This window comes from Paenibacillus phytorum (assembly GCF_013141715.1).
Lineage (GTDB): Bacteria > Bacillota > Bacilli > Paenibacillales > NBRC-103111 > Paenibacillus_E > Paenibacillus_E phytorum.
The window spans coordinates 1-115,343 of sequence record NZ_WHOA01000164.1 but is presented as its reverse complement, the minus strand read 5'-3'; the positions used below and the strand labels follow the sequence as shown (position 1 = coordinate 115,343).

Here is a 115,343-nt window from a genome sequence, read left to right as displayed (position 1 = left end):
TGGAGAAGTATCTCTGGAAAGCTTGGACGCATGGAAGTTAACAACGGAAGGGTAAACAGGTCATCGATTGTAAGATTAGCGCGAAAAGCGCTTTTCTTACCCCTCATTATAAAAGCGCTTACATATATTGTGAATATGAAAATTAGGAGATGAGCATGCATGAAAATAGAGATCAAATGGATGTTGAAAGCACTTCTAATTCTTTTCGTTGCATGTACGGTGTCATTAGGAGTTACGACAGCTTACGCTTCAAGCTTCAATTCGAATATGCCGGGCTATACACCTATATCCGGAACCTGGTCCATCCAATCAGGCAGCGGAGTTAAGGGAGTAAGCGCAGCGAATACGAATGCTTTTGCCATGTCGACGACTACATCCGGGACTAATTTTGTGTACGAAGCCGATGTGACAGTAGACAGCGCCTCTGCATTCGGCGTAGGTTCCCTTGTCTTCCGAGCCAGCGAAGATGGTACCAAAGGGTACGTGGTCAGCATAGACCCGAATCTCGATCGTGTAAGGCTTTTCGACTATGCTACTGGTTCCGATGTGGGAACACTGTACACAACAACGATTCATACAGGTACTGCTTATCATCTGAAGGTAATGACTGACGGACCGCAAATCAAAGTATATCTAGGCAGCGTGCTGGCGATTTCCGTCAGTGATACGAAGTATTCCACAGGGAACTTGGGCTACCACGTGTATAACGGAACGGCTTATTTCCAGAATGCTTATCAGTATGAAACAACGACGAATGTAACAGGCTGGAATGTGACATCAGGGACATGGACGCCTACGACACAAGGCTGGAGAGGGACGGCTTCCAGCGGGCAAAATGCGTATGCAATCTCATCTACGAGCTCGGATAATTTTACGTATGAGGCGGATGTGCTTATTGAAGACACTTACGCGGTATCCACGCTGCTTTTTCGTACGAATTCCAGTGCAACACAGGGATACGGCCTGCAGATGGACCCGAATCTGGACAGGCTTCGTCTGTTCAATATCAGCGACGATGTAACGCTTGGCACGCAAACAGACACCCTGGATACCGGCAAAGTTTATCATGTGAAGGTGAAAGCTGAAGGCACTGTGCTCAAGGTTTATTTGCAAACCAATTATTTGCAGGCAGATGGCTACGATCCGATTCTGACGGTTACGAATTCAGCCTATTCGTCAGGCTTTGTCGGGCTAAATGTCTTCAACGGCAGCGCCAAATTCCAAAAAATTCTGATCAGTGACGCGAACACGAATTTGGCAGGTTGGACGGCCATCAATGGAAACTGGACTCCGCATTTGGACGGTGTGAAAGCCGTTAGCACAGAGGCGGCGGACGCGTTCCGAATCGCAGCGAACACCGCTTCCGATTTCGTGCTTGAAGGCGACTTGAAAGTGGATGCTGGTACGCCTTTCGCAACAGCAGGGCTTCTTTTCCGTGCGAATGCAAGCGCTACCAGTGGTTATATACTGAACATTGATCCAAATCTGGATCAAATCCGTTTATTTAAAGCGGGTACCGGAACGACGATTGCCACATCCGCGCGTACGATCGATACAGGAAAGATGTACCATGTTGAGATCGTCGCAAGCGGATCATCCATCAAAGTATATGTAGACGGCTATGCAACTCTGGCGATTAATGCGACTGACAGCACCTATTCTACAGGTAAAATTGGACTGAATGCGTACAACGGAACAGCCTATTTTCAGAATGTGCTTGTAACCGATTTAAGCGCATATTCGAATGAAATGTACCGTCCTGGGTATCACTATACGCAGGAAGCAAGCAAGGCGAGCGATCCCAATGGACTCGTCTATTATGCAGGTGAATATCATCTGTTTCATCAGGATGAAGGTCGGTGGGCGCATGCGGTAAGCACCGATCTTACACATTGGAAACGTCTTCCTATCGCGCTTCCCTTTAATGATTTGGGCAATGCCTGGTCAGGTTCAGCGGTCGTGGATACGAACAATGTGACAGGATTGTTTGACGGCGGCTCTGGTCTCGTTGCTTTCTATACGAATTATGACCCCGATAAAGTCGGAGGCAACCAGAAAATCAGTATTGCGTATAGCACTGACAAAGGGAGAACCTGGCAGCAGTATTCAGGAAATCCGATTGTACAGAATCCCGGCGGCGTGAACGGCGGATGGGACTTCCGTGACCCTAAGGTTGTTTGGGACAGCGATCACAATGAATGGGTGATGGTGGTATCTGGCGGGGATAATATCCGTTTCTACACGTCCACCAACCTGCTCACCTGGACATATACAAGTTCATTTGGTTTTGGAGGCTATCTTCATGGAGGTACCTGGGAATGCCCTGACTTTTTCCAGCTCGGGGTAGATGGGGAGGCGACGAACAAGAAATGGGTGCTTTCGATTAGTACAGGTCCAGCGACGCAAACGAACGGTTCCTCGTCTGAATATTTTGTGGGTTCCTTCGACGGGTCGACTTTTACCAGTGACAATCCGGCAAGCACCGTGCTTAGAAGCGAATATGGCAAAGATATGTATGCGGCTATAACCTTCTCAGACATTCCTTCGAATGCGCGCCGAATTGAAATCGGCTGGATGAGCAACTGGAATAATCCATTCAGTAAGCCAAAGTTCCCGTTCCGCGGACAACTGTCGATACCGCGCGAGCTTACACTGGTAACGTATCCGGAGGGTGTGCGGCTTGCACAGAAACCGGTTACTGAGATGAATAATCTTCGCGGCACAGCCACTACATTTAACAACGTTACCATAACACCGACGAGCACGAATTTGTTGTCCGGCTTATCAGGCAACGCTTACGAAATCGATGCTGATTTCCTGATTCCTACATCGGGCGCAGCCTCCGAGTTCGGGCTTAGTCTTAGAGAGCTTGGCAGTCAAAAAACCGTTGTAGGTTATCAGCCGCCTTCTTCCAAAATGTTCGTGGACCGCGTGAATGCGGGCCGTACCGATTTCACAGCCAGTTTTGCTTCGCGAAATGATGTAGTCGTGAGTCCAGTAAGCAATCATGTGAAAATGCACATCTATGTCGATCAATCCTCCGTAGAGGTATTCGGCAATGACGGCAAGGTCGTCTTCTCCGACATTATACTGCCGGATTCGGCCCGTGACGGCTTGAATTTCTATGCGACAGGCGGCAATGTGACAGTAGTCACCATGAATGTGTATCCGCTAGCAAATACATGGCGCGATGAACCGATTAGCGGCACCATTCCGCAAAAAGTTGTGATGGATAAACCCAAGCTGGAGATCGGCGTTGGCTCGACGCAGCAGCTCTACACGACTGTATTGCCGCGTACCGTAACGAACAAGAATTTGACTTGGAACACAAGCAATTCTACAATTGCCACCGTTTCAGCTGTGGATGCACGCAGTGCCAATGTAACTGGCGTCAGTCCTGGACGCGCCGTAATTACAGCAACGACACAGTCCGGCTCGATTGTAGGTACAACCGTCATACAGGTTGGTCCTGCATTCAGCACGAATTTGACAGGATGGACTTCAACCAACCAAGCGCAATGGATTCCGACGGCTGACGGGATTGCAGGTTATTTTGATTTTGACAGCAACTATATGACCACGGTAACAGGCGACAACTTCACTTATGAAGCCGATATGAAGCTGGATGCGTTGGGAGGAGCTGGATCGATCATCTTCCGAGGTGATGCTACAGGCTCGAACGGCTATTACTTTAATGTCGATCCAAGTCTGAAAACACTGCGTTTACTCTACAAGCTGAACGGCAGCTTTACCAGCTCGCAAATCATTGGCAGCGTGCCAATGCTGTTGCAGTCCAGTAAAACTTATCACGTGAAAATTGTGACCAGCGGGACTAACATCAAAATCTACTTTGACGGCGGTTCCATGCCGGTAATAGATGTCAACGATTCGCATTTCAGCAGTGGTATTTTCGGTCTTAATCTGTTTGGAGGCAGAGCCTATTACCAGAATGTGACCTGGGTCGCCAATTAATCAGTAACATGTCCCTTACATTTGCCGCAGCAGGCAGTGGTAAGGGATTTTTTTATAAAAAATTCTAAGCAAAGGAACAGAGTATATTGAAATCATTTGAATCAATCCTTTGTTAAGATACGAATAAGTTTATCTATATCATTGTTCAAAGGAATGGGGAGATTTGGATGAAAATCGGGTTCATAGGCTGCGGAGTGATTTCCGGTGCGCACCTGGAAGGCTTAAAGAAATTAAAAGATGAGAATAAGCTGACCTTTCAGCTGACGGCTGTTTGCGATCTTAAGTTAGAGAGAGTGGAGGCTTTTGCCGCAGAGGTGGAGAGCCAGCTTGGGCTTCGGCCGGATGTATACACAGAGTATCGCCAGATGTTGGAGCAAGGCGGCCTGGATGCGGTATCCGTCTTACTGGATCATGATCTGCATCATACAGTGACTGAGGATTGCTTCTCAGCAGGCATTCACGTGCAAATGCAAAAACCGCTCGCGATTTCACCTTCCTTTGGCCGCAAAATGCTTGCTGATGCTAAGAAGTTCAATAAAGTATTGACGCTTTCTGAACCGAGTGTGCTGGGCGCTGGGAATGTTGCGATGGCGCGCGCAGTAAAAGCTGGCTTAATCGGCGATGTGTATATGATCATGGATTACGCAACGGTCACACTGGGACGCTCGTTTTTTGCTGGAACTGCTTGGCGTCATATGAAAGGCCGCGCGGGCGCAGGCTGGATTAACGATCACGGGGTTCACCGCACTCATTTCTTCACGGAAGTGAATGGGCCTATCCAAGAAGTGTTTTCCTATACGCGAATTTTTGAAAAGGAATTAAACAACGGAGAAACAACCATTCACCCTACCGGAGAAGATACATCTGCCACTGTATTCCGTTTTGAGAATGGAGGTCTGGGTCATTGGATGTGCAGTACAGCAGCTCACGGCGAGAAGACTGACGGGGTATGGATCTACGGGAGCAAAGGATGCCTGCGTCCTGGTCAACACGTAACACTTGAAGACAAATCAATTGTTACCCATTCCGAAATCATCCAGCGTTACGCGCCTGAAGTTGTAGAAAACCCTTTTGCCCACTCTTACATTGAATTGTGGGAAGCGATCGCTGAGCAAAAGCAGCCTATTTCCAGCGCTGAACGTGGTCTCGAAGCATTGGGAGTCGTGTTCGCTGCCTTGGAGTCCGGACATACGGGTCAGCCAGTAAGTGTCCAAGACATCATTCGAGGTGAAAAGCATGCCTATGAAGATACAGTTCTAGCAGAAATGAAAACAGCTCGTTTTTGAATTAAACTGTGATGAGATCCACAATTAGTAAAACTAATGTGAAAACTGCTTGCGAAAACGCAGAGGTGAGATGCCGGCATACTGTTTGAAGCAGTTGGAGAAGTATGGGGCGTACCCAAAACCGACGCGTTCGGCGATTTGTCCAACTGGCAAATCCGTTTTGATCAGCAGCATCTTTGCTTGTTCCAGGCGATACTCGTGCAGATATTCCATCGGAGTACAGTGGTAGATCTCTTTCATGCACCTAACAACGTAGTTCGAGTGATAATGAAGAGCCTCCGCAAGTGATTCATTCGTCACATCAGCCTGATAGTGCTGCCGAAGGTAAGCTTCCGATTTCTCCGCGAGCTTTAAGGCGGGAGAGATGCTGCTTCCACTATACCCTTCCTCTAGTAGACGCAGAAGCTCCATGAACAGCTGCTGCTCGTTCCAAAAGGTCGCCGAGCGATGTTGGTCTGACGATGCGAGCATTTTGCGAAGGTGGCACTCGGCAAGGGTAAACTCAGGCGGTGAGGCATATTGCCGAATCCGAATCGTATAGGGATTTGCCCATGCATGCTGGACCGGGTAGGCTGGGTTTACAGCATTGTCCGTCGCCTGGAGCCAACTCCCTTTAAAGTCGAAGTGATTCCAATAGAAAACAGTCTCCGTCTCGCAGGGCTTCACCGCATAGTGATAACGGTCGGGCAATAGCAGTAGTGTCTGTCCTTCCGTAACCTCCCACTGCCTATCCTCTTCTCCGATGTATAACGTCCCTTTGACAACCCAAAGCAGATCGAAGATGCCGATATTTCGCCGGCTCGGGTGCTGCTCTCCCGGATATAAGGTCGAAAAGCCGGTCGTAATGTAATAGGGCACTGGCGGCAGCTCCATCCAAATGATTCCCGATTCGTTCATTCCCGATACCCTCCGAATGCAGTGTGAAATATTATAAAAAATAGGTTTGTTTTATTCGTATTTCAACCGTATATTCAAGGATAAACTGGATGAGAGCAATAATCAAATGTCATATAAATCATGTACAGTTCTAGGAGGATATTCATATGGGGATATCAATGAGCGAGCGGCAGAGTAGTAGGCGTGTACGCATACAGGACGGGTTTTGGAATAAATTTACAGAGCTGGTGCGAGGGACGGTTATTCCCTATCAATGGGAGGCGCTTAACGACCGAATTCCAGATGCTGAGCCGAGTTATGCGATTCGTAATTTCCGGATTGCGGCCGGGATGGAAGAAGGGGAATTCATGGGGATGGTTTTCCAGGACAGCGATGTGGCGAAATGGATTGAAGCAGTCGGATACTCGCTTGCAAGCCAACCCGACCCCGAGCTGGAGCGAACTGCGGACGATTTGATCGAGCTAATTGCCAAGGCCCAACACGCCAACGGTTATCTGAACACGTATTACTCGATCAAAGAACCGGGCAACGAGTGGACGAATCTTCATGAAGCTCACGAGCTCTACTGTGCTGGCCATATGATGGAGGCAGCGGTCGCGTATTACGAGGCCACTGGAAAACGAAGACTGCTTGATGTCGTGTGCAAATTTGCCGACTATATCGACACCGTATTTGGTCGCGAGCAAGGCAAACTTAGAGGCTATGACGGCCACCAGGAGATAGAGCTGGCGCTAGTGAAGCTGTATCAAGCGACGGGTGAGGAGCGTTATTTGAAGTTGGCGCAATTTTTCATCGATGAGCGCGGCCAGTCGCCGAACTTTCTGATTGAGGAATGCAAGCAAAGAGGTGGGTACAGTCATTGGATGAAGAAGGAGATGCCGATTCCGACTATCGAACAAATGGCCTATAATCAGGCGCATTTGCCAGTTTGTGAACAGGACGTCGCTATAGGCCATTCCGTACGGGCGGTCTATATGTATACGGCGATGGCCGACCTTGCAAGTCTGACTAATGACCGGGAGCTGATCGAAGCGTGCCGTCGATTGTGGGATAACACGACGAAGCGGCAGATGTACATTACAGGAGGCATCGGCTCGACGCATCACGGTGAGGCGTTTACCTTCGACCACGACTTGCCGAACGATACCGTATATGCGGAGACGTGCGCTTCCATCGGTCTAATCTTCTTCGCCCGCCGCATGCTGCTTCTAGAGGCAAAAAGTGAGTACGCCGATGTCCTAGAGCGAGCGCTGTATAACAATGTTTTAGGCAGTATGTCGCAGGACGGTAAGCATTATTTTTATGTCAATCCACTGGAAGTGTGGCCGAAGGCTTCCTTAAATAACCCGGACCGTAGTCACGTGAAGTCAGTGCGGCAGAAGTGGTTCGGCTGCTCCTGCTGCCCACCGAATGTGGCGCGACTTCTCACCTCTTTGAACGATTATATTTATACAATTTCTGCAGAGGATAACAAAGTGTATACGCATCTCTTCATCGGCAGCGAAGCGCTGTTCGAGCTAGCTGCCGGTCAAGTGGCGCTGAAGCAGCAATCACGTCTTCCTTGGGAAGGTTATGTACGGTTTGAATTAACTGCTGTTCCGGATGCTGCATTTACGCTTGCGCTGCGCATTCCGTCATGGTGCTATGGGCAAGCTGTGATGAAAATTAACGGCATGATATCGGAATACGATGTTGAGAATGGATATGCGACCGTAAATAGGCAATGGGCACAGGGAGACATCGTGGAATGGGAGCCGGTGCTTGAGGCGCAGTTAATTACCTCACATCCGGAGATCCGGGCCAATGCGGGTAAAGCTGCTATTGAACGCGGTCCGCTTGTTTATTGTTTGGAGGAAACGGACAACGGCAGCTTGCTTTCGAATTTGTCTCTCGATTGCCAATCGGAGCTGCATTCGTATTACGACACCGAGCTGCTCGGTGGAGCGGTCGTCATTGAAGCGAAAGGTCGCGCCGATGAACGAGCTTCCTGGCAAGAGAATACGGCGTACCGTCCGCTTGCGCAGCAGCAAGTGTCTGAGCCGGTAAAACTTAAAGCCGTACCGTATTACTTGTGGGGCAACCGACAGCCGGGCGAAATGTCGGTGTGGATTCGCGTTTGAATGATCTTCGAAACGTCACGTTTCGTTATAGGTTAGGGGCTGTCCCAAAAGTCATATTTGGTATATTCAGCTCCTGCTTTGTGAATTTCAAAGCCTGAATCCCTACTTCCATTGGATTAATCCAGTGGAAGTAGGGATTTGGCGGCCTAAAAGTCAATTCCATTGGATTATTTCCAATAGAAACACGAATTTCGAGGTCTAAGAGTCAATTCCATTGGAAAAATCCAATGGAATTATAATTTCGAGCTGAGGCTGTCCTCAAGAACGAAAAGGGACGCAAACATCAAGCAAAGTGTTTGCGTCCCTTTTATGTTGTGAAAAACGTTTAGTAGATAATGCAACAAATCATTAATTATTATCACTTGTTATCTGTAAAAAGCTTCGTAATCTATTTGAATTAACGAAAAAAGACCTCTTACTTAAGCAATGTAAGAGTCACCTCTATCGTATTATCAACAAACGATCGCTCTGGACGAGATTTCATTATTACGGTTAGTCCAATTAACGATACGATTAGCGCCTGTGATAAAGCCTTCGCGTTTACACCGATTTCAAGCTCTCCTGATTGAATACCTCGTTCAATGGTTTCTTGAAATATGACCGATAGATACATTTGATGTTCCCTTGTAAGAATTTCAAATTTCTCATCATGAGGCGCAAGTTCGACCATTGTATTGATGCAAAAGCATCCTCGGCTGCGATTTTCAGTATATTCCTCAGCAACCACACCTTCAAAAAAAGCACGAAATGCTTGTTTTACAGATGGATTTTTTTGAAGTTTGGTTCGGACATGAGAAGCACGGGACATCATGTATTTGCGCAGCGCGGCTTCGAACAATTCTTTTTTGTCTCCAAAAGCCGAGTAAATACTAGGCTTCTGAATTCCCATTCTGGAAGTTAAGTCGCTTAATGAGGTAGCCTCATATCCCTTCTCCCAAAATAGTTGCATAGCTGCATCTAATACTTTTTCTTCATCAAATTCGCGGGTTCGTCCCATAATCAATACCTCTCGTTACTATTGATTTTTCCTTAAATGTTCAATAATTCCGATCACATGTAAACACCTTTATTTTAACGTACCGTACAGTATATTAAAATTATATAATTAGCCGTTTATATTGTCAAACGTAAGTTAGTTTATTCTAACTAGGGAAGATCATTTCTGAAGATATAGCTTATTAAATCTATTGTTATCATTGACAATGATCGTTTCTATGCGTTATATTTACCAGGCATTATTAATACCGATCGGTACAATAAATGATCGGTATCAAAATTTAAGGGAGGTAAGGTGTGTACAAAATGGAGGAGGTTAAAGAAAAAGCAGCAGTCAGAACCGCTATAAAGGCGAATTGTTCACTGGGAACGCTTTTCACATCTGATTCAGTTCATAGTTCTTCCATGACTCGCTATGTGACACTATTGTTTGCGATTGCCTGTGGGATGTCTGTTGCCAATATCTACTTCGCACAGCCGATACTCGATAATCTGTCGAGTGAATTCGGTATTGACCATTCAACCATTGGCATTCTCATTACCATTACTCAGATCTTTTATGCAGTAGGACTGTTAATGCTGGTGCCGCTTGGAGATTTACTGAACCAGCGCCGACTGATAATCGGTCAGATGCTATTATCCATGATAGCTTTGGTTATTGTTGGCACTGCATCATCCAGCACGGTACTATTCGCAGGTATGGCTTTAGTGGGACTGCTCTCCGTTGTGACTCAGACTCTTGTGGCGTTCGCGGCGACAATGGCTGCACCTGCCGAACGCGGACGTGTCGTTGGCATGATAACAAGCGGAATTGTGATTGGCATCCTTCTTGCTCGATCCATTTCAGGAATATTAACAGATCTTGCGGGTTGGCGTTCCGTATATCTGGTCTCCGCCGCGTTGATGCTTTTTATGGTTTGTGCGTTATTTAGGGTGTTGCCGAATGTTGAGCGTAAGGGAAAGTCGCTGTCCTATCCCCAGTTGCTTAGGTCGGTGCTTATGTTGCTCGTAAAAGAACGGATATTACGCATCCGCGCTATTTTGGCTCTGCTGATTTTTACTGCTTTCAGCATTTTGTGGACTCCATTAGTACTCCCTCTTAGCGCGCCGCCATTATCTCTTTCACACACTGCGATTGGGGCGTTTGGTCTCGTGGGAGTTGTCGGAGCGTTAGCTGCAGCAAGAGCGGGCAAGCTAGCCGATCGAGGTTACGGACAGAGAACGACGGGCATAGCTTTGATCCTATTATTGATATCATGGTTGCTGATCAGCCGTACTGAACAGTCGTTGTTCGCATTGGTCATTGGAATTGTTCTTCTAGACTTGGCAGTTCAGGCCGTGCATGTCACTAATCAAAGTATGATCTTCTCATTGCATACGGAGGCACGCAGTCGGCTAGCCGCCGGGTACATGGTTTTCTATTCCATAGGAAGTGCTGCCGGTTCCATCGCTTCGACCCATATCTATGCACACTATGGCTGGAACGGAGTATGTTTGCTCGGGGCCTCCGTTAGTGCTTTAGCTCTTCTGTTTTGGGCAATGACCAACCGCGCTACGGCTGCCGCATTAAAATAAAGCTTGCGTCCCTATGAATAATTCGAAAAAAAGATATATCGTAGTAAGATTTTGAATAGGAGAGATTGTCATGGAGATAGGTATTACTTCGTTTGTAGAAACAAAGCCGGATGTTCAGACTGGTGAAGTGATGAGTCACGCACAGCGATTGCGTGAAGTTGTCGAGGAAATTGTCCTTGCTGATCAAGTGGGACTTGATGTGTTTGGCATAGGTGAGCATCATCGGAAGGATTATGCAGCATCTTCACCAGCACTTGTGCTGTCTGCGGCTGTATCACAGACGAAACGGATTCGACTGACCAGTGCAGTGACGGTGCTTTCTTCAGCAGATCCGGTGCGCGTTTTTCAGGATTTTGCTACGCTCGATGGTATTTCCAATGGACGTGCGGAGATTATAGCGGGCCGTGGTTCCTTTATTGAATCTTTTCCACTGTTTGGCTATGACTTGAATGACTATGATGAGCTGTTTAAAGAACATTTGGAATTGCTCCTTAAAATACGGGAGTCTGAAAAAGTAACCTGGAAGGGCGGGCATCGGCCAGCAATTAACAATTTGGGCGTGTATCCACGGCCCGTTCAAAATCCTTTACCGATATGGGTTGGCAGCGGGGGCAGACAGGAGTCTGCTATCCGTGCAGGTCTGTTAGGACTGCCACTGATGCTGGCGATAATTGGCGGGAATCCGATGCAGTTTGAACCGCTCGTGCAGCTTTATAAGAAAGCGGCAGCGCACGCTGGTCATGACGAATCGCGGCTTAAGGTTGGGTCGCACTCGATAGGATTTGTTGGAGAGAATACGGAACGAGCTGCAAATACATTTTTTCCTTCTACCATGGCAGGTATGAATAAATTAGGCAAGGAGCGGGGCTGGGCGCATTATGATCGTTCTAGCTACGATGCCGCGCGCAGCTTTGAAGGAGCTCTGTATGTCGGCGATCCCGAGACTGTTGCTCAGAAGATCATTCACCTTCGTAAAAATGTAGGGGTTACACGCTTTATGCTGTATGTTCCGTTAAGCACAATGCCGCATGCTCAAGTGATGAGAGCCATTGAACTGCTAGGAACGGAGGTAGCGCCCCGTGTTCGGGAGGAAATAACCAAGTGGGAAGCCGAGACGGAAAAAGGATCACAATTCAATTGTGTTTAATTAAACCGCATTTGATTCGAAAGCACATTCAATTTAAGGAGGGATTCGCATGGATTTTGAAAGTCGGGTATTGCCGGAATTAAGGCCTATATTAGCACTATTTCCTGGTTTTCAATTGGAGGAAAATCTAGAGTTGAGCAGGAGCTTGTGTCTATTCCTCCTAGAGAGAAGTCAGAGCACGTAAGTACGACAAGTCGGATGATTCCGGGGGCAGCAGGGGAGATGCTGGTCAAAATCTATGAACCCGTCCAGCGAACCGACGCTAAGCTTCCGGCCATGCTATGGATTCACGGGGGAGGTTATGTGATGGGGCACCCCGATATGGATGACGTTTTGTGCGAGCGGTTTGTGCAGGTGGCTAAATGTGTCGTCGTATCGGTCGATTATCGTCTTGCTCCCGAGCATCCCTATCCAGCTGCTATCGATGACTGTTATGCCGGTTTGACGTGGATGTCGGACGAAGCTGAATCGCTGGGCATCGATTTGGATCGGATCGCGATTGCCGGTGCAAGCGGGGGCGGCGGTCTAACCGCAGCGCTTGCTTTAATGGCTCGCGACAAAGGCGGGCCAGCCCTCATCTTCCAAATGCCGCTGTATCCGATGATCGACGACCGCAATATTACGGCGTCGAGCCATGAAATTACGGCCGATAACGCAACCTGGAACAGGACGAACAATTTGGTGGCATGGAGCATGTACTTGGGCGAGCGTAACGACACTAGCGAGGTGTCCCCATATGCGGTGCCGTCGAAAGCGGAAAGCTTGGCGGGGCTGCCGCCGACCTATACGTGTATAGGGCAGCTTGATCTGTTCCGAGATGAGACGATCGAATATGTGACGCGCCTTGCGCAAGCGGGCCAGTAAAAGCTATGTGGACGCGATTGCGAGAGCACTTAATCCTTAAACAATTTATGGGGTTGTCTCCAAAGGTCAGAAACGACCTGGACGCTTGTTGTTTCCAAGTATTGCTGAGGGACGGAGAACGATTGTGAAGGAGCTTGCCTCGCGACAGCTCCTTTATTTGTTCATTCAAGTAACTGGCAGTAGAGCAGGTTACGATCCAGGTGGACGCGCATGGTATGCACAGCTGAATGCGCTATCTTATGGTTAGCTCCTGCCGTATGAAGAAGGAGACTGAACATTCGTATTTTTACACTACTAATCAGTTCCGCCCTTATATAGGTGTAGAATTTTTTCTTCAGGACTGTCTTCTCTTTTAATCGATTCAGAAAAAGCTATCCTTTTTTTACACCCGCTTTTTGTACACCCGCTTTTTGTACACTCTCATTGCAAAGAAATAGGCTACTAACAAAATCCCGACGCACCACGCAAGAGCGATCCATATATCATTGCCCACCGGTTGATCTGCCAGTAGCGCACGGATGGCGTTCACGATCGAGGTCACAGGCTGGTTTTCGGCAAAGGCGCGAACGATTGACGGCATCGACTCAGTCGGAACAAACGCCGAACTTATAAACGGCAGGAAGATAAGTGGATAGGAAAACGCGCTTGCACCTTCAATCGTTTTTGCGGACAGTCCGGAAATCGCCGCGACCCAAGTTAATGCCAGTGTAAACAACGCGAGTATGCCTGCTACTGCAAGCCATGGCAGTATTCCCGCGGACGAACGAAAACCCATAATCAACGCTACGAGAATGATGACGATCAGCGATATGGCGTTGGACACCAGAGAGGTCAGCACATGCCCCCAAAGTAAGGCGGAACGTGAAATCGGCATGGTGTGAAACCGCTCGAATATGCCCCGCTGCTTATCCATAAACAGGCGGTAAGCCGTATAGGCTATTCCGCTTGCGATCGCCATAAGCAGTATGCCTGGCAATAGGTAATTCACATAGTTATCCGTTCCGGTTTGAATGGCACCGCCTAACACATAGACGAACAGCAGCATCATCGCAATTGGAGTGATGCAGACCGTGATGATGGTGTCCATACTGCGGAAAATATGGCGCATAGAACGTCCAAGCATAACGCTAATATCGGTGAAGAAATGATTCTTTGCCGTCTCCATTTATTTCGCCTCCTTTTTGCCGACGATTGAGAGGAAAATCTCTTCTAATGTCGGTTGCTTTTCGATATACTCCACCTTTGCGGATGGAAACAGCTTTTTTAGATCCGAGAGCGTGCCGCTAGCGATAATCCTACCCTCATGCAAAATGGCAATTCGGTCGGCAAGCTGTTCGGCCTCCTCCAAATACTGCGTGGTTAGGAGTACCGTCGTGCCACCGTCGGCAAGCTCCTTGACAATCTTCCAAACCTCGATGCGCGCCTCGGGATCAAGTCCAGTGGTTGGCTCGTCGAGGAAAATGATCTGCGGTTTTCCCACAAGGCTCAAGGCGATGTCGAGCCTGCGGCGCATACCACCCGAATAAGTAGACGCCCTGCGGTCGGCGGCGTCTGTCAAGCCGAAGCGTTTAAGCAAGTCGTCCGCAACCTGACGCGGATTTTTGAGGTATCGCAGCTTGGCAATCATAATCAGATTTTCCCGTCCGGTCAAAATTTCGTCCACGGCGGCGAATTGCCCGGTCAGACTGATCGCCTGCCGCACATTCTCGGGTTTTGACGCAACATCGAATCCGTTTACGGTAGCAGTTCCGCTGTCTTGTTTGAGCAGCGTGGTGAGGATTTTGACAACTGTTGTCTTGCCTGCCCCGTTGGACCCGAGCAGGGCGAAAATACTGCCCTTTTCCACCTCGAAATCAACGCCCTTTAGGACTTGATGCTGCTTGTAGGACTTTTGCAGTCCAATGACTTGAATCGAATTATTTTGCATAACTTCCCCCTCCTTATCGAACAGTAACTTTGGACAAATCGGCCCCCATGCCTTTAAGCGCAGCATAGGTCAACTTATCCATGACCGCGCCGTCAAAGCAGATGGTTTTGATGCCACGGTAATACTTATTGGTCAACGAAAAGAACGCCTGAAAAGACACATTCTTGAGTGTAGCGCCCCTAAACGAAACTTCGTTTAATGCCGACTTGTCAAACTTAACGCCGACAAAGGTTTGCCCGTCAAAACGCAGCCCGCTCAGATCGGAATCTTTGAAGACCACGCCGTCAAAGATACAACCCTCAAAGATTGTTTTTCTAAGGTCGAGCTTGGTTAGCGTGACGTCGGTCAGTTTTACGCCTGTGAATTTGGCTCCGTCCAGCCCCGAAGTGCTGAAGTTGGTGCGTACAAGGATCGATTTATTAAAGCTCGCATTTGAAAGGTCTAGGGAGGTTAGGCTACAGTCAGTCAGATTCGCGCCGTCAAAATTGGCTTCACGTGCGTCGCTGGCCTTAAACGAACTGCCGGTCAAGTCTGCGCCCGCAAAGTCGGAACCGCGTAACGCGCTAGCATTAAATTGACCTTTATGCGCAGTAACACCCGCAAAGTCGCTCATTGGCAAGTTGCTCGCGCTAAAGTTTGTCACCACCTGCCGTTCCAGCGAGCGGGAGAGGTTGGCGACTTCCAGTATCGTTTGTTCGATGTCGCCGATGCTCTCAATGGTCTTATTAAACGCTGTTTCATCGTCTTTGCCCTCGGCTTTGAGTTCACGATATCGCTCCTGCAAATCGGAGTGCAGGTCCGCCTTTAATTCGGTAACGCTTTTTACCCCATCGTATGGTGTGAAAACGCCGTTCAAATAGTTCGTCAATTTCTGATTCATCATAATCAAATCTCCTTTATAATAAATTTTCTAGTACGCGCTTCGAATACTCCCAATTGCTTTTGTTGCGGGTATAAGAATCCTTGCCCTTTGCGGTAATCCTAAAATACTTGCGCCGTCCGCCCTGAGATTCGTCACCCCAATACCACTCGATATCGCCGTCTGTTTCAAGCCGCCGGACACTGGAGTACATCGTGGCTTCCTTTAATTCATATTCGCCGCCCGAGCGCTCGGCGATCAGTTTGACAATTTCGTACCCGTAGCGGTCAGCTTCGGATAAGAGCCGTAAAATCATCGTATCGGTATGTCCGCGCAGCAGGTCGGATGTAATTTTGTTCTCGCTCATTTCATCACCTCCGTGTTTTTATAATACGACATACTACTGTGTCTGTCAAGGTAGTATTTTAAATAAAATACTTTGTTTGAAAAGAAAAAAATATATTCATAACGATATAACACTTCGACCCCTCAGAAGAGCGTATGCATGAAGAGCCCGCAGACAACGTGGGGCGTTTCGCCTATACGTTTGACCAGATTGCCGGCGATCGGCGCGACAACAGATACGGTTGCGGTCCAAGGCAGCATTCTCAGACCCGCGCCCAATGGGCTATAGCCCTGTATCCAGTACGACCATGAACGATGCGATTGAGGAATGCGATTTCAATATCGGCTGTAAAAAAAATGCAGTCTGGCTTGGTCTCAGAAGGTGGGCAGCTCGGCCCGCCGCTTCAACCACATCAAAGTCCCTGTTGTTATGTTGCGCAAGCGACTGGACAGGGGCTTTTTGTGTTAGCTCTTTCTTCAAACTTTCTTCAGAATTCCTTTATTTTTTTCTTCGCTCATTCTGCAGAATGTTTCGTTACGATAGATGCATCGTAAGATAACGAGAGGAGAGTTCTTTCATGATTAGAGCTATGCAAGAGCAGCTGTTGTTTCTATATAAATTCATAAGTGCGCCGAAGCAGATCGGCAGCGTCGCGCCGAGCTCCGTGTTTCTGGCCAAAAAAATGCTTGAGCCCGTTCAATGGAACCAAGTAAGGAGCGTCGCCGAGCTCGGGGCGGGCACCGGCGCCATTACCAGACATCTGGCACAGGTTCTGCATGATGATGCAAAGGTTTTATTGTTCGAGAAAGACCAACAGCTGCGCAGTCAATTGTCTGCACGGTTTCGGGACTTCGCTTGCTATGCCGACGCTTGCAGCATGCAGCCTGCCTTACGGAGAGAAGGAATCGACGGGCTCAATTGCATCTTGAGCGGCCTTCCGTTTTTTAATTTTCCGCCGGCTTTGCGCGAGCAATTAATGCACCAGATCGAAACGACGCTGAAGCCGGGCGGCTTGTTCATCGCCTTCCAGTATTCGCAGCAGATGCGGAAGCAGCTCAGCCAGCGATTCGAAATCGAGCACGTTCATTTTGTCCCTCTCAACGTCCCGCCCGCTTTCGTATACGTCTGCCGCAAAAGGGGGGGTTCTTGATGGACGCGATAAAAACCGACGCCAACAACTACGTCAAATCGAAGCTTGCCACCTATTTTCCGCTTCTTTGGCTGCTTGCGATTCCGTTTTTGAACGTATTTTACGGTCTGCTGAATAACGGCAGCGGCGATGTTGGCAATCTGATGACCGATTTGGACAATCGGATCCCTTTCGTTCCGGTCTTTATTATTCCTTACTTGATTTGGTATCCGTTCATTTTCGGCATGTTCATCGTCTTCTTCCTGAAGGATAGAGCAGTCTACTACCGCAGCTTGATTGTCTTGTGCGCAGGGCTTATCTCCTGCTACCTTATTTATGCGGCGTATCCAACGACAGTACCCAGACCGCTCATGAATGATGACGGTTGGCTGACCGGGCTTGTAAAATTCGTTTATGCGACCGATAAGCCGTTCAACTGCTTTCCGAGCATTCATGTCCTGACCAGCTACATCGTACTGAAAGCATCGTATCGCTGCAGCTTTGAGCGAATAGCGCGAACGGCGATTTTCATAGCCGCATGGAGCATCATCATCTCCACTTTGTTCGTGAAACAGCATGCGCTTCTGGACGTTGCCGGGGCCGTTTTGCTGACCGAAGCGCTTGTTTTAGCCGTGAAGCTTATCCGTTTTGAAAACCGCAAAACATCAAAGGAAGCTCGCGCGCATGAACTATGAATGGCTTCTGTCGCTCCTTCAGCAATTCGGCTATGAGGCGCTATTTTTTGCGCTATGACTAGGCATCGTCGACTTAACGCCAGGCTACTTGCTCGGTCGGTACGTTGGAACTCCTGTTTTGATGCGGTTGATGCGCAAGAAAAAAATGAAAAATATTTTCTTTTTTCGGAGACGATTTCCCCAAAATGTGGTAGCTTTGCAATAGGCATTAGTTATTTTTTCCCTATCATCTGGCATGTCATGCCTTATGTGGTCGGAGTCCACAACGTTACGTGGGCGATTATCCGCTTTTCGCACAAGGATAAACGCTTACCGGCGTCTTAGACGCTGGCTAAACTAAATACAAACAAACCTGGGACTAGGAGTGATCCAACTTGACAATAAGCGTTCTAGTCGCCGACGACGATCCGGAAATTCGCGACGTCATTCGTATCTACTTGCAAAATGAAGGCTACCGCGTTATTGAATCGGAGGACGGCGTTCAAGCACTCGAACTGCTGCGACGTGAATCAGTCGATTTGATCATTCTGGACGTCATGATGCCGAATATGGATGGGATCAGAACTTGCTTCAAGATTAGAGAGATGACGAAAATTCCGATCATCATGCTCTCCGCCAAAAGCGAGGATATCGACAAAATAACGGGGCTTACGACCGGGGCGGACGATTACGTGGCCAAACCGTTCAATCCGCTGGAGCTGGTCGCAAGAGTCAAGGCGCAGCTGCGCAGGCAAACGTTCACCGGCGCGGCCGATCATCAGGTCAAAGCTTCCGATGACAGCGTAGTGGAGATCGACGACCTGGTCATTAACAAAAACAAGCACCTCGTGACGGTGCGCGGCCGGGAGGCGTCTCTTACGCCGATCGAGTTCTCCATTCTGGAGCTGCTTGCCGGCCATCGCGGACAGGTGTTCAATGTGGAGCAAATTTATAGGAGCGTTTGGAAGGAAGACAAGTTTTTGTCCGACAATACGGTGATGGTCCACGTGCGCAACATTCGCGAGAAGATCGAAGACAATCCGCGCGAACCGCGATTTATCAAAACGGTTTGGGGAGTGGGATATAAAGTTGAATAGAGACTTCTTTTCCCTCTTTAACTGGAAAAAGAGCATCAGGCTGCGCTTGCTCGGATCGCTTCTGTTTAGCCTTATCGTCTCTTTTTTCGGAACTTCCCTCATCAATGACATTTTGACGCAGATTATCGCACCGAAGATTGATGGCGCGGCTTTTTCCTTGGTTGGCGCCTTTTCCTTCCTCTCGTTTTTGTTTTTCTTTTTGCTCATATTTTTCTTCCTAACGCGTCATATCGTTAGGCAAGTGAGAACACTTGCCGACGGCCTCATGGCTATCGCCAAGGGGGATCTCCATTACAGGGTGCCCCTACCGGGCCAAGATGAACTGGGGGAAGTCGCGCAGAACATCAATTACATGGCCGAGCAGCTTCAAAGCATGATGAAGAGAGAACGCCAGATCGAGACATCCAAAATGGAACTGATCACACACGTATCCCATGATTTGCGCACGCCATTGACGAGCATCATCGGTTATTTGAACTTGCTCAAAAATGACGACTACCATGACCTGGACGAGCACAAACGGTACATTCATAACGCCTTTAACAAGACCCAGCAAATGAAAAAGCTGATCGACGATCTGTTCGAGTATACCCGTCTTACCAGCGGCGATGCCAATCCCACCTTCAGGAAGATCGACCTCAACAGCCTCCTGGAGCAAATCATCATCGAGTTCGAGCCGATCGCGCAAGAGCACTCCCTTACGGTCAAGAAGAATTGGGAACAACAGCCCCTATTTGCCCATGTTGATGTTGAAAAGCTGGTGCGGGCGATCGATAACCTGCTCATGAATGCGCTCAAGTTTTCCTTGAAGCCCGGCGAATTTACGGTTCGGCTTGCCGAGCACGGACATTTTATCGAGTTTGCGGTTGAAAATTGGGGAAGCCCGGTTACCAAGGAGCAGGAGAAGCTTTTGTTCGAGCGTTTTTATAAGGCGGAGCCTTCCAGGCGCGATCGAGACGTGCCTTCGGGCGCAGGACTTGGTCTATCGATTGCGAACTATATCGTCGAGCTGCACGGAGGAAGAATCGGTCTGAAGCATGCGAACGGGCATTTCACCTTTTTTATCGAGCTCCCGAAAGCGGCACAAATAACGAAGTACAATGGGAGCGATGAATTTATATGATGGTCGGACTTAGGTGATATTTTATCCCCCACTACTAAACAAATCAGACTGTACTCGTATCGGCAACCTGATTTTCTTACTTTTAGCCGACACCGCACCAATCGCCCTCAATTTTTTCTATCAAGAAGCTCATCATCAGGTCACCCAAGGAAAAATATAAATATTTGGAACTTGTGCAGGGAGGTACGATTTTATTTAGAAGACGAGTGTTAAATACGCCGATCGTAAGATCGTGGAGAAAGTTGCCGAAATTGCCGCCGCATATGATATATTAAAGAAATAAAAAGTGGGGTTTATAGGGTTATTTATTAAATTGTTGTTTGTTTGAGGGAGGCAAGTATGTTTCAGTATATGGATCAACACTACGAGGCAGTTGATTTTAGCGGGCGGGATTTAAGATACGGCGAACTCATTCGCTGCACTTTTAAACGTTGTACATTTACTAGCAGCTCGATGGAGGAAATCACGATAAACCAATGCCGGTTCATAGAATGCAATTTTCGCGGAGCTTCGTTGAATGGTTCGATTCACACGGAATCAGCTTATGAAAACTGTAATTTTGCTGAAGCTAATCTCTTCGTTTCAGAATTTAACCATTGTAAAATGACAGGCTCAGACTTTGCAGGCGCACAATTGGATGGTGTTACCTTGGTTCAAGGGGATTGGTCCTATACAAATTTGAGACAAGCCAGGTTAGCAAAACAGGCTATGCGAGGAGTCCGTTTTTATGGAGCAGATCTTTCTGATGCTAATCTGGAGAAGGCTGATCTAAGAGATTGCGACCTGACAAGTGTGATTTTTGGAAAAGCAAAATTGCAGGGTGCGGACTTGCGTGGCGCTAAAATGGATGGTATCGATTTTAAAACGCTTGTTGTCAAAGGCGCACGGATGGACAGAGAACAAGCTGTTGCTTTTTTGCGTTCACACGGTGCGAAGATTGATTGAATTTCTCGATTTTTCGCTAATGGAGAAAAATAGCTGAAGAAAACCGCCTAATCAGTAGGCGGTTTTTTAGCAGAACCCGCGTGTGCAAGTCCGACTTATCATGCTGAAACCCACAGTTTTTTTTGGAATGTCAAATTATTGCCATTGCTGCCATTAGTCTGTAGAATGTTTAGTAAATATCTGTTTATTTAAATGGCGAAAGTGTGTGATAGCATGGTAACGATAAAGGATATCGCGAATAAAGCGCAAGTTTCAAGTGCCACAGTTTCACGCGTTCTAAATAATGACATGACTTTGCAAGTTGCTGAGGAAACTAGGCAGCGAATTATTGAAGTTGCCAAGCAACTGGACTATAAAAAAACGAAATCACGTGCAAATAAGAACCTTGAAGTAGAAGCTGAAAAAAAACAAATCATCGGATTAGTTATCTGGGGCTCGGAACAGTTGGAGTCCTCAGATCCGTATTTCATGTTTATTCGTCAAGGAATCGGCAAAGAATGTGCAAAGCAAGGTATTACCGTTAACAAGGTGATGTTTATGGATGACTTTGATATGAATATCGCAGAGGAGTTGGATGGCTTAATCGTCATCGGCAAAGTGCATATAGACTTGCTGAGACAATCGACGAAGATACCGCATATTGTTTCGATAGATTATGTGTTAGATGACGAATACGACTCCGTGATGTTCGATCTGCGCAAAGCGACTAGACATGCTATGGATCACCTTTTTCAGCTTGGTCACCAAAAGATCGGCTACATTGGCGGAATCAGTTATATTCGCACGCTAGAGGGCAAAGTTCATAACATTGATGTACGTCAAAAAGAATACGAAGCGATCATGCGGGAAAAAGGATGGTTCGAACCCGCCCACCTGTTTGTGGACGACTGGCGCACAGAGCAGGGTTACCTTTTGATGAAGCAAGCATTAGAATTGGATGATCGGCCAACTGCTTTTTTGATTGGCAGTGATCCAATGGCTATAGCCGCGCTCAAAGCATTGCAGGAATCTGATATTAAAGTGCCGGATGAGATTGCCATCGTAAGCTTCGATGACATTCCCCTAGCTTCGTTCGTTTCCCCTCCTCTTACAACCGTAAGAGTGCTTACGGAAGATATGGGGGTTACGGCTGTTAAGCTGTTGGTTGACCGTTTCAACGGCCGTGATGTTCCTCTCCATGTGACCATTCCAACAAAACTTATCATACGTGAAAGTTGTGGAACAAAAATTGAATAGAAAAGAATCAAGAAGCCGTCTTCTCAGATCTGTAAAGATTTGAGGGATGGCTTTTTTAAATTGAAATTTACTGAATATCGAATAAAAAACGATTGAGAAAGTATCATTTAAATGCTAAAATCAAGTAAACATTTAGTAAATATTTTTATTTTGTGATGGAGGAACCAACATGAAAGATGAAGCTCTAAACAATTGCACGTTACAGGTAGGTCCTTACCATTTTCAATTATCGGGTTGCAACGAGCGGTTTCGCAGCTCGATGACTCGGGCGAACGTTCAGGAGGGTGTAGAACTTATTCACATCAAGTTGGAAGGGGAGAACCTACAACAACCGCCCACGATCGAATTAATTTGGCATCATCCAGGCATAGATATTCAGGCCAGTTGGTACCCTAGCGCATATCGTTCCAAGAGACTTCGTGTGGATTGGGAAGATGGAGTCGTTTCCAAATCAACGTATTCGGCGCCAGTCTTTAGCTTATTTAACATACAGGGCAGCAACCGACTCACTTTCGCTTTCTCTGATGCGCTCAATTCCGTAGCCTTGTCAGCAGGTGTCAATGAGGAGACAGCCACTTTTCGCTGCGGGGTCAAGTTATTTTTTGAACCTAGTGCACCCATGTCTGTTTACGAAGCGACTTTGCGCTTGGACACGAGAGAGATGGCGTATTATGAATGCTTGGATGATGTTCAAAAGTGGTGGGTTTCCCTTCCCGGTTATACGCCTGCTATTGTACCTGAATCAGCTAAACTTCCCATGTATTCAACGTGGTACAGCTTCCATCAGCAACTTACTTCGGAAGGGATCGAGCAAGAGTGTAGGCTAGCCAAACAATTAGGCTGCGAAGCCGTCATTGTTGACGATGGCTGGCAAACGTCCGATAACACGCGTGGTTACGCTTATTGCGGAGACTGGGAAGTATGTGAAGAGAAAATTCCTGATATGAAAGCTCATGTTGAATGTGTACATCAAATGGGTTTGAAATATCTGTTATGGTATTCGGTTCCTTTTGTCGGATTCAGGAGTAAGAATTGGGATCGCTTTAAAGACAAATTGCTAAAGACGATCGATAGCTTGCAAACAGGCGTGCTGGATCCGCGGTATCCTGATGTACGGGAATTCATTATTAACTTGTATGAAACTGCGTTGGTGGAGTGGGATCTTGATGGCTTTAAGCTTGATTTTATAGATAGCTTCGTTGGAACGGAAGAGACGATTTATAAGGAAGACAGCTCGATGGATTACATCTCAATTCCTGAGGCTGTAGACTGCTTAATGAGCAATATCATCGACAGATTAAGACTCATAAAGCCTGATATTATGATCGAATTCCGTCAAAATTACATCGGCCCTTTAATGAGAAAATACGGAAACATGTTTAGGGCAACGGATTGTCCGAATGATGCGATCGAAAATAGAATCAGAACGCTCGATGTCCGGTTAATTAGCGGAGATACAGTTGTTCATTCCGACATGGTGATGTGGCATCCACAAGAACCAGTTGAAAGTTCTGCGCTGCAGATCGTTAACACGCTATTTTCCGTACCGCAGATTTCTGTTTTGCTGGATCGCCTACCGGAAGAGCATCTTCAAATGGTGCGGTATTGGCTATCTTTTTGGAGAGAACATCGCGATGTGTTGTTAGATGGGCGTTTGAAACCCCAGCATCCAGACTTTCTCTATCCATTCGTCATCGCCGATAACGAGCATAAAAAGATTGTTTGCGCCTATGGCGATGTAACTGTCAAACCAGGCGGCAATCGTCCCGAGCTTGTTCTGTTCGTGAACGGAACGTTGAATTCGCGGATTTATGTGGAGATGGAAGAGGATTGGGGAGCCAAATGGGTGGAGGTTCGAGATTGTAAGGGTCAATTGATTTCTAAGGAACGGTTGGAACTGAAAGCTGGCATTCATCGTTTGGATATTCCCGCTTGCGGCGTAGCAGAGGTATACGAGTAGTGCCAAAAATGTATTGAGAGTATGTGATGAAGATAGCCACGATAAAAGATATCGCCAGAAGCGCTAACGTTTCTTCTGCTACGGTTTCAAGGGTGTTAAACAACGATACGACGTTCAGTGTACCTGAAGAGACAAAGCAGCGAATTATGGAGACGGCAGGTAAGTTGAACTATCGCAGAAATGAGCGGAAGCAGAAAACGGAACCAAATGAGTTGCAGCAGTTAAAGTTTGGTTTATTGATCTGGTGTTCCGAGCAAATGGAATATTCGGATCCCTTCTATTTGTCTATCCGGCAAGGCATCGAGAAGGAGTGTGTAAAGCACGGGATTAACATTAGCAGTGTGTTCCGATTTATGGAGGATTCTAACACCAACATTGATGCCCATCATTTGGACGGATTATTCGTGATTGGGAAGGTGCATATCGATATCATCAACAAATCGACTCGTAGTCCAAAAATCGTTTCTATTGATTATGTGCTTAGTGATGAGTATGATTCCGTGATGTTCGATTTGCCCAAAGCGACCAGGCAAGCTTTGGATCATTTACTTCAACTAGGTCATCGAAAGATTGGTTATATTGGCGGAATCAGCTATATCCGAGCATCGGAAGGCAAAATGTTCAATACGGATGCTCGGCAAAAAGAGTTTGAAGTCATTTTGAAAGAACTAGACTTATTCAATCCTAATTATGTGTTTGTCGGTGATTGGCGCGCTGAAGTTGGGTATGAGCTAATGAAACAAGCGCTGGAAGCGGAAGATGTGCCTACCGCCTTCGTGATTGGCAGCGACCCTATGGCGATAGCTGCGCTTAAGGCAGTGAGCGAATCCGATTATAATGTGCCTAACGATATAGCAATCGTCAGTATTGACGATATTCAACTAGCTTCGTTTGTGACTCCTCCATTAACGAGTATCAAAGTTTTTATGGAAGAAATGGGGGAAACAGCCGTTAAATTAATGGTCGACCGCATGAGGGGGCGTGAACTGGCTCTGCATGTAACCATTCCAACGAAACTTATGGTGAGAAAGAGCTGTGGTACGGACACTGCGGACGCAGGATAGAACGAATAAGGTGTGGTAAAGCGAATAGATGAGTCTGTTGCTTTACCATTTTTTCTACATATATTTTTGAATAAAACATATATTTAGTAAATGTAATCGTTTTATATGGAGTAAATTAAAAATATTTTAGTAAAAACTATTGTGTTTTTAGAATAAAATTAGTAAAATAAAAATGTAGAAAGATTCTACAATCAATTTTGCAAAGACAACTTGCATACAACAGAATGCACAGTCACAGAATTGGGATGCAGGAGGAAATCTTAAAAGGACTGTTTTGAAAGCGCAATCATTTTAAAACTAATTCAAATGAAAGAAGGGGTCGTATTTGAAAAAGACATTGCGAGTTATGTTATCTGCGGCGCTAACGATGAGTGTTGTTGCTGGATGCTCCACACAGAAGGTTGATAACAAAGCAACAGAAACACCAAAAGCTACTACGGAAACAAAAGTGGAAACAGCAAAAGCCGCAACGAACGAGTTTGGCTGGGAAGTGCCTAGTAAGCCGATTGAGTTTAGTTACTATTATGCAGATGCGATCAACCCAGACAAGACCAAAAAGAATAGCGATTTGATGCATAAATACTTATTGGAGAAGTTTAACGTCAACATTAATAAAATTACTTTTGACGCGAAGAAAGAAGATAAATTGAACTTGATGCTTGCTTCAGGCGATTATCCCGAAGTGATTGCGAATATGGATGAGGCGACAGTAGCGAAGTGGGTCGCACAAGGAAAAGTGCTTGAAATTGGTCCAACTATCGACAAGGTAGCACCGAACGTAAAGACGCAGTTAGGGGATCTTTATAAAACATACTTAACGAACGGTAAATTGTATGCCCTTCCAGGTTATTGGGGATCACTGCCAATCCCGGATTTCTCAGCACATATTCGTTATGACTACTGGAAAGAACTTGGAACTCCGAAGTTTGAAACGCCAGATCAATACTATGATGTACTGAAGAAAATTCAGGAGAAGCATCCGAAGAATGATAAAGGTGAAAAGACGTACGCGCTATCTGGTTTTGCACCGGTTACGGAAAAGATCGTTCCGACACTGGCTGGTATGTGGGGATTGAAAGACGGGAATAAAATCAGCGCTGACGGCAAGATTACGCATTGGATTAACACGCCTGAAGGTCTTGAGCTTACGCTTTTCATGAATAAGATTTATCGCGATGGCTTGCTCGATCCAGATACATTTATTAACAAGTACGAGAACATGAAAGCTAAAATGTCAACGGATCGTGTTATGGGCTTCATTGGCGCATGGTGGATTGGTTGGAACGCAGGACACGAAGTGTGGCAGAAGAGCGATCCTAACTGGAATGAAGAGAAGCGTTTTATGCAAGTGAGCGCAAAAGCTGCGACTGCTGATAAAGCTTACTTGTCAGGGAAGAATTCGCGAAGCACAGGTATGACGGTGATAACGAATAAAGCCAAAAATCCGGAAGAAATTATGAAATGGTTAAACTTCTCTGTGACAGATACCGGTACAAGATTAATCGGCTGGGGAGTTCCGAATACCGACAAATCGATATGGAACTTCAAAGACGGGAAAGCCAGTTTTGTTGAATCACAGAAACAAGCGATTATCGATTCCAAGTTTGATTACGATGCTGGTGATCTGCTCGGCATGGATTTGTATAATCTGGTTACTAGCCAAGGCATTACAAAGGATGACGGTAAGAGCGCATATTGGTTTGATCAAAACTTCAACGATAATGCGAAATGGAAAAAGATGATGAACGATAATTTGAAAGATACCATTTATGACAACACAGTTGGTGATATCAAAATACCTGCCAACGATCCGCTGGCAATAACCGATAAGCAAGTGAAAGATTTGCTTGAGTCGCAGTGGGCTAAAGCGGTTATGAGCAAGACGGAAGAAGAGAGCCGGAGCAATTACGCAGCCCTGAAAGAAAAGCTGAATTCGGCAGGCTTGGATAAGATCGAGAAATATAAAACCGATGAATACCAAAGAAGATTAAAAGAGTGGAAATAACAATAGCGAAAGGAAGGGTCACTCCTTCCTTTCCTTTGTCCGAATTGTCTCAGTAAATCAAAACAATCGGATATGGAGGTACTTATGGAGAGCACTGTGCATGAACTTAATGATTATAGAACAAGTTCTAAGGCGAAAAAGACAAAGTTTCAATTGATTAAGAGAAGATTTATTAGAGAGCGTCAAATATGGATGCTTTGCATCCCCATTCTCATCTTTATTGCTATCATGCAGTATTTACCTATGTTAGGCGTAATTACAGCCTTCATGAATTACATTCCCGGAACTTCTATTTTCAAGAGTGAGTGGGTAGGCCTACTGCATTTCAAAACGTTCTTTGCATCGCCGGATTTCCCAATGATTATGCGGAATACGCTGGCCATCGGCGGGCTGAATATTTTGTTTGGATTCCCAGCGCCGATTATTCTGGCACTACTGCTAAATGAAGTTCGCAGTAAGTCTTTTCGTAAATTTATCCAATCTACTTCATACCTGCCTTATTTTCTTTCATGGGTTGTTATTGCGAGTATTACTTTTACCTTATTTGGAAATGAAGGGATTTTCAATGAATTTTTGCTGCGTTTCGGATTCAGTGATCAACCTATAGCCTTCCTAGGTGAAGGAGGGAAATATTACTGGGGTATTATCACGGGACTCGGCGTGTGGAAAGCCGTCGGTTGGAACTCCATCATATACCTGTCCGCGATTACGAGTGTTGACCCGGAGCTGTACGATGCAGGAAAAGTAGATGGCCTCGGCAGATTCAAAAGCATATGGCACATTACACTGCCCGCTATTCGTCCCACGATTGTCGTACTGTGGATTCTGAGCTTGGGTAGTATTTTTACGGCAGGCTTAGAAGCCCCTCTCTTGATCGGGAATTCGCAAACCAGAGACTATTCGGAAGTCCTAGATACGTACGTCTTTACTTATGGACTTCAACTCGGAAACTATTCTTTTGCAACCGCCATTGAATTAGTAAAATCAATCATTGCGATTAGTTTAGTATTCGGGGCCAATCGCTTTACGAAAAAAGTGATGGATACGTCACTCTACTAGGAGGAAGCATACATGGTCACTACATTCTCAAAACAATCGCTAGGCGGCAAAATATTCGATGTCTTAAATGTAATGGTTTTATTAATTTTTGGCTTGCTTGTGGTGTATCCCTTTTTAAACTTGCTTGCACTCTCATTTAATGATGGAACCGATGCATTGAAAGGCGGCATCTATTTGTGGCCACGCAAATTATCGTTCAGCGCCTATCAGTTTCTGTTTCAGGATCAGAGACTACTTTCCAGTTTATCGATTTCCATCATGCGGGTAGTTATCGGTACGCTTACCTGTGTGCTTTCAACTGGACTATTGGCTTATATCGTTACGATCAAACATTTCTCTGGAAGAAAGATGATGAAAGTCATCTTTATTATAACGATCTATTTCACCGGCGGTTTAATTCCAACTTATCTGGTTTTTCTTGGCCTCGGATTGACGGATTCGTTCAATGTGTACTGGATTCCTGCAATGTTTAATGCGACTTGGATGCTGTATATGGCTTCATATATGGAAAGTATACCTGACTCCTTATACGAATCGGCTAGAATTGATGGTGCAAGCGAGCTTGGCATATTTGTCCGTATTGCGGTCCCGGTTTCGATTCCTGTATTTGCTTCGATCGCTATATTCAGTTCGGTAAGCCACTGGAACTATTGGCTGGATACGGTCATCTACAATTCAAGCGGGAACTGGGATACGCTGCCTATATACTTGAAACGGCTGCTTTTGGAAGTTGAAGCGTTCGAAGAGTTAAGAAATCCGTTAGCACTCAGCGAAAAGTTGAGAAATTTATCGCCAACTACACTGCGTGCGGCATTAACGATGATTGTTACATTACCGATCTTTTTCGTCTATCCGATCATGCAAAAATATTTTGTCGGTGGGCTTACGCTTGGCGCAGTTAAGGGATAATAATTGTGTTTATTAAAAAAAATGAGAGACTTTGAGCTACGCTCAAAGATCCCTATATTTAGGAGGAAACATACATGTCAAAAATTACTTTCTTAGGTGCGGGAAGCACCATTTTCGCAAAAAATGTTTTAGGAGACTGCATGCTCACGCCATCGCTTCAAGGATTTGAACTGGCGCTGTTTGATATCGACGCGGAGCGTTTGAAGGATTCGGAAAATATGCTCAATAACTTGAAACAGACAATGGGGAGCACGTGTGTCGTTAAAGCCTATTCCGATCGTAAGGAAGCGTTACGCGGAGCCGCTTATGTTGTCAATGCCATTCAGGTGGGTGGATACGATCCATGTACCATTACCGATTTTGAAATCCCAAAAAAATACGGCTTGCGGCAAACGATCGCGGACACAATCGGAATTGGTGGAATTTTCCGCAATCTGCGTACGATTCCGGTTATGCTGGATTTTGCTAAAGATATACAGGAAGTATGTCCGGATGCCTTGTTTTTGAATTATACAAATCCGATGGCTGTGTTGACCAATGTCATGAACACCTATGGCGGTGTCAAGACTGTTGGCTTATGCCACAGCGTTCAAGTATGTGTACCTCATATATTCGAGCATTTAGGAATGGATCACAGCGGCGTGCAGTGGAAAATTGCGGGCATCAATCATATGGCATGGCTTCTTGAAGTCAAGAAGGACGGCGTCGATTTATACCCTGAAATCAAACAACGTGCGCGTGAGAAACAAAAAGAGAAGCATGATGATATGGTTCGATTTGAAATGATGCTTCGTTTCGGGTATTACATTACGGAGTCATCCGAGCACAATGCTGAATACCATCCGTATTTCATCAAGCGGCAGTACCCGGAACTTGTAGACCGATTTAATATTCCTCTTGATGAATATCCTCGCCGCTGCGTAAACCAAATCGAGCGTTGGAAAACGATGCGGGAAGAGATTGTCAGCAATAAAAACTTGACACATAAGAGGACACTTGAATATGCGTCATACATCTTTGAAGCGATGGAAACGAACAATCCATTTAAAATTGGCGGAAACGTCATGAACACAGGATTGATTACCAACCTGCCGAAGGAAGCTTGCGTAGAGGTACCGTGTCTTGTTGATTCCAGTGGCGTGAATCCAACCTATGTGGGGGATCTGCCACCTCAATGCGCTGCGCTTAACAGAACGAACATTAATACACAACTGCTCACGATCGAGGCAGCTATGACTGGGAAGAAAGAACATATTTACCATGCTGCATTACTGGATCCGCACACGGCTGCTGAACTGTCTATTGACGATACCGTTGCGCTGTGCGACGAACTCATTGAAGCACATGGTAATTGGCTTCCCTCGTTCAAGTAAAAAAAGGGGGGGATTACCCCTCTTTTTTTATTTTATATCATGGAACATTATGGGTTTGATTACAAAAATGGTTAATAATTGGAGCTATCTTCGAGCGTAGGAGGGAAGTAATGAGAAAAAACAGTAGGATGATACCGCTACTTGTGGTTCTATCTTTTTTGTTTGCGACATTTCATGAATTATTTATTCCTATTTCTAAAGTACATGCAGACGCGGAGAATCTGATTAAAAACGCTGGTTTTGAATCGGGGATTGTTGACTGGTCAAAAAGTGGAAGTGCCGGCGTTGCTTCTAATAATGTTAAATCTGGAAAAAACCAAGCCTGGTTAGATCCGGGCAGCAGTAATACAATTTCCCAACAGGTGACCATCCCAGTTACAGGAAGTTATAACTTATCTGCTTGGTTTTCTACAGGGGGACCCGGAGGTAAATTAGGCGTAAAAAAAGTTGGTGGAAGCGAAATAAACAGTGTTGCAACAATAGGTAAATCCAGTTATACGCGATACGAGATACCGAATATCACTCTCAACGCAGGCGATCAAGTGGAGGTTTATGTAACCGGCGGTAACGCTCAAACGAATTGGGTTAATGTCGATGAATTCGAACTTCTTCGCGATGATACCAAAAGTGTGAACTTGGCGGTTAATCCCGGTTTTGAAAGTGGACTGGGCGATTGGGCGCATTCAGGCCAGGTAGGAATTACGACAATCGCCTATAATAATACGGTATCGAACGCTGTATACATCGAGGCTGGCAGCACCGTTTTTCAAAAAATCAAAGTCCCTTTAACAGGAAACTATAAACTTTCAGCATTGCTCAATGTTGAAGAGGCTGGAGGCAGCTTTGGCGTGAAACGAACAGACGGTACGGATCTCAAGAGTATGTCTGTGACGACAAGTGTGTACAAACAGCAAGTTGTAACAGGCATCCAGCTTCATGCAAACGATGAGGTTGTAATCTATTTATCATCAGCAAATAAAAGAATGGAGGCGGATAACTTCGATTTTCAATTTGATTTTGATAACTTTCCTAATACGGCTCCTTTAGCTTCTAATGTTTCAGTTTCAGGCAACGCATGGACCGAACAGAAGTTAGTTGGCAGCTATACCTACACAGATCCAGATGGGCATAAGGAAGGAGCTACCCGATTTAGATGGTTGGTTTCAGATACTCGGGATGGCGTATACAAGGAGATTAATGGACAAGTAAGCAAGACGTTTGTTATAGCAGTTGGACTTAATGGGAAATATGTGAGATTTGAAGTAACCCCCGTAGATTTGTTTGGTAAGGAGGGGCAATCAGCCATGAGCAATCCGATAGGACCACTAGCTGAGAATTTGATCAGAAACTCAAATTTTGATGCGGCAAAACAATATTGGCGTTATGACGGTGCATTTACATACAAGGCAGGCGATAATGTCATTGCCTACTTGGATCCTGGGGCGGCTTCTTATTTGTCCCAAACCGTAACGGTACCTGCTACAGGATATTATAAATTACAAGCCTTATTCAACATGGCTGATGAAAACGGTGCAAAGTTCGGCATCAGGTACCCTGAGGGCAGCGATATCAAAAACGGTGACGTACCTAAGAGCAGTGTACCTGTGACACAAACGCTTAATGGCATATTACTGGAAAAAGGCGCTCATGTTGAAGTGTATTTCACAGGCATTAACGCTAACGACAAATGGGTTGAAATTGACGACTCTTATCTGTTGTATGACACTGGGAATACAAACCCACTGCCTGAGCTTGCCAATATCGTCTCCTTCGCAGTTCCGGATCAGGTTGGCGTTACGAAAATAGATGGATCTGCTAAGAAGGTTACGTTTAAAGTGCCATACGGTTCGAAAGTGAATGCAATTGCCCCGCAAATTACGGTTTCAGAGGGCGCTTCTGTTACTCCATCAACAGGTAAGGTGAAAGACTTTACCAATCCGGTTACCTATACGGTTAAAGGGAAGAACGGCAAGACACAGCTGTGGACAATGGAGTGTTCAATAGCTGACAAAGAAATCACGATCGATTCCTCCAATGCGAAAATAAAAGATGCTTTCAATTGGGCGAAGCCAAAAGCAAAGTCTTATGTAAGAACGGGTAAACAAGGCCTAATTAATCGGGATGAAACATTTAGAAACTCGCCTGAAATCAAGGAATACATGCCATCCTACTGGGCGGGGTATGCACACCGATACGCCTTCTATTCCAGGGATATGGCTCATCAGATGGCGGGCGCCCATTTATTGGGACTGGATCGAGAAAATTTCTCCATGTTGAAGGCATTTGCCGGAACAGCGAACGAAACGCATAAATGGTACCCGGCATGGGCGCTCAATTTCGATGGCTCGATTTTCAAATTGGACTATCGTAACGCAAATAGTTTTGTCAGAGAAGTTCCCGCTGTGTTCGAGCTTGTTGAAAAAGCGTACGACATGTACTTGTGGACCGGCGATAAGAACTATTTGACGGATGCTACGCTTTGGACCTACTACGATAAAGCAATGACGGATTTTATTTCGCTGCATGACGGACAAAGAAAGAACGGAGTCGCTGAAGGAACAGGAAAAGGCATTTTCGATGGCGCAGCTTCTTATGATGAACGTAACGGTGAGGCTGTTGTGGAAGCAGGGGATGGAATCGCATCCCAGTATCAAGCGCTGCTCGCTTATGCCAATTTGTCCAAAGAAAAAGGCGACATGAAGAAGTACCAGGAGTTTAAAGAAAAGGCACGAGCGTTAAAAAAATACTTTAACACGGACTGGGGAGTAAAAGGAATTGAGTCCGGTTATGTGCGAGGTTATGAAGCGGGCGGCAAAGCTTACAGCAGCTTCGGAAAAGAAGCAAGTTGGTTCATGCCTATGAAGCAAATTACCGAAGCTGGTGAGCGGACAGATCAATTCCTTGGACTGATCGACAGCATGAGTGAAACGCCAGGACAGGCACCGGTAAATATAGAAGCATTCACGTACTTGCCAGATACATTTTTCCCTTATGGAAAAAATGAACTCGGTTGGAAGTGGATGAAGTATATCATCGACAGATTAAACCAACCGCATGAGATAAGCAGCCAAGGAACAAACGGCGATTATCCGGAAGTCTCTTATACATTAATCAGTCAAACGGTTGAGGGATTGATGGGGATAACTCCGAATGCACCTGATAACAAGGTGTCTACCCTATCCCGTTTGCCGCAAGACATTCAGTGGCTGGAACTCAATCATATTTCTTTGGGAGATCACGATGTCTACTTGAGACACGATGGTGCGACAAAGAGTACTTTAAGAAACAATTCCGGTACAAAAGGGATCAACTGGGAAGCACAGTTTGCGGGTTCTTACCGTTATATTCAAGTGAATGGGGCAGCTATAAAGGCAGAAACGAAAACCGTAAACGGTGTTGCTATTAGCTACGCAGAAGTCAAAGTGCCAGTAGGGCAAAGTGTAACTGCAGTGCCGTCAAATAAAAAGGGTGGGCACGATCAAAATGATCAAGATGATCAGTAAGTTCGCGGTGAATATGTAGACTATTAAGCATAAAAAGCTGCTGATATTCCGTTTATCGGCAGCTTTTTGGTATAAATGAACAGGGAGTGGTGTCGGGGGAAGAAGCCTGCAGGAATGTTTAGCTATTCAGATTGCAAGAGATCCGCATGCTCCAGTGGGAGCTTTGGACGTTGTGATGGATCATTTGCAGGACTTGGGAAAAGGGAAATGTGAAAAAGTGTCTAAGGAATTAGACATAGAGGCAGGCCAAGTGTCTAAAATATTGGAATACATGAGACAGTCGATTCATTCATCCAATCTAGTTATTCAAGGAAGTGTTAAAATCGGAACCTTTTGGCGTGTGAATTGTTGTATAAATTGCAACATGGGTAATCACTATGCCCGTAACCCTTCACAAAGGGCAGTAACGAAGTTTAGATCACCGAAAACAAACGCTGTTTCAACCGTATCCAAGTATCGAGAAGGGGAGCGTGTCGTATGCTCCACCTTGCGACGGAGAAGCGGTTGATGCTATGAGTAGGGAGGCGTGCTCATGCCGTTTTAGGCCTCAGCATACATCGTTTCTATATGCCGTCGCCCCTCCGCGACCTGGGGGGGAAATTGAATCAGCGCTCGTTCACGCACCGCCCAAACATGCTCTACGGCACGCTGCAGCTCTACATCTGTCCCACTAGCCTTGTGGAAAGCCGCAATCGAAATTCCTGCAACCGTACCTTGGGCGGCTGCTACCTTGGCGCTTTCAATTCCAGTAATATTCCCTGCTACAAACAAGCCGTTAAGCGGTGTTTGCATCTGGGCATTGTGGAGCGGGACATGTCCACCTAATTCGGGTACAAAGCGGAAGGGACATCCGGCTACAGCTGCAAGTTCAGCTAGAGGATAGAGACTGCCCGCCATGCAGACGAAATCGACGGGAACGCTTCGCGTGGAATGAGCAGCAATTTCTCCGTCTGGTGTTACATCAGCCAGTTGCACGCTCTCAACTATTTCCTCCCCTTCAATAGCGAGGGCAGCTTTACGCAGTTGGATGGGGATCCCCCAAATTTTAAAACCATGCTTTGGGTAAAGTCGAAGTCCCCATATTTGCAGCGGGGAATAACGCATCAAGCTGCTGCCAAGTCGAAGAATAGGAGACGGTGCAAGGTGCCCTAGGCGCAGCATCGACTTCATCACTTTTTGGGGATCTCCCGCATCTTTATTTATGATGTTTTTGGCGGGAAGCACCATAGCGGCAATATCGATGCCAGCTAATTGCAGTTCGCGTGCAATGGCAATGGACAGCACGTTGATTCCCACAATGATCCCGCGCATGCCCACACGGACCCTATGTACATTCGTCATCACCTGAGCAGCTCCAATGGACATGACACCCGGAAGCGTCCACCCTGGAATGGGGGCAGCGGTCTCAGCTGCACCTGTAGCAAGCAGAAGAGCAGGCACTTCCTGCACGCCGCTTGACGTATAAACGATCCAACCGTCTGCCGATTGTTTAATATCGTATACAGAAACGCCGAGTTTGATAACCACGCCAAGAGACACAGCTTTATTCTGAAGTTTGGCTGACTCTTCAATTCCATTCCACCATGTCCCGTTAGGTTCTTGATGCAACTGTCCCAGCAGTCTGCCACCTGGTTTCATGAATTCGTCGACAACCGTTACTTTTAACCCGCGCTCTGCACAGGAGATTGCGGCTGACAAACCGGCTGGACCGGCTCCGACTATGAGAACGTCTGTCATGGAAGATGAGCTCCTTTCTTCAACGGGGAGGGAAGTGTCCTGCCTGTGTGGATGTCCATTCCGTTTTTTAGTGGTGTGAGGCATGCTCTTTGTCCGTCTATCCCGTCGACCGTAACGCGGCATTCGAAGCAGTGTCCGATGTTGCAATAAAAGCCACGCGATGTACCGGTATCTTCGTGGTAACGGAGTGTGCGGATACCTTGTGCGAGCAGCGCTGCGGCGATCGTCTCACCCTCAAAGGCTAGTACGATTCCTTCTTACACATTTCTAGCAATAATCGCGCCAATCTGTTCAAAAAACGTAAAACTGGAAATATTGGCACGGTTTTTGCTAATCTAAGTACGATAGTTATGAAAACGGGAGGGTACATGTATGAGTTCCATTTATGAATTGAGATTGCACAAACTGCGTAGTTACTTGGAGAAAAAGCAAATTGATATCGCCTTGATTACGAATCCAACGAATATTTATTACTTTACCGGGTTCCATTCGAATCCGCATGAGCGATTCATGGCACTTATCGTCGACATGGGCAGCGCTCGTGAAAGCATGATTGTTCCCGGCTTGGATTTGGAAGCTGCGCAGCAGCATTCATTCGTTCGCGATTTGATCCCTTGTTCAGACAGCGAGAATCCTTACGATCTGTTGAAAGACAAAGTGGGTAGAACACGCATCGGTACGTTGGGATTGGAAAAAAAAGCGATCAGCCTTCACAGGGTGGAGCAGCTGCAGGAGTTGTATCCGGATGTGCACTTTACGGATATCGAACCATTTATTATACAAGAGCGGCTGGTTAAGTCTGAAGAAGATCTTGTCAGCATCCGCCGGGCGGTTGATATTGCCGAAAAAGTGCTTGAAAGTACCGTGCAAAAAGTTAGAGTCGGCATGATGGAACAAGAACTTGCGGCTGAATTGGAATATAAGATGAGGATGTTCGGCGGCGATAAGCCTTCTTTCGAATCAATTATTTTGACTGGAAAAAGGTCATCCTTGCCTCACGGCAAACCAGGCGCTTATTCGATCCAGGAGAATGATTTTTTGCTCTTCGATTTTGGCGTTTATGCGGGCGGGTTTTGCTCAGATATTACCCGTACGTTTTTAATTGGAGAAGGAACCAAGGAGCAAGAAACGATTTATGAAACTGTTCTGACCGCGAATTTGGCAGCCATTCAGGCGGTCAAAGTAGGCACACCATACGGAGTCATCGATCAAACGGGGAGAGGTGTCATAGCAGCAAAGGGATATGACGCTTATTTCAATAATCGGATCGGTCACGGCTTAGGTCTGGATGTGCATGAAGATCCTTCAATTAACGGCGAAAACGAGATGCTCATTGAGCCGGGACATGTATTCACGATCGAACCGGGCATATACTTGCCTTCGCTTGGCGGCGTTCGAATCGAGGACGATGTGTATGTGCAGCCAAACGGCCAGGTTGAAGTGTTGACACACTATCCAAAGCAATTACGAAGATTGTAATCATTAAAAAAACAACAGCTATTCCTCAACGTTTTGTTAAGGAAATAGCTGTTGTTTTTAGTTGTTCCTCGATTACCCTCATACCGCATGCACAGAATCGCCTTTGACCAAAGTCACATAGATTCGTTCGTGATCGATCTCTTCATCCGCAATCAGCTTTAATAGCTGTTCGGAGGCCAAAGCTCCCCACTTTCGCTTCGAGTAATCAATCGTCGCAAGACGGGGCTCCGTATACTGTGTCAACTCAATATTATCGAAACCGATAATATGAATATGCGTGCCAATCCTATACTCGGATTCCTTAACGGCATTGTATAAGCCGATAGCCATCTCATCGTTCAAACAGAAGACAGCGACAGGTTCCGTATATTCCTGAATAATTCGCTCGGCGGCTTCTTCGCCGGCTGACTTGTTAAAGTCGCCTTGAATCTGCGTATAGGCAAGCGGCTGATGGCGTTCTACGGCCTGACGGACAGCCTGAAGGCGCTGCATCGAATCAAACGAGGCTTCAGGCCCCGTTATGACATAGATCTTACGATGCCCTTTTTCAATCAGATACTCCATAGCTAATGCGGCCCCCGCCTTATTATCGAGCAGTACTTGATTCACATTCGAATGGTTCAGCTCACGGTCGAGCACAACCAGCTTATGTCCGAGCTCCGCATATTGAAGTATCTCTTCGCTTGAGAATGATGAGTCGAGCACGATGGCACCGTCAATATTCCGTTCTGGCAGCAGACGGTGGGATTGCGCGCCGCTGCATACGATTAAGTCATAACCCTTTTTATTCAGCACTTCTTTAATCCCCTGCAGCAATTCCCCGTAGAACGCTCCGTTAAAATCCGTAAGAAAAGCCCCGATAATCTTAGTTTCCCGCTTCTTCAGTGATCTGGCCGCCGCATTGGGCATGTAATTTAATTCCTTGGCCACGGCCAATATTCGGCTGCTCGTTTCCTTCGTCACTTTGGGGTTCCCGTTTAATGCATAGGATACCGTGGAGATCGAAACCCCCGCTTTTTTAGCGATATCTTTAATACTAACCACAATAACTCGCCCCTAACGATCAATGCATCATTTCCCCTTACTATACCAATATATCGTTGCTCCCGAAAGATCACCGGTTCCATTAGATGTAAATCGCAATAACATTATCTTCACCGCTTAACAAAATCTCTAATTGCTCGCACCGCACTCTTGTTCCGCCATGGCGGTAACGGTTTGACATGACTTCGGTCTCTGCTGCATGGCCATTAATCTCGATACGGCATTCCAATGACCCGCTGATATGGTATTCGAATCTGACATAGCGGTTATTCCAGGCAAAATCGAATCGAAGCCCATCCATTTCATGCGGAAGCACGGGATCAATGATCAGGTCTCCTCCGTCTTGGCGAATGCCGAGACAGTTGGAGATGAGCTGGTTCATGTAGATTCCTGGTCCGCTGGAGTAGATTCTCCAGCCGCCTTTGACCGGAACTTTTCCTTCGAACAGCTCTTGGAATCGTTCCCCAGCATCATAACGTGTATTGAATTTCCCGTCTGAGCTGCTGAAGTAGGCATTGCTTTGTCGCAATTCGGCGTTCGGAACCACTTCCCGTATGCCGATCGGGTTAATCATGGCAAGACCCTGCCAAGCCTCGTCCACCTTGCCGAGCTTCGCCATCGCCTCGACGAAGCGGATATGAGCGTGCACATACTGCAGCCCGATTTCACGGCCAAAGTTCGCCGCTTGTTCCGCACGTTTAAAGTGCGTGCTTACGCCGCCAGCATATCGTGCCGGGCGGTTCATCAAGCGGACGCCATCAGGGCAGTACAGCTCCTGCTTGATAAGCCGGTAATGCGATTCAGCCTGCTCTTCAGTCAGCAACTCGGCGATCATGCTGCGCGTCATCGGAAGCAGGCGATATTGAATACCCGTCTTCGTATCGGTCGGATGAAGCATAAGCTCCGCTTCCCCCGGTTTTTCCATGTAGACGAAGCCGGGAATGACATCCTTCTGCAGTATATATCGATTGAAGTCGGCTTGAATGCCTGATGCCAGCTTATTGAGCTCCGCTGACAGCTCTTGGTGTTCATCTGTTAAAGCGGCGGATAATTGATTCAGCACTTGATAGGTCAAGGCGACCGTCCAGCTGCTGATCATATATTGCTTGAGCTGCGCATTAGCTGGCTGGAGCGTATCGTCCCAGTCCCCGTCGCCATAAGCGGACAAGTGAGTATCGTGAAGAAAATGATTCTTCATGTACGTCAACTGCTTCTGCACATGCTCAAGCAGGGTAGGGCATTCTTCGGTGAACTCGAAGCCTTCCCGCTCCGTATAAGGAATTCGCTCCTGAAGAACGCTGTAATCGTGCGTAGCCGAGATATAATCGGCGATGACCTTAAGCGGCCATACAATGATGTCGCCATGGCTTTCTTCTTGTTGGATGCGGTAATAATGATCGAACATAAACCATTGCGGCCAGTTCCCGTCATCCTCATATTGGTGGGCATATACGGTCTTTATTATTTCGCGCACTTGATCATATTTCTGCGTTGCCATGAAGTATTCCGTAGGTCCTTGGCATACATCTCGCGTACCCCAAGCCGCTCCGCCGTATTGCTCCAGCCCGTGTGGTACGGAATAATGGACCAGCATATTATGGGTGTACCACCATGCAAGAGCATTAACCTTATTTAGCGATTCCGTCGCTTCCCCACTGTGCGATAATTGGAAGCCATTCATTACTTTTCTAAAGTAGTCGCGGTATCGTTTTATTTCTGCAGCTGTATTCGGCCTCTCGAACGGCAGCTCGCCGCCATGAATAAGTCCTTGAACTGTCAAACTCCATTCCGAACAAGCGCTTAATTCGAGCACAACGAGCGAAGATGATCCCGGATTAGCATGATCGGCTAGGGCTGTCTCGTCGGTCACGGTCACATCCGCTCCCGTAAGCTTCATACGGTAACACAGGTCTGGAAGGGTTCCTGCGTTATCCGAACCTTCACACGAACGGAATACCAGAACATCGCCTTCACGTTCCATGAGGAAAGGCACTCCGTATTCATTGTTATTCATTGACACCTGATTCGTAATCAGATATCGGTAGGGCTTTCCGCTTACGGATTGTACGGTCAAATGAACCTCCGGCGTGTCCATTACAGTGAGGTTCGTGACTACAATCGTGTCTTCAGCCATCTTATAGGTCCACCGCGCGTAGTTAAAGCCAATCTCGTACATCGATGGCATCGTGAGCATCCGGAATTCACCGTGCATTTCAATAAATATCCTTTGACCTGAAGTCTTCAGCACATTCAGCGCATTGCGGGCATTGGTCATCATCTTGTTGGTGGACGTGTTCCCTACCACGAGCTGCGAGTTAAATATGCCGTACATATAGGATGTGGTAGTAAGCACTTGTTCGTTCATGCGAGCGTTATCCCCCGTCATGAGGATATGTCCATGCGGACGCTCCACAAGCAGCTCTTTCTCCTTTAATACAACATGCTCGTGCCCCTCGGTGAAGAAAGACAACAGAACCCCGTTATCCCATTCCTCTTGATGGCGGCTAGGAAAGTCGCGCACGATCTCTTCGATTGTCATAGATTCGACCTGAAGAGGATCGCCGATTCTGGGCTGTAGGCTGACCGAATCCAGATCTTCATCCCACTTTGTATCTAGTGCCTCCGCATATGCCCATGCTTCCTGTACTTCCTGTTCGTATGCCAGGCTTACAATTGCATCCGGATGGTGGGGCTTGAACAGTCCGTAAAAAACAAATCGCGCCATGCCATCGACGATCACGCGCTGCGATTGCATAGCTGTATAGGCAAATTCATATTGATAGATCTCGCTGGCGAGCTTGACCTTAGTCAACGCCTCGGGTTTGTTCGTTGCCTTATAGGATAAACCGAAGAATTGGAAGCCGTCCGTTGCGTATTCCGCTGCATTTGTTAATGAGCCCTGCTGTAAATACGGGAATTGTCCCTGCTGCGGCATATTTTGACGAGAACAGACAACCCAGCCTTTGACAGGGTCATTAAAGACAGAATGATCTATGTATTGAGACAGATAGGCTTCATTTGATCTGACAGCACCTTGATCCGCAATGCCCACATCTTGCCCATAGACAAGATCGATGTCCGCTCCATGACCATGGACCCGCACGTCCCAGAACCAGATCAATTGAGGAGTGAGTGTAAATATGACCTCATATTCGAGCTCCTCGGCATGACCCTTCCAAGAAATCTGGCAGTCACTGCGACTGATCCGGCTTGAAGAACGGATGCCGAGCAGCGGCACAAAGGATAGCGATGATTCACGGTGGATACGCAGATAAATATTGTTCATCGAACCGTCAATTGGGTTAGCTATCAGCTGATTGATCATCGTCTGATTGTATGTGATCTTTCTAATATCCCCGCTGTTCATAAAAGTGAACGCCAACTCTCCAGATCGGATACAGATGTCTGTGTCATTAGGTCTTGTCATGTTCTCACTCTCTTTCTTGTTCGGATAATGTATTTGGTGTTGAATCGAAACGTTTCGATTGCTATGAAATCATTATAAATAGCATTAGTTTTGGAGTCAATAAACAATTAATTAACGGTAAAATTATTTATATAATCACCCTCATTCATAAAAATACTGTTTTTAAACGCGGTTTCATCAAATTCACAATTTGAATCGAAACGTTTCTATTGCGCCAAAGCGTAAACAAAAAAAGCCAAAGCCCATGGTCGAACATTTGCCTGAAATATGGATACTTGGAGTAAAGTGAGCTCTCTCTGGTCTTTTTTGTAACCATCAATGAGTAAGAAGGGGGATATGTGAAATAGTTGGGGGTGTGGGAAATGAGGTCTGAGTAAATGAGTGAATGAATAATCCACATTCTCAGTCGAATGATGTTGCAGAAAGTGCAACAATTCTGCCTTAGATCCCACCTCTATCTCTTCGATGTTGCATAATGTACAACAATTTAGCCCGATACAGGCCATTTCACGACAAATGGGCTAGAAATGTTGCACAACCTACAACTTTAGCTTGCAAAACAGCTGTTTGGCATGTGAATTGTTGTAGAAACTACAACATTGGCAATCACGATAGCCCATCGAAGCTGCTGAACCGACAATAAAATCGAATTAAGAGTTATGCCTACCAGGTTTGAAGCGGCACAATGAATACACAGTTTTTATCATCCTGCATAGCTAACAGTGGTTAAAGCTTACTCTGAGCGCTTTGACCTCATTATTTCGAATTAGTACTCGTCATCAATGGACGATAAAAAAAGATGACTCCCTGCGAATACCGAATACAGGAGCCATCTTTATCAATTAGATCAATTTATTCGGCAAAACCCAGCTTGTTCATCTTGTTATACAGCGTTGCGTGGGACAGGCCAAGCCGTTTGGCAGCCGCCAGTTTGTTACCTTTCTCCAGTTCCAAAGCTTTGATAATGATCTGTTTCTCGTGAACCTCCAACTCCTCCTGCAAGGTTTGGATCACATTCGGAATTTCCTCTTGGAGAGGAGAGTCATCCTTATGTTTACTGGTTTTACTGGCATAGATCGACATCGGCAGATCATCTCTTTTCACCGATCCGTCTGCAGCAAAAACGACCAAACGTTCAATCGTGTTCCGTAGCTCTCGTATATTGCCGGGCCAACTGTAATGAAGCAGATCCAATAAGACATCCTGCGGGATATGTTGAATGAACCTGTTATAGCTAATTGAAAATTCGTTCAAGAAACAATGCGTCAGTTCGATTACATCCTCTTTTCTCTCACGAAGCGGGGGGATATCAATCGTAACCACATTCAAGCGGTAGTAAAGGTCTTCACGGAACAACCCCTGTTTGACTTGGGCATTCAAATCACGATTGGTAGCGGCAATGACCCGAAAATCGGCTTTCAACTGCTTGGTTCCGCCTACGGCGAAATAGGTTCTCTCCTGCAGCACACGCAGTAGCTTGACCTGCATATCGAGCGGCATTTCACCAATTTCATCCAAGAATAGGGTACCGCCCGTCGCAAGTTGTATTTTCCCCTTTTTGCCATTGTTGTCAGCTCCAGAAAAGGCGCCTTTTTCATATCCGAACAATTCACTTTCGAATAAAGAAGGAGAAATGGCACCGCAGTTAATCGCGATAAAAGGAGCGTCCGATTTTTCTCGCACGTCATGGATGGCTTTGGCGAAAAGCTCCTTGCCGACACCGGTTTCACCGAGAATGAGTACCGTTGCTTTGGTCGTACCAACTTTTTTACCCATGTCTATCGTCCGCCTAATGGCGCTGCTCGTCCCTTTGATTGGGCTGAATGGATCAGTCGATGGTTGAAGCTGGGCCATTTGCTGCTGTAGTTGATGGACCTTGGAAGTGGCGTTGAATAGCTCCTGATTCAACCTGACCTCACTGGTGATGTCCGTTTCTGCAACGACGGAACCGATGATTTGCCCTTTAAGCCGAATAGGGTTCGAGTTAATCAGGACATATAAATCGGGTCGCGGCTGGTGCAGCTTACGAAACACAGAATCACCGGTTTGATGGGTTTGTAAGATTTGCAGCATATCAGCAGGGAAGAAATCGGACATTGGCTTGTTAAGGATGTCTTCGGCTTTTATAGAAAAGATTCGCTCGGCTCCTTTGGTCCACACGACTGTCCGTTCTTGATCATCAATCATGGAAATGGAGGCATCCATCGTGTCGATCATCGACTCGAAATAAGCTTCCAAGATTTGGTGTGCTTGATGAATGGCAGTAAGCATATCAGCAGCGGTCACATAACCGATCGGCTGGTCGGCAGTATTTTTCACAAGGATGTAATCGGTTTTGTGAAAAAGCGGGATGACAGCGTCCATCGGCGTCTTTTGGGAGACGGATACGGCGGTTTGCCAAGGCATATTCATCAAGCTAAGCCCGTTAGACGGGAGCTTACCATCGCAACGAGATGACGTGCCGCTCGCCAATTCCCCTTTCTCTAGCACGGTTACGTCCAACCCTTGTTTACTCAAAAAATAAGCAATGGCTGAACCGACGATTCCACCTCCAATAATGATAACTTCCGCATGATTTACACCCATAGACATATTCCCTTTCCAAAATTCAAATTCATTACTCACACATTAATAAGCAATTTTCATGCCAAATCACCCAGCCACAAGTGTCTAAAAAATTTTACACATACTCACGTGAAGCGTATAATTTTAAATAAATCGGTTTCGTTTCTGAACGTTCCTTCCTTCGTTTTCGCACAAGACGTACAAGTAGAGGTTCTAGGAAAGTCTTTCACGGTAGACATCGCTTTTATCGGCGCCTTCTATGCGATTGTCCAAGCAGAGGAGCTTGGCATCTCGGTTGACATTGCTGAGTTGACTGAACTCCAAGAGTGGGGCTCTGCGATTAAAGCCTACATCGAGAGCCATATGACAGTTAGCCATCCTTTAGAGCCGCAGCTGCAGGGCATTTATGGCGTGATCTTTTCGGATTCTCCGCGTAAGGAAGGCTCGCATTTGCGAAATGTGACGATATTCGCCGATGCGCAAATTGACCGTTCGCCTTGCGGAACGGGAACTTGCGCGCGTATGGCGGTATTGCATGCCCGTGGCGAGTTAGATCGGTCAAAACTTTGTGCATGAAAGTATTGTAGACAGTCAATTTACGGGACGCGTCATGGAAACTGTGAAAGTGGCTGAATATGAAGCTATCGTCCCTCTTATCCAAGGGCGAGCTTTCATTACCGGGACACACCAGTTTATTGTTGACCCGTCTGACCCGCTCGGGGATGGCTTCCTTCTGGGTTAATGGAAGCAGGAGGATTAAGGAGGAGGAAGCGTACATGTATTCATACAGCGTAACCCAATGGATCTACGGAAATGAAGATTTGGAAACTAGTCTCGTTCGATTGAAAAAGTACGGTTATGACGGTGTGGAGCTTGCCGGTGAACCTGATAAGATGGACCTAGGGGCTGTTCAATCGCTGTTAAGCAAGTACGGTCTGGCATGCACTTCCATATGTGGAATCTATACATTGGATCGCGATCTCTCTAGTCCTAATGCGGAAATACGGAGCCATGCCGTTCAATATGTGAAGGCATGCATCGACATGGCTGTGCAATTGGGGGCTTCTGTTGTCATCGTCGTTCCTTCGCCAGTCGGGAAAAGTGGCCCGGACTCGACCTATCAGGAAGAATGGAAGCTTGCAGTCTCCAGTCTTCAAGAAGCAGGAGCCTATGCGGAGTCGAAAAACATCGTTCTGGCGATTGAAGCGTTAAATCGATTTGAAACTTATTTGGTCAATACGTTAAGCGCGGCTAAACAGCTAGCCAAAGAGGTGGATCAAAGCAGCGTACGAATCATGGCAGATTTGTTTCATATGAATATTGAGGAAAGAAGCCACAGATCCGCGCTTCAGAACATAGCTCCCTATTTGGCTCATGTCCATATCGCTGACAACACGAGAGAAGCGGCCGGCTTAGGCCAAACCAACTTTGAGGATGTATTTAGAACTTTGCAGGAGCTCGGATACCAAGGATGCATTACCATGGAATTTATGCCGCCGGTATCTAATCCATACATGACGGCTCAACAAAGCGAATCGGGCGCACTTCATGATCGATATACGCAACAATCCATCTATCATATCAAGGGCATCGTCAGAGCATTGAAATAAACATTTAACAGAACTGCTGAGATTCAATGACTATGCTCTTCACTCCTGATCTTTGCAATAATTGTCTGGTTTCTTCCAGATTCCTTAGCTTTATACAAGGCCTGGTCGGCCATATGAATCAGCCCTTCAGCCGAATCTGAGTGCAAAGAATAGTGTGCGATGCCCTGGGAGACAGTAATAGGCTTTCCAACAGGATTTGCATTATTTTCTAGTGTATTGCGAATTCGTTCGGCAACAAGATAAGCCTCCTCAGCAGCAACTTGAGGAATAAGTGCAATGAATTCTTCACCTCCGAAACGACAACACACATCACTTGGTCGAACAGCTGAAATGATAATTTTTGCGAAATGCTTCAAGACTTCGTCCCCAGCTTGATGACCATAAGTGTCATTAATAGATTTGAATCTATCAATATCCATAATAATAATAGAAAACGAAGTTTGCTCCTCAATCCATTTATGCATGATTGCTTCGAGTGTTCTTCGGTTTGTTAACCCGGTCAATGGATCTGTCATTGCATCATGCGTCAATTGATCGGTCTGTTTTTTTATAGCTGTTAATGCATATCTAACTGCTTTTGATAACAAATCGACTTCTCTATTCCAATGCTGTTTTCCTTCAGGGAGTTCGACTTTTTCTCTACCGATTTTGCTCACCAGGTCGGCCAAGGATACAAAAGGTTTCGCCAATCTGCGCGCAAGCCCTATGACGATTAGCATTAATAACGAAAATGGAAGTATCGCATACAACAGAATGGCTGTTATATGACGACGCAATTGTTCATAAACGACACTTATTGGCGATTGCACAACTACACCCCAACCATTTTCTGGAACCTTTACGTATCCTGCTAGTAAAACCTCTCCCTTCAAATTGACCATCTGTTCATATCCGCTTTGACCTTGAATAAGCTTTCGAACGACTTGATTGGCGCTGTTATCCTCGCCTAACCGAGTTGTGTCGCGATGGAACAGCACCTGACCGTCGGATTCCACTATGTAAAAATATGAACCTACTTTATCTGTCGGGTTGCTCCCGAAGATCATATTCAATATGTTGTATTCTTCAAGGTAAAGAGTTCCTCCGATAAAGCCCCGGTATATACCTTCCTTATCGAATATGGGTTCGCTCATAAATACGAGGAGACGCTTGGAATTTACAGAAATGTAAGGTTTGGAGAGGTAGGGCTTTTGCGATACTAATGCTGCCTTAGCCGCTTCCGTTGTAATATATTTTCCGGCTGTGCCGACGGATTCTGGAGACACATTTCGAACAAGTCCCGTTTCATCCACCACAGAAATGGAATTAAAGTAGTTGCTGCTATGACGCATTAACTCTAGATTAGAATATACTTCATCTGCATTCATGGCGTTTATATTTGAAAAGATGCCTGCAGAATAGTACAAGCTGCTACGCATGGATTTAAACAAAGAGTCTATAGTCTGGCTCATTTTTCCAGCACTTGAAAAATTCAAAGTGAGTGTTGTGTCGATCAGTGATTTTTTTTTCGATTGATAGGAAGCAACGAGCAGAATGGTTAAAGTCAGAAGAACGGATATGGAGACCAGCCCTACTAAAAGTGTGGCCAAGCTAATCTTATTTCTTTGGTTTGCTTTTATTTCGTTTAGCATAGGCACTGGACGCCACCTTTGTGCTGAATTCGACATATTTCGCTATATTGAGCCTTAATTATAAAACAAAATACCTATAAATGCAGTAAGGAAATTCCATATACCATGTCTAAAGGCATGTACTAGCGGAATTATTAGGCTATAAAACAGTTTGATCCAATAAAGGTATGAACTGCTTGGCAGCAGGTGAGAAATGTTTATTGCGATGATAAACATAACTGATTCCTCTAAGGAATTTGATTCCTTGGATAGGGACCTTAACTAGCAAACCATGATTAATTTCCTGTTGAATAGCAAAGTTAGAAACGATAGAGACTCCGAGGTTATGGATGACGCCTTGTTTGATGCCTTCCAAATTACTAATTTCCATATATTTGGGAGGGGTGAACCCGTGCTCTTTAAATTGATCTTCTAAGTAAATTCGTGTAGCAGATTTATCTGGTTTTAAAATTAATGTTTCGTTAACCAAATCCTCTAGCGAACAATCCTGCTTCTGTGCCAGTTTGTGTGATGGATTAACGATAAGAACTAGTTCATCCTGATAAAATGTTGTCCGTTGATAACGAGTTTCATCAATCCGTACACGATCAGAAAGAATCAAGAAATCAACTTTATTGGAATCCAACATGTGAATTAGGTGGTTGGAAGATGTAATATTCATATTTATTTTAATATTTGGGAATTTAATGGAATATTCTCGCAGCATTCTTGGGAGTAGGTAAACGCCAACGAAATTACTTGCTCCTATGGATAAGGTTCCAAAGGATAAATCCTCGAGCTGCCTAATATGATCCTTAGCCGAGTAAAGTAAATTAATAATTTGTTCGGCATATGGTTTGAAATGTTCACCTTGCTTCGTTAAATATAGCTTTTTTCCGATCCTATCAAAAAGGGGAACCCCTAATTCTTCTTCCATACTTTGGATTTGCATACTTACAGACGGTTGGGAGCAATAGAGCTGTTCAGCTGCTTCAGTAAAATTAAGGCATTCCGAAAGTGTAATAAAGGTCTGCAGTTTGTTTACGTTCATCTTTTACCCACCATCCAAGTTTCGATTTACTATAACATTATCTTATTATTATCTAAATGTAATCAAATTGTATAATAATACTACTGTGAATATAATGAAAGTGCAATCAGTTGAAATAAGGAGGATGTCAATTTTTTTTAGACAGGAGTGATTACAACGATAGATCTTGAGAGGAAAAAAGCGATGTTTACTAATTGGAAATTAGCCACTAAATTGCTTGCTTTGTATGTCGTCAGTTTCATGGCTTTAACCTTGTCAACGGGATTGTCTTCAAACTCTTGGCATGGTACGACAATGAATGGGGATATGTTAGTAGAGTTTTGGATTTAATAAGTATGGTTCTTAACAAAAAGCGGGGAGTGTTTATTTAATTATGACGGATAACAAGGGGTCATCACTAGAATTAGGAGTTATAGTGAAAGCGATTACAACACACTACATTGAGGAGAATGAAAGATGACAAATGCCCTGACAACCGCCGAAAAGGATGGTAAGGAGCCGCCTCTCCAAAAGAAAAGTAAAGTGGAAGAAATTATGAAAAAGTGGGGAATTCCCCTTGCGGTTATAGTTGCACTACTTCTATTCTTTATGCCTACACCGGAAGGGATGAGTGTACAAGCTCAAAAATCAATTGCTATTTTTACGGGATCGCTAATTCTATGGATAACTACCCCCATTCCCATTTATTTAACATCCATCATTGCCATATTGCTGCTTCCTTTAGTTGGAGCTGTTAAAGATCAAGAAGTAGCATTCGGAACGTTAGGTTTTGACGTAATTTGGTTAATGGTTGCTGCATTTATCCTCACTTCAGCTATGATGAAGTCAAATTTGGGTAGAAGATTTGCATTATGGATGGTCACGAGTTTTGGGAAAACACCCAAAAGGACGCTGCTCGTACTTATCATTATTAACTTTGTCCTTGCTTTTTTCGTACCTTCGACAACGGCAAGAGCTACGCTAATGGTGCCTATTTGCTTGATTTTGTTAGAAGTTTATAAAGCTATACCAGGTAAAAGCAACCTTGGAAAAGTCATGATGCTGCAAGGCGTTCAAGCCGACGCTATTGCTACATCTGGCGTTATGACTGCCACTTCGGGCAACATCATTGCCGTTGGTTTTATCAATGAACAAGCGGGTGGCCACATTGGTTATATCGATTGGTTGTTAGCTTCTATGCCTACGGCTATCATCACAATGCTTCTGACATTCTTCATTGGGTTTAAACTCTTCTCATTAAAGGGCGAATCCAATTTCCAAAATGCTATGGATACTTTGAAGGATGAATTGAAGAAATTAGGTTCCTTTTCACTAAATGAAAAGAAGGCTTTAGTTATCTTTGTTTGTACGGTTATTCTTTGGGCCACAGGTGATTATCAAAAAGGTTGGTTTGGTTTTGAAATCAGCACAGAACAGACTGCGGTTCTTGCTGCGCTCTTTTGCCTACTTCCTAGAGTAAGGGTTCTTACATGGAAAGAAGCAAACATTAAATGGGAACTCATGATATTCGCTGCTGGAGCTTATGCTGTTGGTAATGCGCTCGATAAATCGAAAGGCGCGGAATGGATTATCAAGAATGTAGTTAGCTTTTTGGGACTGGAGCATATGAGTCATGCCTTGGTTTACGTGGTGGTTGTATTCCTAAGTATGTACAGTCATCTCATATTTACGAGTAAAACCGTACGTGTGACGATTTTAATCCCAGCATTTATTGCTTTGGCCAAATCATTGGGTATGGATCCTGTACCTCTGGCATTAGCTGCTGCTATGACGATGACGTATACAATAACGCTTCCTCCTCATTCCAAGGTGAATACCATCTATTTTGGAACTGGTTATTTTTCCGTGTTGGATCAAGTGAAGTATGCGATTGTTACTTGCTTTATTGGAGCTAGCGTTATCAGTTTATCAATATTCACCTGGTTTAAACTGCTGGGAATATAAACATATACGGAGGAAACCATGCTTAGAAGAAAAGTTATTTTGGCTATTGCTGACGGAATAGGGGACCGTCCCCATCCTTTACTAGATCATAAAACACCATTGGAATACGCAAAAACGCCAAATCTAGACCTACTGGCCACAAAAGGTACGACAGGAATGATGGATTTAATTGCTTCCGGAATTCCGGTTGGCACGGATATGGGCCATCTGATTTTATTTGGCTACCAGCCTCATCACTACCCAGGACGTGGCCCGATTGAAGCTTTAGGAATTGGCATGGACATTAAGCAGGGCGATGTTGTCCTTCGCTGTAATTTTGCTACCGTAAATGATAACGGGATCGTCGTTGATCGTCGTGCTGGCCGGATACGAGAGGGGGCCGATGAATTAGCGGCGGCTATTAACGGTATGGAGATCGATGGCATTGAAGTTTACTATAGAGCGGCTACCGAACATCGAGCTGTTCTGATTCTGCGGGGAGATGGTTTGAGTGATAAGATCAGCGATTCTGATCCCAAAGCTCCAAATGATGGAGTGCCCTATCATGAGGTAGAGCCACTGGACAAATCTGAGGAATCCAAGAGAACAGCTGTCATTATAAATCTCTTCCTTAAGAAGGCACACGAAATATTAAGAAATCATCCAGTTAATGCCGAACGTCTTGAGCAGGGGAAGATGCCTGCAAATTTTATTCTGACCAGGGGTGCTGGGCAAATAGCAGATCTTGAACCCATTGTAGATCAGCTTCATATTATGGGGAGCTGTATTGCTGGAGAAAGCACGGTATTAGGTGTTGCTCAATTAGCCGGTTTTAAGACGATCACAGATAGCAGTATGACAGGTAATATAGATACGAATATCGAATTGAAAGCCAGATTGGCAATTGAAGAAATAGCCGAGAATGACATCGTATATGTGCATATGAAAGCACCAGATGTTAAAGGTCATGACAACTTACCGTTTGAAAAAGCAAAGGCTATCGAGCTGTTTGATCGGATGGTAGGGTGTATTTTAAACAAGTTACCTGATGATACCTATCTCGCCCTAGCTGCCGATCATTCTACACCTTGCGAAGTCGGTGAACACACGGGTGATCCGGTTCCAATTCTCATTTACGGGCCAAGTATCCGTAGAGATCGAACCATGGCGTACAATGAATTGGATTGTGCTTATGGGGGATTAGGGCATTTATCTGGAAACGATTTTGTTAGAACCTTACACGGGTTAATGGGAATTGTGAAAAAACAGGGTAACTAGATAGGTGGAGAAATGGATGAGGCTCCTATGCTCTACATTGGTGAAGAGGTTGGCAGCTTGAACGGACCCGAAGTAGATGTGGCTGTAGATCCGTTAGAAGGAACTGACCTTGTTGCAAAGGGATTGAATAATGCGATGTCAGTGATAGCTGTAGCAAACGAAGGGAATTTGCTTCATGCACCGGACATGTATATGGAGAAACTGGCGGTTGGCCCGGCATTAGTTGGCGTTCTGAGTATTAGCGATCCACTAGAAATTACTCTGATAAAAGCAGCAGAAAAGTTAAATAAAAAGGTTTCGGATTTAACCGTGATGATATTGGACCGAGCCCGACATGAAGAAAAGATTCAAACTCTGCGAAAGATTGGCGTAAGGATTAAGTTTCTTTCAGACGGAGATGTAGCGGGGGCCATGGCGCCGGCATTTCCGGGAGCGGGGATAGATCTGTATGTGGGTTCGGGAGGGGCTCCCGAGGGTGTACTGGCGGCAGCTGCCCTTAAATGCTTGGGTGGGGAGCTGCAAAGTAGATTGATACCAGCTGACGGTATTGAGTATGATCGATGTCTCCAAATGGGGATCGAAAATCCCTATAAGGTCTTATCGATGGAAGATATGATTGGTAAGGAAGATGTAATTTTTGCGGCTACAGGAATAACGCCTGGCGAGTTCTTGGGCGGTGTGAAATATTACCCAGATGAGCGAGCGGAGACTCATTCAATCGTTATGCGAGCGAAAACTAAAACCATAAGATTCATTCGTACATTGCATTATTTACCTAATAAGCCGTTAATACATAAGTGAAATGGATGATTAGAATGGCAAGTTGTACTGGGTACAATAATTTTCCTTGATTTCTTTTGAACAATCAGGAGAAGTCAAAACAGTGCCCAGTTTTTTGATTTATAAACGTTGACTCATCCTATGCTGCTGCCTAAATTCATTCGGCGAAAAACCCGTAAACCTTTTGAACATTCGGGATAAATAAGGCGTTTGCATGCCTAGTTGTTCGGCTATTTCGGCGATGGTCATATCCGAATGGAGGAGCAGTGAGTTAGCCTTTTGCATTCTCTTTTTATTGATGTAGACGATAGGTGAGACGCCAAGCATCGATTTGAAATAATGTAAAAAATACTTCGGGTGAAAGTGGACGAGTTGGGATAACATGTCTACTGTCATTTGCTCGGTCAGGTGCTTTTCGATATATTGCAGTACGATATACAGTTTATGGACGGATGGAATCGATGCCGTTTGCAGCGGATCTACCGTTGATCGTTCAATGAATCGTGACATCATATGAAATAATAACGATTTGACAATAAAAGGCGCAGCTAGTCCATCGCTTTCATGCTGGGTAATCAGCTCTTGAAACTGGTTTTTTATCGTTTCGTCATTTCTCATGGCGATGCAATGAGGTGTGATCAACAAATCAAACAAATTATTTTCCCCGACGGTTGCAGTAAAGTGACACCAATATGTTAAAAAAGGATGGCTCTCATCGGTTGAACAAGATATTCGCGTGCCGGCTGGCACAAGAAACAGCTCCCCTGGAACAGGGTAGTATTCGATATTATTGATTTTCAGCCAACCTTCTCCTTCCAGAAAAAAATAGAGGACGTTTTCTCCTTGAATGATGTTGGTACCACCCCAATCAGGTCTCACTCTCGTAAGAGCACCTGTCGACATGTGGATCTGTGTATTCGATAAATAGGTACGAGCCAAATCCATCCTGTTACTCACCTTTTTCATGAAGATAGCTTACTATTGTGCAAAAATCTCCTATTATTATATATTCATTTCCCACTTTCCGCATCTTACAATTAATATTAATCACATTGTTTGAAAGGGGATTAATATAATGAATCACACTATACTAGCCAAGCCATCGGAGCAGCAGCTTAAGTGGCAGGATTTGGAATTTGGGATGTTTTGTCATTTCGGTATCAATACGTTTTGCGATCAGGAGTGGGGGGAAGGTACGGATTCTCCGGAATTGTTTAACCCGACGCAGTTTGATGCTCTGCAGTGGGTTCGCTCAGCCAAACTAGCGGGAGCCGCTTATTTTGTTTTAACGGCCAAGCACCATGATGGCTTCTGTCTATGGCCGACGGAAACGACCGATTATTCCGTTAAATCGAGCCCTTGGAGAAATGGACAAGGCGATGTTGTTCGTGAGGTTGCGGATGCGTGTAAGCAGGAGGGTATCCGTTTTGGTCTCTATTTGTCGCCGTGGGATCGGCATGAACCATGTTATCCGGACAAGGAGGCTTATGACGATTTTTATGCCAATCAGCTTACGGAATTGCTAACGCAATACGGGCCGCTTGTCGAGCTTTGGTTCGACGGGGCCGGCTCTCATGGCAGGGAATACGACTGGAGACGCATCATGGGATTAGTGAAGCAGTATCAACCCGATGCGATGGTTTTCAACATGGGGGCGCCCACGATCCGATGGGTAGGCAATGAGGATGGCGTTGCGCCTTATCCGTGCTGGAACACGGCTGAATCCGCTAAGCTAAGCATGTATACGCAAGATATGGCGGCATGGCTGCCGGAAACCCCGGCTTGGGTGCCCGCCGAGTGCGATGTGCCGATCCGCAAGGATCGCTGGTTCTGGCATCCGAACGACGAGCACACGCTTCGCTCGCTGGACAACTTACTCGATATTTACTATCGCTCAGTTGGACATGGCTGCACGCTTTTGCTAAATTTGGCCCCCGATAATCGGGGACTCTTGCCTGAGTTGGACGTTAATCGACTGATTGAATTCACAGACGAAATCAAGAGAAGATTCTCTAACCCCATTGCCGCGACGGATGGAGAGGGAGATTCTGTACTATTGTCGTTTGTGGCGGAAACCGATGTCAATCACGTGATTTTAATGGAGGATATTGCCCACGGCGAACGCATTCGCTCTTACGTGCTCGAGGCAGAGCAGCAAGGGCAATGGATAGAATTGGTCAAAGGAAGTGCCGTCGGTCACAAAAAAATCGACCGGTTTGAAACGGTCCGTACCAAGCAGATGCGGGTTCGAGTTACGGCTAGCGTAGACAAAGCTCTGATACGGAGCTTTGCAGCTTATAATTGCTGATCATGTGAATTGATTTGCAAATCACTTTAAGGAGAAGGCTAACTCTATTGTAGAACATTCTACATTTGAGATAGCCTTCTCTATATGTTAAGGAACTTTCGGAGTTAACTGTGCTACCCAGCACTACCATTACACTCGCGGAACGTAGATACCTTATTTTGCTCGAAACCACTTATTTCCGATTTTCGCGGAACGAGGAGCCGCTATTTCCTGTTTTCGCGGTGTGAAAACCGTAAAAACACCAAAATAGCGCTCCTACGTTCCGCCTATCTGCCCAGTATCGGCGTAATCGCCGAAATAGCGTATCCTCGTTCCCCGCCTCCCCGCCAGCCTAGATTAGCAGTTTATATGTCCGAATTCGCTCCTGACCACTTATGACAACCAGCATCTGCTTGTCTACTAGATTACGAAGGAGAGTTCTCGCATGTCTCGTTGTGACATTAAGGTGATCCGCCAACTCAGCTGGGGTAAGGGGGCGAAGCAGCCTTCGAGCAAACCGTAAAGCTTCGCTTTCTAGCCACGACAAGTCCTTCGGCACGCCTGTTGATACGAATTTTCCGATTAAGGAAAGCACTAGCTGCTGGCATTGTTTCGGTGTATCGGTTATCGATGAATAGGCGATCGGTATAACTACCCATCCGTCTAATGCGAGGTGACTATGCCTCATGCATAGGTCCTTGAATCGCCATGCTTCGATATCGCGAGCATGAGAGCCGAAGCCTTGCACTTCAATGACACCTTTAGCATCACCGGGCATGTAGGCAAGATCTAAATATCGATACCCATTGGAGAAGTCGCGCACCTCCCATTCGGGGTAAAGATGATGAAAGTTCCCGACGACGGGGTACCAAATCGTGCGCAGAAATTCCGTCTCCGCGTGGCCTAGTCCCTTTTCCGGACGTTCCCGTCTTCTCCCGTTCGCTTCTTCTTCCACCTGCTGCTGCATAAAATGCTCAAATGCTTGTTCAAATTTCAAACCATATCATCCTCCATCGTACCGGCCGTAAATAAAAACGCCACCCCAATCCACGAACGCAAAGTAACTAATCTACTTGGCGCTGCATGAGATTAAGAGCGGCGTGTGCTTCACGACCATTTTACAACCAGTATATAGCAAATAATTGTCCTCCCCTAGGGGAGCAAGCGAATGGTCATTCAAAAATAAATGAACTCGCCATCTTGGGGGATAAACACCGAATCTAACGCATTTTGTTTATCTAGATAAGAAAGAAGATCTTTTCTTGTTAACGTGCAGTGACTAATTGCATCCATATGCACGGCTACAATTTTAGACGAGGGAGATACCTTTAAGACTTTAATGATATCTTGAGGGGTCATAGTGATAATAGAACCCAACAGCAGCTGAGCTCTTGGCGTATTTAAGATACAAACCCGAGGCTGGTACTGTTTAAAAACTTGGTTGATTTGATCGGTAAAAATGCAATCTCCTACTATATATAAGGAGTTCTCATCTGAAGTACTCAGAATATAACCGGATACTGGACCAAGCAGTTTAGATACGATTCCCTTGGCATGCTGGCCACTAATTCTCCTAAAATCAATTCCGCACCATGGATGGGTATCATCTATTGGATAAACGTTATAGAAACCACAGGATTTAATATATTTTTGATCAGCAGGTTGGCAAAAGACGGGGACCTTCTTGTTTAGAACGGTCTTTGCTGTTTTATCGAAGTGATCAAAGTGTAAATGAGTTAGTAGGATAGCATCGATTTTATCAAAAGTATCTAACGTTACGGGGAGAGGTACGGATGGGTTTCTACGTAAAGTCCTTGTAAAAGGAACTGGAGGGAGCTGTCCCACTTCACTTAACATAGGGTCGACAAGAATTCTTTTGCCATTCATTGTAACAAGTGAGGTTGCATTACGGATATGTTGAATAGAAAAAGACATGGCTATCATCTCCTAATTATAGAAATAGCGTGTTTCAAATAAAGTACCGACCGGTCTGTTTTAAAATAACACAGCGATAGGTATTCTGCAAGAAATTTTTTCCACACTTTGTTTTGCGAATCTTATGTAATTTTGATTGTTTTTCAAAAAGTAGTATGCTATTTTAAGACCAAACGGTACTTTTTTGATAGGAGGTTGTACCATGCGTAAGGGCCAAATAACGAAAGAACATATCATTCGTGAGTCTGCTGGTTTGTTTAATACAAAGGGATATACAGGTGCTTCCCTATCTGAAATTATAGAGCGTTGCGGTATACGCAAAGGCGGGATTTATAATCATTTTGAAAACAAGGATGAAATTGCTCTTGCGGCCTTTGATTATTCTTTTTCGCAAATTCTAGGGCACCTATTCAAAGCACTAGAGAATGCATCCAACTCAAAAGAGAGACTGTTGGCCATATGCAAGGTTTATATCGATCTCATTGAAACCAACTCTTTGGAAGGAGGATGTCCGATATTAAATACAGCGATTGAAAGTGACGACGGACACCCTCATCTCAAAGAACGGGCTCAACAAGCGATGGGAATTTTTATCGAGAAGCTAACCTTGATCATTAACAATGGCATTGAGAATAAAGAATTTAGAAAAGAGATAGATCCTGAAGAGGTTTGCAGCTATATTATTGCTGTGGTAGAAGGCGGCGTTATGCTGAGTAAATTATTTGATGATAGCAAGTACATTCGACATTGCGCGAGTAATGTTAGGCAATATATCGATGATCGGATGCTGATCAAAGAATAATAAAATGACTAATGGATTCAAACACTATTGTACCCAACCAAAACAGGGCCTGCCGCAGCAGGTCCTTATTTTTTGTTCATTTATGCAAGGTTTTGTTAGAGGTACGAAAGTCATTTACACAGATTCTGTTTCATATATCTTTTAGAATGAGTATGCAAAGAACGCGGACTATGAGAGGAATCAATGAAATGGAAATTCCGAGACGGAATCAAGGTACGTACGGAAATGTGCCACAGCCCATCCGAAGTGATGGCGCGGGCGGGATGGATACCGGTCCCCGGGATGTTATGAGAGATATTGAAAATCCTGATATGCTGGTTCCACCTGTAACGGATTCTGGCTTACTCCCTAACATGAAATTTTCATTCTCTGACACTTCTATGAAGTTAAATCATGGAGGATGGTCACGGGAAATCACCGTCAGAGAGCTGCCCATTGCGACCACGCTCGCAGGTGTAAATATGAGCTTGACACCCGGTGGTGTCCGGGAATTGCATTGGCATCAACAAGCAGAATGGTCCTATATGATTTTGGGGCGGGCAAGAATTACGTCAATCGACTCAGAAGGACGAAGCTTCATTGCCGATGTCGGCCCAGGCGACCTGTGGTACTTTCCCCCGGGACTGCCGCATTCCATTCAGGGGTTGGAGCACTGCGAATTCTTGCTCGTCTTCGATGACGGTAACTTTTCTGACCTTAGCACATTATCGATCTCCGATTGGTTTGCACATACGCCCAAAGATGTACTGTCGGCCAATTTCGGCGTACCCATGAGTGCCTTTAACAACATTCCTTCCGGGCAGGTTTATATCTATCAAGACAAGATTCCTGGTCCTCTGGAAAACGAGAAGGTACAGTCCCCATACGGAACTACACCCCTGAGCTTCAAGCATCAGCTGCTAGCACAAACACCGATTAAAACACCAGGAGGAAGCGTACGAATCGTTGACTCTTCTAATTTCCCAATATCAAAAACTATCGCAGCAGCGCTTGTGGAGATTGAACCAGGTGCTATGAGAGAACTGCATTGGCATCCGAATAACGACGAGTGGCAGTATTACCTTACCGGACAAGGGCGCATGACGGTATTTGCTGGTAATGGGATAGCCCGAACATTTGATTATAGAGCGGGTGATGTCGGCTATGTACCATTTGCTACGGGTCACTATATTCAAAATACCGGTAATCAACCGTTATGGTTTCTGGAAATGTTCAAGAGTGACCGATTTGCTGACGTGTCATTGAATCAATGGATGGCGCTTACCCCTCGCGACCTGGTTAGAAACAATTTGCATGTTGGACCCGAATTATTGGATGCGCTGCGTAAAGAGGAATGGCCGGTCGTCAAGTATCCGGGTTTTTTACTCAAGTCTCAGTCATAACGCCGCCGTTTACGTGCAGCACCTGTCCGGTTACAAAAGAGGAATCATCCGATGCCAAGTAAATGTATGTCGGAGCAAGCTCAAATGGCTGACCGGCACGCTTCATCGGTGTCTCTGTACCGAATGTTTTTACGTATTCAGCGGAGTAGCTGGAGACGATTAACGGGGTCCAGATTGGACCCGGAGCTACCGCATTCACGCGGATTCCTTGTTTCACTAGTTGAAGCGAAAGCGAACGGGTGAAAGATACGATTGCGCCTTTGGTCGATGAGTAATCTACAAGCAAAGGCGCCCCCGCGTATGCCGTAACAGATGCTGTGCTGATGATCGAGCTTCCTGACTGCAAATAGGGAAGTGCGGCTTTGGTCATAAAGAAATGCGGAAAAATATTCGTGCGGAATGTATCCTCGAGCTGCTGGGTACTGATATTCAGGATACTCACTTGGGGGAACTGAACACCTTGATTCAACACCAGAACATCGATTCTCCCGAAAAATTCCAACGTCTTTTGCACGATTTCATTGGAGAATGCCTCGTCTCTTAAGTCCCCGGCAATCGGAAGGCAGCGCCGGCCATAGTGCGATACCATTTCTGCCGTTGCTTTGGCGTCTTCATGCTCGTAAAGATAAGGAATGACCACATCCGCGCCCTCTTTGGCAAAGCCGATAGCCACAGCTCTTCCGATTCCGCTGTCTCCCCCCGTAATAATAGCGACCTTGCCTTGTAATTTCCCACTCCCAACATATTGCGGATTGTCTGATATTGGCGTTGGAACCATTAAGTACTCCAAACCAGGTTGTCTGTCCTGATGCTGCGGCGGAAAGGTAACCGGTTTATTTTCGCACTTTGTTTCATAGCTGTAATAAGGATATTTCGGGTACATAGCCATCCTCCATTCGTTTTTACAACAGCATGATATTCACCCAGGTCATGTATGGTTCTAAATGCTGTAATTCTAGTAGGAGTTTTTGAAAATGATGTCGAAATATATCTAACATACAGGTTGGGGGGTAAATAGATGAATCGCAAAAAAACGCTTTGGACATTGATCGTGTCACAAATCGTGTATGTTTTGTTTGTAATTGTATGGCTTTTTGTCGCCGGAATGTCGGTCATGATGTTCGACCATCCTGATGCGGTAAATGATGTAACGACTTGGCTTATTTTTTCTTATATTGTCATTTACCCGTTAGGACTTCTGGCAGCACTAATTGCGGGATGGATTCTTTTTTCCCGGCGGAGGTATAAGGCTTCCCTGATCTGGAATTGTATCCCGCTGCTCTGGATCGTGCCCTTGCTCGGGTTTTTAGCTTATGCGAATTTATGAACCATTAAATGTGGGGCTTTAGCGAAAATTAGCGAATAGAAATATAGTCAAAAAGACACCTTACAGGTGTCTTTTTGTATACCAGTACTCTTCCGGCAGAAGGTGAGCAAGGCGATGGTGAAGCATTTGGTTCCGTCAAACATGACCAGGTGTAAGCTTGAGCCGCTTGGCCAATCCGGTTAAAAAGTATAAAAGTACGTGCATGCTAATCCGCGTCGTCCGGTCTCGCGTATCCCGGTTCGGGTCCACGCAAACCATGTCCATAGCGATGACTCGGTCCCACGCCCCGAGCACCTCCGCGCAATAAAACAAGTCAAGTGGGGAAAGTCCGCCCGGTCCGATCGCCGGTACCCCAGGCACATCCGACTGATCGAGCACATCGATGTCGAACGTGGCGTATACCACATCGACGTTCATCTTAAGCCTGGCGATCGCTTCTTCTAGAATCGTCTGAATGCCGCGTTCCCTAACCTGCTTCGCCGTATATAACGTGACACCCTGCTGTTCGGCGTAGGTGCGGTACTGCTTGGAGTTGGCGAAGCTGCGGAGGCCGATGTTCACGACGTCCTCGCCACGCAAGACTCCGGTTTCCATAAGGCTGCGAACAGGAGTCCCGTTCGATCTTCCCCCGGAAGCTGTGTCCCGCACATCGAGATGGGCATCGAATTGGATCAGTCCGATCCGTTCTCCGCGGACGCGTTGTAGACCGGTTAGTGCTGGATACGTGATCGAATGGTCGCCGCCGATTAAACACGGAACGACGGTCGGGAGCCGTTTCGCCACTTCCTCAAAGGCATGTTCAATATTATGGTGGCATTGCGGAATATCGGTCGTATGCATGACGATGTCGCCGAGGTCACGGACGCGCAGCGGCAGCAAATCCAGATCGTCTTCGAAGTTATAAGTCGTGAACGCGCTGAATAACTGGCGGAATACGGTCGGATGCATATGGGCGCCGGAGAAGCTGATCGAGCTCTTCGAAAGCGGTGCACCGATAAGTGCCGCCTGAAATAGTTCGTTGCCGTCCCACTCGGTTATCCAATCGCTGAGCCGGGTCACGTTAGGATCTCCTTGACCGGGCGTGTAAACTAGGCTCGGCCGCTGTAAATAAGGGATTTGGTTCATCATGAATGCCTCCTATCTGGAAATGAAGCCGCAACGGCTTCGGATCAATTGTTTTGCAGCACCTGGCTCAAAAATGTTTGCGTACGCGGATGCGACGGGTTCGTAAAAATGGTCGAAGGCGCTCCTTCTTCTAGAATAACACCGCCATCCATGACTACAACCTTATCGGCCACGTCGCGGGCGAATCCCATCTCGTGCGTCACGATGATCATCGTCATCCCTTCCTGCGCCAGATTGCGCATCACCTGAAGCACTTCTCCTACCGTTTCCGGATCGAGAGCGGATGTAGGTTCGTCGAACAGCATCACTTTCGGCATCATCGCCAAGGCGCGGGCAATCGCGACGCGTTGCTTTTGGCCGCCGGACAGACTCGATGGACGGGCATTCGCCTTTTCCTCCAAACCGACCTTGCGGAGCAGTTCGAGCGCCTGTTGTTCCGCTTCCTCTTTTTTCATGCCGCGTAATGAAATTGGGGCCAGCGTGATGTTCTGCAGCACTGTCATGTGCGGGTAAAGGTTGAATGATTGAAAAACCATTCCTACTTCCTGCCTCATCGCATTCAGTTCGTTTTGCGGCATTTCCCGGGAATGTCCGCCGGCCGTTATACGGCCGATTGCTTTTCCTTCGATGAACACGTTTCCTTGTTCGAACGTCTCCAAATAATTGATGCAGCGCAGCAGCGTGCTTTTTCCCGAACCGGACGGTCCAAGGATGACCACGACTTCCCCGCGATTCACCTGAAGATCCACACCCCGCAGCACGCGGTTGCTGCCGAACATTTTGTGTAAGCCGTTAATTCGTATCATCGCATGTCATCTCCTGTGCTCAGACGTTTCTCTAGCTTCATCCCGATGAGTCCGATAATGTTGTTGACCACATAATAAAGAATGGCGACAGCAATCAAAAATTCCAGCGTCTTGTACGTATCGGCGATCAGGATGTTCGCCTGACGGAACAGCTCCACCACCGTGATCGTGGAAAGCAGCGACGAGTTTTTGGTCAAAGAAATCAGCTCGTTGGTCATCGGAGCCAGCATTCGGATAACCGCTTGCGGAATGATGATCTTCCGCATCGTTTGCGCGTAGGAGAAGCCGATCGATCGTCCGGCTTCCATCTGTCCCCGGTCGATCGATTGGATTGTGCTGCGGATGATTTGCGACGAGTAGGCGCCGCCGTACATCGCCAAGGCGATGATGCCAGACACCCAAGGGACCGTATCGATACCGAACAGGATCGGCAAGCCGTAGTATAAGAGGAAAAGCTGGACGAGCAGCGGCGTTCCCCGGAACCAAGAGAGATAGGCTAGGGACAAGAACCTTATCGGTCTGTTTTTGGCCATCTGCCCAAACGAAATGATCGTTCCGACCACGATGCTAAGCGTAAACCCCGCTAGCGTGTAAGCAACCGTATACCATAACGACTTTAGAAGGAGACGAATGTTTTGCCATTCCGCAAGGATGCTAAAATCAAGATGCTGCATGGTCAACCCTCATTTCTTGTTATTCGAACCATTTTTTGAAGATTTCGTTGTATTTGCCGTTCGCTTTTATTTTCACGAGCGCTTCGTTAACGGCTTTCTGGAATTCCGGATTATCTTTACGGATACCGTACCCATAAAATTCTTGCGTCAGTCCTTTAGGCAGCACCTTCACTGTGCCTTTTTCTTTCGCGTACGTCATGGCAGCAGGTCCACCAGTTACGACAGCTTCGACTTTGCCAGTTTCGAGCTCTAGGAACATCTCGGTGTTCTTCTCGACCTTCACCAGGGGAATGTCCTTGTGGCTCTCTTCTAAAAATTTGACGGATTTGGTGCCGATTTGCACAGCTACTTTCTTGCCTTTCAAATCTTCGATGCCTTTGATCTTGTCATTGTCCTTTTTGATCATGATCGTTAGACCGCCCGGGAAGTATGTGTCGGAGAAATCGATTGTCTGTTTGCGCTCGTCGGTAATGTACATGGCGGAAACGATCAAGTCGAATTTCTTAGCCTGCAAGCCTGGAATCAGCCCCTTGAACTCCGTATCGACGAATTCCACTTTATCCGCACCCATTTCTTTGGCAACCGCTTGAATGAGCTCGATGTCAAAACCATCGTATTTGTCACCCGATTTGTATTCGAACGGTTTGAAAGTCGCATCCGTTCCGACTGTAAGTGTTTTGTTCTTTGCGATTTTTTGCAGCACTTCGTCCGTGCTGACTTTCGCCGATGCACTCGTCGTTTTGGCCTGTTCGCTCGGAGCGGGATTCGCTTTCCCGCCACCGCAAGCGGTTGCAAGAATCGTAAGTACGCACAAGATCGCGAGAGGCATTACTTTTTTCATTTGGTGAGTCATTGTTTTTTTCCCCCATTGTGATTTAATTGTTACTGCAATTCTATATATATAGCAAGTTTCATGCCAACCGTTTGATAGAGAGAAAAACATGAGTATTTGTAAGGGTTTTCAAATAAACCTGGAGATAAATAGAGGAATAGTTAGGAGAGACAAAAGCGGCAGTTTTTGCCGCTGCGGTGGATTTCGCCGCCCCTTTGATAGCCAAAGGCAAACTTTAGTTTTAATAGCAAAGGTGCTGTCCCAAAAGTAGTAAATCTCTACCTGAGGACAGCCCCTTTTTTGGCATAGTAAACTTCTTCATTCGTTCGCTTTGCTTAAGTGTTTTGCTTTTGATGGGAATTTAATGTTACCTGCCGTTAGAACAATACTAAGAAGAACGAGTATCGCACCTATATATCCTCTAAGTCCAAGGATTTCTTGTGCAAACCAGAACCCACAAATAGCTGCAAAAACAGGTTCTAGTGAAAAAATTAACCCCGTTCGAGCTGGCGAAGTATATTTTTGGGCAATAATCTGTAATACAAACCCTAAACTGCAAAAGATACTAAGCATGAGAATTGCAAACCATCCAGTAGATGTTTTTGGTAGCGAAGGTGTTTCGAAAATGATGGAAAAGATGAAACCAAACAATCCAGTAAATCCTAGCTGTAGAATACCTAGACTAAGAGTATCAAATCTTCGTGCAGCGAAGCTTGCCACAATAATGTGAACGGCATATAAGAATGCAGCCGCAATACACAAAAGATCACCAATACTCATAGTAAGAGGAAATTGTAAAGTCAGAAATGCAATTCCCGTTATTGCTATTATGATGCTGAGTATAGTTTTTGTTGGGACTTTGTTTTTGAAGATGAAAGTGCTAATTAAAGGAACGAAAACAACGGTTAAGCTTATTAAAAACCCTGCGTTGGAAGTTGTCGTTGTCTTCAAGCCAAATGTAATCAAGGTGAATATAGCAAATAAGATAAAGCCTAGGATGAAGGAATAAAGTAAGATCTTTAAGTTAATCTTCTGCCGCAGGTGTCGGGAAAAGTTGATAGATGCAAGAATAAAGGCCAATCCAAACCTAAGAGCAATTAAATTAAACTCCTGTATCGAATCTAGGCCCATTTTCATAAATAGGTAAGAAGATCCCCAGCATATGGTGACAAATAACATGATAAGATCAGCTTTCAGCGGTTTCAATTTGCTAGTTTCCAAGATGAATTCCTCCTAGTTGTCTCGATTATTATACAATAGAGCAAGGTAGGAGCACAGGGCGGGACGAGCTTAACCTGTTTACTGACTTCAACCATCTGCAAACCGTTGGACATCAGAGACCGGGCAATAGTGGAGCTAATCGTGAAATTTCTCGAATTGAGATATAATACTGACTATCCATGATAGAGAGGGGATGAAAGGATAATGCGCAGAGATGGTCTTGTTACTGGCATTCCACTTCTCTGTATAGCGTTTGCTATGTTTGCGGCGACTTTCTTCTTCCCGTTTTCCGCAGCGGCCGCTGATGATACGCCATCCGAGCTGCGGCAAGTGATTCGCGTTGCCGGCGATAACTGGTTTCCACCGTTCGAATTCGAGGTCAACGGTACATTTCAAGGTTTTAACGTCGATATGATGAACGCACTTTCCATCGAAACCGGGATTACGTTTGAGTTCTATCCGATGCCGTGGAGCGAAGCGCTGAAGGCGCTGGAATCGGGTCGTGTAGACGCCATCCAAGGGATGAAATACAGTAAGGAGCGTGCGTCGTTATACGCTTATTCCGAACCGTATTTTACAAGTACGCAGGCGATTTTCGTATTGAAGGACAATTATTCCGTGTTCTCGCTGGGCGACTTGCAGCACCGTAAAATAGCCGTTCAGGAAGGCGATATTAGCGGGGAAGCGTTGCAACGGCTTCCTAATGCTGTTGTACTTGCTGGGGAAAATCAGGAAGAGGCAATCCAGATGCTGCTGGAGCACAAAGTGGACGCTTTTATCGGCAATCAAATTACAGGTCAATATTTGCTGCAATCGGATGGTCAACAGGACAAGGTGAAGCTCGTCGGAGATCCGATTTCACCAACCAACTATGGCATGGTCGTCCTGAAGCGGAACGAACAGCTGCTTGAGCCGATCAACGCAGGACTGCGGAAAATCAAAACAAACGGTACATACCCGAAAATCGAACGCAAATGGTTCGGCGAATACATTTATCCGTCGACTCGCAATATCCGCGGCATGCTAACTTATTTTATCATCGGCCTGGTCGCCATAACCTGTGTGCTGCTTATCATTTTGTGGTGGAATTTTACGCTGAAGAGAGAATTGAAGAAGCGCGTCGACACTTACAAAAAAACGCTGGGCGAGCTTGCGCGTAAAGATAGGATGCAATCGTTAGGCCAATTAGTCGCAGGGATTGCCCACGAAATCCGCAATCCGATTACGTCCATTTTATCCTATGCCCAGCTTCTGCCTACCAAATACGAAAACAAGGAATACCGCGAGTTTTTTGCACAGCACGTAACTGGGGAAGTGATGCGGTTGAACCGGATCGTCGGTGAACTGCTGGACTTCGCGCGTGACAAGCCGCCAGAGAAAACGACTTTTGCTATCAGCGAAACCGTTCAAGCCGTCGTGCTGCTGTTCCATCAGCTGTTCGAAAATCAACGTATCGTCGTCCGGCTTGAAGTGCCGGAGTCTTTCGTTGTTTGGGCGGATGCCCAGCAAATCAAGCAGGTGCTGATCAATTTGTTCAAAAACGCGATCGATGCGATGGAGGACGGCGGGCATTTGCAGATAACGGCTTATAGTGATGGTCCCCATGTCATGATGACGATTGAAGATACTGGCGAAGGCATCGATCCCCGGGACTTGGCGAACATTTATGAACCTTTTTTTACGCGAAAAGCTGGAGGGGTCGGACTTGGGCTGTCGATTTGCTACCGGCTGATGGCCGAGAACAACGGGGGGATCGAAGTGGAAAGCAAGAAGGGAACCGGAACCAAGGTGACGCTGAAATTACCGGGCGAGCAGGGGGAGAGCGAACATGCATAAACCGAATTTGCTTATTATTGATGACGAAATCTCGATCTGCAAATCATTGTCGTTTATTTTGGAAGACGATTATCAAGTGTATACGTCCGTTGATCCCGACGAGGCGGTCGCTTTGTTCGCGCATCTTTCGTTTGAGATCGTGCTCTTGGATCTGCGAATTGGCATGAGGGACGGCATCGAGGTGCTGCGGACGGTCAAGCAAATGTCACCTAAGACAGTCGTCATCATGATGACCGCGTACGGCAGCATCGCTTCCGCCGTTGAGGCGATGAAGCTCGGCGCTTTCTATTATGTGCAGAAACCGATCGATATGGAGGAGCTCAAGGTGCTGTGCGGCAGAGCGCAGGAGCAGTATCACCTTCAATCAAGAGTGGAATGGTTGGACGGAGAAATCCGCAAAGCCTACGACGTGCACGGTCTGATCGGCGAAAGCGATCGGATGAAGCACGTATTTGCGCTTATCGATAAAGTAAAGAACATCGATTCTGGCATTCTGATCCTCGGGGAGAGCGGGACGGGAAAAGAACTGGTCGCCCGTGCCGTTCATTTTGCAGGGGAGCGACGGGAGCAGGTGTTTTCCACGATTAATTGCGCCGCCATCCCCGCCAATTTGATGGAATCCGAGCTGTTCGGCTATGAAAAAGGCGCGTTTACAGGCGCGAATGTACGCAAAGCTGGCATTTTCGAGACAGCAGACGGTGGCACCTTGTTTCTCGACGAAATCGGTGAGCTCGATATCGGGTTGCAAAGCAAGCTGCTGCGGGTGCTGCAGGAGAAGACGGTGACGCCAATCGGAGGGCATAAGGAGAAGCGGATCGATGTTCGGATTATTGCCGCAACGAACCGGGATTTGAAGAAAGAAGTGCAGCAGGGCAAGTTCAGGGAAGATTTGTATTATCGGTTGAACGTCATTCCGATCCAGGTTCCGCCGCTCCGCGAGCGCAAGGAAGATATCCCGCTGCTAATCCGGCATTTTATGGACAAAATCGGCGGAAAAATGTCCAAGCAAATAAAGGGCATTTCGCAGGAAGCGCTCAATCTGCTGAATGATTATCCTTTTCCCGGCAACGTGCGGGAGCTCCAAAACATTATCGAGCGTTCTATCGCACTCGCGGACGGCGAACATTTGACGATCCGAGATATGCCGATGGACCTTCAGCCACAGCGCGGGCAAATCGCAGACGGTCGGCTCGTTCCCGTTTATGTGGGCGATACCGCCCTAGAGGCGGAGAGAAAGCTCATATTGGCAACGCTTCGGGAGCTTGGCGGAAACCGCCGCAAAACAGCCGATATGCTGGATATCGGCGAACGCACGCTGCGAGACAAGATGTCTAAATATAAGGAGGAAGGATCATTCCCATAGCTTGCGGGATTGTCCTTTTTCCACAAGATTCATGCTCATGATCTGATGAATCAAAAAGCCGTCCCAAGGTTCATGAACCTAGGAACGGCTTTTTTCACAAACTTAATAAAAAGGGTATCGCCATATCCGCAATGCGTTGATGCCCTGCCTCATTCGGATGCAAGCCATCTGAAGTAAAGCTGGGCAGCGTTAGCTTATTAAGCCCACTTTGTTCATACAGATTAAGGACAGGGAGCGCATACAGATGACCAATATGCTTAATGGCTTCGACATAATCGGATAAACGGTGTCCGGCTGCATTGATGTAGAAGATGTCATAGCCATCTTTATCCCGCTGCAGCGGTGTCCACAAACTAAGGCGGCAGCGTGGATTTTTCGCCAAAATATCTTCGATAAGGGTCGTATAGGCTCCGTAAAACGTATAAATATCGTTCGTGCCGATGTCGCCTATCGGTTTATCCAAACGAAAATCATTCACTCCCGCGAAGATGGTGACGCAATCCAAGGAAGCATCTATCGTTTTGCCCACATGCGTCGTGGCTCCGTAGTCGCGGTCTCCTCCGGCAGTCATCGGACAGCCGCTTTTCCCATAATTGATCACGCTCGAAAAGCCTAGAGCAGACTGAATGAGAGGCTGATATCCTCCGGCCTCCGTAATGCTGTCGCCGAGTGTCCCCCAGGTTTTTCCTACCCACTTACTTTGCATTTCATGAACACTCCCTACACTAACATTCTTCATCAAATGTAACGGCACCTACGGCAACGGGTTGATCCGCATCAGCTTTACCCGGGCGTTCACCAAGCCATGCACCCTGCGCTATCAGCTTGTTCTGCAGTTCTAAGATCGGAACCTCGCGGAAACCTAGGCCGGCGAAGCTTGCCATAGCTGCCGCGACACCTGCGGCCTCTCCCATCGCAAAGCAGTTAGGCATGACGCGAAGCGAGCCTTGCACAGGACGATCGGACGAGACGGAACGTCCGGCTACGATTAAATTCGATTTGCCTTTTGGAAGCATGCAGCGATAAGGTACGCCATGGGATTTGCCTTTTGGCAGATGCTTGATCGTCATCGTGCTGTTGGCGTTTGCCAAATGGATATCGATAAAGTACGAATTGCGTGCGATATCGTCTTCGAATGTCCGCATCGATAAGAAGTCCTCGACTACGAGGGTATAGTCTCCCTGGATTCGGCGAGTTTCGCGGATGCCAATCTGGTCGCCAGAATGAACGAGGAAGATATGCTCAAAACCGGGCACATATTTGCGTAAAAACCGGATCTGAATGTCGATTAGCTTCCGGCCCTCGATCGCGGCACGGGTCAAATCCTCCGTTTTTGTGCCGTCAATGTTGAAGATATGACCGAAATTAAAGCCGACGATTGAATCGGTAATCCAGGCCATACCTGATATCCGCTTGCGTCCCTCCGGGAGGTCGCCGTTTCGCTGCGCTTCAATGACGATGTTCTCCAGTTGACTATGCGCTCCTGTCTCCTGAAGGAACTGCTCATAGCGTGCCTTGTCCGCACCGGTAACCACATAGCACATGGTACCGGGTTGAAGCTCCCCTTGCTCTCCTCCAATTTGAAAAGGAACACCTGCCAGCGCAGCGAGATCCGCATCGCCCGAAGCATCGATGTACAGTTTGGCTTGGACGACGGACCGTCCGGATTTATTGCTTATGACTAGCCCGGTTATCCGATCGCCATCCAGCAGTACCTGATCCGCTACTGTATGGAACAGTACCTTCGCTCCGCTTGACAGTACTTCTGCGTCATATACGCGCTTAAGCGTTTCCACATCGATGGGAACCCAGTCCAACTGTTCCTTGTAACGTCGCATAAAGTCATCACCTGCAGCGTGTTTCATCTTCTCGAGCAGATCAAGCCCGATGCCGCGAATGACCGGCTTCTCCCCATCGGTATAAGGGCAGAAGGCAGGAACTAGAGCAGCTGTCCCCATCCCGCCCAAGTAGCCTCTTTGCTCAATTAATAACGTGTTAGCGCCATTGCGGGCTGCGGCAATAGCTGCTGCAATGCCGGATGCGCCGCCTCCAACGACAACTACGTCCGGGGTGTAGCTAACCGGAAGGTTCTGCGATGGGATCGTAACAGTTTGAATGTTCAACTTCGTCATGTTGATGTTCCTCCTAAGAGTTTTGCTTTAACAAAACTGGATTTGTAGTCATTTGCATTTGTAATCATTTGGATTTGTAGTCATTCGCTAAAGCTTAATTTGATTGTCATTGCCTTCATTATAGGTCCCTGACATGGAGGAACTAGTTTAATTTTAGTTTAATCAAAAAAGAGGACGTGATATGATAACTAAACGAATAACAAATCCGGACTACTATGAGGTGCAGCCCTATATGCCTACCCGAAAGGAAGTTACGTTAAAAACGATTGCCAAGGAGCTTGGGTTGACTGTACAGACCGTGTCTAAAGCGCTAAAAGGAAAACCCGGCATGTCGGAAGCTACCAGACAGCTTATTGTCCATACGGCCGAGAAGCTGGGCTATTATACAATGGATCAGATTCGCAGCCTTAGGCTCGATCGCATTGCTCCTTATCCCAATGAGCGGAAGCGCTTCCTTTTGGTACAGACCGCAGAATCCGTGGCTTACAATCGTCTGTTGCTTCAAGGGCTTCAAGATCGTTTCTTTTCCTTCGGCCATCAAATCGAGCTGCTCATGTTACCGCAAAAGATCAAGAAGGAACATATAAACGATTGGATCGAAGAAAGCGGAATGGCCTATGCGGATGGCATTTTCATCGCTCCAAGCATTGTGCCTAAAGCGTGGGAGCCCGCTCTGTTTGGGCTGCAGCTGCCACGAATATTGCTCAGCTTTCCTCCTCCAGGAGTGAAAATAGACAGCGTGATTTGGGATGTTTATGAAGCTGCGTTTCAAGCGGTAACCTATCTGCGAAGCCTTGGGCATGAGCGAATTATGTATGTGGGAGATATCCATTTGCAGCGTGGCTTTATTTTGCGCTGGCAAGCCTTCTGTCACGCGATGAATATGCTCGGTGTCGAAATCGACCCTTCTATGCATTCCATCGGTGAACGGACCAACCAAGCGCAGTGGCGTGAAGAGCTGCTGCAACGAATGGAACATTCTACGCCAAGTGCCATCATCTGCGGAATTGACCATGAAGTTCCGGTCGTATATGAGTTATGCAACGAGCTACAGTGGCGAGTGCCTGAGGATGTGTCCTTGGTTGGATTCCTGAATGAGCAATCCGAGTCTCTGCCATCGTTCACAAGGCCGCTTCTTTCGATCCGAGAGACCGGTTACCGTGCTGCCGACCGGATGCTGTGGCGAATTGCCAATCCGACACTGCCATTTGAACACATTCGCATTCAAGGTGATTTTTTTGTTGGGAGTACAACAACAGCGCCTTCAAACGGCCGTGTTTTTTCTGAATTCAGGTAAATATAGAACCAGAAATCATAATATTCTCATATGTCCTTGGCTTTTTTGCACGATATAATAAGTAGATCTGCAGCTAAAGGGAGGCCGACACGAGATGTATAAACTAGTCATTGTGGACGACGAGCCGACAGTTCGTTTTGGGTTAAGGACTTATTTTGACTGGAATGCTTATGGGATTGAAGTGGTGGGTGATGCAGATGACGGTGACGTTGCGTTAGAGGTTATAGAACGATTAAAGCCGGATTTAGTGTTAACGGATGTGCGCATGCCCAATATGGATGGCATTCAGATGTCGAATAGACTCAGCGAACGATTTCCTCATATCAAAATTGTTTTTGTGAGCGGCCATGATGATGTCGAATATTTGAAATCTGCGCTTCAAGTCAAAGCGGTCGATTATATGTTCAAGCCCGTCAATTTAGGGGAGCTTAGCGTGGTGGTTGAACGATTGGTTCGTACCTTGCAGACGGAAAAACAGGAACGAAAACTGATTGAGGACATGCAGGTCAAGCTCATTCAGAGCATGCCCTTGCTGCGGGAAAAATTCCTTATGTCATTAATTAGGGAAGGGGTTACTTTTCCTACACGTATACAGGATCGCACCCTATTCCTCGGGCTTGAGCTTCCGCTTGAGGCGACATACTGGGTGATTGCGATTCGCATGGATAATGCTTCTGAGGTTGCACAGACTCGTTCGGAAAGGGATCAGCAGTTGTTATCCTACTCTGTACTTAATATCGTGCAAGAGCTTATTGAGAAAGAGATTGGTGGATACGTCTTTGAAAATCAAATAGGCGAGTTCGTAGGCATTCTTCGGATGGTGGAGCAGGAAGATCAGGAAAGTCTTTTGTTTACATTAGCCGAGGAAGTTCGCGAAAGTCTCTATAACTATTTGAAAATTAGTGTGACCATCGGCGTGGGCGAGCGAATATCGAGGTTAGCCAGCTTACCGCAGTCGTATTCGCAAGCAAGAGAAGCTGCCGATCAAAGATGGTTTCTCGGAAAAAACCAGATCATTTCTATGGATAATTTGGAACAACGTGAGGAAAGCATGTATCGCTTTGAACCAGCGCAGAATGAGAGATTGATCTCTTCTCTGAAAGCTGCGGAAGCTGGCAAGGTGCAGGAGGAGCTTCACGTTATTTATAACGCTCTTTCCCGCAATCGTGCAGAAGGCATGCAGTATGGGCGCAACTTGAGCTTGCAGCTGCTGCTGCTTGCAAGCCGAATTTTGCTAGAGCTAAATGTTCACAGGCAGGGGCTGGAGGAGAAAGAGAACGAGCTTCTGGCTGAGGTTTTCCAGCAAGAAACGTTAGATGATTTAAGGCGGCTTGTGGAATCCCATCTCATCGAGGTGTGTGAGCGAATCGGTGAGAAACGCAGCGGCAAAGCCAAAAATGTCATTGAACGTATTCGCTCCCTAATCGATAAACGATTCGCGGAAAACCTTCAAGTTGGGGATATTGCGAAGGAAGTATTTTTATCAACGACTTATCTGTGTCTGCTGTTCAAACAAGAGACAGGTGAAACCATCAACGAATATATGACGAAAGTTCGGGTAGACAAAGCGAAGGAGCTCTTGAAAGACCCAAGCAATAAGTTTTATGAGGTTTGCTATGCCGTTGGCTACTCGGATCCTAGCTATTTCAGCAAAATATTTAAGAAATACACCGGACATACGCCGAGCTCATTTCGCGATCAAGTCTTGTAAAGGCGGTGGAGGGAAATGAAGCAACTCATGACTAGAGGATTGAATTACGTATCGATGATCTTCAAGGGCGTTGTTGCCGCAAGGCTATGGCTGGTCGCATACATCGTATTGATCCTGATTCCGGCTTCCGTATTACTGTATGCTTACTCGCAGAGGTACTCCCGCATTTTGGAAGAAGAAGTAACGCGAACGATGCTTCAGACGCTGAAGCAGGCTGAAATCAATTTGAATCACCAATTGGATTCCGCACGTGATATTTCGAATACGATTCTAATGAATCCTAAGCTGCATCAGTATTTAAGCAACTCGACATCGGATAGCGATCAACTCGATGCTATGAAGGAACTGCGTATTTTAGTTGATAATGCCCAAACGAATCCGATTGTATTTCGCGTTCGATTGTATGTCGACGACTCCAAGCTTTTTTCCCATGAGAGAGTGAATTTCTTTCCGTGGGAAAGTATCAAAAACCGTCCTTGGTACACAGATGTAGTGAACTCCAGGGGCAATCTCGTGTGGACGGGAGCTTACTTGGAAAACTTTCTAGATGATACACAGAGCGCCCGCTATATTTTCTCGGGTATAAGAGTACTACGGGATCCGGATGATTACGATCATATGTCAGGTGTTTTATCTATTGAAGTCTCTGCTAAGACCATAGAAAATATCCTATCCAATATCGAGTTGAACAAAGAGCAAAATGTATTCATGGTCGCACCGGATGGCACCGTCGTCTTGCACAACGACAAATCCTTGCTAGGGACGAAGCTAAAATCAAGTAGCGTGCTTAGCGCGATAGAACAAAAGAATGAAGGCGTATCTCCGATCATTGAAGACAACACGCAACAATATGTCGTCTATACGACGATTGGCTCCACAGGTTGGAAGCTGGTTGCGGAAGTGCCTAAGAATGGTATTAGCTCGCGTGCCGCTTCATTGAATCAATTTGCCAGTGTCGCTACCTTGTCGGGAATTACGATTCTGTTCCTCATTCTAGTTTTTTTACTCCTTGCATTTATCATGCGGGGGATGAATCGCAGAGTGCAGACGGTGATAAGAGTTATTAAACGAGAAGGCATGGAGGGGCTCGATGAACGGAGCGGAGCATCTGAAGGAGACTTCTATTTACTCGAAAAAAGCGTCGACCATCTGATTCATAGGGTCCGAGATTTAATGGAAGAAACTTATAAATCGAAGGTGCAGGAGCGGGAAGCGCAACTTCGGGCTTTGCAAGCGCAGATTAATCCTCATTTCTTGTACAATACCTTGGATACGATCAACTGGATTGCTATTGGACATAACGCTCACGATATTAGCCAGATGATCGATGGTTTGGCCAAATATTTCAGGCTAAGCTTAAACAAGGGCAGAGATTTGGTCAGTGTGACCGATGAGCTTAATTTAGCCAAGGTTTACTTGGAGATTCAGCAAAACCGATTTCCGAAGAGCTTTAAGGTTCATTTTGACATCGAAGAAGGCATGGATGATATTGAAATGCCTAAGCTGACACTGCAGCCAATTGTGGAAAATGCCCTTTTGCATGGGATAAGAAAATCTAAGGGCAAGACAGGGTCTATTTTGATAAAGGCCAGACAAGAAGAGGGGCTTCTGATCTTATCCGTCACTGACGATGGCATCGGCATGGAGCCAGAGCTTGTGCAAAGTCTGCTAACAGAGCCGCGTCCCAATATGAAATCAGACGTTTCCGGAAGCTCGTATGGTTTGTACAATGTTAATGAAAGGATCAAGTTGTTCGCAGGAGACGCCTATGGACTGGAGCTTCACTCCACGCTCGGAGAAGGGACAATAGTTACGGTTCGAATGACATATAAACATTCATCTGATAAGCCGCCTCTATAAGAAAGAGGTCGGCTTTTTGTTTGCGTAAATACCATAAGATTGCACCAGAAACAGAAATATTACCATCTACAAGTCGTTTCAGGGCACCTATATAATTAACCTATAAGAACACGGAGGTGAGCCATTCATGAGTGTTTCGCTAACAGAGCTTGAACAAAAAAAAGCTCACGCCAAGCCCAAAACAAAAGGTAGTGGCCGTTGGAAGCTAATTCTAACCAATTATGATTTATACCTATTATTAGTGCCGGGATTAGTAGTTCTGTTTTTATTCAAATATGCGCCTATGTACGGGATTATTATCGCTTTTCAAGACTTCAACATTTTTGATGGTTTTGCTGGAAGTAAATGGGTAGGTCTGGATCAATTTGAGAAGCTCATACATTCCGAAGAGTTTTATCAGGTTTTCATGAATACCTTGTTGATCAGCGTTTACAAGCTTGTGCTTCTTTTTCCGATACCGATCATCATCGCGCTTTTCTTGAATGAGGTTCGGAAGGCCTTTTTCAAGAAGACGATTCAAACCATTATATTTCTCCCGCATTTTCTATCATGGGTGATCATTTCTGGATTGTTTATTAATATTCTGTCCCCATCAGGCGGTCTAGTGAACAATATGATTCAGTGGTTCGGAGGGACGCCGATATCCTTCTTTCTGGACAACCAGTACTTCCGAAGTGTAGTTGTATTTACAGCAGGTTGGAAGGAATCAGGCTGGAATGCCATTATATTTATCGCAGCCATTGCAGGCATCGAGCAGGAACAATATGAAGCAGCTTCCATTGACGGTGCAGGACGCATTAGACAAATGCTCCACATTACATTGCCAGGTATTATGCCAACGATCATTCTCATCTTAATTTTACGCATGGGATACTTGCTTGAAGCAGGCACGGAGCAGATTCTGACCATGTACAACTCTGTCGTGTATCAATCGGGTGATGTGATCGGTACTTTCGTTTATCGGCAGGGGCTCGGTCAACAGGATTATAGCTTTAGTACAGCAGTCGGGTTGTTCAACTCTGTCGTTGGGTTCATCCTAATTATTGCTGGTAATGAACTCAGCAAAAAGCTGATCAAGCGAAGCATATGGTAGGGGGCTGGAAACATGCATAAAAAAACGCTTAGTGATTGGTCCTTAGACATCTGTATTTATCTTGTTTTACTACTTTCCGGCTTAGCTACTTTGCTGCCACTAGCCAATATTTTATCCAAAGCCATTAGTGATGAATCGGCAGTGATATCCGGTAAAGTAGGGATTTTTCCGGTCGGCTTCCAGCTAGAAACGATGAAATATGTGGTATCCTCCAGCCAGTTTCTCCACTCAATAGGGGTTTCTCTACTGATAACGGTTGTAGGTACAGTGCTTGCGATTCTGGTGACAGCAATAACGGCTTACCCATTGTCCAAAAGGCATCTTCCAGGCATTTCGATGATTATGCTGCTGTTTGTTTTCACGATGATGTTTAATGGCGGTATTATTCCCAATTACTTGCTAATGAAACAGCTCCACTTAATTAATAGCTTATGGTCGCTGATGCTGCCAGCTCTCATTAGTGTGTTCAATATGCTGGTGATCAAAAGCTACTATGAATCTTTGCCTGAGGCTCTTGAAGAATCCGCCAAAATGGATGGCGCTCGTAACTTTACGATTCTTTTTCGCATCATTCTTCCTTTAAGCGTACCTGTAATCGCAACGATTGCTCTTTTCTATGCGGTCTACTTCTGGAATGACTATTTTCACCCTATGCTCTACATTAATGACGCAAGCCTTAAGCCATTGCAGTTGTACTTGCGTGATATTGTCCTGGATGCAGATAGCTCAAGTGCCGTAACCAAAAGTGCTGACGATATGATGAACGCATCACCGGAAGGTATTCGAGCTGCAACCGTCATCGCTTCGATCATACCGATGCTGCTCGTGTATCCCTATTTGCAAAAGCATTTTGTCAAAGGTGTGCTCATTGGTTCTGTAAAAGGGTGAATTTGCATTAAACACCCTTGATGTTAGCATCAAGGGTTTAATGATATATTAAACACAATTACCAGGGAGGTTCGCACATGTTAAAAAAACAAAGAAAAATGATGCTGCTAACGCTCGCAGCAAGCTTATCTGTAACTTCTCTTGTCGCTTGCTCTTCGAAAAGTACAGACTCAGGAAGCAGCGCAGCTCCAAGCACCGCCTCAGCAGCTCCAGCATCAGCTGGACCAAAACCGGAGTTAAAATCGCTTCAAGTCTGGCAGCAGGAAGATTACAACACATATCCCGTAGCTAAATTCCTTGAAGAAAAGACCGGCTACAAAGTGAAATACGATATGATGCCACAGGACAAGCCTACAGACAAGCTGAACATCTTGATTGCTTCCGGAGAACCTTATGATGCTATTACTACAAACGGAACCGCAGACTTCAAAGCGCTATATGCAGATTATGCGAAAAAAGGAGCTTTAACGGACTTAGGGCCGTTGATCGACAAATATGGACCGAATATTAAAGCGGCAATTGATCCTAACGCCCTGGAAGCTGCAAAAGTAGATGGTAAACTATATGCAATCCCAACCAAAACGCTTCCCTCTGCAGGCGAAAGCTTGTACATCAGGCAAGATTGGCTTGATAAAGTAGGTATGAAAGCGCCTACAACATTGGATGAGCTCGTTGCCGTTCTGAAGGCCTTCAAAGAGAAAGATCCTGGCGGAAACGGAGACAAGAATATTCCGTTAACGATAAGAGGCGAAGCGATGTTCATTAATAACATCGTCGGTGCTTTTGGCATATCGACCTTCTGGAATGATGTGAATGGCAAGCTAACACCGCGAGTTCTAGACCCTGCCTACAAAGATTATGTGACCTTTGCCGCTGATCTCTTTAAACAAGGCTTGCTCGACAAAGAGTTTGCCGCTAATAAAGATGCTACCGCTAAAGAGAAATTCACAAGCGGAAGAGCAGGCATGATTATGCTTCACTGGGCTGACGTACCTGTCATTGCTGATGCATTGGCTAAAAATATCCCTACTGCGAAAGCTAACTTTATTCCAGCGCTAAAAGGTAAAGATGGAAAATCCGGGTTAACCGCACCATCAGGCTTTGACCGTATCACTTTTATACCTAAAGCTTCCAAGCATCCTGAAGATGCGATTAAGTGGATGAACGCTAAGCTTGAAAAAGAAACCTTCAAGACCATGGCGATTGGCGAAGAAAATAAGCATTATACGTTCAAGGATGGCGCATATACGCCGATTCAACCGATCTTCACTGATGAGCGCAATAGAGCGAACAACTTCTTGATGGGTACGGACGACACAAACTATCCGACTTACTGGCAGGCACGTGTTCGTAAGGATATGCGTTTGTTCGATGCTTGGAACTTCATGAACACGATTCAACCGGCGAATACCAGAATCAAAGATCCACTAGGCTTCGCTCCTTACTTGCCTGAGTTCTCTAAAAACTTCCAACAGTTGAACACAATGGTGGGAGACTATACGACGAAGCTGATTTTCGGAGCTGAACCATTAAGCGGTTTGGACGCATTCATAGCTAAATTTAAATCATCTGGCGGAGATGTAAGCTTCAAAGAAGTCAACGATTGGTATGCAACTGTAAAGAAATAAGTATCTTGGAAAACCAAAAAATCATTTAACTTAATCAGTTTGATTAGCAAATAGACCGCTACTGCGGTTTATTTGCTTTTGTCTGTTATTAAATGATCTTCGATGGAGGTATAAAAGCTAAAGGGAATTTGGAAAAAAGGAGATGTAGACCCCGTAAAGAAGTAGTGCTAAGTTTAAAACAACGCCAACTCAACTATTGTCACTTACGTGAGGAGATAACTTCCATGAATACAGCGATCCGCCGCATGCAATCCTTGTTTTTCTACCCAAAAAGAAATCTCCGCGCGAAGCTGTTTCTATTTTTTCTAATTGTCGCCATTATTCCGCTCAACATTCTCGGTTACTTGTCGTACGCCAAATCGTCGCAGATCGTACAAGCACAAATCGGTCAGTACGGGCAATCCGCCGTCAATCAGCTGCAAGCACAGCTCGACACGTACGCCAGCCAAATGCAAATGACCTCGCGCTATATTTATTCCTATTTGCTCGACCCGCTCAACAATACACTCCATGAAGAGGAGCCGAGCAGCTACGCGAGCTTTCTCGATCAAAAAAACTTCGAGCGGTTTCTCGATGCACATAAGACGATGGACTCAACGGGCATCTATCTCATCACGCAGTCGGGCTATTACTACGGCTCTCCGCAAATTAATGTCGATCGGCTTCGTCAGTCAGACTGGTGGAAAGCGATTCCTAGCGGGCTGCACGGCGAATATTGGACGGGCTTCCACGCGCCGGATTATTATATCGCCCGTAATTTGAATTTGCCGGATCAGGTAATGGGATTCGTCTTTCCGCTAAGCAGTCAGTATGGGACGTTCACGAACGGATTTATTTTCATCGAGGTAGATGCAACGAAAGTGCTCGATTCGTTTCGGATGCTGGAAGGAGAGCTGCATTCGTTCGTATCCATCCGTGATGCGTCCGGAAGAGCGATCTACGATACTCCGAAAGCGGCAATGTCCAAAGACGATGATCTTGTCTGGACGAAAACGCTCGAATCGAATAAATGGACGGTGGAAGTCCGAACGCCCTATGAACAGGTGTATCGCTCCGTTAATGTTATTCAGCCGCTGACGGCCTTTGTTATAGCGGGAACACTTTTACTAGCGCTTATCGTATCGTTTCTGTTTTCCTCGCAAATTACGAAGCGGATCAAGCGGCTCAAAAACAAAATGGAGCTCGTCGGCATCGGTAAGCTGCATTCGCGAATCGATCTAGGATCCGAAGATGAGCTCGGACGATTAGGTAATAGTTTCAACAGCATGGTCGAGCAAATTCAGACGCTTATTCAAGAGGTAACGAAGAAAGAACAGCTGAAGAAGGAAGCCGAGCTGCGAGCATTTCATTACCAAATCAATCCCCATCTGCTTTTAAACACGTTGAACTCGATCCAATGGCAGGCAAAGCTCAAAGGGGACGATGAAATCAGACAAACGATTTATCATCTGACGAAGGTGCTGGAAGGCAGTCTCATTACGACTCAGGAGTTAGTTCCTTTGCATAAGGAACTGCGCACCGTCGAGCATTATTTGAAAATACAAGAAGTGCGCTACGGAGGCGCGTTCGAATTTCAATCGAGCGTCGAGGAGGAACTGAACCATTATCTGATACCGCGCATGACACTGCAGCCCTTGCTCGAAAACTGTTTTTTTCATGGATTTGAGGATGGGGAAGGTACCATCAAGTTAACGGTCGCCAAACATAAAGGCGAGCTGATGCTCGTTCTTGCCGATAATGGCGAAGGGATACCGGAACAACGATTGGCAACGCTGCTTGACGAACAGATGCCGAGGTCGGGTCGGGGAGGACTAGGCTGTTTCAACGTGGATCAGAAGTTTAAGCTGCATTTTGGCGAGCAATATGGCATGAAGATCGAGTCGCAGGAAGGAAATGGGACGACGATTACGATTCGTTGGCCAATGAAGGAAGAAATTCGGGAACCCCATAACCCACTTTCAAACAAATTGCCAGATGGTTCGGACAAAATGGCACATAGCCCTGAAAAGTTCGAATAAGTTGACACTACATTCCGAACAAACCGCCATTTTGAAACGCTTACAATCCTCGTATAATGAGAGCACAGGCAAGGGACATAAACAGGGGGAATGTAAAGTGAAGAGAAATAAACAACTCACGCTAGCAGCGCTCTGCATGGTTGTTGGGCTGACGACTGTGCTTTCTGGCTGTACCAACTCGAAGCAGCAAGATGAAGTCGGCGGTTCTGGTGAGAAGACGAAAGTTGTCGTCTGGATTTGGGAAGATGCCAAGAACGTGATCGATTTGAACATGCCTGCCTTCAAGCTTAAGTACCCGAATATCGATGTCGATCTGCATGTGCTGGCTCAGGCGGACGTTTATCAGAACTTCTTGATCGCAGCGAGCTCCGGCGACGCCGTTCCGGACGTTGTGAATTTGGAAACGCTGCGTTTGTCCCAAATGGTGCAAACGGGCGGCCTGCTCGATATCAGCAGCAAAGTAGCGCCTTATAAGGATAAAATGAACGCCTACAAGTGGGCGGATGCGACGAAAGACGATAAAGTTTACGCGATGCCGTGGGATAGCGGACCGGTTGTCATGTTCTATCGCAACGATATGTTCAAGAAGGCGGGACTGCCGTCCGATCCGAAGGAAGTCGCGTCGCAATTGCAGACGTGGGACGACTACATGCGGTTTGCCAAACAGCTGAAGGAAAAAACGGGCTATGCGATGATGGCCGATTCCAAGACGAAGACCGACGCCACGTTCTTTGGCCAAATGCTGTGGCAGCACGGACTCTGGTATTTCGGACAAGACGGTTCGGTACAGCTCGACAATCCGGAAGTCATCAAGATGGGGCAATACTTCGTCGATATGGTTATACAAGGGTATGTGTATGAAGCGAAACCGTGGAGCGATGCTTGGTACAACTCGTTTAAGGAAAACAAATTCGCCACGGTCGTAGGCGCTTCCTGGTACGATGCTCTGCTTCCGACGCAGATCGATCCGGAGGGCAAAGGCAATTGGTCGGTCGCTCCGATGCCGAAATGGTCGAAGGACGACAAATACGCAAGCGCCATCGATGGCGGCTCGAACTTAGCCATCAACAAAAACTCCAAGCACCCGGAAGAAGCTTGGAAGTTTATCGAATTTATGCTCGGGAGTTCGGACTCTCAGCTGAAAATGATGAAGGAAGGCGGACTGTTCCCTTCGCTTGAAACAACGTACAGCGATCCTATTTTCCAGGAAAAAGTACCGTATTTCAACAATCAGCCGGTCCGTCAGCTTTATGTAGACGCGGTGAAAAAGGTTGCGCCGATCGTATACACAAAAGATTATCCGCTAGCCAATGAAATGGTCATCAACGCCTTTGCTGAAATATTCCTCGACAACAAATCGGTGGAAAGCGTCTTCCAAAAAACGGCCACGCAGCTTAGGCAAAAAACAGGCCGCAAGTAATTCCAAGGCAGCATATAAGCATATCGCAAAAAAATGTATAAGCAGCAGCCTTCGCTCCGTGGAAGACATCATGACATACGACAAATAAACGGAAATGAAGGCTCTTTGCTGTACAAAGAAAACGCTTTCAATTAAATGCTTGCGAAGTCATTTTTGCACTGCGCAACGCAAAACGCTTAGGAGGAGGCACGATGCAGAGTCCGTATTGGAAATGGCAATTGAAAACCGCGCCATACGCGTTCGTCGCTCCGTTCGTGGTCAGTTTTTTGCTATTTACACTATCGCCGTTTGTTTATTCGATTTACTTGAGCTTTACGAAATGGCACGGCCAAGCAGAGAAGGAGTTCGTCGGATGGACGAATTATATCAACGTGCTGCAAAGCGGCGATTTTTGGTATTCCGTGTTCAACAGCGTGATCATTTTCATGCTTTACGTTCCGATCATGCTGCTGCTTGCGCTCGTCTTTGCCGTATGTCTCAGCAGCGGCTTGATGAAAGCGAAAGGTTTTTTTCGCACTGTCTTTTTCATTCCGAATATTACTTCTGTCGTCGCCATATCGTTTGTCTTCCTGCTTATTTTTAACACGAGCAATGGTGTGCTTAACCAGCTACTGCTATCGGCTGGACTGATCCATTCACCGGTTCCATTTCTGGAGACGCCGGGGTGGGCGCGGATTTCGGTCGCTTTGCTCGTTATTTACCGCTGGACGGGGTACAACATGATTCTACTGCTTGGCGGCTTGCAAAATATCCCGAAATCACTCTATGAATCGGCGAAGGTGGATGGAGCGAATGCGCTGCAATCGTTCATCTACTTGACAGTGCCAATGATGAGAAAGCTGCTCGCCTTCTGTACCGTTCTTTCAACGCTTGGGACGTTCTCACTGTTTACGGAGCCGTTCATCTTAACGAACGGAGGACCGGCTAAAGCGACAACGACACCCGTCGTGTTGATTTACAAGGAAAGCTTCCAAAATTTGAATTTTGGATACGCATCTACATTAGCGATGTTTTTCTTTATTCTAATGTTAATTATTTCAGTGGTTCAGCTGCGGCTGTTCCGCGATAACGATTAAGAGGGGAGGGTGCATGATATGAACAAAAGGCAAACGGCCCTCTCTGGTCTCTTGTTTGTGCTGTTTTTAGCGATAGCGGCTCTGTTTCTATTTCCGTTTGTATGGATGCTCAGCTCGTCGCTCAAGGCGAGGAGCGATATTTTCGTGACACCCCCGGTGTGGATTCCTAGTGTCCTGCACTGGGAAAACTACACGCAACTTTTTACGGAGAAACATTTTGGAAATGTCATCCTGAACAGCTTGTTTACAGCAACTACAGGAACGGCGGGCGCGCTCTTGTTTTGTTCGCTAGCGGGATTCGCCTTTGCCAAATACAAGTTTCGTGGTAAAGGTCTTTTGTTCGGCCTGGTTCTAGCTTCGCTGATGGTGCCAATGGAGTCGGCGATGATTCCCCTGTTTATGATTTACCGTAAGCTGGGACTAATCGACAGCCTTTGGGGCGTTCTTTTGCCCAGACTGACGAGTGCATTCGGTATTTTTTACATGCGGCAGTACTGTGCTTCTATCGAAAACGAGCTGTTGGAAGCAGGCAGAATCGACGGTTGCTCCGAGGTGCGGATGTACTTCCGCCTCATCGTTCCAATCCTTCTGCCTGCGTTCGCGTCGCTTGGCATCATTTTTTTCGTGGAAGAGTGGAACAATTTTCTGTGGCCGACGGTTTTACTGCGCTCGCCTGAGCATTTGACGATCGCCGTTGCGATCCGCTCTTTGGAGGCGGGTGTACGCACCCCGTACAACCTAATCATGGCAGGCTCGGTCATCAGTATTTTGCCAATGCTTGCGATTATATTCATTTTCCAGAAGCAGCTTATATCAGGGCTTATGGACGGCTCCGTGAAAGGTTAAAATAGTGTTAGCAATCCGTTTGGACTGTATAGGAGGCGACACTGTTGGCAGATAAATCGATCAAGGTGCTTATTGTAGACGACGAACTTATTGTTCGCAAGGGGCTTCGCGCAACAATCCCTTGGGAACGTTTCGATATGGAAGTGGTGGCGGATGCAGCTAACGGCCTGAAAGGTTGGGAGGCGTTCGTGGCGTACAAGCCAGATGTCGTCATTACGGATATCGTGATGCCGAAGCTGAATGGGTTGGAGTTGGCGCTGAAGGTGAAGGAAGTCGCTCCGGAGACGAGTGTGCTGCTGCTCAGTTGCCACGAGGACTTTGCTTACGCGAAGCAGGGACTCAAGCTCGGAGCATCTGGTTATGTGCTGAAGACGGACATGGACGAAGAGGAAATGGAGTCATACCTGAGGCAGTTTCAGGAGCTGTTCCACAAGAGACAGCGGCTGCAGGGTGAACACTCCGAAGATGCCGCCCTGGATGCGAAAGACCAGATCGCCTATATTGGTGCGTGGCTTGGCGGTTTTTATTCTGCCGAGGAGATGGAGAAGCAGCTGCGAAAGTGGCTTGATAGCGACTGGGCCTGGATGAAAACAGGCTGCGAGGTTTATGGGGTTGTCGGCGAATTAGAACGGATGCAGGACGATGAATGGGAACCAGCGCCGGGACAAAGACACATCCGCATCCCATGCGGCTCGGAAAAGCAGTTGTTCGTTTGCAAGGAAGATACGCCCGGCGCACTAGAACTGAAATGGAAGGAAGCGAAAAGTCGGATCGGATCACTTAGCTGGACGCGAAGTGGTCCGGTTACCGATTCGCACAGTTGGATGAAGGCTGTAAGCGAGACGTATGCGGATATGCAGTCAAATTCGCTATACGATCAAGCGGCAGGGAGCTGGCCCGAGCCGATCTCCAAGGCGGTACAGCTTCTTACGTCCGGGGAATCCGTAACCTGGTCGGTTGCCGAGCTGGCCTACCGGGTCGGGCTTAGTCGGAGTCATTTTAGCACGCTTTTCAAAAAGTCGGTAGGTGAAAATTTCATCGACTTTCAAGCCAAATACAAGCTGCAGAAGGCAGATGAGCTGTTACTTAACACCGGGCTTACGGTGAACGATATTTCCGATCAGCTCGGAATGATCGACGCGAATTATTTTAGCAAATGGTTCAAACGGTGTACAGGTATGACGCCGAGCCAATACCGAGCGAACAAAAAGACGAATTTGACCGGACAAAAAGGCACCTGAAGGGCGAGAACAAGCTCTTGTGAACGACAATTTGGCATAAAAATGGCGTTAGAATTCCGTTCTTTTGCAAGCCGATTCCCTTTATACTAACAGCAATTCTAAGCGCAATCATTAATAAAATACTATCATGACGGGGGGCGAGGACGTTGAAAACCGGAATTCGGGCGTTAACGAACGATTGGGAGAACTTGCAGGTGCTGCAGCGAAACAGGATGAAGCCGCGCAGCTACTTTCAATCTTATACGACAAGAGAAAGCGCTCTCACCTATGAGAGAGGGAATTCTCCCTGGTATCGTTTGTTGAACGGGACGTGGAAATTTGCGTACGCGGAAAGCCCGGCGAGCGCGCCGGAGTACTTTCATACGGAGGACTACGAGGATGACGGCTGGGACCGGGTGGAAGTGCCGGGCATGTGGCAGCTGCAAGGCTATGGAAAACCGCATTACACGGATTTGCACTATCCGTTCCCCGTAGACCCGCCGTATGTGCCTTCGGATAATCCGACCGGCTGTTATCGCAAGTCTTTTCATGTTCCGCAGATGTGGGACGGCAGGCAAATCGTGCTCCGATTTGAAGGCGTGGACAGCGCGTTTCATCTTTGGGTGAACGGGCAGGAGGTCGGCTACAGTCAAGGAAGCCGTTTACCGTCGGAATTCGATATTACCCCTTTTGTACATTCCGGCTCGAATACACTTGCGGTGCGGGTCGTTCAATGGTCGGACGGCAGTTATATGGAAGATCAAGATATGTGGTGGCTAAGCGGAATTTTTCGTGATGTTAGTTTGTTTGCAAGACCGCAAGTGCAGATTCGGGATTTTACGATTCGGACGGATTTGACGGAAGAGTATACGCACGGTTTGTTAGCCATCAAGGCAAGTATCGCAAATTTGCTTGAAGATGAGATGGCTGGATACATGCTGAGTGCGCAGCTATTGGACGCTTCGGGCACTGCCCTGATTGGCGCCATACAGTCGAACAATGTGACATTGCCCAGCGGGGCAGAGCAAGTCGTGGAGCTTCAACTGGACGTGGCGAATCCGCAGCTGTGGTCGGCAGAGGATCCGCAGCTTTACAATCTGCTGCTCACGCTGACCAATGCGGAGGGACAGGACTTAGAAATCGTTCCGCAGCGCATCGGTTTCCGCCAGGTTGAGCTGAAGGACGGCAACTTTTATGTGAACGGTGTTGTCATCATGCTTAATGGGGTGAATCGACACGACCATCACCCGGAGCTCGGACGCATCACGCCTTTCGAGACGATGCTGCAGGACGTGCTTCTGATGAAGCAGCATAACATCAATGCGGTACGGACAGCGCATTATCCGAACGATCCGCGCTTTTACGATTTGTGCGATGAGTACGGCTTGTACGTGATGGATGAGGCGGATCTGGAGACGCATGGCTTCGAACCGCTCGGCAACATTAGCCGCATTAGCGACGATCCCGCGTGGAAGGAAGCATACGTGGATCGAGTACAGCGGATGGTGGAGCGGGATAAGAATCATGCCTGCATCATCTTCTGGTCGCTCGGCAACGAATCCGGCTTCGGCTGCAATTTCATGGCGATGGCCGATTGGTGCAGGGCGAACGATCCGACGAGGCTGATTCATTATGAAGAAGATCGAGAGCTGAAAGCTGTTGATGTCAGCAGTACGATGTATTCATCGGTCGAAAAGCTGACCGCACTTGCCGAGGAAGAAGGCTATGCGCTGCCGCATATCATTTGCGAATATGCGCATGCGATGGGCAACGGTCCAGGGGGACTAACGGAGTATCAAGAAACGTTCCGTAAGCATAAGCGGCTGCAGGGCGGCTTCGTGTGGGAATGGATCGATCATGGACTAAAGCAGACTACGGAAGACGGCAAGACATATTATGCGTATGGCGGAAATTTCGGCGATGTGCCGAACAATGCGAACTTTTGCTTGGATGGACTTATTTTCCCTGATCGCACGCCTTCGCCAGGCCTGCTCGAATACAAGAAAGTCATTGAACCGGTACAAGTGAAAGAGGTCGATTTGAGCCTCGGTTTGCTGGAAATTACGAACTTATACGATTTTATATCTCTAAATGGGCTTGAACTGTTCTGGTCGGTGTATGGGGATGGCAAGCTGCTGGATAGCGGTTCCCGGGAATTGCCGCACATTCCGGCACAAGGGAATGCAACGATTGAACTGCCGATTGCGAATGGATCGCGAATTTCAGAGGTGCACTTGGATTGCCAGCTTACATTGAGTTTTTGCTTGAACAAGGATGTTCTCTGGGCGAAAAGGGGTCATGAAGTGGCGACGGCGCAATTTCAACTGACGGCACTGACGGCAGGGATGCAAACAAACGATCAGCGGGATGCGTTAGACAGAACTGAGCCTAGGGTGGATAATGCCGAGCCGTTAATGTGTACGACATCCGGGCACTTGCTGGCGATTACGGGGCCGCAGTTCGAGCTCGTATTCGACCAGCTGAAAGGGACGATTCAGAGGTGGAGGTACGAAGGTACGGACGTTATTGCGACGGGAAAAGGTCCTGTACTAAGCTTCTGGCGGGCGCCGATCGACAACGATATGTACATCGTGGAGGAATGGCGCAAAGCGCATCTCGACAGACTGCAGCATCGCGTAGAGCGGGTGGAATGGGAGCAAACAGGAGCTTCGACGGCCATCGTTAGAACGTACGTTCGAATTGCTCCGCCAGTTCATGATTATGGGTTCCGCTGCACGTATTGTTATACGGTTTCCAGCAGCGGTGAAGTCCGTATTGAGGTTGAAGGCGAGCCTGATGGACCTGGGAAGCTGCCGAGCATGCTGCCGAGAATCGGCCTCCGGATGGAGCTGCCGGGTAATCTCAACTGCGTGAACTGGTACGGCAGGGGACCTGGCGAATGCTATAGCGACAGTAAGCGGGCCAATTTGATTGGACTCTACCAAGCTTCCGTCGATGAACTGTATACACCGTACGTATTTCCACAGGACAACGGCAATCGAACGGATGTTGCTTGGGTGTCGCTTACTAACGTCCGCGGCATTGGGCTGCTTGCAGTCGGAGAGCCGCAGCTTGAGTTTTCCGCTCATCGTTATAGGGCCGAAGACTTTGAGAAGGCCAAGCACAGTACGGAGTTAGCGCCGAGAGATACGATTACGCTGAACCTTGACTACCGGCAAAATGGGCTCGGCAGCAATAGCTGTGGTCCTGCCCAGCTTCCTGCTTATGCATTGAAGGCTGAAAAGTTCCGATTCGAACTCGCGATCACACATTATCATAAAGAAATGATTTCACCAACCGCATTAGCGAAAAAAGGAGCGACGACAAAATGAACAAAACATGGGACGCACTCAATTTGACAGGGAAAGTAGCGGTAGTGACGGGAGGCGCTTCGGGAATCGGATTGGCGACAGCCACCATGCTCGCTGAGTTCGGTGCGAATGTCATGCTTCTGGACATTAATGAGTCCCAAGGACAGGCCGCTGCGGCAAGTATCGTGGAAGGCGGCGGGAAAGCTGCGTTCTATTCATGTAACGTGACCTCTGGGGAAGACTGCAAGCGAACAGCCGAAGCCATTATGCGCGACCACGGCCATATCGATATATTGTTCAACAATGCGGGTGTCATTCGCCGCAAAACGGTTGTTGAGTTAGAGGAAAAGGATTGGGATCTTGTGATTGATGTCTCACTCAAGGGAGTGTATCTGCTCTCTAAATATATGATTCCGTTCATGGCGCAAAGCGGCGGCGGAAGTATCATTAACACCGGCTCCGGCTGGGGGCTCAAAGGCGGAGATAAGGCGGCCGCCTATTGTGCGGCAAAAGCTGGCGTCGTCAATCTGACGAAGGCGATGGCAATCGACCATGGCCAAGACAACATTCGTGTGAATTGCGTCTGCCCAGGAGACACAGATACGCCTCTATTACGGGACGAAGCGAAGCAGCTCGGACAAGAGGAAGGCTCGTTTCTCGTATCGTCAGCGTCGGGACGCCCGCTTGAACGGCTCGGAACACCGCGCGATATCGCAAGTGCCGTGCTTTTCTTAGCTAGCGACTTATCCACATGGGTAACGGGGAGCGTGCTTGTTGTTGATGGCGGCGGTTTGGCATAATACAAACTCATAAGGAGGCAGCTATAGATGAATACGAACGATAGAAAGAAAGTACATCCTTATATCCCTAATACAGTGCCCGACGTACAGCGGCAAATGTTGGACGAAATAGGCGTACAGCGTATCGAAGATTTATACGAGATCATACCAGATTCGCTGAAATTGAACCGAATGATGGACCTGCCCCCGGCTCTAGGGGAATATGAGCTGCAGCGCTATGTGGAAGGATTATTGGCTAAAAATAAAAGCATCAAAGACGTCGTCAGCTTTCTTGGCGCTGGCTGCTGGCCGCATTTTATCCCAGCTGTTTGCGATGAGATCAATCAGCGCTCCGAATTTGTGACGGCCTATGCGGGTGAACCGTACGAAGATCACGGCCGTTTTCAGGCGCTGTTTGAATACCAAAGCTTGGTTGCGGAGCTAGTTGATATGGACGTCGTTAACGTTCCAACGTTCGACTGGCCGCAAGCGGCTTCGACTTCCTTGCGGATGGCTGGCCGAATTACGGGTAGGAAGCACGTTTTGATGCCGCGTAATATTGATTCTGAGAAGCTGATGGTGATTGCGAATTACATTCATCCTGATTTGTCCTATAGCTTCGTCGATTACGTTGGCGAGACAGGCGAGCTGGATATGGCAGACCTGCAAAACAAACTGAACGAAGACGTAGCGGCTGTTTACTTTGAAAATCCAACCTTCCTCGGCGTTATTGAGTCACAAGGGCAGCAGATTGCAGACCTGGCGCATAGCGCAGGCGCGTTGTGTGTCGTCGGCGTTGATCCGAGCTCGCTCGGCGTGCTAAAGCCGCCAAGTGGGTACGGCGCGGACATCGTCTGCGGCGAATTGCAGCCGCTCGGAATGCATATGAACTATGGCGGTGGTCAAGCCGGGTTCATCGCGACACGGGATGAAGAAATATTCGTTATGGAATATCCATCCCGCTTGTTCGGGATCGCTCCGACGATCGTTGAAGGTGAATATGGCTTCGGGGACGTAGCTTACGACCGTACTTCTTTTGCCTTGCGCGAAAAAGGAAAAGAATCGGTCGGTACACAAACTGCGTTATGGGGCATTACGGCAGGCGTCTATCTCGCACTGCTCGGACCTCACGGCATGCAGGAGCTTGGCCAGACGATTATGCAAAAGTCACAGTATGCGGCAAAGCTGCTCTCGGAGATCGATGGAGTTGCAGTGCGTTTTGGGTCGCCGTTCTTTAAAGAATTCGTCGTTGATTTTACGGAAACGGGCAAGAAGGTTGAAGATATTCATCGCGCCCTGCTAGCACTAGGTATACAAGGCGGCAAAGACTTATCGGGCGATTTTCCCGCTCTTGGCCAGTGTGCCCTTTACTGTGTGACCGAAGTGCATGCGCAGGAAGAGATCGAACAATTAGTTCGCGCGATTTCTGCTTGTGTAGTATGTTCAGCAGAAGGAGTGATGTCCGTATGAAACGTATACGCAGAGAAAGCAAGGTAAGAAACTTTCATCAGGCTAAATGGGATGAACCCGTTATTTTCGAGCTCCATAAAGAAGGCGAGCGCGGGGTACAAGTGCCGCAAATCGAAGCGGCGATCGCCTCGGCGGTAGGTGACGGAGTCTCGGCTATCCCTGCGTCGATGCGCAGGACAGAGCTGCCGAAGCTGCCTGAAATCGGTCAAGCGAAGGTGCTTCGCCACTATTTGCGACTTTCGCAGGAAACGATGGGCTCCGACTTTAACGTAGAAATCGGTCAGGGCACATGCACGATGAAATACATCCCGCGCATCAACGAGATGATGATCCGCACGCCGAAGTTGGCGGAGCTTCATCCGCTGCAGGATGTTAGTAACGTTCAGGGTATTCTGGAAGTGTTCTACAAGCTGGATCTCGCCATGCGCGAAATTTCCGGCATGGACAAATTTTCGTTCCAGCCGAGCAGCGGCACGCAGGCACTGCTAGCGATGGCTTCCATCGTCCGTAATTATCATGAATCACGCGGGGAGGGGGATCAGCGTGACGAAATCATTACGACGATCTTCTCTCACCCGTCGCAGGCGGCTACCGCTGCAGTCAAGGGCTACAAAATCATTACATTGTACCCGGACGCGGACGGATTCCCAGATATCGAGGCGCTCAAGAAGGTCGTTTCCGACCGTACGGCGGGCTTTGTCGTTGCCAATCCGGAGGACACCGGAATTTTCAACCCGAGAATCAGAGAGTTTACGGATATCGTTCATGCCGCAGGAGGCATTTGCTATTACGACCAAGCGAATGCAAACGGGCTGCTCGGCGTGACACGGGCGAAGGAAGCGGGTTTCGACATGTGCTTCTTCAACCTGCACAAAACGTTTGCGGCACCGCATATGTGCGGAGGTCCGGCGACGGGAGCGCTTGGCGTCGTGAGCGAGTTGATTCCTTTTATGCCAGGTCCTATTGTAGAGCACGAGAATGGCGCATATGTGTTGAACCGGACGGGCGACAACAGCATCGGCAAAGTGCGTATTTTTCATGGCGTCTCACAGACTGTGCTAAGAGCCTATGCATGGATTCGCGCTCTCGGACCGGAAGGATTGCTGAACGTGGCGCAGACGGCTGTCCTTAACAACAACTATTTGTATCATAAAATATTGCAAATTCGCGGTGCATCCGCTCCGTACGTAAAGGGCAACCGCTTGGAGCAGGTGCGTTACAGCTGGGAGCAGATGGCACAGGAAACGGGCGTTACGACGGAGGATGTGACGCACAGAATGTGCGATTTCGGTCTGCACTATTGGACCAGTCATCATCCGTACGTCGTCCCGCAGCCGTTTACTTTGGAGCCGACGGAGTCTTACTCCAAGGAAGACCTCGACGAATATATCAACGCGTTGGCGCAAATTTCGAAGGAAGCCTACGAAAGTCCGGAAATCGTCAAAAATGCGCCAACACGCAGCACCGTGCACCGCATTGACCATTCCAGCTTCGACGATCCGAAGGAATGGTGTATTACCTGGCGGGCTTATCTGAAGAAAACACAAGCGGACTAACCTTATGTTCTCCCCACAATAGATAGGTAGCTTTATGATGAAAAAGAGCCTTCAGATCCACTTTCGCGGTGGTTTTGAAGGTTCTTTTTGCTCATATTTTGGGAGCATCTTAAGGGCCTTAGCTTGGCAAGCTAAGAAATTTGGGTTTCTGTTAGTGATGAGGGCTAATGTTGTACAGAGTTTTCTTCTCTCGAAGCTGTTGTTGTTGTATAAAGTGCAACAATTTAGCCTAATTTCATGCCAATAAGCTATTTTCGGGAGAAAATGTTGTATTCCGTGCAACAATCGCGGGGAAAACGCGGATTTTCCAGCCAAATGTTGTAGAAAATACAACTTGCTTTGAGTATGCACGCTTGAGCAACCCTCAAAAAACACCATAAAATAACCCAACTAGGCAAAAAGATTTTACATGGTTAGATGAAAGTCAACATAGTAGAATCAAACTAAGATCAAGGAAGGGGGTAAATATGTTAAGTAAACTCAAAGAGCCTGTTCAAGCGAAATATCAGATTAGAATGCGACAGGGAAGATGGACCAACATTCGGAAAAATTGGGCAGTGTACGCCTTATCCATACCGGGAATCTTTTTTTTCCTCCTATTCAAATATATCCCTTTGTTTGGGTCGGTGATTGCTTTTCAAAACTACAATATTTTCCATGGGATTACCGGCAGTGCATGGGTAGGTCTCGAGCATTTCAAAAAAATGTTTGCCTATGTTGATTTTCTCATTATTTTAAAAAATACGATCATTATTGGCTTGTATGATCTCCTATTCGCTTTCCCGGTACCGATCATTTTGGCTTTACTCCTGAATGAATTACGTATTGCTGCTTTCAAACGATTGGTACAAACTCTCGTGTATATGCCGCACTTTTTGTCCTGGGTCATTGTTGGTGGTATTGTGGTAGGATTGCTTTCACCCACGACAGGCTTTGTGAACCATGTTATTGGCATATTCGGAATAGAGCCCATCTATTTCTTAGGTGAGAACGAATATATTCGGTCGATTTTGATAGGATCAGGGATATGGAAAGACAGTGGATGGGGAACGATTATTTATTTGGCCGCTATTGCTGGCATCAATCCCGATTTATACGAGGCTGCTGTGATTGACGGGGCAGGTCGGCTGCGGCAAACCTTCTCGATTACGATACCGACTATTTTACCTACGATTATGATTTTGTTTTTGCTGCACATCGGGAATTTCTTGGATTTTGGTTTTGAAAGGGTATTCATTTTCTTGAATCCGCTGAATAACGAGTATGGTGAAATCATCGATACGTATGTTTATCGCGCAGGGCTCGTAGATCGTCAATACAGTTATACGACCGCGATCGGACTATTTAAATCAGTTGTTGGCCTGATGATGATCGTCATAGGGAACACGCTAACCAAAAAAACAACCGGTGACGGGCTATATTGATCTACTGTAACAGGAAAGTTGGTGGACGCTTGGATGATTATAAGTAAAGGGCAGCAAACGTTTAACTGGTTAAATGTAGTTTTTCTGTCCATAATTGGACTCAGTACGATGCTTCCGATTCTACATGTCATTGCACAATCCTTTAGTGGCAACGCCGCCATTAACAGCGGGCAAGTTTCCTTCTGGCCTGTCGGATTCACAACTGGAAACTATCGTATCATTTTATCGGACCCGTCGCTTTGGAGGTCGTTCCTCAACAGCGTAATCATCGCCGGATTCGGTACGCTCATCAACTTGGCAGCTACGGCTACGCTTGCTTACGCGTTATCGAGACCTGAGTATGCCGAGCGGAAATATGTCCTGATCCTGATCTTAGTTACGCTTGTTTTCAGCGCCCCGCTTATTCCTAACTATTTGCTTATCAAGGAATTGGGCTTGATTAATTCGCTGTGGGCACTGATGCTTCCCAATGCAATAAGCGCTTATAATATGTTCGTCATGCGCTCCTTTTTTCTCAATCTGCCGAATGAATTGATCGACTCTGCGAGAATGGACGGTTGCGGCGAGTTTCGTCTCGTCTGGAACATTATCCTTCCGCTGTCCAAGCCCGTCATGGCGACGATGGGAATCATTTACGCCGTTGGTCACTGGAATACGTACTCAGCTGCCATTTACTTTATTAACGACAGGTCTTTGGTACCTCTTCAAGTGAGACTTAGAGAAATTGTTTTCACGGACAATTATGGACAATCCGATCTCTCTTCTGAATGGGTTACGCAGTTGTCGCCCGAAGGTATCAAGATGGCGGTTATCGTTTTCGCTACGTTACCTATTATGATGATTTACCCTTTCCTGCAGAAACATTTCATCAAAGGAATGCTGCTGGGTTCAGTTAAATCATAGGAATAATCCAAAAAATAAAGGGAGGCTTCATATGAAAAAGAAGTTTGTAATGTTGTCTTTGGTTGCTGTCTTGGCAACGACTTCTGTTGTCGGTTGTTCCAACGGAAATCAGACTAAAGATGTTCCCTCTGCAAGTAGCAAGTCATCCGCAGCACCCAAAGGGCCAACGAAATTCTCAATTTCTTATCCAACAACGGTCAGTACCGGCTACCACACGCAAGTTGATCTTAACAAAGACAAATGGACTTTGAAGCTGGAGCAATTGACAAACACGGACCTTGATGTCAAAGTTTTAGAAGATTCTAAAATGAGCGTCATGTTTGCCGGCGGCGATATTCCTGATGTTGTTGGCAGTGTTGGCACTCCAACCAGCAAATCGATGTCAGGATCTGTGGAAGCAGGCGTGTTTATGCCTCTTGATGACTTATTGAAGCAGTATGCGCCGAATATGATGAAAGCGGTACCCAAATCGGCATGGGATGCCGTAAAGTATAAAGGCAAAATCTATGGCATACCCGAATTTCTAAACAATCCGTCTAGACGAGGCACTTTCATTCGTATGGATTTGCTTGAGAAAACGGGGCTCCCGGCTCCCAAAACGGTAGACGACTTCTTGAACGTTCTAAGGGCATTCAAAAAGTTGGGTGTTGAAAACCCGTATCAAATGAGGGACAGCTTTAAATACTCCGATATTCTTTTTGGCGCATATGACGTACTTCCCTACAAGGATCAATTCGAGGTCGTAAACGGACAAGTCGTGCCGAAATTTTTCGATGTAGAGAATATGCAGAAAGCACTTCAGGGCTATAAAACAATGCTGGATGAGGGATTAATACCCAAAGATTTCGCCTCTATTTCCTCAACCGATTATTCCAAAAATATCAACGGTGCCAAATCGGGCAGTTGGTCGGCTAATGTGACCGGGCTGCCAGGGTATCGCACCAATATTAAGCAGCTCGTACCTGATGGGAAAGTAGAGATTATAGCTTCTCCGAAAGGGCCGGAAGGCAAAGGCGGATATTTCTACTACTCACCAATCGTCCGTGCGTTCTATGTGAACAATAAAGTGAAGATGGAAACGGCTATTGAGATCATTAAGTTTTTCGATTGGATGCTTACCCCGGAAGCCGCTAAGTTCTTCACCTTCGGTATCGAAGGAGACACCTATACGGTGGATAGCAGCGGAAAAATCAATTACAAGTTTCCGACAACCAAAGAGGCAAATGATGAGGAAGGATATCGCAGCGGCACACTATGGGGCGTTCACGATTCTACTATCAACAAAATGAGAATGGAGTTAGACCCGTCCGGCAAAGATACGGTGACTGCGCTTGAAAACGTAGTGGCGAACGAAGGACTTCCAGGCATCGGATTTTATCCGGATTTGGCAGCGTTCACGAAATTCCCTGATCTGGTGGCACAAGGTGATATTGGGCCTAAACTCATTGTCGATCATATGGTCAAAATGATTTACGGTAAAGAGCCGATTACGGATTGGCCGAAAGTCATTGAAGAATACAAGCAAAAAGGTGGAAATGAAGTTATTAAGGAAGCCACTGATCGTTATAACAATAAAGACGGCGTCATTATTATGGCGAAATAAAACGATCGATGCAGCCGCATCGCTCAATATGCGGGTTGCTCCTAGATGGAGCAGCCCCTTTGCGATAAGCGCGACAACAAAGATTGATGACATCAATCCATCCGGCAAAGGAGAGGATACCTATTCATTTGCTTATTGTAGACGACGAACCTATTATCCGCCTCGGTCTGGAGAAGATGGCAGAAGCCTATTTTCCATCTTTTACGAACATTCGAACTGCTGAAAACGGGTTAGATGCTCTAGAGGAAATAGATGCTTTTGAACCCAATATTGTAATTTCTGATATACGTATGCCGAAAATGGACGGATTGGCGCTTTGCCAAACCATTCATGATAAACATGCCCACATCCAGATGCTCGTCGTTTCCGGATATAACGATTTTGAATATGCCCAGAAATGTATGTCTTATGGCGTTAAGCATTACTTACTCAAACCTGTGACAGAGGCGAGTCTATATGAGGTCTTCGATACGATGATCAAGAGGGAGGCTCCGGGATACATCCCCGTCACGCGTTATGTGGAATGGATCGATCGCATGGAGCAGTGCATTTGGTCCTTACAAACAGATGAGTTAAACGGGTTAATGGATCAATGGAAGGCCTATTGTCTCAAAGCGAGCCTCTCCTTCTATCAGTTGAGAGAATTACTGAATGAATGCACGGACATGCTGCTAAAAAGATTTCAGGCACGCCATTTTGTGCCAACGATAACGCTGCAGGGCATTCAGGAGGGAAACGTAAAGTCCGCCCTCGATGCTTTTGATGATCATCTACGACAAATTGCGGCCGGATTGCTGAAATCTCGTAAGGGCAACTACAAAGATCCTATGCAAGAAGCCAAAGCCTACATTGATTGCCGATTGTCTCAAGAATTATCTCTGGATGAGGTGGCAAGTATGGTGGGGCTAGCTCCTACGTATTTCAGCCTTCTATTTAAAAAGATGACGAACGAAACCTTTGTGCAGTACCGCATTAACAAAAGGATGTGTAAGGCCAAGGAGCTGCTAGGGGTACCCCATCTCAAAATAATAGACATTGCGGATGAAGTAGGTTACGACGATTATTCCCATTTCACCAAAACGTTTAAAAAAATAGTCGGTACTTCTCCTTCTGAATTCCGCACCTCATTGGGGATTAAGTGATGGGTGGAACCTTATATCGGAAGCTATTTATTTATTTTTTGGTCGTCATCGTATTGTCGCTCGTGAGTGTCAGTTTGTTTTCGTATCGCAAATCATCCAATGAGCTCGATGCGATGGTGCAGCACCAAATGTCACAAATGATTAACAATGCAGCTTATCAAACAGATCTTTATCTGAAAATATATGAACGAGCGTTTGTTGCTATCTTGCAGAATGATGATATTAGACAACTGCTAGAATTACCTAGTGATGCTGATGCTTATGAATTTTATCAGTATAGGAAGAACATCAAGCAAGAGAGCATAAACCCAATCTTCATTCGTAATCCAGAAATTGCAGCAGTATATGCGATTAGCCAGAACGGCCATGCAACTTACTACTACAATGAAGTGGTTGGGAAGCCATTCAACACGGAAGCTATTCAGAATCAAGCGGCTTATTTTTTAGCCAATACGACTTCCGATGGGAAATTAAGTATCTTAAACCGCAGCATATTGGACAATACAAGTGATCAGTTGTTCACCTTGGTTCGTCAAGTACGCGGATATAGATCTCCTGTCACAATGGGTATTCTAGCCATTGAAATCCGTGCAGCTGAATTATCGGCCTTGTGGAAAGGGATGGAATTGGGTAATAATGGCTATTTTTTCATCGTCGATGCGCAAGGACGTTTTATCTATCATCCAGACAAGAAAAAGCTCGGGACCCCAGTGCAAAAAGAATTGGTGCAGAAAATTAATCATGCAAACCTCTCTTCTTTTGAAGAAAAAGATGGCGATGTCCTGCGCATGTATTCCGTCAAGAAATCCGATTATTCTGGTTGGAGTCTTATCGTATCGATGCCGGTTGAAGATCTGCGGAAGCCGATTTCCAACATAAGAACGACTACGCTCATCGTTGGGTTGTTCACGTTTATCATTGCTTTATTTCTGGCCTATCGATTCGGTAAATCCATTACGGACCCAATCAGAGTGCTCAAGGAGGGGATGCGGGAGACAGGGAAAGGGCAGTGGGTAATCATTCCGATTCCCGAGCGAAAAGATGAAATCGTCGAACTTATGATTCGTTATAACGTCATGGTCAATCGGCTCTCGGAATTGGTAGATAAAGTCTATCAGGTCGAGCATAACAATCAGGAAATAGAATTGGAAAGACATAAAGCCGTCATTCAATCCTTGAAGCTGCAAATCAATCCGCATTTCTTATACAACACGCTGGAAACGATCGTTTGCTACGCTTTTATTCAGAATTCCAAAGAAATCTCGGAGATTGTGGATGCTTTAGCTCACATGCTGAGATATTCGGTCGGAACCAATCTGGAGGAAACGAAAGTAGCGAATGAACTCAAGCATTTGATGCATTATTTGGTCATCTTGCGCCATCGGGTTAATCCTGAATTTGAAATTGATGTTGCGATCGAACCGGAATATTTACTGCGTGACATGGCATGTCTCACGTTACAGCCTTTGGTGGAAAATATTTTTCAACATGCTTTTGCGGACGGGGTGGAGGATTATCATTTCATTCGGATCGATGCCGGAGAAGAGAATGACTATTTCTGGGTAAGTGTAGAAGACAATGGTACTGGAATGACGGCTGATAAGCTCGCGGAGCTTCATGAGAAACTGAGTGCCAACCGATTAGGCGACGAGAGCGACGGTAAAAAAGACGGAATTGGTATTCTAAATGTACACCGCAGAATTCAAATGGTGTTCGGAGAAGAATATGGTCTACGAATTGATAGCGAGTTGGAAAGAGGGACGAAGATCAGGCTGATTTTTCCTGTGTCCATTTAGAACAAATTTGAATCAAGGGGAGGAAATGATGGAAATCGTTAGAACGGGGTTAGAACATCCAACACTCGTAAGGGAGATCGGTCAACCGGCCATACTTCAGCCAGGTGACTTATTTCCGATCGTACGCGTTCATACGGACGCAGCAGCGATGACGATTCGCGCCATAGTAGAACCGGAGAAAGGAGAAGCTATTCTCCTTCCGCTACGAACCCTCCAAGTCGGGGATGAGGCAAATATCGCGATCCCAGGTACGGTTGAACAGTTGGGGATGCATATCTTGCGGCTAACATTCTCGCGTCCTGGTTATCCGGATCTGCACGATGCCTTCTACTTTTATGTAAAGGACCCGTCGGCCATTCGGAACGACCTATCGGACATTGCTCATATGGGGACGGGCGGTAAGCTTGTTTACATATCAGATTACAAAGGAAACCGGATCGCAGATTTTTCCCATGCGGGTTACATGGGCGGCGGCGTACAGCTTCCAGATGTACAAACTCAAATAACCATCGAGCCTGGAGAAGGGGATGCTACAGCACGCATTCAGGAAGCCATTGATGCTGTGTCCCTGCTGCCGCCCACGTCAGAAGGATTACGCGGTGCTGTCTTGCTGAGACGTGGAACGTACCATTTGGCTGGAACGCTGAAAATAGCAGCTAGCGGGGTTGTCCTTCGCGGAGAAGGACAGGGAGAAGACGGCACACTCTTGTATGCGACAGGTGCTATGAAGAAAAACGTATTAGAAATTGGCGGTGCAAGCGGAATCAAGTTGTTGGAAGACACAAGTACGACGGTTACCGATCTATATGTTCCTTCAGGATCGAATTCTTTCCATGTGGCAGATGCACGTCATCTCCAAGTCGGGGATTCAGTCATTGTGCGCCGATATGGGAACGACGCTTGGATTCATGAAATCGGGATGGATGCCATAGCCCAACGGCCGTTTACCGGCGGAACCAAGATGTGGAGCCCATTCGAACTTGATTTTGACCGTATCATCGTTCATATGGAAGGCAACAAGATAACCGTAGATGCACCGTTAACTAATTCAGTTGAATTGCGGTGGGGCGGGGCGCAGGTGCTCAAATATGAAGATCCAGATCGAATCGAGCATGTTGGTGTAGAGAATATGCGTATTGACGTCGAATTCGATCCTTCTGTGACGGATACTCAAATTGATGATCGGAAGGGGGCTCTTGATCCGTATTATGCTGACGAAAATCACACTATCAACTTTGCCGTTCTGAATCATGTGAAGAATGCTTGGGTACGTGACATTACAGGGTATCATCTCGATCATAGTCTTGTTCTTGCCGACTACGGGAGTAAGTGGGTGACGATTCAAGATTGTATGGTTTTGGATATGGTCAGCATCATAACCGGTGGTCGTCGCTACAGCTTCCATGTTTGCGGACAAATGATTTTAGTGCAGCGGGCTTACACGGAAACAGCGAGGCATGCATTCGTTGTCGACAAGTGGGTAACGGGGCCGAATGTATTTCTTGACTGCAAGTCCACCACCGATTACAACACAAGTGAGCCGCATCATCGGTGGTCGGTAGGCGGTTTGTACGACAATGTGAAGGCGCCAATCGCCATCCAAGATCGCATTTGGCTAGGCAGCGGACACGGTTGGGCAGGAGCGAATTATGTCACCTGGAACACCGAGGGAGATTTGACGCTGCAGCAGCCGCCGACTGCGCAGAATTATGCGATTGGTCATGTTGGTGAGATCAAGAAAGGACGCGCACCGAATGACTATGATCCTCGCCCGAGAAGCGATGGATATTTGAATGCACGGGGCAAGCATGTTTTACCGCGCAGCTTGTATATGCAGCAGTTGGAGGATCGACGTAACACTTGATTTCACTTCCCTGGTTGCTTTTTTTTAGTAAGCAAAGTAGTGTTGAGTTGTACTAAATTCTGCCAAAAACGATATCCCTCATTCAATTTGAAAAAAAGGTGAGTGTCATGGAGAAAACAAGATTACTCCGTAAACTGGGAAGCACGAATTTAGAGCTCTCTCCACTCGGACTTGGCTGCTGGCAATTTAGCAATGGGCAAGGGGTGGTAGGCAAGTTTTGGCCTGTGCTGGGTGCCGATGATGTGCTGAAGATCGTTAAAATAAGCCTTGAAGGCGGCATCAATTGGTTTGATACAGCGGAAGTGTACGGCAAAGGTCAGTCGGAGCAGATGCTCTCGAAAGCTCTCCGAGATTCAGGGGCTCTGGCGAATGACGCTCGAATTGCTACGAAATGGTGGCCGATATTTCGCACAGCTGGAAGCATTGTAAGTACAATCGATGAGCGTATTCGATACTTAGATAATCGCACCATTCATCTGCATCAAGTACATCAGCCCTACTCATTCTCTTCTGTAGCAAGTGAAATGAAAGCCATGGCTCAATTGGTCAAAGTCGGTAAAATTCAAAACGTAGGTGTAAGTAATTATTCGGCAAAGCAAATGCGGGAAGCCCACCGAGTACTGAAGGAGCATGGCTTACCTTTAGCATCCAATCAAGTGAAGTACAGCTTGTTAGATCGGCGTATTGAGCAGAATGGGATTATGGAAACAGCTAAAGAGCTAGGGATTGCAATTATTGCTTACTCTCCATTGGAGCAAGGGATTCTGAGCGGCAAATTCCATAAGAATCCTGCTCTTGTGAAGGGGATAACAGGTCCTAGGAAATGGACGTCTTCTTTTAAAGAATCGGGACTTCGGAAATCAAAGCCACTCATCGATCATTTGGAAGAGCTAGCTGTTCAGTACGATGCTTCTCCAACACAGATCGCCTTGAATTGGATGATTAACGCTCACGGAGAAACGGTATTTGCTATTCCCGGTGCTTCCAAAATTCATCATGCTCAAGAAAATGTAAAAGCAATGCAATTTAAACTTACTAATACTGAAATCCATACAATTAGTGAAATATCCAACAACGTAATACGATAATAAATTTTGCAGCAAGAAACTGAACCCATTATTCATGGAGCTCAGTTTTTTTGTTTATATATTCGCTTATTATTTTTTCAATAATAAATACATAAAATACGGCGCTCCAATTAAAGCGACCATAATGCCGGCGGGAATACCATCAGGTTCAATCACATTACGTCCAACGGTATCTGCCATTAATAAAAGCCAACCACCAATCAGAATGGCGACTGGAATAAACAATTGATTTCTGGGTCCTACCAAAGCCTTGGCCATGTGCGGAGCCATGAGTCCAATGAAGGCAATTCCTCCAGTGACAGAAACGGCCGAAGCGGCCAGGGCAACTGCTGTTAAAAGTAAGACAATACGTTCCTTTTCAACGGATACACCTACGCCAATCGCTACAGGTTCGCCTAGTCCCAGCAGATTCAAACGATTTGCTTTGTATAAGGTAAATGGAATGAGCAGGGCTAACCAAGGAACAATTGCCCAAATAAAAGGCCAGTCAGAGCCCCAAATACTCCCGGCTAACCATTTTGCGATAAAATCGACTTTGGCCCGTTCAGCAGATGAAATAATGACAATCATGACCCCGGATAGCGCCATTGAAAAACCGACTCCAACTAGCACCAATCTGACAGGTTGAAGGCCAGCGGTGCGGTTATACGAAAGTAGATAGATCAAGCATGCCGTAATTAAAGCACCTATAAAAGCGACAAGTGGAAGAAGGTAAACAAACGATCCTGCCTTGATAGGAAAAAATAAAAAGAATACGGCAATAGCAACACCAGCCCCAGAATTAATACCAATAATGCCCGGATCAGCTAAATCATTTCGTGTAATCCCTTGTAAAATAGCACCCGATAAGGCGAGTGCCATGCCTGCTAGCAATGTAATGACCATCCGAGGTAATCGAATCGAAAATAAAACAAACTCTTCTTTGAATGTGCCTTGACCGAGAAGGGTGGGAATCAGCCTGTCATAGGATATAGAGGAGTATCCCATTCCCAGCCCGAGAACAATCGTCATCGTAATAAGTGCAAGTGAACCATATAATAGCAGCCGTTGTTTTTTTATTAAAGCGGGAGGATGAATCATGAGAATTCCTTTCCTCCTTTACGTATGATGAACAAGAAGAAGGGCAAACCCATCATCGCCACAATCGCCGCCACTGGTGTTTCATAGGGAGAATTGATCGTACGTCCAAGGGTATCCGCAAAAAGCATAAATACGGCTCCTATAATTGCCGACATTGGCACAATAAAACGATAATCGGTTCCAACAATGGCGCGAACAATATGAGGAATCATCAAACCAATGAACGCCATATTCCCAACAAGTGCAACAGAGGCACCCGCGAGTAAGATGATGATGATAAAAAGCACAGTTTTGATTTGTGTTGTCTTCTGTCCTAACCCAACAGCGACTTCTTCACTTAAACTTAGAATGGTAAGCTGCCTGGAGAGGAGTAGGGAAATCAGTGTACCGATCGTAATAAATGGCGCAATGACTTGGAGTTGGCCCCATGAAGTGCCGATCAACCCTCCTGCCGTCCACATGGATACATCCTTTGAAATTTTAAAATAAATACCGATACCTTCTGAGATCGCATATAGGAATGCAGATACAGCAGCTCCGGCTAATACAATGCGAAGAGGAGAGAAGCCGCCTTTTTTCGCTGCGCCAATACCGAAGACGATGCTTGCACCTACAGCAGCTCCAATAAAACAAGCAATCGTAATCCCGAAGTAATTGGCTGAAGGAATAAAAGCAATCGTAAACGCCAGAGCCGCGTTTGCTCCAGCGGTCAAGCCAAGTAAACCAGGATCAGCAAGCGGGTTTCTGGTCATAACTTGCATGATAGCTCCGGAAACGGCTAGCGCGGCTCCAACAAAAATCCCCGCAATTTCCCGAGGTAATCGAATTTCGCGAATGATCGATATTTTATCACTTGCAGCATGAGAAGTGAGGGCCAGCCAGACATCTTTGACGGTAACATCTGCGGCTCCAAATGCCATGGAAACAATAAACATACCCACAAAGACTACTATTCCAGCAATCAGTTTATATACGAATGGGATGAACCGTTGATGTTCCGTAATCATTTACTACCTAAGCTTTTAACAAAGAAATCGAGTTGATATTCTAAGGTTAGTGGATCATTGAAATAGAACTCTTTCGCATTGACTTCAAATAGTTGTTTGTTTTTAACCGCTGGAATGTTTTTGTAGGTATCCGTTTGTTGGAATGAATTATCTGTGTCTGGGTTCTTGCTGAAGATAACGTAGTCACCTGCGTACTCCGGAAGTACTTCCAAAGACAAGGCGTAGTAGCCAGATTTTAAAGCCATTTCTTTGACTTTTTTAGGCATTTCTAGCTTCATTTCTTGGTAAAGAATTTCGGTGCCACGACCCCAGTTATTTCCGAAGACATAAAGCTGTTTGTCGAAATTTTCAACAACAGAAATCGTTTTGTCCGCACCAATTTTTGTTTTAATGTCTTCTCCGGCTTTCTGCGCCCGGTTTTTAAAGTCAGTAATCCAAGCTTGCGCTTCTTTTTCTTTATTTAAAAGTTTGCCGATTTCTAAGTGTTGGGTTAAATAATCTACCTTTCCGTATGTATACGTTACTGTAGGGGCAATTTGCTTCAATTTATCCACGTTTTTAACACTGGATAGACCAATGATTAAATCCGGTTTTAATTCAATCAGTTTTTCTAGACTTTCATCGGAAACTTCTTGCGCAGCTTTCAATGTTGTTTCGAAGCGCGGGTTCATTTTAGACCATGAATCGACACCAACGAGATTAACCTTTAGAGCCATTACATTTCCTGCAAAAGAAGAAAGGACAACGACGCGTTGCGGATTGGCTGGAACTTCGACAGGTCCATTTTCAGATTGGTAGGTAATGGTTGTTGGTTTGTTTTCAGCTTTCGCTGCGTTCTTCTCTGTTTGGGTTGTTTGGCTGCTGCAAGCACTAAGAGCTAATGAGATGAAGAGCAGGAACGGAATGAGTCGTTTGTTCATTTTGGTTATCTCCCTTTAATAAATTGTAGGTAACGCACATAGGTTTATTTGTTCGAGGATCTCGTCCGATTTCAGCGTCAATGTGGAAAACTTTCTTGAGTACGTCATGATTTATCACTTCTTCGCAAGTGCCAGCTTTCACGATTTCACCATCTTTAAGAGCGATGATATAGTCAGCAAAACGAGCCGCTTGATTTAAATCATGGAGGATCATGACAATCGTGCGTTCCTGTTCCCTATTAAGTTTTTGCAGAAGCTCTAGAACCTCTAATTGATGCGCCAAATCTAAATAGGTGGTAGGTTCGTCAAGGAAGATAATCTCCGTTTCTTGCGCAAGCGCCATGGCAATCCAAACGCGTTGGCGTTGTCCTCCGGACAGTGCATCTACAGGACGGAACTTAAAGTCAATGGTACCTGTAACTTCAAGCGCCCAGTCAATCACTTCATAGTCCTTTTTCGATAAGCGCCCAAAGCCCGTTTGATAAGGAAAGCGACCATAGGATACTAACTCACCGACGGTTAAACCACTTGCACTCTCGGGTGCTTGTGGAAGGATCGCCATTTTTCGAGCGAGTATCTTTGTATGTTCTTTGGCAATATGTTCGCCATCCAGAACGATTGAACCAGATTGATGAGAAATAATCCGCGTGGCTGCTTTCAATAGGGTAGACTTTCCACAGCCATTCGCTCCGATAATAGTGGTGATTTTCTTGTCTGGAATCTCTACACTGAGATTTTTCACAATTAAGCGTTCACCATAACCAATGTTTAGCTGATCTGTATACAGGCGAACCATGAGATGACCTCCATTTATTTCAAAATAGACACTACCTATTAACTGATAATGATTATCAATTTCACTACATTACAAACAATAAAGCGAACAATTTTATTTGTCAATAACTTTTTTTGTTGTCAAATGAGAAGAATAGACGTATATTTAATTGAGAATGATAATCATTTACGTTTCGTAGCCGAGGAGTGATCGGGAAATGGAAGAACAGGAATTGTATGATGTGACTGTCATTGGAGGAGGACCAGCAGGGCTTTACTCCGCTTTTTATAGTGGACTTAGAGAAATGAAGACCAAGCTTATTGAGTATCAAACCCAACTAGGTGGAAAAATACATATCTATCCGGAGAAAATGATTTGGGATGTGGGAGGACACACGCCAATTCCAGGAGCGAAGCTTATTGAAAATCTTGTAGAGCAAGGACTAACGTTTCATCCAGAAGTTGTGTTGAACGAAAAGGTAGAGTCGATCACACGTAATGAAGAGGGTATTTTTGTCTTACAAGCTGCTTCTGGTCAAAAGCATTACACGAAAACAGTTATCGTTGCTGTTGGAGGGGGAATATTGAATCCGCAAAGGCTGGAGATCGAAGGCGCAGAGAGATATGAAGTGTCGAATTTGAACTATACCGTGAAGTCTTTGCAGCATTTTAGAAACAAAACGGTGATCATTTCTGGCGGGGGTAATTCTGCAATTGATTGGGCAAATGAACTAGAGCCTATCGCCAAGAACGTTTATTTAACCTATCGAAAAGAGGCTTTAACAGGTCACGAGGCACAAGTAAAGCAGCTCATGGAGAGCTCCGTTGTTTGTTTCTTCCATACGTCCATAACCAAACTAGTTGCTAGCAGTAATCATGAAGTCATTGAACGTGTCGAACTTACCAACCATGAAACAGGTGAGGTATCGTATTTGCCCATTGATGAAGTGATTATTAATCATGGTTATGAACGTGATACAACACTGCTTAAAAATAGTGAAGTAAAGATTGCGATCGCAGATAACTATTACATTGCTGGTAATGCGGCTAGCGAATCTTCGATAGATGGAATTTATGCGGCTGGAGATATTTTACACCACGATGGGAAGCTGCATTTAATAGCCGGTGCATTTCAAGATGCAGCAAACGCAGTAAATAAAGCAAAGCAATATATCCAACCGGATGCTAATAAGGTTGCCATGGTGTCTTCACATAATGAAGTATTTAAAAAGCGCAATCGAGAATTAGTCAAACGAATGATGACCTAGAAATAAAAACCCCTCCTGTATGAAAAATCATACAAAGAGGGGTTTATGACGCTTGCTATTATTTCTTGTTCAGCATGTTAATAATGACCGTTACAGCTTCAGCTCTTGTTGTAGAGCCACTCGGTAAGTATTGATTGTTTTCGTTACCGCTAACTACACCTGCCTGCTTAAGTGCAATGACGGCGCCTTTACCCCATGAAGGAATCTCCTGATCATCGGCAAATCCTGTAGCTGCAGAAGGATCAGCTTTCAGATTCATCGCACCTGCAATCATGGACGCCATTTCCGTGCGGGTAATCGGTTCATTCGGTCGGAATGTACCATCGTCGTAGCCTTGGATGAAGCCTGCTTTGACAGCTTGCGCAACGGCATTCTTAGCCCAAGTACCAATCTCATTCTCATCGGCAAAAGCTAGCTTCGCTCCTTCGCCAATCGGCTTCAGACCATTCATCAGCATGACTGCAAATTCCGCGCGAGTAACATTCTTGTTCGGTTTAAACGAAGTGTCAGGGTAGCCCGAGACGATGCCGTCCTTGATTGCTTTCCCGATGGTTACCTCTGCCCAATGCTTCCCGATATCGGACGGATCCACGCCAATACTCTGTGTACCGTATGTCGCAAACCAGCCTTTTATCGTGTTGTTATCACTCGAGAATGCTAGTGAAAGAAGAAGCATAAGGCGGGCATGCTGTGCATTCAGGCTGTCACCGGCAAAGATGCCATCCGTCGTTCCCGGATACATCGTGCCTGAGCCCGTTCTTGTCGTCGTCACAAACACAACGCCTTGTTTAATCGCTTCGCTGCGGGCTGCGCTCATTTGGGCAGAAATACCGCCTGCACCTGTACCCGCAGTAACAATCCCTTTCGCACCGTCTGCGATGAAACCGCGAATGGCTCCGCTGCTAGCTTCTTGGTAGCTAGAGACGATCTCAACGATCGGTAGCTTATCCTTGGTGATGGTCTTTAAGTCGAATGGGGTTGCCCAGTCGGCTTTACCAGCTTTCATGGCGCGTCCATTCAATCGATAGATACGAATATTGCTTTCGTCGATATACCCAAGTGCACCAAGTATTGGAGTCGCAAATGTATCCAATCGGTGTGCGTTCGATTTGGTAACTTCTCTGGCCGCTTGGATGACGTCATTCAGCATGATCACAGTGCCATACCACTTCGTCTTGCCGCTTCCGGCCAGCTTAATAGCGTTGTACAGGTTGGCAGGAGCGTCGGTTCCGATGACGTCCCAAGGCCGCATGGCGCCAGTTACAACCACTGGTTTAGGACTTCTCACGGTCAGATCGAGGAAATAGGCGATTTCCTCCATAGTGTCCGTACCTGTCGTAACTACGGCGCTATCGTAAACCTCAAGCGCTTGATCGACAGCTAGCGAAAGATCGTATAGATCAGCGATGGTGTAGCCGCCAGAGCCTTTGTTACCGAATTGATAGGTCGTCACATCGGCGATTTTTTGCTTGCCTGGCAATTGGTTGACGAGGTCTTCAATCAAATACGTGCCTGCTTTATAGTTTTGAAAGCTCGTGCTATCCTCAGCTTTGCCGGCTAAGGTACCGCCAGTCCCGATAACAATCACGTTCGAAAGTGATGATTGTTTAAACGTATCGGAAAGGGCTGGTATCGGGAAGCTGACAGGTATAGGAGCAGCTTCTTCCGCGAAGGCGGTTGTTGCCGCTCCTCCCAATGCCAACATGGTGCCTAACAAAGACACGATAAGGGGAAGAGCGATCAGTTTTTGAATACGGCTATTTTTGCTAAGTTGGGTCCATGTCATTAATGGTTTACCTCCTTGTTATGTGGATGGCCGATATTGGTTTCTTTTCTGTGGTCTCGGAGGATTTAAGGAGTGGTAGGAAGCTGCGCATCGATTTTGACATCCTGTGTACCATAATTTGCGAACCAGCCTTTGATCTTGGCTTGATCGTTAGAGAATGCTAGTGAAAGAAGAAGCATAAGACGAGCATGCTGCGCATTGAGGTTGTCACCTGCAATAATGCCATCCGCAGTTCCGGGATACATCGTACCAGAACCTGTTCTCGTCGTAGTAACGAAGAGTACGCCTTGTTTAATTGCCTCCGTACGGGCTGCGGTCATTTTGGCAGAAATACCGCCTGCACCGGTGCCAGCTGTTACAATCCCTTTGGCGCCATCTGCAACCAGGCCTTTAATAGCTCCTCCGCCTGCTTCTTGATAGCTATAGACGATTTCTACGGCTGGCAGTTTGTCTTTCGTGATCGTCTTCAAATCGAAAGGTGTAGCCCAATCCGTTGTACCAGCTTTCACTGCTCGGGCAGGAGCACGGTAAATGCGGATACTATCGTCAATGTACCCCAGTGCGCCAAGCATTGGCGTTTCGAAGGTGTCCATACGCTGTGCGTTGGTTTTCGTCACTTCTCTAGCTGCGTGAACAACATCGTTCAACATAAGGACTGTGCCAAACCATTTGGTCTTGCCGCTGCCTGCCAACTTGATCGCATTGTACAGGTTGGCCGGAGCATCGGTACCGATAACGTCCCATGGCCGCATAGCGCCGGTTACGACGACTGGCTTTTCACTACGAACAGTTAGATCAAGGAAATAAGCGATCTCTTCCATGGTATCGGTTCCAGTTGTAACTACGGCACTGTCATAAACCTGAAGCGCTTGATCCACAGTAAGAGAAAGATCGTTCAAATCAGCGATGGTATAGCCGCCTGATCCTTTGTTACCGAATTGGTAGGTTGTCACATCCGCGATTTTCTGTTTACCCGGCAGTTGTTTCACCAAGTCTTCAATTAGATATGTACCTGCTCTATAGTTCTGAAAGCTTGTGCTATCTTCTGCTTTGCCGGCTAGGGTGCCGCCAGTTCCGATGACGATCACATTGGAGAGTGGCGATTGCTTAAATGAGTCCGAAAGAGCAGGAATCGGAAAGCTAGCCGGTTGAGCTGGAGCATCCGCTGCGAAAGCTAGTGAAGAGCTGCTCCCCAACATGGTGATAGTAAGTAAAGAGAAAAGGACACGCTTGAATACTTTTTTGCTTCGTTCCAATGTCATGTAATATTACCTCCCGTGGATGATGTTGGTATGTAAGACAAGATAATCTTATATCGTGTTAGATAAACTGACAAACTCATCAAACTCCTAGGAAGCGATAACAATTGTATATTTCATTCGATAATCTATCTTATACTCTATTATTCTATGTTTTTTAGAGTTAATTTTTATTTCCAATGATCTGCCAAAGCAATGTAATAATAGGGGATTCATATATTTATGTTAGAAAATATAACATTTAAAAGTCTGTGGCTTTTATTTTTAGTGCCTGTGGCATGTGGTTGCTTCCCAATAGAAATAAAACAAAATACAGAATAACGATATTGTCATTTTGTTTTTGATACTTACTGTGATATCATGGAACTACTAATAGAGAGGGGGAGCAACATGTCCAATGATCTTCCACTAACGAAAGAAGCCATACTAGACGCGGCGGAACAGGTGCTTCGGCGTTATGGACCTGACAAAACTTCCGTTGTCGATGTGGCCCGGGCACTTCAAGTTAGCCATGGCACTCTTTATCGACACTTTGCAAGTAAAGCCTCATTAAGAGAGGCGGTAACTGAGCGATGGCTGCACAAAATCATCTTAGATCCCTTAGAAGCTATCGCCGTCCAGTCTGGCGGTAGTGCCACAGAGCGTTTGCGCACGTGGTTTGAAACCTTGATCCGTACGAAGAAGGCCTATGCAATCAATGATTCCGAAATGTTTGCCATGTACGCGGGTGTTACATTAGATGCAGTCGAAATGATAAATACGCATGTCAATCAATTAATCGATCAGATTGCCCGCATTATCGAAGAAGGAATGAAGTCCCAGGAGTTCAAATCCGTTGAACCAAACGTTACTGCGAGAGCTATTTTTATCGCTACCTCGCGTTTTCATCATCCTGCACATGCGAAGGAATGGTCATCAGACACGATTGAACAGGAATTTGCTTCGGTTTGGGATCTGCTTCTTTACGGAATCTCCTAGCAGATGAATGTATAAATAAAGCCCTTCTGATGAAAGTAATCAGAAGGGCTTTTGCTTTTAAATAGGTATTTGATTGCCTTCGGGGAGCGAAGGAACTCCGTTTCACACAAGCATCCGCTTGATCTCATCCGCAATAAGTCGTACGCCGGCTTCGATCCGCTCCTCTGATACTTGCGTTACGCTAAGACTTAACAAATGCTCAGGATTAAACGCAGATAAGTAATATGGTTGGAGGTCCTGCAGAATAACACGCTTCTTACGCAATCTATCCAACAGGGTTGGGATGTGCAGATGTGCTGGGACGATGATATGGGTGTACACACCTGAAATCACTTCAGATGGAGGTAGGTATGCAGTGTCACTGTTTGCAAGTAAGGATTTATTCAGATGCATCAGTCTACGCGAATAAGAATCTCTGATTTTGCGCTTGCGCCGTTCAAACATACCACTCTGAATATAAATTTCTAATGCGGCTTGCGAGAGCATAGAACTGTCGATGTCCGATAATTTCTTGTAGTTGCTGAACGTGAGCGTGAGGTCTGTAGGGAGGATGGCTGCGCCCACTCGTAATCCTGGAAACAAGATCTTGGAGTAACTTTTTAAATAAACAACATGGGTTGAAGAATAAGCGAAGATGGGGTCAGATTTCGTATCGTTCTCCAAGTCAGCTAGATAATCATCTTCAACGATGTAGACGTCATAGCGTTTGGCTAGTTGGGCAATTGCTTTCTTCGTTTGTTCTGAATAAGAACTGCCGAGAGGATTATGGAAGCGGGGCATGGTATAGAAGAACTTAATATCTTCTGTACGGAACAAGCGCTCTAATTCATCCAGATCGATGCCGCTGACTGTTCTTGTGATGCCAAAAGTAGGGATTTGATAAAGTTCCAAAAGGCGTATAAACAAATAATAACTAGGTTGTTCAAGCAACACCCCTCGTCTTCCATTCGGAAAAGGCATCAAAGCCAAGACGGATAAGGCTTGCTGCACGCCTGATGTAACGTGAATATTGCTTGGATTCGTGAAAACCTGATAGTTGGCCAAATGCTTGGTTAACACCTTTAATAAAGATGGCAGTCCTTGCGGAGTTCCGTACACGAACAATTCGTTCTTATAGGTATCAATCGCTTTATTAATACAATGTTTAAAATCCAGATAAGGAAACAGCTCAGGGTCCGGTGCACCCGAAGAGAAATCATAAGCTGATTGTTCCGTAGGATGGATGCTATCTGTTCTCTTCTGTACCGCATAATACCCGCTTTGGGGGATAGAGTAAATGAGATGGCGATTCTCAAGCTCGGTATAAGCACGAATGACCGTGCTCTTATTGCAAGAATAGGTGATGGACAGCTCCCTTATTGACGGCAGCTTTTGTCCGGATCGTATTTGTCCATTCTCAATTCGCCGTTCGATGTCATTGAAAATAAGCGAATATTTATGCATATATATATCCCCCCGCTCTTTAATTGTACCGGTACAGTTGGTCCGTAAATAGATTGTAGTGCGACAGTATTCGTTCTATGCTTGTAACCAACAGCCGGCCGGCACCATTACCAATAAAGTACCATAATTCGTTAGGAAGCGGGGGGAAATTATGAATAACCGAAAAGGAATCAAACTTGCCTATATATTTGCCATACTAAATGCGGTGATCATTGGATTTTCTTTCTTGTTTGCCAAAATAGCTCTTGATCATGCAAACCCACTCGATACGCTCACCTACCGCTTTGCCGTTTCGTTCGCAGTCTTCTCCATTCCGGTTGCACTAGGTTTGGTTAAGCTGAATTACCGTGGCAAACCGCTAATCAAAGCACTATTGCTGGCAACGACATATCCACTAGGATTCTTCACGCTTCAAGCATATGGGCTGCAGCATACCTCTTCGGCAGAGGGAGGCATCCTGTACGCATTCACGCCGATCGTAACGATGGTGTTGGCTTCATTGTTTTTGAAGGAAACCACAAACATCTTCCAGAAACTGTCGATTTTCCTCTCTGTATTTGGTGTACTATTTATTTTCATCATGAAGGGGAGCACGGTAGATTTGTCAAACATGACAGGGATCATCCTGTTGGTTCTTACTTGTGTGGCCTTTGCTGGATACAGTGTTCTGGCTCGCTCGCTTTCGAAGCAGTTTAGCCCAGTGGAGATTAGTTATTTTATGCTCGGTATCGGATTTGCCACCTTCCTTGTTGTTTCGCTTTCGAGTCATGCTAGTGCGGGGACATTTGAGGCCTTTCTTTCACCACTGTCTAACCCTTCATTTATTGTGGCCATTCTCTTCCTAGGTTTATTCTCCTCACTGGTGACGGCTTTGACAGGTAACTATGTCTTGTCTAAGATAGAAGCCTCCAAAATGAGCGTGTTCACTAATTTATCAACTATTGTCTCCATGGCTGCGGGAGCCCTTTTTCTTGGGGAAAAAGTGACGATATATCACTTGATCGGCTCTGTGATGATTCTAGCGGGGGTGATCGGGACGCAATATTTGGGTCGATATAAAGTGGCTTTGCCAAAGGTTAAAGCTGATCGTGTAAGAGGGTGAGGAGTAACCCTTTCCTAACTATGAAGAGATTCTGGAGAAGCTTCTATGTATTAGTTAAGTAGTTGCTTCCCGTTATGACGCCACTAGGCGTCTTTTTTCGTTTTATCTTAAAAGTAAAAGAGATTGGTTTTTATAATTAGATCGTTACATACAATTAGGTAAAGTAATAGAGGGAAAGGGGCAAGAGTTGATGGAACAAACATTGTTTGAGCATCGATTTTGGCTGCAAATTTTAGGGGATCATGCGAGGTTTATTTATAATGCCCTTGCTCCTGTGGAGCTCAAAGATATTGCTATCGCCCATTCCTACATAAACCAATATAATCAACTCCTTGGTCAAGTGCGAATGAAGGAAGCTGCCAATTTGGCTCAATTAAACAAACAGGCTTACGATTTAACGGCAAATTTACGCGAGTATAAACTGAATCTTTTAGATCGTCTCTTACTCGGGCAAATAAAGCTTGGATTAACACCGACATTTCTCAATCATATGGTGAATGAGCTTGAGGAGTACTTCAAAATACTCATCGTGCTTCTGGAGGGTAAGTCAGTCCCGAAGTATGCATCTTTACATCATCATTGCTTTGGCTGACTGATGCTGCTGGTCATGCGGCAGTTATTACGATGGACTTGGATGTGGTAGAGAAGAGATTAATCAAGAAAAGCAAGCAGTTTGAGAAGAGTTTCAATGAGTTTTATTTAAAAGCGATTGAACTTACAGGTTATTTACGTACGTTGCGAGCTAGTTACCCTTCAATTAACAAATTCCATGCTGATGTTAATATAGAAATGTCTATATTCATGGCTTTCTTGAAAGAAGTCGAGGAGCTTGGGCTAAGTGCAGAGCTGTTATCGCGGATTAACCCTCTCATGCCGGATCATATGTATCGCGAAGAGTGCTACTATTAAGTTGTCTCAAAGTGGAGTTGTTCCCCCGCCGAATTGTGATCCTACAAAACCTAGAGTCATGTAGTTGTTAAAAGAATCTCCATTAAGAAGACGATAAAAAGACGACAAAAAAGGGCAATTCCTAATTGGAATCTGCCTTTTTTGTTTATCTTTAAAAAAACATTTAAATTGGAAAAATAAAACATTGCTATGTGTTTGTAATCCATGGTATATTATCACTCCGGCCGCAAGACAGGCTGGTGAAAGTAACTAGAAAAAAACTAGTTGCAAAATAAAAATCAGTATGGTATATTACTTCTCGCTGCTTCGGTAACACGGCAGTGAACGAAAGAAATTGATCTTTGAAAACTGAACAACGAGTGAGTAAGCGCGAACGAGAAATCGTTCAAAAAGAGATTGCAAAATCTCGCTAGCAAGTCAATGAGCATTTCAGCTTTCAGATATAGGACAAGCAATTGTCTGAACCCTTATGGGGCCCCCGGAAAGTAATCGGAATTCTCTTCGGAGGTTCGCTTCACTTTTTGGGGAGATC

General features: G+C 46.2%; 89 protein-coding genes and 4 pseudogenes (1 of these 93 running past the window's edge). 62 read left to right on the top strand and 31 right to left on the bottom strand.

All coding sequences use genetic code 11. From position 1 onward, the window contains the following. From GC098_RS24145 to GC098_RS24135, 3 genes are all read left to right on the top strand, one after another. Positions 1–55 carry the 3' portion of a glycoside hydrolase family 32 protein gene (locus GC098_RS24145; RefSeq protein WP_171645758.1) on the top strand. It extends 1,454 nt beyond the left edge of the window, so only the last 55 of its 1,509 coding nucleotides appear in the window; its start codon lies beyond the left edge, outside the window; its stop codon occupies positions 53–55. Positions 56–159: 104 nt separating this feature from the next. Then, on the top strand, positions 160–3,972 hold the full coding sequence (locus GC098_RS24140; protein ID WP_171645757.1) for a GH32 C-terminal domain-containing protein: 3,813 nt from the start codon (positions 160–162) through the stop codon (positions 3,970–3,972). Positions 3,973–4,139: 167 nt separating this feature from the next. Further along, positions 4,140–5,258 carry a Gfo/Idh/MocA family protein gene (locus GC098_RS24135; protein ID WP_171645756.1) on the top strand — a complete coding sequence of 373 codons (1,119 nt, stop codon included), beginning with the start codon at positions 4,140–4,142 and terminating at the stop codon, positions 5,256–5,258. A 33-nt stretch (positions 5,259–5,291) separates the two neighbouring features. Here GC098_RS24135 and GC098_RS24130 read toward each other — a convergent pair whose 3' ends face one another. Continuing rightward, positions 5,292–6,155 (bottom strand): helix-turn-helix transcriptional regulator, encoded by an 864-nt coding sequence (locus GC098_RS24130; RefSeq protein WP_171645755.1) that lies wholly within the window; start codon positions 6,153–6,155, stop codon positions 5,292–5,294. Between the two features lie 146 nt (positions 6,156–6,301). On the opposite strand from GC098_RS24130, the gene GC098_RS24125 reads away from it, so the two are divergent. Further along, a complete protein-coding gene (locus GC098_RS24125; protein ID WP_171645754.1) occupies positions 6,302–8,275 on the top strand; it encodes a glycoside hydrolase family 127 protein in 1,974 nt (657 codons plus the stop codon). A gap of 415 nt (positions 8,276–8,690) precedes the next feature. Here the strand turns inward: GC098_RS24125 and GC098_RS24120 are convergent, their stop codons facing one another. Continuing rightward, positions 8,691–9,272, bottom strand: coding sequence for a TetR/AcrR family transcriptional regulator (locus tag GC098_RS24120; protein ID WP_171645775.1), 582 nt, complete (start codon positions 9,270–9,272; stop codon positions 8,691–8,693). 404 nt (positions 9,273–9,676) lie between these two features. Between GC098_RS24120 and GC098_RS24115 the strand changes: the two genes are divergently transcribed. From GC098_RS24115 to GC098_RS24100, 4 genes and pseudogenes are all read left to right on the top strand, one after another. Further along, positions 9,677–10,846, top strand: a complete 1,170-nt coding sequence (locus GC098_RS24115) for an MFS transporter (RefSeq protein ID WP_246358906.1) — start codon at positions 9,677–9,679, stop codon at positions 10,844–10,846. Between the two features lie 70 nt (positions 10,847–10,916). Next, the gene (locus tag GC098_RS24110) at positions 10,917–11,993 is read left to right on the top strand and encodes an LLM class flavin-dependent oxidoreductase (RefSeq protein ID WP_171645753.1); all 1,077 of its coding nucleotides are present in this window, start codon (positions 10,917–10,919) and stop codon (positions 11,991–11,993) included. A 49-nt stretch (positions 11,994–12,042) separates the two neighbouring features. Next, positions 12,043–12,897: pseudogene (locus GC098_RS24105) on the top strand (alpha/beta hydrolase). A gap of 45 nt (positions 12,898–12,942) precedes the next feature. After that, positions 12,943–13,104, top strand: a complete 162-nt coding sequence (locus tag GC098_RS24100) for a hypothetical protein (protein ID WP_171645752.1) — start codon at positions 12,943–12,945, stop codon at positions 13,102–13,104. Between the two features lie 135 nt (positions 13,105–13,239). On the opposite strand, the gene GC098_RS24095 is transcribed toward GC098_RS24100, so the two are convergent. Genes GC098_RS24095 through GC098_RS24080 form a run of 4 tightly spaced genes read right to left on the bottom strand, consistent with a single transcriptional unit; the run spans position 13,240 to position 16,010 of the window. After that, positions 13,240–14,022, bottom strand: coding sequence for an ABC transporter permease (locus tag GC098_RS24095; protein ID WP_171645751.1), 783 nt, complete (start codon positions 14,020–14,022; stop codon positions 13,240–13,242). Then, positions 14,023–14,784: an ABC transporter ATP-binding protein gene (locus GC098_RS24090; RefSeq protein WP_171645750.1), complete on the bottom strand. Its 762-nt coding sequence runs from the start codon at positions 14,782–14,784 to the stop codon at positions 14,023–14,025. A 13-nt stretch (positions 14,785–14,797) separates the two neighbouring features. Next, on the bottom strand, positions 14,798–15,664 hold the full coding sequence (locus GC098_RS24085) for a pentapeptide repeat-containing protein (RefSeq protein ID WP_171645773.1): 867 nt from the start codon (positions 15,662–15,664) through the stop codon (positions 14,798–14,800). Between the two features lie 16 nt (positions 15,665–15,680). Continuing rightward, the gene (locus GC098_RS24080) at positions 15,681–16,010 is read right to left on the bottom strand and encodes a PadR family transcriptional regulator (protein ID WP_171645749.1); all 330 of its coding nucleotides are present in this window, start codon (positions 16,008–16,010) and stop codon (positions 15,681–15,683) included. Positions 16,011–16,148: 138 nt separating this feature from the next. Between GC098_RS24080 and GC098_RS40920 the strand changes: the two genes are divergently transcribed. The 15 genes and pseudogenes from GC098_RS40920 to GC098_RS41705 all read left to right on the top strand — a co-directional run. Continuing rightward, positions 16,149–16,277, top strand: a complete 129-nt coding sequence (locus GC098_RS40920; protein WP_281367118.1) for a hypothetical protein — start codon at positions 16,149–16,151, stop codon at positions 16,275–16,277. A 289-nt stretch (positions 16,278–16,566) separates the two neighbouring features. Beyond that, complete coding sequence (locus GC098_RS24075; protein WP_171645748.1) at positions 16,567–17,139, top strand: class I SAM-dependent methyltransferase; 573 nt, start codon at positions 16,567–16,569, stop codon at positions 17,137–17,139. After that, positions 17,139–17,813 (top strand): phosphatase PAP2 family protein, encoded by a 675-nt coding sequence (locus GC098_RS24070; RefSeq protein WP_171645747.1) that lies wholly within the window; start codon positions 17,139–17,141, stop codon positions 17,811–17,813. Before GC098_RS24075 ends, GC098_RS24070 begins: the two co-directional genes overlap by 1 nt. A 374-nt stretch (positions 17,814–18,187) precedes the next feature. Further along, positions 18,188–18,889: a response regulator transcription factor gene (locus GC098_RS24065; RefSeq protein WP_171645746.1), complete on the top strand. Its 702-nt coding sequence runs from the start codon at positions 18,188–18,190 to the stop codon at positions 18,887–18,889. Then, on the top strand, positions 18,882–20,012 hold the full coding sequence (locus GC098_RS24060) for a sensor histidine kinase (RefSeq protein ID WP_171645745.1): 1,131 nt from the start codon (positions 18,882–18,884) through the stop codon (positions 20,010–20,012). The genes GC098_RS24065 and GC098_RS24060 overlap by 8 nt, the downstream gene beginning before the upstream one ends. Before the next feature lie 339 nt (positions 20,013–20,351). Next, positions 20,352–20,957: a pentapeptide repeat-containing protein gene (locus GC098_RS24055; RefSeq protein WP_171645744.1), complete on the top strand. Its 606-nt coding sequence runs from the start codon at positions 20,352–20,354 to the stop codon at positions 20,955–20,957. A 213-nt stretch (positions 20,958–21,170) separates the two neighbouring features. Continuing rightward, the gene (locus GC098_RS24050; protein ID WP_171645743.1) at positions 21,171–22,193 is read left to right on the top strand and encodes a LacI family DNA-binding transcriptional regulator; all 1,023 of its coding nucleotides are present in this window, start codon (positions 21,171–21,173) and stop codon (positions 22,191–22,193) included. 169 nt (positions 22,194–22,362) lie between these two features. Continuing rightward, positions 22,363–24,153, top strand: a complete 1,791-nt coding sequence (locus GC098_RS24045; RefSeq protein WP_171645742.1) for a glycoside hydrolase family 36 protein — start codon at positions 22,363–22,365, stop codon at positions 24,151–24,153. Between the two features lie 26 nt (positions 24,154–24,179). Then, entirely contained in the window at positions 24,180–25,217 is a 1,038-nt protein-coding gene (locus GC098_RS24040; RefSeq protein ID WP_216625404.1) for a LacI family DNA-binding transcriptional regulator, read from the top strand. Between the two features lie 325 nt (positions 25,218–25,542). Next, positions 25,543–27,222 carry a type 2 periplasmic-binding domain-containing protein gene (locus GC098_RS24035; RefSeq protein WP_171645741.1) on the top strand — a complete coding sequence of 560 codons (1,680 nt, stop codon included), beginning with the start codon at positions 25,543–25,545 and terminating at the stop codon, positions 27,220–27,222. Between the two features lie 84 nt (positions 27,223–27,306). Beyond that, positions 27,307–28,281 (top strand): ABC transporter permease, encoded by a 975-nt coding sequence (locus GC098_RS24030; RefSeq protein ID WP_171645740.1) that lies wholly within the window; start codon positions 27,307–27,309, stop codon positions 28,279–28,281. Positions 28,282–28,293: 12 nt separating this feature from the next. Then, on the top strand, positions 28,294–29,190 hold the full coding sequence (locus GC098_RS24025; protein ID WP_171645739.1) for a carbohydrate ABC transporter permease: 897 nt from the start codon (positions 28,294–28,296) through the stop codon (positions 29,188–29,190). A gap of 74 nt (positions 29,191–29,264) precedes the next feature. Then, positions 29,265–30,563: an alpha-glucosidase/alpha-galactosidase gene (locus GC098_RS24020; protein ID WP_171645738.1), complete on the top strand. Its 1,299-nt coding sequence runs from the start codon at positions 29,265–29,267 to the stop codon at positions 30,561–30,563. A gap of 110 nt (positions 30,564–30,673) precedes the next feature. Further along, entirely contained in the window at positions 30,674–34,066 is a 3,393-nt protein-coding gene (locus tag GC098_RS24015) for an SGBP N-terminal domain-containing protein (RefSeq protein WP_171645737.1), read from the top strand. 97 nt (positions 34,067–34,163) lie between these two features. Next, a pseudogene (locus GC098_RS41705) lies at positions 34,164–34,574 on the top strand (RNA polymerase factor sigma-54); the annotation flags it as partial. Between the two features lie 32 nt (positions 34,575–34,606). On the opposite strand, the gene GC098_RS24005 reads toward GC098_RS41705, so the two are convergent. Together GC098_RS24005 and GC098_RS24000 are read right to left on the bottom strand one after the other, a co-directional pair. Beyond that, positions 34,607–35,803, bottom strand: coding sequence for an NAD(P)/FAD-dependent oxidoreductase (locus tag GC098_RS24005; protein ID WP_171645736.1), 1,197 nt, complete (start codon positions 35,801–35,803; stop codon positions 34,607–34,609). Beyond that, positions 35,800–36,054, bottom strand: a complete 255-nt coding sequence (locus tag GC098_RS24000; protein WP_171645770.1) for a (2Fe-2S)-binding protein — start codon at positions 36,052–36,054, stop codon at positions 35,800–35,802. Before GC098_RS24000 ends, GC098_RS24005 begins: the two co-directional genes overlap by 4 nt. 121 nt (positions 36,055–36,175) lie before the next feature. On the opposite strand from GC098_RS24000, the gene GC098_RS23995 reads away from it, so the two are divergent. Then, a complete protein-coding gene (locus GC098_RS23995) occupies positions 36,176–37,282 on the top strand; it encodes a M24 family metallopeptidase (RefSeq protein ID WP_171645735.1) in 1,107 nt (368 codons plus the stop codon). Between the two features lie 78 nt (positions 37,283–37,360). On the opposite strand, the gene GC098_RS23990 is transcribed toward GC098_RS23995, so the two are convergent. From GC098_RS23990 to GC098_RS23980, 3 genes are all read right to left on the bottom strand, one after another. After that, a complete protein-coding gene (locus GC098_RS23990) occupies positions 37,361–38,326 on the bottom strand; it encodes a LacI family DNA-binding transcriptional regulator (protein WP_171645734.1) in 966 nt (321 codons plus the stop codon). An 82-nt stretch (positions 38,327–38,408) separates the two neighbouring features. Beyond that, a complete protein-coding gene (locus GC098_RS23985; RefSeq protein WP_171645733.1) occupies positions 38,409–41,753 on the bottom strand; it encodes a GH36-type glycosyl hydrolase domain-containing protein in 3,345 nt (1,114 codons plus the stop codon). Positions 41,754–42,605: 852 nt separating this feature from the next. Continuing rightward, positions 42,606–44,339: a sigma-54 interaction domain-containing protein gene (locus tag GC098_RS23980; RefSeq protein ID WP_216625403.1), complete on the bottom strand. Its 1,734-nt coding sequence runs from the start codon at positions 44,337–44,339 to the stop codon at positions 42,606–42,608. On the opposite strand from GC098_RS23980, the pseudogene GC098_RS23970 reads away from it, so the two are divergent. Together GC098_RS23970 and GC098_RS23965 are read left to right on the top strand one after the other, a co-directional pair. After that, positions 44,325–45,060: pseudogene (locus GC098_RS23970) on the top strand (proline racemase family protein). The gene GC098_RS23980 and the pseudogene GC098_RS23970 sit on opposite strands and share 15 nt — an antisense overlap. 34 nt (positions 45,061–45,094) lie before the next feature. Then, positions 45,095–45,928, top strand: coding sequence for a sugar phosphate isomerase/epimerase family protein (locus tag GC098_RS23965; RefSeq protein ID WP_171645732.1), 834 nt, complete (start codon positions 45,095–45,097; stop codon positions 45,926–45,928). 23 nt (positions 45,929–45,951) lie between these two features. Here the strand turns inward: GC098_RS23965 and GC098_RS23960 are convergent, their stop codons facing one another. Then, positions 45,952–47,559: a sensor domain-containing diguanylate cyclase gene (locus GC098_RS23960; RefSeq protein ID WP_171645731.1), complete on the bottom strand. Its 1,608-nt coding sequence runs from the start codon at positions 47,557–47,559 to the stop codon at positions 45,952–45,954. Positions 47,560–47,698: 139 nt separating this feature from the next. Beyond that, on the bottom strand, positions 47,699–48,589 hold the full coding sequence (locus tag GC098_RS23955; RefSeq protein WP_171645730.1) for a LysR substrate-binding domain-containing protein: 891 nt from the start codon (positions 48,587–48,589) through the stop codon (positions 47,699–47,701). A gap of 456 nt (positions 48,590–49,045) precedes the next feature. Here GC098_RS23955 and GC098_RS23950 point away from each other — a divergent pair, with 456 nt between their 5' ends. The 3 genes and pseudogenes from GC098_RS23950 to glpX all read left to right on the top strand — a co-directional run. After that, positions 49,046–50,533, top strand: a complete 1,488-nt coding sequence (locus tag GC098_RS23950; protein ID WP_171645729.1) for an SLC13 family permease — start codon at positions 49,046–49,048, stop codon at positions 50,531–50,533. An 18-nt stretch (positions 50,534–50,551) separates the two neighbouring features. Continuing rightward, a complete protein-coding gene (locus tag GC098_RS23945) occupies positions 50,552–51,790 on the top strand; it encodes a 2,3-bisphosphoglycerate-independent phosphoglycerate mutase (RefSeq protein ID WP_171645728.1) in 1,239 nt (412 codons plus the stop codon). A gap of 6 nt (positions 51,791–51,796) precedes the next feature. Then, positions 51,797–52,591: pseudogene (glpX, locus tag GC098_RS23940) on the top strand (class II fructose-bisphosphatase); the annotation flags it as partial. A gap of 99 nt (positions 52,592–52,690) precedes the next feature. Here glpX and GC098_RS23935 read toward each other — a convergent pair. Next, entirely contained in the window at positions 52,691–53,536 is an 846-nt protein-coding gene (locus tag GC098_RS23935) for an AraC family transcriptional regulator (protein WP_171645726.1), read from the bottom strand. A gap of 109 nt (positions 53,537–53,645) precedes the next feature. On the opposite strand from GC098_RS23935, the gene GC098_RS23930 reads away from it, so the two are divergent. Next, positions 53,646–54,878, top strand: coding sequence for an alpha-L-fucosidase (locus GC098_RS23930; protein ID WP_171645725.1), 1,233 nt, complete (start codon positions 53,646–53,648; stop codon positions 54,876–54,878). 331 nt (positions 54,879–55,209) lie between these two features. Here GC098_RS23930 and GC098_RS23925 read toward each other — a convergent pair whose 3' ends face one another. Together GC098_RS23925 and GC098_RS23920 are read right to left on the bottom strand one after the other, a co-directional pair. After that, positions 55,210–55,824 carry a transcriptional regulator gene (locus GC098_RS23925; protein WP_171645768.1) on the bottom strand — a complete coding sequence of 205 codons (615 nt, stop codon included), beginning with the start codon at positions 55,822–55,824 and terminating at the stop codon, positions 55,210–55,212. A 209-nt stretch (positions 55,825–56,033) separates the two neighbouring features. Then, positions 56,034–56,792 carry an MBL fold metallo-hydrolase gene (locus GC098_RS23920; RefSeq protein ID WP_171645724.1) on the bottom strand — a complete coding sequence of 253 codons (759 nt, stop codon included), beginning with the start codon at positions 56,790–56,792 and terminating at the stop codon, positions 56,034–56,036. Between the two features lie 202 nt (positions 56,793–56,994). On the opposite strand from GC098_RS23920, the gene GC098_RS23915 reads away from it, so the two are divergent. Further along, a complete protein-coding gene (locus tag GC098_RS23915; protein ID WP_171645723.1) occupies positions 56,995–57,594 on the top strand; it encodes a TetR/AcrR family transcriptional regulator in 600 nt (199 codons plus the stop codon). A gap of 188 nt (positions 57,595–57,782) precedes the next feature. Continuing rightward, positions 57,783–58,976 carry an oxalate decarboxylase family bicupin gene (locus tag GC098_RS23910; protein ID WP_171645722.1) on the top strand — a complete coding sequence of 398 codons (1,194 nt, stop codon included), beginning with the start codon at positions 57,783–57,785 and terminating at the stop codon, positions 58,974–58,976. Here GC098_RS23910 and GC098_RS23905 read toward each other — a convergent pair. Continuing rightward, entirely contained in the window at positions 58,960–59,859 is a 900-nt protein-coding gene (locus tag GC098_RS23905) for an SDR family oxidoreductase (RefSeq protein WP_171645721.1), read from the bottom strand. The two genes, GC098_RS23910 and GC098_RS23905, sit on opposite strands and share 17 nt — an antisense overlap. Before the next feature lie 135 nt (positions 59,860–59,994). Between GC098_RS23905 and GC098_RS23900 the strand changes: the two genes are divergently transcribed. Continuing rightward, on the top strand, positions 59,995–60,303 hold the full coding sequence (locus GC098_RS23900; protein ID WP_171645720.1) for a hypothetical protein: 309 nt from the start codon (positions 59,995–59,997) through the stop codon (positions 60,301–60,303). A 135-nt stretch (positions 60,304–60,438) separates the two neighbouring features. Here GC098_RS23900 and GC098_RS23895 read toward each other — a convergent pair whose 3' ends face one another. From GC098_RS23895 to GC098_RS23875, 5 genes are all read right to left on the bottom strand, one after another. Next, complete coding sequence (locus GC098_RS23895) at positions 60,439–61,431, bottom strand: agmatinase family protein (protein ID WP_246358901.1); 993 nt, start codon at positions 61,429–61,431, stop codon at positions 60,439–60,441. 41 nt (positions 61,432–61,472) lie between these two features. Continuing rightward, the gene (locus GC098_RS23890; protein ID WP_171645719.1) at positions 61,473–62,234 is read right to left on the bottom strand and encodes an amino acid ABC transporter ATP-binding protein; all 762 of its coding nucleotides are present in this window, start codon (positions 62,232–62,234) and stop codon (positions 61,473–61,475) included. Next, positions 62,231–62,908, bottom strand: a complete 678-nt coding sequence (locus tag GC098_RS23885; protein ID WP_171645718.1) for an amino acid ABC transporter permease — start codon at positions 62,906–62,908, stop codon at positions 62,231–62,233. The genes GC098_RS23890 and GC098_RS23885 overlap by 4 nt, the downstream gene beginning before the upstream one ends. A 19-nt stretch (positions 62,909–62,927) precedes the next feature. After that, positions 62,928–63,749, bottom strand: coding sequence for a transporter substrate-binding domain-containing protein (locus tag GC098_RS23880; RefSeq protein ID WP_246358899.1), 822 nt, complete (start codon positions 63,747–63,749; stop codon positions 62,928–62,930). Positions 63,750–64,058: 309 nt separating this feature from the next. Beyond that, complete coding sequence (locus GC098_RS23875; protein ID WP_171645766.1) at positions 64,059–64,946, bottom strand: DMT family transporter; 888 nt, start codon at positions 64,944–64,946, stop codon at positions 64,059–64,061. Positions 64,947–65,165: 219 nt separating this feature from the next. On the opposite strand from GC098_RS23875, the gene GC098_RS23870 reads away from it, so the two are divergent. Both GC098_RS23870 and GC098_RS23865 read left to right on the top strand, forming a co-directional pair. Next, positions 65,166–66,797, top strand: coding sequence for a transporter substrate-binding domain-containing protein (locus tag GC098_RS23870; protein ID WP_171645716.1), 1,632 nt, complete (start codon positions 65,166–65,168; stop codon positions 66,795–66,797). Next, the gene (locus GC098_RS23865) at positions 66,790–68,160 is read left to right on the top strand and encodes a sigma-54-dependent transcriptional regulator (RefSeq protein ID WP_171645715.1); all 1,371 of its coding nucleotides are present in this window, start codon (positions 66,790–66,792) and stop codon (positions 68,158–68,160) included. The genes GC098_RS23870 and GC098_RS23865 overlap by 8 nt, the downstream gene beginning before the upstream one ends. A 94-nt stretch (positions 68,161–68,254) precedes the next feature. On the opposite strand, the gene GC098_RS23860 is transcribed toward GC098_RS23865, so the two are convergent. Continuing rightward, positions 68,255–68,866: an SGNH/GDSL hydrolase family protein gene (locus GC098_RS23860; protein ID WP_171645714.1), complete on the bottom strand. Its 612-nt coding sequence runs from the start codon at positions 68,864–68,866 to the stop codon at positions 68,255–68,257. A gap of 19 nt (positions 68,867–68,885) precedes the next feature. Beyond that, complete coding sequence (locus GC098_RS23855; protein WP_171645713.1) at positions 68,886–70,292, bottom strand: FAD-dependent oxidoreductase; 1,407 nt, start codon at positions 70,290–70,292, stop codon at positions 68,886–68,888. Positions 70,293–70,473: 181 nt separating this feature from the next. On the opposite strand from GC098_RS23855, the gene GC098_RS23850 reads away from it, so the two are divergent. The 22 genes from GC098_RS23850 (at position 70,474) to GC098_RS23745 (ending at position 102,285) form a co-directional block, all read left to right on the top strand. Further along, complete coding sequence (locus GC098_RS23850) at positions 70,474–71,589, top strand: LacI family DNA-binding transcriptional regulator (protein ID WP_171645712.1); 1,116 nt, start codon at positions 70,474–70,476, stop codon at positions 71,587–71,589. 94 nt (positions 71,590–71,683) lie between these two features. After that, complete coding sequence (locus tag GC098_RS23845) at positions 71,684–73,300, top strand: response regulator (RefSeq protein WP_171645711.1); 1,617 nt, start codon at positions 71,684–71,686, stop codon at positions 73,298–73,300. Positions 73,301–73,315: 15 nt separating this feature from the next. Further along, positions 73,316–75,160, top strand: coding sequence for a cache domain-containing sensor histidine kinase (locus GC098_RS23840; RefSeq protein WP_171645710.1), 1,845 nt, complete (start codon positions 73,316–73,318; stop codon positions 75,158–75,160). 127 nt (positions 75,161–75,287) lie between these two features. Continuing rightward, positions 75,288–76,253: an ABC transporter permease gene (locus GC098_RS23835; RefSeq protein WP_171645709.1), complete on the top strand. Its 966-nt coding sequence runs from the start codon at positions 75,288–75,290 to the stop codon at positions 76,251–76,253. A 12-nt stretch (positions 76,254–76,265) separates the two neighbouring features. After that, the gene (locus GC098_RS23830) at positions 76,266–77,141 is read left to right on the top strand and encodes a carbohydrate ABC transporter permease (protein WP_171645708.1); all 876 of its coding nucleotides are present in this window, start codon (positions 76,266–76,268) and stop codon (positions 77,139–77,141) included. A 77-nt stretch (positions 77,142–77,218) separates the two neighbouring features. Next, positions 77,219–78,769 carry an extracellular solute-binding protein gene (locus tag GC098_RS23825; protein WP_246358895.1) on the top strand — a complete coding sequence of 517 codons (1,551 nt, stop codon included), beginning with the start codon at positions 77,219–77,221 and terminating at the stop codon, positions 78,767–78,769. Between the two features lie 224 nt (positions 78,770–78,993). Beyond that, positions 78,994–80,787: a sensor histidine kinase gene (locus GC098_RS23820; RefSeq protein ID WP_246358894.1), complete on the top strand. Its 1,794-nt coding sequence runs from the start codon at positions 78,994–78,996 to the stop codon at positions 80,785–80,787. A gap of 97 nt (positions 80,788–80,884) precedes the next feature. Next, positions 80,885–82,207 carry an ABC transporter substrate-binding protein gene (locus tag GC098_RS23815; protein ID WP_312880310.1) on the top strand — a complete coding sequence of 441 codons (1,323 nt, stop codon included), beginning with the start codon at positions 80,885–80,887 and terminating at the stop codon, positions 82,205–82,207. Between the two features lie 191 nt (positions 82,208–82,398). Continuing rightward, the gene (locus tag GC098_RS23810) at positions 82,399–83,283 is read left to right on the top strand and encodes a carbohydrate ABC transporter permease (RefSeq protein ID WP_171645707.1); all 885 of its coding nucleotides are present in this window, start codon (positions 82,399–82,401) and stop codon (positions 83,281–83,283) included. 18 nt (positions 83,284–83,301) lie between these two features. Then, on the top strand, positions 83,302–84,129 hold the full coding sequence (locus GC098_RS23805) for a carbohydrate ABC transporter permease (protein WP_171645706.1): 828 nt from the start codon (positions 83,302–83,304) through the stop codon (positions 84,127–84,129). Between the two features lie 44 nt (positions 84,130–84,173). Then, on the top strand, positions 84,174–85,370 hold the full coding sequence (locus GC098_RS23800) for a response regulator transcription factor (protein WP_171645705.1): 1,197 nt from the start codon (positions 84,174–84,176) through the stop codon (positions 85,368–85,370). Positions 85,371–85,516: 146 nt separating this feature from the next. After that, positions 85,517–88,681 (top strand): beta-galactosidase subunit alpha, encoded by a 3,165-nt coding sequence (ebgA, locus tag GC098_RS23795; protein WP_246358893.1) that lies wholly within the window; start codon positions 85,517–85,519, stop codon positions 88,679–88,681. Further along, positions 88,678–89,460 carry an SDR family NAD(P)-dependent oxidoreductase gene (locus tag GC098_RS23790; protein WP_171645704.1) on the top strand — a complete coding sequence of 261 codons (783 nt, stop codon included), beginning with the start codon at positions 88,678–88,680 and terminating at the stop codon, positions 89,458–89,460. Before ebgA ends, GC098_RS23790 begins: the two co-directional genes overlap by 4 nt. A 27-nt stretch (positions 89,461–89,487) precedes the next feature. After that, entirely contained in the window at positions 89,488–90,909 is a 1,422-nt protein-coding gene (gene gcvPA / locus GC098_RS23785; RefSeq protein WP_171645703.1) for an aminomethyl-transferring glycine dehydrogenase subunit GcvPA, read from the top strand. Next, complete coding sequence (gene gcvPB / locus GC098_RS23780) at positions 90,906–92,465, top strand: aminomethyl-transferring glycine dehydrogenase subunit GcvPB (protein ID WP_171645702.1); 1,560 nt, start codon at positions 90,906–90,908, stop codon at positions 92,463–92,465. The genes gcvPA and gcvPB overlap by 4 nt, the downstream gene beginning before the upstream one ends. A gap of 515 nt (positions 92,466–92,980) precedes the next feature. Further along, a complete protein-coding gene (locus GC098_RS23775) occupies positions 92,981–93,889 on the top strand; it encodes an ABC transporter permease (RefSeq protein ID WP_376773940.1) in 909 nt (302 codons plus the stop codon). Between the two features lie 33 nt (positions 93,890–93,922). Further along, positions 93,923–94,792: a carbohydrate ABC transporter permease gene (locus GC098_RS23770; RefSeq protein ID WP_171645700.1), complete on the top strand. Its 870-nt coding sequence runs from the start codon at positions 93,923–93,925 to the stop codon at positions 94,790–94,792. 31 nt (positions 94,793–94,823) lie between these two features. Then, complete coding sequence (locus GC098_RS23765) at positions 94,824–96,395, top strand: extracellular solute-binding protein (RefSeq protein ID WP_171645699.1); 1,572 nt, start codon at positions 94,824–94,826, stop codon at positions 96,393–96,395. Positions 96,396–96,481: 86 nt separating this feature from the next. Further along, positions 96,482–97,537 (top strand): response regulator transcription factor, encoded by a 1,056-nt coding sequence (locus tag GC098_RS23760; protein ID WP_216625405.1) that lies wholly within the window; start codon positions 96,482–96,484, stop codon positions 97,535–97,537. Continuing rightward, on the top strand, positions 97,537–99,333 hold the full coding sequence (locus GC098_RS23755; RefSeq protein WP_171645698.1) for a sensor histidine kinase: 1,797 nt from the start codon (positions 97,537–97,539) through the stop codon (positions 99,331–99,333). Before GC098_RS23760 ends, GC098_RS23755 begins: the two co-directional genes overlap by 1 nt. Positions 99,334–99,361: 28 nt before the next feature. Then, entirely contained in the window at positions 99,362–101,197 is a 1,836-nt protein-coding gene (locus GC098_RS23750; protein ID WP_171645697.1) for a hypothetical protein, read from the top strand. Positions 101,198–101,304: 107 nt separating this feature from the next. Continuing rightward, the gene (locus GC098_RS23745) at positions 101,305–102,285 is read left to right on the top strand and encodes an aldo/keto reductase (RefSeq protein ID WP_171645696.1); all 981 of its coding nucleotides are present in this window, start codon (positions 101,305–101,307) and stop codon (positions 102,283–102,285) included. A 69-nt stretch (positions 102,286–102,354) separates the two neighbouring features. On the opposite strand, the gene GC098_RS23740 is transcribed toward GC098_RS23745, so the two are convergent. The 4 genes from GC098_RS23740 to GC098_RS23725 are packed head-to-tail and all read right to left on the bottom strand — an operon-like array spanning position 102,355 to position 106,088. Then, complete coding sequence (locus GC098_RS23740) at positions 102,355–103,365, bottom strand: FecCD family ABC transporter permease (protein WP_171645695.1); 1,011 nt, start codon at positions 103,363–103,365, stop codon at positions 102,355–102,357. Continuing rightward, on the bottom strand, positions 103,362–104,372 hold the full coding sequence (locus tag GC098_RS23735; protein ID WP_171645694.1) for a FecCD family ABC transporter permease: 1,011 nt from the start codon (positions 104,370–104,372) through the stop codon (positions 103,362–103,364). Before GC098_RS23735 ends, GC098_RS23740 begins: the two co-directional genes overlap by 4 nt. Beyond that, positions 104,369–105,292: an iron-hydroxamate ABC transporter substrate-binding protein gene (locus GC098_RS23730; RefSeq protein ID WP_171645693.1), complete on the bottom strand. Its 924-nt coding sequence runs from the start codon at positions 105,290–105,292 to the stop codon at positions 104,369–104,371. The genes GC098_RS23735 and GC098_RS23730 overlap by 4 nt, the downstream gene beginning before the upstream one ends. Beyond that, positions 105,243–106,088 (bottom strand): ABC transporter ATP-binding protein, encoded by an 846-nt coding sequence (locus GC098_RS23725; RefSeq protein WP_171645692.1) that lies wholly within the window; start codon positions 106,086–106,088, stop codon positions 105,243–105,245. The genes GC098_RS23730 and GC098_RS23725 overlap by 50 nt, the downstream gene beginning before the upstream one ends. A gap of 196 nt (positions 106,089–106,284) precedes the next feature. Here GC098_RS23725 and GC098_RS23720 point away from each other — a divergent pair, with 196 nt between their 5' ends. After that, the gene (locus GC098_RS23720) at positions 106,285–107,334 is read left to right on the top strand and encodes an NAD(P)/FAD-dependent oxidoreductase (protein WP_171645691.1); all 1,050 of its coding nucleotides are present in this window, start codon (positions 106,285–106,287) and stop codon (positions 107,332–107,334) included. A 58-nt stretch (positions 107,335–107,392) separates the two neighbouring features. Here GC098_RS23720 and GC098_RS41295 read toward each other — a convergent pair whose 3' ends face one another. Together GC098_RS41295 and GC098_RS23710 are read right to left on the bottom strand one after the other, a co-directional pair. Next, a complete protein-coding gene (locus tag GC098_RS41295; protein ID WP_171645690.1) occupies positions 107,393–109,120 on the bottom strand; it encodes an asparaginase domain-containing protein in 1,728 nt (575 codons plus the stop codon). A 65-nt stretch (positions 109,121–109,185) separates the two neighbouring features. Next, positions 109,186–110,382, bottom strand: coding sequence for an asparaginase (locus tag GC098_RS23710; protein WP_171645689.1), 1,197 nt, complete (start codon positions 110,380–110,382; stop codon positions 109,186–109,188). Positions 110,383–110,769: 387 nt separating this feature from the next. Here GC098_RS23710 and GC098_RS23705 point away from each other — a divergent pair, with 387 nt between their 5' ends. Continuing rightward, positions 110,770–111,357, top strand: a complete 588-nt coding sequence (locus GC098_RS23705; protein ID WP_171645688.1) for a TetR/AcrR family transcriptional regulator — start codon at positions 110,770–110,772, stop codon at positions 111,355–111,357. 102 nt (positions 111,358–111,459) lie between these two features. Here the strand turns inward: GC098_RS23705 and GC098_RS23700 are convergent, their stop codons facing one another. Beyond that, on the bottom strand, positions 111,460–112,800 hold the full coding sequence (locus GC098_RS23700; protein ID WP_171645687.1) for an aminotransferase-like domain-containing protein: 1,341 nt from the start codon (positions 112,798–112,800) through the stop codon (positions 111,460–111,462). A gap of 151 nt (positions 112,801–112,951) precedes the next feature. Between GC098_RS23700 and GC098_RS23695 the strand changes: the two genes are divergently transcribed. From GC098_RS23695 to GC098_RS41285, 3 genes are all read left to right on the top strand, one after another. Next, positions 112,952–113,902 (top strand): DMT family transporter, encoded by a 951-nt coding sequence (locus GC098_RS23695; protein ID WP_171645686.1) that lies wholly within the window; start codon positions 112,952–112,954, stop codon positions 113,900–113,902. Positions 113,903–114,092: 190 nt separating this feature from the next. After that, positions 114,093–114,494 carry a DUF2935 domain-containing protein gene (locus tag GC098_RS41290; protein WP_312880307.1) on the top strand — a complete coding sequence of 134 codons (402 nt, stop codon included), beginning with the start codon at positions 114,093–114,095 and terminating at the stop codon, positions 114,492–114,494. Beyond that, positions 114,482–114,811 carry a DUF2935 domain-containing protein gene (locus tag GC098_RS41285; protein ID WP_312880306.1) on the top strand — a complete coding sequence of 110 codons (330 nt, stop codon included), beginning with the start codon at positions 114,482–114,484 and terminating at the stop codon, positions 114,809–114,811. Before GC098_RS41290 ends, GC098_RS41285 begins: the two co-directional genes overlap by 13 nt. Positions 114,812–115,343 lie beyond the last annotated feature (532 nt).

Excerpts from the sequence above, each read along its gene's own strand:
- GC098_RS23760 (WP_216625405.1), top strand. The coding sequence starts at position 96,482 with ATGACATCAATCCATCCGGCAAAGGAGAGGATACCTATTCATTTGCTT.
- GC098_RS23960 (WP_171645731.1), bottom strand. The coding sequence starts at position 47,559 with ATGCTAAACGAAATAAAAGCAAACCAAAGAAATAAGATTAGCTTGGCC.
- GC098_RS23925 (WP_171645768.1), bottom strand. The coding sequence starts at position 55,824 with ATGCAGCAGCAGGTGGAAGAAGAAGCGAACGGGAGAAGACGGGAACGT.
- GC098_RS41295 (WP_171645690.1), bottom strand. The coding sequence starts at position 109,120 with ATGACATGGACCCAACTTAGCAAAAATAGCCGTATTCAAAAACTGATC.
- gcvPB (WP_171645702.1), top strand. The coding sequence starts at position 90,906 with ATGAAACGTATACGCAGAGAAAGCAAGGTAAGAAACTTTCATCAGGCT.
- GC098_RS24050 (WP_171645743.1), top strand. The coding sequence starts at position 21,171 with ATGGTAACGATAAAGGATATCGCGAATAAAGCGCAAGTTTCAAGTGCC.
- GC098_RS23770 (WP_171645700.1), top strand. The coding sequence starts at position 93,923 with ATGATTATAAGTAAAGGGCAGCAAACGTTTAACTGGTTAAATGTAGTT.
- GC098_RS23840 (WP_171645710.1), top strand. The coding sequence starts at position 73,316 with ATGAAGCAACTCATGACTAGAGGATTGAATTACGTATCGATGATCTTC.
- GC098_RS23725 (WP_171645692.1), bottom strand. The coding sequence starts at position 106,088 with ATGGTTCGCCTGTATACAGATCAGCTAAACATTGGTTATGGTGAACGC.
- GC098_RS23830 (WP_171645708.1), top strand. The coding sequence starts at position 76,266 with ATGCATAAAAAAACGCTTAGTGATTGGTCCTTAGACATCTGTATTTAT.
- GC098_RS23995 (WP_171645735.1), top strand. The coding sequence starts at position 36,176 with ATGAGTTCCATTTATGAATTGAGATTGCACAAACTGCGTAGTTACTTG.
- GC098_RS23825 (WP_246358895.1), top strand. The coding sequence starts at position 77,219 with ATGTTAAAAAAACAAAGAAAAATGATGCTGCTAACGCTCGCAGCAAGC.
- GC098_RS23880 (WP_246358899.1), bottom strand. The coding sequence starts at position 63,749 with ATGAAAAAAGTAATGCCTCTCGCGATCTTGTGCGTACTTACGATTCTT.
- GC098_RS23915 (WP_171645723.1), top strand. The coding sequence starts at position 56,995 with ATGCGTAAGGGCCAAATAACGAAAGAACATATCATTCGTGAGTCTGCT.
- GC098_RS23950 (WP_171645729.1), top strand. The coding sequence starts at position 49,046 with ATGACAAATGCCCTGACAACCGCCGAAAAGGATGGTAAGGAGCCGCCT.
- GC098_RS24015 (WP_171645737.1), top strand. The coding sequence starts at position 30,674 with ATGAGAAAAAACAGTAGGATGATACCGCTACTTGTGGTTCTATCTTTT.
- GC098_RS23730 (WP_171645693.1), bottom strand. The coding sequence starts at position 105,292 with ATGAACAAACGACTCATTCCGTTCCTGCTCTTCATCTCATTAGCTCTT.
- GC098_RS23695 (WP_171645686.1), top strand. The coding sequence starts at position 112,952 with ATGAATAACCGAAAAGGAATCAAACTTGCCTATATATTTGCCATACTA.
- GC098_RS23835 (WP_171645709.1), top strand. The coding sequence starts at position 75,288 with ATGAGTGTTTCGCTAACAGAGCTTGAACAAAAAAAAGCTCACGCCAAG.
- GC098_RS23865 (WP_171645715.1), top strand. The coding sequence starts at position 66,790 with ATGCATAAACCGAATTTGCTTATTATTGATGACGAAATCTCGATCTGC.
- GC098_RS24130 (WP_171645755.1), bottom strand. The coding sequence starts at position 6,155 with ATGAACGAATCGGGAATCATTTGGATGGAGCTGCCGCCAGTGCCCTAT.
- GC098_RS24045 (WP_171645742.1), top strand. The coding sequence starts at position 22,363 with ATGAAAGATGAAGCTCTAAACAATTGCACGTTACAGGTAGGTCCTTAC.
- GC098_RS23945 (WP_171645728.1), top strand. The coding sequence starts at position 50,552 with ATGCTTAGAAGAAAAGTTATTTTGGCTATTGCTGACGGAATAGGGGAC.
- GC098_RS24090 (WP_171645750.1), bottom strand. The coding sequence starts at position 14,784 with ATGCAAAATAATTCGATTCAAGTCATTGGACTGCAAAAGTCCTACAAG.
- GC098_RS24110 (WP_171645753.1), top strand. The coding sequence starts at position 10,917 with ATGGAGATAGGTATTACTTCGTTTGTAGAAACAAAGCCGGATGTTCAG.
- GC098_RS24025 (WP_171645739.1), top strand. The coding sequence starts at position 28,294 with ATGGTCACTACATTCTCAAAACAATCGCTAGGCGGCAAAATATTCGAT.
- GC098_RS23755 (WP_171645698.1), top strand. The coding sequence starts at position 97,537 with ATGGGTGGAACCTTATATCGGAAGCTATTTATTTATTTTTTGGTCGTC.
- GC098_RS41290 (WP_312880307.1), top strand. The coding sequence starts at position 114,093 with ATGGAACAAACATTGTTTGAGCATCGATTTTGGCTGCAAATTTTAGGG.
- GC098_RS23735 (WP_171645694.1), bottom strand. The coding sequence starts at position 104,372 with ATGATTACGGAACATCAACGGTTCATCCCATTCGTATATAAACTGATT.
- GC098_RS40920 (WP_281367118.1), top strand. The coding sequence starts at position 16,149 with ATGAAGAGCCCGCAGACAACGTGGGGCGTTTCGCCTATACGTTTGACC.
- GC098_RS23805 (WP_171645706.1), top strand. The coding sequence starts at position 83,302 with ATGAACAAAAGGCAAACGGCCCTCTCTGGTCTCTTGTTTGTGCTGTTT.
- GC098_RS23870 (WP_171645716.1), top strand. The coding sequence starts at position 65,166 with ATGCGCAGAGATGGTCTTGTTACTGGCATTCCACTTCTCTGTATAGCG.
- GC098_RS23850 (WP_171645712.1), top strand. The coding sequence starts at position 70,474 with ATGATAACTAAACGAATAACAAATCCGGACTACTATGAGGTGCAGCCC.
- GC098_RS23700 (WP_171645687.1), bottom strand. The coding sequence starts at position 112,800 with ATGCATAAATATTCGCTTATTTTCAATGACATCGAACGGCGAATTGAG.
- GC098_RS23790 (WP_171645704.1), top strand. The coding sequence starts at position 88,678 with ATGAACAAAACATGGGACGCACTCAATTTGACAGGGAAAGTAGCGGTA.
- GC098_RS23750 (WP_171645697.1), top strand. The coding sequence starts at position 99,362 with ATGGAAATCGTTAGAACGGGGTTAGAACATCCAACACTCGTAAGGGAG.
- GC098_RS24030 (WP_171645740.1), top strand. The coding sequence starts at position 27,307 with ATGGAGAGCACTGTGCATGAACTTAATGATTATAGAACAAGTTCTAAG.
- GC098_RS24140 (WP_171645757.1), top strand. The coding sequence starts at position 160 with ATGAAAATAGAGATCAAATGGATGTTGAAAGCACTTCTAATTCTTTTC.
- GC098_RS23935 (WP_171645726.1), bottom strand. The coding sequence starts at position 53,536 with ATGAAAAAGGTGAGTAACAGGATGGATTTGGCTCGTACCTATTTATCG.
- GC098_RS24120 (WP_171645775.1), bottom strand. The coding sequence starts at position 9,272 with ATGGGACGAACCCGCGAATTTGATGAAGAAAAAGTATTAGATGCAGCT.
- GC098_RS23820 (WP_246358894.1), top strand. The coding sequence starts at position 78,994 with ATGAATACAGCGATCCGCCGCATGCAATCCTTGTTTTTCTACCCAAAA.
- GC098_RS23710 (WP_171645689.1), bottom strand. The coding sequence starts at position 110,382 with ATGACATTGGAACGAAGCAAAAAAGTATTCAAGCGTGTCCTTTTCTCT.
- GC098_RS23930 (WP_171645725.1), top strand. The coding sequence starts at position 53,646 with ATGAATCACACTATACTAGCCAAGCCATCGGAGCAGCAGCTTAAGTGG.
- GC098_RS24020 (WP_171645738.1), top strand. The coding sequence starts at position 29,265 with ATGTCAAAAATTACTTTCTTAGGTGCGGGAAGCACCATTTTCGCAAAA.
- GC098_RS23855 (WP_171645713.1), bottom strand. The coding sequence starts at position 70,292 with ATGACGAAGTTGAACATTCAAACTGTTACGATCCCATCGCAGAACCTT.
- GC098_RS23980 (WP_216625403.1), bottom strand. The coding sequence starts at position 44,339 with ATGGGTGTAAATCATGCGGAAGTTATCATTATTGGAGGTGGAATCGTC.
- GC098_RS23985 (WP_171645733.1), bottom strand. The coding sequence starts at position 41,753 with ATGACAAGACCTAATGACACAGACATCTGTATCCGATCTGGAGAGTTG.
- GC098_RS24005 (WP_171645736.1), bottom strand. The coding sequence starts at position 35,803 with ATGACAGACGTTCTCATAGTCGGAGCCGGTCCAGCCGGTTTGTCAGCC.
- GC098_RS23920 (WP_171645724.1), bottom strand. The coding sequence starts at position 56,792 with ATGTCTTTTTCTATTCAACATATCCGTAATGCAACCTCACTTGTTACA.
- GC098_RS23860 (WP_171645714.1), bottom strand. The coding sequence starts at position 68,866 with ATGCAAAGTAAGTGGGTAGGAAAAACCTGGGGGACACTCGGCGACAGC.
- gcvPA (WP_171645703.1), top strand. The coding sequence starts at position 89,488 with ATGAATACGAACGATAGAAAGAAAGTACATCCTTATATCCCTAATACA.
- GC098_RS23740 (WP_171645695.1), bottom strand. The coding sequence starts at position 103,365 with ATGATTCATCCTCCCGCTTTAATAAAAAAACAACGGCTGCTATTATAT.
- GC098_RS23720 (WP_171645691.1), top strand. The coding sequence starts at position 106,285 with ATGGAAGAACAGGAATTGTATGATGTGACTGTCATTGGAGGAGGACCA.
- GC098_RS24125 (WP_171645754.1), top strand. The coding sequence starts at position 6,302 with ATGGGGATATCAATGAGCGAGCGGCAGAGTAGTAGGCGTGTACGCATA.
- GC098_RS23705 (WP_171645688.1), top strand. The coding sequence starts at position 110,770 with ATGTCCAATGATCTTCCACTAACGAAAGAAGCCATACTAGACGCGGCG.
- GC098_RS23885 (WP_171645718.1), bottom strand. The coding sequence starts at position 62,908 with ATGCAGCATCTTGATTTTAGCATCCTTGCGGAATGGCAAAACATTCGT.
- GC098_RS24075 (WP_171645748.1), top strand. The coding sequence starts at position 16,567 with ATGATTAGAGCTATGCAAGAGCAGCTGTTGTTTCTATATAAATTCATA.
- GC098_RS23775 (WP_376773940.1), top strand. The coding sequence starts at position 92,981 with ATGCGACAGGGAAGATGGACCAACATTCGGAAAAATTGGGCAGTGTAC.
- GC098_RS23895 (WP_246358901.1), bottom strand. The coding sequence starts at position 61,431 with ATGATGAACCAAATCCCTTATTTACAGCGGCCGAGCCTAGTTTACACG.
- GC098_RS24085 (WP_171645773.1), bottom strand. The coding sequence starts at position 15,664 with ATGAATCAGAAATTGACGAACTATTTGAACGGCGTTTTCACACCATAC.
- GC098_RS24080 (WP_171645749.1), bottom strand. The coding sequence starts at position 16,010 with ATGAGCGAGAACAAAATTACATCCGACCTGCTGCGCGGACATACCGAT.
- GC098_RS23845 (WP_171645711.1), top strand. The coding sequence starts at position 71,684 with ATGTATAAACTAGTCATTGTGGACGACGAGCCGACAGTTCGTTTTGGG.
- GC098_RS23965 (WP_171645732.1), top strand. The coding sequence starts at position 45,095 with ATGTATTCATACAGCGTAACCCAATGGATCTACGGAAATGAAGATTTG.
- GC098_RS23955 (WP_171645730.1), bottom strand. The coding sequence starts at position 48,589 with ATGAACGTAAACAAACTGCAGACCTTTATTACACTTTCGGAATGCCTT.
- GC098_RS24095 (WP_171645751.1), bottom strand. The coding sequence starts at position 14,022 with ATGGAGACGGCAAAGAATCATTTCTTCACCGATATTAGCGTTATGCTT.
- GC098_RS24135 (WP_171645756.1), top strand. The coding sequence starts at position 4,140 with ATGAAAATCGGGTTCATAGGCTGCGGAGTGATTTCCGGTGCGCACCTG.
- GC098_RS24070 (WP_171645747.1), top strand. The coding sequence starts at position 17,139 with ATGGACGCGATAAAAACCGACGCCAACAACTACGTCAAATCGAAGCTT.
- GC098_RS23905 (WP_171645721.1), bottom strand. The coding sequence starts at position 59,859 with ATGTACCCGAAATATCCTTATTACAGCTATGAAACAAAGTGCGAAAAT.
- GC098_RS24040 (WP_216625404.1), top strand. The coding sequence starts at position 24,180 with ATGAAGATAGCCACGATAAAAGATATCGCCAGAAGCGCTAACGTTTCT.
- GC098_RS23910 (WP_171645722.1), top strand. The coding sequence starts at position 57,783 with ATGGAAATTCCGAGACGGAATCAAGGTACGTACGGAAATGTGCCACAG.
- GC098_RS23765 (WP_171645699.1), top strand. The coding sequence starts at position 94,824 with ATGAAAAAGAAGTTTGTAATGTTGTCTTTGGTTGCTGTCTTGGCAACG.
- GC098_RS23900 (WP_171645720.1), top strand. The coding sequence starts at position 59,995 with ATGAATCGCAAAAAAACGCTTTGGACATTGATCGTGTCACAAATCGTG.
- GC098_RS23810 (WP_171645707.1), top strand. The coding sequence starts at position 82,399 with ATGCAGAGTCCGTATTGGAAATGGCAATTGAAAACCGCGCCATACGCG.
- GC098_RS24055 (WP_171645744.1), top strand. The coding sequence starts at position 20,352 with ATGTTTCAGTATATGGATCAACACTACGAGGCAGTTGATTTTAGCGGG.
- GC098_RS23890 (WP_171645719.1), bottom strand. The coding sequence starts at position 62,234 with ATGATACGAATTAACGGCTTACACAAAATGTTCGGCAGCAACCGCGTG.
- GC098_RS23745 (WP_171645696.1), top strand. The coding sequence starts at position 101,305 with ATGGAGAAAACAAGATTACTCCGTAAACTGGGAAGCACGAATTTAGAG.
- GC098_RS24115 (WP_246358906.1), top strand. The coding sequence starts at position 9,677 with ATGACTCGCTATGTGACACTATTGTTTGCGATTGCCTGTGGGATGTCT.